This is a genomic window from Geobacillus sp. PK12 (assembly GCF_004123125.1).
In the GTDB taxonomy this organism is placed as follows: Bacteria; Bacillota; Bacilli; order Bacillales; family Anoxybacillaceae; genus Geobacillus; species Geobacillus zalihae.
Genome location: NZ_SDKL01000013.1, coordinates 1 through 113,052 on the forward strand (window position 1 = coordinate 1; position 113,052 = coordinate 113,052).

The 113,052-nt window shown below is 53.7% G+C and carries 125 protein-coding genes and 1 other annotated feature (1 of these 126 only partly in view); of the genes, 104 read left to right on the top strand and 21 right to left on the bottom strand.

All coding sequences use genetic code 11. The features are described from left to right. From ETR37_RS06070 to ETR37_RS06190, 24 genes are all read left to right on the top strand, one after another. The coding region (locus ETR37_RS06070) for a TetR/AcrR family transcriptional regulator (protein ID WP_164977983.1) at window positions 1-820 on the top strand (820 nt) is incomplete at its 5' end. A gap of 107 nt (window positions 821-927) precedes the next feature. Further along, the gene (locus ETR37_RS06075; protein WP_015375474.1) at window positions 928-2,223 is read left to right on the top strand and encodes a replication-associated recombination protein A; all 1,296 of its coding nucleotides are present in this window, start codon (window positions 928-930) and stop codon (window positions 2,221-2,223) included. Between the two features lie 40 nt (window positions 2,224-2,263). After that, window positions 2,264-2,497: a hypothetical protein gene (locus ETR37_RS06080; RefSeq protein WP_015375473.1), complete on the top strand. Its 234-nt coding sequence runs from the start codon at window positions 2,264-2,266 to the stop codon at window positions 2,495-2,497. Between the two features lie 11 nt (window positions 2,498-2,508). Beyond that, on the top strand, window positions 2,509-2,925 hold the full coding sequence (gene cymR / locus ETR37_RS06085) for a cysteine metabolism transcriptional regulator CymR (protein ID WP_015375472.1): 417 nt from the start codon (window positions 2,509-2,511) through the stop codon (window positions 2,923-2,925). Window positions 2,926-2,953: 28 nt separating this feature from the next. Beyond that, the gene (locus ETR37_RS06090) at window positions 2,954-4,096 is read left to right on the top strand and encodes a cysteine desulfurase family protein (protein ID WP_013524205.1); all 1,143 of its coding nucleotides are present in this window, start codon (window positions 2,954-2,956) and stop codon (window positions 4,094-4,096) included. A 16-nt stretch (window positions 4,097-4,112) separates the two neighbouring features. Next, complete coding sequence (mnmA, locus tag ETR37_RS06095) at window positions 4,113-5,228, top strand: tRNA 2-thiouridine(34) synthase MnmA (RefSeq protein ID WP_011232040.1); 1,116 nt, start codon at window positions 4,113-4,115, stop codon at window positions 5,226-5,228. A gap of 88 nt (window positions 5,229-5,316) precedes the next feature. After that, on the top strand, window positions 5,317-5,979 hold the full coding sequence (locus ETR37_RS06100) for a tetratricopeptide repeat protein (protein WP_033005219.1): 663 nt from the start codon (window positions 5,317-5,319) through the stop codon (window positions 5,977-5,979). Between the two features lie 19 nt (window positions 5,980-5,998). Next, window positions 5,999-8,359 carry an SF1B family DNA helicase RecD2 gene (gene recD2 / locus ETR37_RS06105; RefSeq protein ID WP_129447043.1) on the top strand — a complete coding sequence of 787 codons (2,361 nt, stop codon included), beginning with the start codon at window positions 5,999-6,001 and terminating at the stop codon, window positions 8,357-8,359. A 25-nt stretch (window positions 8,360-8,384) separates the two neighbouring features. Further along, window positions 8,385-8,858 (top strand): PRC-barrel domain-containing protein, encoded by a 474-nt coding sequence (locus ETR37_RS06110; protein ID WP_060787727.1) that lies wholly within the window; start codon window positions 8,385-8,387, stop codon window positions 8,856-8,858. Window positions 8,859-8,873: 15 nt separating this feature from the next. Then, window positions 8,874-9,065, top strand: coding sequence for a hypothetical protein (locus ETR37_RS06115; RefSeq protein WP_008881018.1), 192 nt, complete (start codon window positions 8,874-8,876; stop codon window positions 9,063-9,065). Window positions 9,066-9,076: 11 nt separating this feature from the next. Then, on the top strand, window positions 9,077-9,211 hold the full coding sequence (locus tag ETR37_RS06120) for a YrzQ family protein (protein WP_013144658.1): 135 nt from the start codon (window positions 9,077-9,079) through the stop codon (window positions 9,209-9,211). A gap of 120 nt (window positions 9,212-9,331) precedes the next feature. Beyond that, window positions 9,332-10,393: an AI-2E family transporter gene (locus ETR37_RS06125; protein WP_060787726.1), complete on the top strand. Its 1,062-nt coding sequence runs from the start codon at window positions 9,332-9,334 to the stop codon at window positions 10,391-10,393. A gap of 47 nt (window positions 10,394-10,440) precedes the next feature. Further along, window positions 10,441-10,665 (top strand) — a binding site (T-box leader). A 46-nt stretch (window positions 10,666-10,711) separates the two neighbouring features. Beyond that, window positions 10,712-13,348, top strand: a complete 2,637-nt coding sequence (alaS, locus tag ETR37_RS06130; RefSeq protein ID WP_129447044.1) for an alanine--tRNA ligase — start codon at window positions 10,712-10,714, stop codon at window positions 13,346-13,348. A gap of 67 nt (window positions 13,349-13,415) precedes the next feature. Then, window positions 13,416-13,682, top strand: coding sequence for an IreB family regulatory phosphoprotein (locus tag ETR37_RS06135; RefSeq protein ID WP_011232033.1), 267 nt, complete (start codon window positions 13,416-13,418; stop codon window positions 13,680-13,682). Between the two features lie 4 nt (window positions 13,683-13,686). After that, window positions 13,687-14,103, top strand: coding sequence for a Holliday junction resolvase RuvX (gene ruvX / locus ETR37_RS06140; protein ID WP_129447045.1), 417 nt, complete (start codon window positions 13,687-13,689; stop codon window positions 14,101-14,103). Window positions 14,104-14,118: 15 nt separating this feature from the next. After that, window positions 14,119-14,418: a DUF1292 domain-containing protein gene (locus ETR37_RS06145; RefSeq protein WP_011232031.1), complete on the top strand. Its 300-nt coding sequence runs from the start codon at window positions 14,119-14,121 to the stop codon at window positions 14,416-14,418. 242 nt (window positions 14,419-14,660) lie between these two features. Then, window positions 14,661-15,752, top strand: a complete 1,092-nt coding sequence (gene mltG, locus ETR37_RS06150; protein WP_020754572.1) for an endolytic transglycosylase MltG — start codon at window positions 14,661-14,663, stop codon at window positions 15,750-15,752. A gap of 437 nt (window positions 15,753-16,189) precedes the next feature. Next, window positions 16,190-16,843 carry an O-methyltransferase gene (locus ETR37_RS06160; RefSeq protein WP_060787724.1) on the top strand — a complete coding sequence of 218 codons (654 nt, stop codon included), beginning with the start codon at window positions 16,190-16,192 and terminating at the stop codon, window positions 16,841-16,843. Then, on the top strand, window positions 16,840-17,769 hold the full coding sequence (locus ETR37_RS06165; protein ID WP_020754574.1) for a peptidase U32 family protein: 930 nt from the start codon (window positions 16,840-16,842) through the stop codon (window positions 17,767-17,769). The genes ETR37_RS06160 and ETR37_RS06165 overlap by 4 nt, the downstream gene beginning before the upstream one ends. A gap of 18 nt (window positions 17,770-17,787) precedes the next feature. Then, window positions 17,788-19,056 carry a peptidase U32 family protein gene (locus tag ETR37_RS06170; RefSeq protein WP_011232027.1) on the top strand — a complete coding sequence of 423 codons (1,269 nt, stop codon included), beginning with the start codon at window positions 17,788-17,790 and terminating at the stop codon, window positions 19,054-19,056. A gap of 1 nt (window position 19,057) precedes the next feature. After that, entirely contained in the window at window positions 19,058-19,693 is a 636-nt protein-coding gene (gene udk, locus ETR37_RS06175; protein WP_020754577.1) for a uridine kinase, read from the top strand. 110 nt (window positions 19,694-19,803) lie between these two features. Further along, window positions 19,804-20,280 carry a transcription elongation factor GreA gene (gene greA, locus ETR37_RS06180; RefSeq protein WP_011232025.1) on the top strand — a complete coding sequence of 159 codons (477 nt, stop codon included), beginning with the start codon at window positions 19,804-19,806 and terminating at the stop codon, window positions 20,278-20,280. Between the two features lie 108 nt (window positions 20,281-20,388). Continuing rightward, window positions 20,389-22,161 (top strand): peptidoglycan D,D-transpeptidase FtsI family protein, encoded by a 1,773-nt coding sequence (locus ETR37_RS06185; RefSeq protein WP_129447046.1) that lies wholly within the window; start codon window positions 20,389-20,391, stop codon window positions 22,159-22,161. 66 nt (window positions 22,162-22,227) lie between these two features. Continuing rightward, window positions 22,228-22,851, top strand: coding sequence for a YrrS family protein (locus tag ETR37_RS06190; RefSeq protein WP_020754579.1), 624 nt, complete (start codon window positions 22,228-22,230; stop codon window positions 22,849-22,851). 113 nt (window positions 22,852-22,964) lie between these two features. On the opposite strand, the gene ETR37_RS06195 is transcribed toward ETR37_RS06190, so the two are convergent. Beyond that, on the bottom strand, window positions 22,965-23,174 hold the full coding sequence (locus ETR37_RS06195; RefSeq protein WP_025949305.1) for a YrzA family protein: 210 nt from the start codon (window positions 23,172-23,174) through the stop codon (window positions 22,965-22,967). A 190-nt stretch (window positions 23,175-23,364) separates the two neighbouring features. Between ETR37_RS06195 and ETR37_RS06200 the strand changes: the two genes are divergently transcribed. The 10 genes from ETR37_RS06200 to ytvI all read left to right on the top strand — a co-directional run bounded on the left by ETR37_RS06200 (window position 23,365) and on the right by ytvI (window position 32,812). After that, window positions 23,365-24,012: a class I SAM-dependent methyltransferase gene (locus ETR37_RS06200; protein WP_033006987.1), complete on the top strand. Its 648-nt coding sequence runs from the start codon at window positions 23,365-23,367 to the stop codon at window positions 24,010-24,012. A 14-nt stretch (window positions 24,013-24,026) separates the two neighbouring features. Continuing rightward, the gene (gene mtnN / locus ETR37_RS06205) at window positions 24,027-24,734 is read left to right on the top strand and encodes a 5'-methylthioadenosine/S-adenosylhomocysteine nucleosidase (RefSeq protein WP_020756955.1); all 708 of its coding nucleotides are present in this window, start codon (window positions 24,027-24,029) and stop codon (window positions 24,732-24,734) included. A gap of 388 nt (window positions 24,735-25,122) precedes the next feature. Next, complete coding sequence (locus ETR37_RS06210) at window positions 25,123-26,046, top strand: PLP-dependent cysteine synthase family protein (protein WP_011232019.1); 924 nt, start codon at window positions 25,123-25,125, stop codon at window positions 26,044-26,046. A gap of 2 nt (window positions 26,047-26,048) precedes the next feature. After that, on the top strand, window positions 26,049-27,182 hold the full coding sequence (locus tag ETR37_RS06215; RefSeq protein WP_021322001.1) for a bifunctional cystathionine gamma-lyase/homocysteine desulfhydrase: 1,134 nt from the start codon (window positions 26,049-26,051) through the stop codon (window positions 27,180-27,182). 62 nt (window positions 27,183-27,244) lie between these two features. Next, window positions 27,245-27,493, top strand: coding sequence for a YrhC family protein (locus ETR37_RS06220; protein ID WP_011232017.1), 249 nt, complete (start codon window positions 27,245-27,247; stop codon window positions 27,491-27,493). 375 nt (window positions 27,494-27,868) lie between these two features. Continuing rightward, entirely contained in the window at window positions 27,869-28,012 is a 144-nt protein-coding gene (locus ETR37_RS06225) for a YrzI family small protein (RefSeq protein ID WP_013144673.1), read from the top strand. A 531-nt stretch (window positions 28,013-28,543) separates the two neighbouring features. Then, on the top strand, window positions 28,544-29,257 hold the full coding sequence (gene sigK / locus ETR37_RS06235) for an RNA polymerase sporulation sigma factor SigK (RefSeq protein ID WP_011232013.1): 714 nt from the start codon (window positions 28,544-28,546) through the stop codon (window positions 29,255-29,257). Window positions 29,258-29,454: 197 nt separating this feature from the next. Further along, window positions 29,455-30,723: a cation:dicarboxylate symporter family transporter gene (locus tag ETR37_RS06240; protein WP_081212561.1), complete on the top strand. Its 1,269-nt coding sequence runs from the start codon at window positions 29,455-29,457 to the stop codon at window positions 30,721-30,723. A 371-nt stretch (window positions 30,724-31,094) separates the two neighbouring features. Beyond that, window positions 31,095-31,706 (top strand): undecaprenyl phosphate transporter UptA, encoded by a 612-nt coding sequence (gene uptA / locus ETR37_RS06245; RefSeq protein WP_011232011.1) that lies wholly within the window; start codon window positions 31,095-31,097, stop codon window positions 31,704-31,706. 80 nt (window positions 31,707-31,786) lie between these two features. Continuing rightward, window positions 31,787-32,812, top strand: coding sequence for a sporulation integral membrane protein YtvI (gene ytvI, locus ETR37_RS06250; RefSeq protein WP_081132429.1), 1,026 nt, complete (start codon window positions 31,787-31,789; stop codon window positions 32,810-32,812). A 132-nt stretch (window positions 32,813-32,944) separates the two neighbouring features. Here ytvI and motB read toward each other — a convergent pair whose 3' ends face one another. The 3 genes from motB to pssA form a co-directional block, all read right to left on the bottom strand. Then, window positions 32,945-33,724, bottom strand: a complete 780-nt coding sequence (gene motB, locus ETR37_RS06255) for a flagellar motor protein MotB (protein ID WP_081132430.1) — start codon at window positions 33,722-33,724, stop codon at window positions 32,945-32,947. Then, window positions 33,717-34,508, bottom strand: coding sequence for a flagellar motor stator protein MotA (gene motA / locus ETR37_RS06260; protein ID WP_081132432.1), 792 nt, complete (start codon window positions 34,506-34,508; stop codon window positions 33,717-33,719). Before motA ends, motB begins: the two co-directional genes overlap by 8 nt. Before the next feature lie 174 nt (window positions 34,509-34,682). Beyond that, complete coding sequence (gene pssA, locus ETR37_RS06265) at window positions 34,683-35,222, bottom strand: CDP-diacylglycerol--serine O-phosphatidyltransferase (protein WP_013144680.1); 540 nt, start codon at window positions 35,220-35,222, stop codon at window positions 34,683-34,685. Between the two features lie 123 nt (window positions 35,223-35,345). Here pssA and ETR37_RS06270 point away from each other — a divergent pair, with 123 nt between their 5' ends. After that, window positions 35,346-36,140, top strand: a complete 795-nt coding sequence (locus ETR37_RS06270; RefSeq protein ID WP_081132434.1) for a phosphatidylserine decarboxylase — start codon at window positions 35,346-35,348, stop codon at window positions 36,138-36,140. Window positions 36,141-36,177: 37 nt separating this feature from the next. On the opposite strand, the gene sda is transcribed toward ETR37_RS06270, so the two are convergent. Further along, window positions 36,178-36,318, bottom strand: coding sequence for a sporulation histidine kinase inhibitor Sda (gene sda, locus ETR37_RS06275; protein WP_008879941.1), 141 nt, complete (start codon window positions 36,316-36,318; stop codon window positions 36,178-36,180). Between the two features lie 327 nt (window positions 36,319-36,645). Here sda and ETR37_RS06280 point away from each other — a divergent pair, with 327 nt between their 5' ends. The 8 genes from ETR37_RS06280 to ETR37_RS06315 are packed head-to-tail and all read left to right on the top strand — an operon-like array spanning window position 36,646 to window position 41,694. After that, entirely contained in the window at window positions 36,646-37,161 is a 516-nt protein-coding gene (locus ETR37_RS06280; protein WP_013144682.1) for a YqeG family HAD IIIA-type phosphatase, read from the top strand. A gap of 2 nt (window positions 37,162-37,163) precedes the next feature. Continuing rightward, window positions 37,164-38,273 (top strand): ribosome biogenesis GTPase YqeH, encoded by a 1,110-nt coding sequence (yqeH, locus tag ETR37_RS06285; protein WP_129447047.1) that lies wholly within the window; start codon window positions 37,164-37,166, stop codon window positions 38,271-38,273. A gap of 23 nt (window positions 38,274-38,296) precedes the next feature. Further along, the gene (gene aroE / locus ETR37_RS06290; protein ID WP_033006017.1) at window positions 38,297-39,127 is read left to right on the top strand and encodes a shikimate dehydrogenase; all 831 of its coding nucleotides are present in this window, start codon (window positions 38,297-38,299) and stop codon (window positions 39,125-39,127) included. Window positions 39,128-39,130: 3 nt separating this feature from the next. Continuing rightward, window positions 39,131-39,424 carry a ribosome assembly RNA-binding protein YhbY gene (gene yhbY, locus ETR37_RS06295; RefSeq protein ID WP_129447048.1) on the top strand — a complete coding sequence of 98 codons (294 nt, stop codon included), beginning with the start codon at window positions 39,131-39,133 and terminating at the stop codon, window positions 39,422-39,424. A 39-nt stretch (window positions 39,425-39,463) separates the two neighbouring features. Beyond that, window positions 39,464-40,114 carry a nicotinate-nucleotide adenylyltransferase gene (locus ETR37_RS06300; protein ID WP_129447049.1) on the top strand — a complete coding sequence of 217 codons (651 nt, stop codon included), beginning with the start codon at window positions 39,464-39,466 and terminating at the stop codon, window positions 40,112-40,114. Beyond that, on the top strand, window positions 40,023-40,601 hold the full coding sequence (gene yqeK, locus ETR37_RS06305) for a bis(5'-nucleosyl)-tetraphosphatase (symmetrical) YqeK (protein WP_060787718.1): 579 nt from the start codon (window positions 40,023-40,025) through the stop codon (window positions 40,599-40,601). Before ETR37_RS06300 ends, yqeK begins: the two co-directional genes overlap by 92 nt. Next, a complete protein-coding gene (gene rsfS / locus ETR37_RS06310) occupies window positions 40,598-40,954 on the top strand; it encodes a ribosome silencing factor (protein ID WP_013144688.1) in 357 nt (118 codons plus the stop codon). The genes yqeK and rsfS overlap by 4 nt, the downstream gene beginning before the upstream one ends. Further along, window positions 40,951-41,694: a class I SAM-dependent DNA methyltransferase gene (locus tag ETR37_RS06315; protein WP_033006019.1), complete on the top strand. Its 744-nt coding sequence runs from the start codon at window positions 40,951-40,953 to the stop codon at window positions 41,692-41,694. The genes rsfS and ETR37_RS06315 overlap by 4 nt, the downstream gene beginning before the upstream one ends. A 674-nt stretch (window positions 41,695-42,368) precedes the next feature. On the opposite strand, the gene comER is transcribed toward ETR37_RS06315, so the two are convergent. Beyond that, complete coding sequence (gene comER, locus ETR37_RS06320; protein ID WP_020755678.1) at window positions 42,369-43,187, bottom strand: late competence protein ComER; 819 nt, start codon at window positions 43,185-43,187, stop codon at window positions 42,369-42,371. Between the two features lie 102 nt (window positions 43,188-43,289). Here comER and ETR37_RS06325 point away from each other — a divergent pair, with 102 nt between their 5' ends. The 3 genes from ETR37_RS06325 to ETR37_RS06335 all read left to right on the top strand — a co-directional run bounded on the left by ETR37_RS06325 (window position 43,290) and on the right by ETR37_RS06335 (window position 46,759). Continuing rightward, complete coding sequence (locus tag ETR37_RS06325) at window positions 43,290-43,913, top strand: helix-hairpin-helix domain-containing protein (protein ID WP_081132442.1); 624 nt, start codon at window positions 43,290-43,292, stop codon at window positions 43,911-43,913. A gap of 129 nt (window positions 43,914-44,042) precedes the next feature. Continuing rightward, a complete protein-coding gene (locus tag ETR37_RS06330; RefSeq protein ID WP_020755680.1) occupies window positions 44,043-44,513 on the top strand; it encodes a ComE operon protein 2 in 471 nt (156 codons plus the stop codon). After that, on the top strand, window positions 44,510-46,759 hold the full coding sequence (locus tag ETR37_RS06335; RefSeq protein WP_129447050.1) for a DNA internalization-related competence protein ComEC/Rec2: 2,250 nt from the start codon (window positions 44,510-44,512) through the stop codon (window positions 46,757-46,759). The genes ETR37_RS06330 and ETR37_RS06335 overlap by 4 nt, the downstream gene beginning before the upstream one ends. 70 nt (window positions 46,760-46,829) lie before the next feature. Here ETR37_RS06335 and ETR37_RS06340 read toward each other — a convergent pair whose 3' ends face one another. Beyond that, on the bottom strand, window positions 46,830-46,964 hold the full coding sequence (locus ETR37_RS06340) for a YqzM family protein (RefSeq protein WP_011231993.1): 135 nt from the start codon (window positions 46,962-46,964) through the stop codon (window positions 46,830-46,832). A 284-nt stretch (window positions 46,965-47,248) separates the two neighbouring features. Here ETR37_RS06340 and holA point away from each other — a divergent pair, with 284 nt between their 5' ends. Further along, window positions 47,249-48,295, top strand: a complete 1,047-nt coding sequence (gene holA / locus ETR37_RS06345; protein WP_129447051.1) for a DNA polymerase III subunit delta — start codon at window positions 47,249-47,251, stop codon at window positions 48,293-48,295. Window positions 48,296-48,367: 72 nt separating this feature from the next. Here holA and rpsT read toward each other — a convergent pair whose 3' ends face one another. Continuing rightward, window positions 48,368-48,637, bottom strand: coding sequence for a 30S ribosomal protein S20 (gene rpsT, locus ETR37_RS06350; protein WP_011231991.1), 270 nt, complete (start codon window positions 48,635-48,637; stop codon window positions 48,368-48,370). Between the two features lie 182 nt (window positions 48,638-48,819). On the opposite strand from rpsT, the gene gpr reads away from it, so the two are divergent. The 13 genes from gpr (at window position 48,820) to deoC (ending at window position 63,821) form a co-directional block, all read left to right on the top strand. Continuing rightward, on the top strand, window positions 48,820-49,938 hold the full coding sequence (gene gpr / locus ETR37_RS06355) for a GPR endopeptidase (protein ID WP_011231990.1): 1,119 nt from the start codon (window positions 48,820-48,822) through the stop codon (window positions 49,936-49,938). A gap of 74 nt (window positions 49,939-50,012) precedes the next feature. Continuing rightward, on the top strand, window positions 50,013-51,212 hold the full coding sequence (spoIIP, locus tag ETR37_RS06360; protein ID WP_020753789.1) for a stage II sporulation protein P: 1,200 nt from the start codon (window positions 50,013-50,015) through the stop codon (window positions 51,210-51,212). A 12-nt stretch (window positions 51,213-51,224) separates the two neighbouring features. Next, window positions 51,225-51,563 carry a YqxA family protein gene (locus ETR37_RS06365; RefSeq protein ID WP_011231988.1) on the top strand — a complete coding sequence of 113 codons (339 nt, stop codon included), beginning with the start codon at window positions 51,225-51,227 and terminating at the stop codon, window positions 51,561-51,563. A gap of 257 nt (window positions 51,564-51,820) precedes the next feature. After that, window positions 51,821-53,650 carry a translation elongation factor 4 gene (lepA, locus tag ETR37_RS06375; RefSeq protein ID WP_015375443.1) on the top strand — a complete coding sequence of 610 codons (1,830 nt, stop codon included), beginning with the start codon at window positions 51,821-51,823 and terminating at the stop codon, window positions 53,648-53,650. A 74-nt stretch (window positions 53,651-53,724) separates the two neighbouring features. Next, window positions 53,725-54,864 (top strand): radical SAM family heme chaperone HemW, encoded by a 1,140-nt coding sequence (hemW, locus tag ETR37_RS06380; RefSeq protein WP_015375442.1) that lies wholly within the window; start codon window positions 53,725-53,727, stop codon window positions 54,862-54,864. Between the two features lie 83 nt (window positions 54,865-54,947). Continuing rightward, the gene (gene hrcA, locus ETR37_RS06385; protein ID WP_033004709.1) at window positions 54,948-55,982 is read left to right on the top strand and encodes a heat-inducible transcriptional repressor HrcA; all 1,035 of its coding nucleotides are present in this window, start codon (window positions 54,948-54,950) and stop codon (window positions 55,980-55,982) included. A gap of 98 nt (window positions 55,983-56,080) precedes the next feature. Next, entirely contained in the window at window positions 56,081-56,722 is a 642-nt protein-coding gene (gene grpE, locus ETR37_RS06390) for a nucleotide exchange factor GrpE (RefSeq protein ID WP_015375440.1), read from the top strand. A gap of 23 nt (window positions 56,723-56,745) precedes the next feature. Continuing rightward, window positions 56,746-58,569 (top strand): molecular chaperone DnaK, encoded by a 1,824-nt coding sequence (gene dnaK, locus ETR37_RS06395; RefSeq protein ID WP_011231983.1) that lies wholly within the window; start codon window positions 56,746-56,748, stop codon window positions 58,567-58,569. Window positions 58,570-58,698: 129 nt separating this feature from the next. Then, complete coding sequence (dnaJ, locus tag ETR37_RS06400; protein WP_129447052.1) at window positions 58,699-59,847, top strand: molecular chaperone DnaJ; 1,149 nt, start codon at window positions 58,699-58,701, stop codon at window positions 59,845-59,847. A gap of 5 nt (window positions 59,848-59,852) precedes the next feature. Beyond that, window positions 59,853-60,791: a 50S ribosomal protein L11 methyltransferase gene (gene prmA, locus ETR37_RS06405; protein WP_020753794.1), complete on the top strand. Its 939-nt coding sequence runs from the start codon at window positions 59,853-59,855 to the stop codon at window positions 60,789-60,791. 17 nt (window positions 60,792-60,808) lie between these two features. After that, window positions 60,809-61,585: a 16S rRNA (uracil(1498)-N(3))-methyltransferase gene (locus tag ETR37_RS06410; RefSeq protein ID WP_015375438.1), complete on the top strand. Its 777-nt coding sequence runs from the start codon at window positions 60,809-60,811 to the stop codon at window positions 61,583-61,585. A 77-nt stretch (window positions 61,586-61,662) separates the two neighbouring features. After that, window positions 61,663-63,012 carry a tRNA (N(6)-L-threonylcarbamoyladenosine(37)-C(2))-methylthiotransferase MtaB gene (gene mtaB / locus ETR37_RS06415; RefSeq protein ID WP_015375437.1) on the top strand — a complete coding sequence of 450 codons (1,350 nt, stop codon included), beginning with the start codon at window positions 61,663-61,665 and terminating at the stop codon, window positions 63,010-63,012. 137 nt (window positions 63,013-63,149) lie between these two features. Then, entirely contained in the window at window positions 63,150-63,821 is a 672-nt protein-coding gene (gene deoC, locus ETR37_RS06420) for a deoxyribose-phosphate aldolase (RefSeq protein ID WP_015375436.1), read from the top strand. Here the strand turns inward: deoC and ETR37_RS06425 are convergent. Next, complete coding sequence (locus ETR37_RS06425) at window positions 63,818-64,753, bottom strand: Na/Pi symporter (protein ID WP_013524163.1); 936 nt, start codon at window positions 64,751-64,753, stop codon at window positions 63,818-63,820. The genes deoC and ETR37_RS06425 overlap by 4 nt on opposite strands. A 184-nt stretch (window positions 64,754-64,937) precedes the next feature. Between ETR37_RS06425 and rpsU the strand changes: the two genes are divergently transcribed. From rpsU to ETR37_RS06525, 20 genes are all read left to right on the top strand, one after another. Further along, window positions 64,938-65,111 (top strand): 30S ribosomal protein S21, encoded by a 174-nt coding sequence (gene rpsU, locus ETR37_RS06430; RefSeq protein ID WP_008879912.1) that lies wholly within the window; start codon window positions 64,938-64,940, stop codon window positions 65,109-65,111. Between the two features lie 29 nt (window positions 65,112-65,140). Then, on the top strand, window positions 65,141-65,587 hold the full coding sequence (locus ETR37_RS06435; RefSeq protein WP_013144708.1) for a GatB/YqeY domain-containing protein: 447 nt from the start codon (window positions 65,141-65,143) through the stop codon (window positions 65,585-65,587). 101 nt (window positions 65,588-65,688) lie between these two features. After that, on the top strand, window positions 65,689-65,973 hold the full coding sequence (gene yqfC, locus ETR37_RS06440) for a sporulation protein YqfC (protein ID WP_013144709.1): 285 nt from the start codon (window positions 65,689-65,691) through the stop codon (window positions 65,971-65,973). Window positions 65,974-65,988: 15 nt separating this feature from the next. After that, window positions 65,989-67,176, top strand: coding sequence for a sporulation protein YqfD (yqfD, locus tag ETR37_RS06445; RefSeq protein ID WP_015375434.1), 1,188 nt, complete (start codon window positions 65,989-65,991; stop codon window positions 67,174-67,176). Window positions 67,177-67,178: 2 nt separating this feature from the next. Next, complete coding sequence (locus tag ETR37_RS06450; protein WP_011231973.1) at window positions 67,179-68,141, top strand: PhoH family protein; 963 nt, start codon at window positions 67,179-67,181, stop codon at window positions 68,139-68,141. Window positions 68,142-68,190: 49 nt separating this feature from the next. Then, a complete protein-coding gene (locus ETR37_RS06455) occupies window positions 68,191-70,293 on the top strand; it encodes an HD family phosphohydrolase (RefSeq protein ID WP_033004711.1) in 2,103 nt (700 codons plus the stop codon). Beyond that, window positions 70,290-70,760, top strand: a complete 471-nt coding sequence (gene ybeY / locus ETR37_RS06460) for an rRNA maturation RNase YbeY (RefSeq protein WP_044730798.1) — start codon at window positions 70,290-70,292, stop codon at window positions 70,758-70,760. The genes ETR37_RS06455 and ybeY overlap by 4 nt, the downstream gene beginning before the upstream one ends. Next, window positions 70,760-71,113 carry a diacylglycerol kinase family protein gene (locus ETR37_RS06465; protein WP_033025849.1) on the top strand — a complete coding sequence of 118 codons (354 nt, stop codon included), beginning with the start codon at window positions 70,760-70,762 and terminating at the stop codon, window positions 71,111-71,113. The genes ybeY and ETR37_RS06465 overlap by 1 nt, the downstream gene beginning before the upstream one ends. Before the next feature lie 123 nt (window positions 71,114-71,236). Further along, a complete protein-coding gene (locus tag ETR37_RS06470; protein WP_021322326.1) occupies window positions 71,237-71,635 on the top strand; it encodes a cytidine deaminase in 399 nt (132 codons plus the stop codon). Beyond that, the gene (gene era / locus ETR37_RS06475) at window positions 71,628-72,536 is read left to right on the top strand and encodes a GTPase Era (RefSeq protein WP_060787710.1); all 909 of its coding nucleotides are present in this window, start codon (window positions 71,628-71,630) and stop codon (window positions 72,534-72,536) included. Before ETR37_RS06470 ends, era begins: the two co-directional genes overlap by 8 nt. 101 nt (window positions 72,537-72,637) lie before the next feature. Then, the gene (locus ETR37_RS06480) at window positions 72,638-72,781 is read left to right on the top strand and encodes a YqzL family protein (RefSeq protein WP_011231967.1); all 144 of its coding nucleotides are present in this window, start codon (window positions 72,638-72,640) and stop codon (window positions 72,779-72,781) included. Window positions 72,782-72,812: 31 nt separating this feature from the next. Further along, on the top strand, window positions 72,813-73,601 hold the full coding sequence (gene recO, locus ETR37_RS06485) for a DNA repair protein RecO (protein WP_011231966.1): 789 nt from the start codon (window positions 72,813-72,815) through the stop codon (window positions 73,599-73,601). 72 nt (window positions 73,602-73,673) lie between these two features. Then, the gene (gene ccpN / locus ETR37_RS06490; RefSeq protein ID WP_272945229.1) at window positions 73,674-74,297 is read left to right on the top strand and encodes a transcriptional regulator CcpN; all 624 of its coding nucleotides are present in this window, start codon (window positions 73,674-73,676) and stop codon (window positions 74,295-74,297) included. Window positions 74,298-74,319: 22 nt separating this feature from the next. Next, a complete protein-coding gene (locus tag ETR37_RS06495) occupies window positions 74,320-75,120 on the top strand; it encodes a pyruvate, water dikinase regulatory protein (protein ID WP_011231964.1) in 801 nt (266 codons plus the stop codon). Between the two features lie 532 nt (window positions 75,121-75,652). Next, window positions 75,653-77,449 (top strand): DNA primase, encoded by a 1,797-nt coding sequence (dnaG, locus tag ETR37_RS06500; protein ID WP_060787709.1) that lies wholly within the window; start codon window positions 75,653-75,655, stop codon window positions 77,447-77,449. Window positions 77,450-77,483: 34 nt separating this feature from the next. Further along, window positions 77,484-78,611 (top strand): RNA polymerase sigma factor RpoD, encoded by a 1,128-nt coding sequence (gene rpoD, locus ETR37_RS06505; RefSeq protein WP_011231962.1) that lies wholly within the window; start codon window positions 77,484-77,486, stop codon window positions 78,609-78,611. Between the two features lie 73 nt (window positions 78,612-78,684). Further along, window positions 78,685-79,200 carry a hypothetical protein gene (locus tag ETR37_RS06510; protein ID WP_042381086.1) on the top strand — a complete coding sequence of 172 codons (516 nt, stop codon included), beginning with the start codon at window positions 78,685-78,687 and terminating at the stop codon, window positions 79,198-79,200. Window positions 79,201-79,308: 108 nt separating this feature from the next. Beyond that, window positions 79,309-79,671 (top strand): cytochrome c550, encoded by a 363-nt coding sequence (cccA, locus tag ETR37_RS06515; protein ID WP_011231960.1) that lies wholly within the window; start codon window positions 79,309-79,311, stop codon window positions 79,669-79,671. Between the two features lie 144 nt (window positions 79,672-79,815). Next, window positions 79,816-80,520, top strand: a complete 705-nt coding sequence (locus ETR37_RS06520; RefSeq protein ID WP_129447053.1) for a tRNA (adenine(22)-N(1))-methyltransferase — start codon at window positions 79,816-79,818, stop codon at window positions 80,518-80,520. Beyond that, window positions 80,517-81,638: a Nif3-like dinuclear metal center hexameric protein gene (locus ETR37_RS06525; RefSeq protein ID WP_020753813.1), complete on the top strand. Its 1,122-nt coding sequence runs from the start codon at window positions 80,517-80,519 to the stop codon at window positions 81,636-81,638. Before ETR37_RS06520 ends, ETR37_RS06525 begins: the two co-directional genes overlap by 4 nt. A gap of 81 nt (window positions 81,639-81,719) precedes the next feature. Here the strand turns inward: ETR37_RS06525 and ETR37_RS06530 are convergent, their stop codons facing one another. Next, a complete protein-coding gene (locus ETR37_RS06530; RefSeq protein ID WP_015375424.1) occupies window positions 81,720-82,670 on the bottom strand; it encodes a 4-hydroxy-3-methylbut-2-enyl diphosphate reductase in 951 nt (316 codons plus the stop codon). A gap of 121 nt (window positions 82,671-82,791) precedes the next feature. Beyond that, window positions 82,792-83,322 carry a VrrA/YqfQ family protein gene (gene vrrA, locus ETR37_RS06535; RefSeq protein WP_015375423.1) on the bottom strand — a complete coding sequence of 177 codons (531 nt, stop codon included), beginning with the start codon at window positions 83,320-83,322 and terminating at the stop codon, window positions 82,792-82,794. Between the two features lie 392 nt (window positions 83,323-83,714). On the opposite strand from vrrA, the gene ETR37_RS06540 reads away from it, so the two are divergent. Next, the gene (locus ETR37_RS06540; protein ID WP_129447054.1) at window positions 83,715-85,025 is read left to right on the top strand and encodes a DEAD/DEAH box helicase; all 1,311 of its coding nucleotides are present in this window, start codon (window positions 83,715-83,717) and stop codon (window positions 85,023-85,025) included. A 41-nt stretch (window positions 85,026-85,066) separates the two neighbouring features. Continuing rightward, a complete protein-coding gene (locus ETR37_RS06545; protein WP_014196359.1) occupies window positions 85,067-85,966 on the top strand; it encodes a deoxyribonuclease IV in 900 nt (299 codons plus the stop codon). 20 nt (window positions 85,967-85,986) lie between these two features. Here the strand turns inward: ETR37_RS06545 and ETR37_RS06550 are convergent, their stop codons facing one another. Further along, a complete protein-coding gene (locus tag ETR37_RS06550; RefSeq protein ID WP_011231953.1) occupies window positions 85,987-86,247 on the bottom strand; it encodes a DUF2624 domain-containing protein in 261 nt (86 codons plus the stop codon). Window positions 86,248-86,342: 95 nt separating this feature from the next. Between ETR37_RS06550 and ETR37_RS06555 the strand changes: the two genes are divergently transcribed. The 4 genes from ETR37_RS06555 (at window position 86,343) to ETR37_RS06570 (ending at window position 89,349) form a co-directional block, all read left to right on the top strand. After that, entirely contained in the window at window positions 86,343-87,224 is an 882-nt protein-coding gene (locus ETR37_RS06555; protein ID WP_129447055.1) for a YitT family protein, read from the top strand. Between the two features lie 82 nt (window positions 87,225-87,306). Beyond that, window positions 87,307-88,074 (top strand): metal ABC transporter ATP-binding protein, encoded by a 768-nt coding sequence (locus ETR37_RS06560; RefSeq protein ID WP_011231951.1) that lies wholly within the window; start codon window positions 87,307-87,309, stop codon window positions 88,072-88,074. Window positions 88,075-88,099: 25 nt separating this feature from the next. Beyond that, a complete protein-coding gene (locus tag ETR37_RS06565; RefSeq protein ID WP_060787703.1) occupies window positions 88,100-88,933 on the top strand; it encodes a metal ABC transporter permease in 834 nt (277 codons plus the stop codon). Next, complete coding sequence (locus ETR37_RS06570; protein ID WP_060787702.1) at window positions 88,930-89,349, top strand: Fur family transcriptional regulator; 420 nt, start codon at window positions 88,930-88,932, stop codon at window positions 89,347-89,349. Before ETR37_RS06565 ends, ETR37_RS06570 begins: the two co-directional genes overlap by 4 nt. A gap of 37 nt (window positions 89,350-89,386) precedes the next feature. Here ETR37_RS06570 and ETR37_RS06575 read toward each other — a convergent pair whose 3' ends face one another. Continuing rightward, window positions 89,387-89,953, bottom strand: a complete 567-nt coding sequence (locus ETR37_RS06575; protein ID WP_060787701.1) for a hypothetical protein — start codon at window positions 89,951-89,953, stop codon at window positions 89,387-89,389. A 97-nt stretch (window positions 89,954-90,050) separates the two neighbouring features. Between ETR37_RS06575 and ETR37_RS06580 the strand changes: the two genes are divergently transcribed. Then, on the top strand, window positions 90,051-90,398 hold the full coding sequence (locus ETR37_RS06580; RefSeq protein ID WP_011231947.1) for a hypothetical protein: 348 nt from the start codon (window positions 90,051-90,053) through the stop codon (window positions 90,396-90,398). Between the two features lie 57 nt (window positions 90,399-90,455). Here ETR37_RS06580 and ispG read toward each other — a convergent pair whose 3' ends face one another. Continuing rightward, window positions 90,456-91,580 (bottom strand): flavodoxin-dependent (E)-4-hydroxy-3-methylbut-2-enyl-diphosphate synthase, encoded by a 1,125-nt coding sequence (gene ispG / locus ETR37_RS06585; protein WP_021322333.1) that lies wholly within the window; start codon window positions 91,578-91,580, stop codon window positions 90,456-90,458. A gap of 82 nt (window positions 91,581-91,662) precedes the next feature. Continuing rightward, entirely contained in the window at window positions 91,663-91,977 is a 315-nt protein-coding gene (locus ETR37_RS06590; RefSeq protein WP_129447056.1) for a type IV pilus assembly protein FimV, read from the bottom strand. A 299-nt stretch (window positions 91,978-92,276) separates the two neighbouring features. Here ETR37_RS06590 and ETR37_RS06600 point away from each other — a divergent pair, with 299 nt between their 5' ends. From ETR37_RS06600 to pstA, 3 genes are all read left to right on the top strand, one after another. Next, window positions 92,277-93,167 (top strand): phosphate ABC transporter substrate-binding protein PstS family protein, encoded by an 891-nt coding sequence (locus tag ETR37_RS06600; protein ID WP_020756545.1) that lies wholly within the window; start codon window positions 92,277-92,279, stop codon window positions 93,165-93,167. A 65-nt stretch (window positions 93,168-93,232) separates the two neighbouring features. After that, window positions 93,233-94,120 (top strand): phosphate ABC transporter permease subunit PstC, encoded by an 888-nt coding sequence (pstC, locus tag ETR37_RS06605; protein WP_020278347.1) that lies wholly within the window; start codon window positions 93,233-93,235, stop codon window positions 94,118-94,120. A 1-nt stretch (window position 94,121) separates the two neighbouring features. Next, complete coding sequence (gene pstA, locus ETR37_RS06610) at window positions 94,122-95,045, top strand: phosphate ABC transporter permease PstA (protein ID WP_015375412.1); 924 nt, start codon at window positions 94,122-94,124, stop codon at window positions 95,043-95,045. Between the two features lie 38 nt (window positions 95,046-95,083). Here pstA and ETR37_RS06615 read toward each other — a convergent pair whose 3' ends face one another. Both ETR37_RS06615 and ETR37_RS06620 read right to left on the bottom strand, forming a co-directional pair. After that, window positions 95,084-95,857: a DUF1189 domain-containing protein gene (locus ETR37_RS06615; protein WP_014196356.1), complete on the bottom strand. Its 774-nt coding sequence runs from the start codon at window positions 95,855-95,857 to the stop codon at window positions 95,084-95,086. 94 nt (window positions 95,858-95,951) lie between these two features. Next, window positions 95,952-97,631, bottom strand: coding sequence for a methyl-accepting chemotaxis protein (locus ETR37_RS06620; protein WP_015375411.1), 1,680 nt, complete (start codon window positions 97,629-97,631; stop codon window positions 95,952-95,954). 265 nt (window positions 97,632-97,896) lie between these two features. Between ETR37_RS06620 and sodA the strand changes: the two genes are divergently transcribed. The 4 genes from sodA to pstB all read left to right on the top strand — a co-directional run bounded on the left by sodA (window position 97,897) and on the right by pstB (window position 103,272). Beyond that, window positions 97,897-98,511, top strand: a complete 615-nt coding sequence (gene sodA / locus ETR37_RS06625; protein ID WP_011231937.1) for a superoxide dismutase SodA — start codon at window positions 97,897-97,899, stop codon at window positions 98,509-98,511. A gap of 142 nt (window positions 98,512-98,653) precedes the next feature. Further along, window positions 98,654-99,946 (top strand): MFS transporter, encoded by a 1,293-nt coding sequence (locus tag ETR37_RS06630; protein WP_015375410.1) that lies wholly within the window; start codon window positions 98,654-98,656, stop codon window positions 99,944-99,946. Window positions 99,947-100,016: 70 nt separating this feature from the next. Continuing rightward, the gene (locus ETR37_RS06635) at window positions 100,017-102,131 is read left to right on the top strand and encodes a peptidoglycan D,D-transpeptidase FtsI family protein (protein WP_129447057.1); all 2,115 of its coding nucleotides are present in this window, start codon (window positions 100,017-100,019) and stop codon (window positions 102,129-102,131) included. A 331-nt stretch (window positions 102,132-102,462) separates the two neighbouring features. Beyond that, window positions 102,463-103,272: a phosphate ABC transporter ATP-binding protein PstB gene (gene pstB, locus ETR37_RS06640; RefSeq protein ID WP_122983934.1), complete on the top strand. Its 810-nt coding sequence runs from the start codon at window positions 102,463-102,465 to the stop codon at window positions 103,270-103,272. A 144-nt stretch (window positions 103,273-103,416) separates the two neighbouring features. On the opposite strand, the gene ETR37_RS06645 is transcribed toward pstB, so the two are convergent. Together ETR37_RS06645 and ETR37_RS06650 are read right to left on the bottom strand one after the other, a co-directional pair. After that, window positions 103,417-103,866: an endolytic transglycosylase MltG gene (locus ETR37_RS06645; protein WP_015375407.1), complete on the bottom strand. Its 450-nt coding sequence runs from the start codon at window positions 103,864-103,866 to the stop codon at window positions 103,417-103,419. Then, on the bottom strand, window positions 103,863-104,213 hold the full coding sequence (locus tag ETR37_RS06650) for a sigma factor-like helix-turn-helix DNA-binding protein (RefSeq protein ID WP_012820534.1): 351 nt from the start codon (window positions 104,211-104,213) through the stop codon (window positions 103,863-103,865). The genes ETR37_RS06645 and ETR37_RS06650 overlap by 4 nt, the downstream gene beginning before the upstream one ends. A 159-nt stretch (window positions 104,214-104,372) precedes the next feature. Between ETR37_RS06650 and rpmG the strand changes: the two genes are divergently transcribed. The 5 genes from rpmG to ETR37_RS06675 all read left to right on the top strand — a co-directional run bounded on the left by rpmG (window position 104,373) and on the right by ETR37_RS06675 (window position 107,501). Further along, window positions 104,373-104,522 carry a 50S ribosomal protein L33 gene (rpmG, locus tag ETR37_RS06655; protein WP_011231931.1) on the top strand — a complete coding sequence of 50 codons (150 nt, stop codon included), beginning with the start codon at window positions 104,373-104,375 and terminating at the stop codon, window positions 104,520-104,522. Window positions 104,523-104,575: 53 nt separating this feature from the next. Further along, window positions 104,576-105,148: a 5-formyltetrahydrofolate cyclo-ligase gene (locus ETR37_RS06660; RefSeq protein WP_015375406.1), complete on the top strand. Its 573-nt coding sequence runs from the start codon at window positions 104,576-104,578 to the stop codon at window positions 105,146-105,148. Next, complete coding sequence (locus ETR37_RS06665; protein WP_129447058.1) at window positions 105,138-105,911, top strand: DUF92 domain-containing protein; 774 nt, start codon at window positions 105,138-105,140, stop codon at window positions 105,909-105,911. Before ETR37_RS06660 ends, ETR37_RS06665 begins: the two co-directional genes overlap by 11 nt. A gap of 75 nt (window positions 105,912-105,986) precedes the next feature. Continuing rightward, window positions 105,987-106,166 carry a hypothetical protein gene (locus ETR37_RS06670; RefSeq protein WP_012820537.1) on the top strand — a complete coding sequence of 60 codons (180 nt, stop codon included), beginning with the start codon at window positions 105,987-105,989 and terminating at the stop codon, window positions 106,164-106,166. A gap of 165 nt (window positions 106,167-106,331) precedes the next feature. After that, entirely contained in the window at window positions 106,332-107,501 is a 1,170-nt protein-coding gene (locus ETR37_RS06675; RefSeq protein ID WP_129447087.1) for a rhomboid family intramembrane serine protease, read from the top strand. A gap of 50 nt (window positions 107,502-107,551) precedes the next feature. On the opposite strand, the gene ETR37_RS06680 is transcribed toward ETR37_RS06675, so the two are convergent. After that, a complete protein-coding gene (locus tag ETR37_RS06680) occupies window positions 107,552-108,415 on the bottom strand; it encodes a hypothetical protein (RefSeq protein ID WP_013144736.1) in 864 nt (287 codons plus the stop codon). Window positions 108,416-108,540: 125 nt separating this feature from the next. On the opposite strand from ETR37_RS06680, the gene ETR37_RS06685 reads away from it, so the two are divergent. From ETR37_RS06685 to ETR37_RS06700, 4 genes are all read left to right on the top strand, one after another. Continuing rightward, a complete protein-coding gene (locus tag ETR37_RS06685; protein WP_129447059.1) occupies window positions 108,541-110,004 on the top strand; it encodes a spore germination protein in 1,464 nt (487 codons plus the stop codon). A 95-nt stretch (window positions 110,005-110,099) separates the two neighbouring features. Beyond that, on the top strand, window positions 110,100-110,312 hold the full coding sequence (locus ETR37_RS06690; RefSeq protein ID WP_011231924.1) for a YqgQ family protein: 213 nt from the start codon (window positions 110,100-110,102) through the stop codon (window positions 110,310-110,312). A 7-nt stretch (window positions 110,313-110,319) separates the two neighbouring features. Further along, window positions 110,320-111,273 carry an ROK family glucokinase gene (locus tag ETR37_RS06695; RefSeq protein ID WP_011231923.1) on the top strand — a complete coding sequence of 318 codons (954 nt, stop codon included), beginning with the start codon at window positions 110,320-110,322 and terminating at the stop codon, window positions 111,271-111,273. Window positions 111,274-111,456: 183 nt separating this feature from the next. Then, on the top strand, window positions 111,457-112,617 hold the full coding sequence (locus ETR37_RS06700) for a M14 family metallopeptidase (protein ID WP_011231922.1): 1,161 nt from the start codon (window positions 111,457-111,459) through the stop codon (window positions 112,615-112,617). Between the two features lie 35 nt (window positions 112,618-112,652). Here ETR37_RS06700 and ETR37_RS06705 read toward each other — a convergent pair whose 3' ends face one another. Further along, window positions 112,653-112,829, bottom strand: coding sequence for a DUF2759 domain-containing protein (locus ETR37_RS06705; protein ID WP_011231921.1), 177 nt, complete (start codon window positions 112,827-112,829; stop codon window positions 112,653-112,655). A gap of 169 nt (window positions 112,830-112,998) precedes the next feature. Between ETR37_RS06705 and ETR37_RS06710 the strand changes: the two genes are divergently transcribed. Further along, window positions 112,999-113,052 carry the beginning of an MBL fold metallo-hydrolase gene (locus ETR37_RS06710; protein WP_011231920.1) on the top strand. It continues 579 nt past the right edge of the window, so only the first 54 of its 633 coding nucleotides appear in the window; the start codon lies at window positions 112,999-113,001; the stop codon falls past the right edge of the window.

The window sequence follows — 113,052 nt, forward strand, 5'->3', positions numbered from 1 at the left end:
ATTCGCCGAAAAAGGCTATCACGCTACCTCCATGCAGGAAATCGCCGAACGGAGCGGAGTAGCCAAAGGTTCGATTTACAATTATTTCAAATCAAAAGAAGAGTTGGCTGTATCGATTTTCCGCTACCATTATGAAGTCTTGTTTCACCAGCTTAAACAAATCGAGGCTGATCCCTCCTTAACCGCGCGCGAGCGGTTTTGCCGTCAGTTGACTGTACAAATCCAGCTGTTTGACGAACATAAAGAGCTGGTGCAAATGCAGTTGGGCGAACAAGCCGTGAAGGTGAGCCATGAGGTGCAGCATCTGGTGTTTCGCATCCGCGCCCATACGCTCCACTGGTATCGCCGGGCGATTGAAGACATATACGGCGAACAAGTGCGTCCAGTTTCGTTTGATTGCGCGACGATGCTCAACGGAATGCTGAAAGAATATCTGATTTACTTGGCGGTAGACCGAAAGCCGCTGCTTCCTGAGAAGCTTGCCCCCTTCTTGCTCGATCGGCTTGATGCCATCGTTGCCAGCCTGCTTGACGGCAAGACGGGGTTGCTCGATGAAACGATGATGGCGGATTACATGGCTGCGGCGACCCAAGAGCGGAGTCAATGGAAAGAACGGGCCATCAGCTGTTTAGAGCGCATGGCGGCGCTGCGTCCGGTTGAAGACGATATTCTTCGCTCGCTGCGCTTATTGAAGGAAGAACTCGAGAAAGGGGAGACAGCTAGGCGGTTTATGGTGGAGGCGCTTTTGCTCTATTTGGCGAAATACTCGCTTCCGCTGTACAATGAGTTGAAGGAGGCCATTGAACGCTATTTTGATTAAAACCACCGCTCTTCCCACGGGGAGACGCCCCATTCGCCGAAAATGAATAGGCGGCATCGGAGGATGTCTGTGAACATAGCGTCATCAATCTCAAGGAGGGGGTCGGCATGCCCAAAACGACGGAGCCGCTTGCTTGGCGGATGCGGCCGCGGACGATCGATGAGATCGTTGGGCAACAGCACATCATTGGCCCTAGTACGCCGCTTTATAAAATGGTCAAAAAAGGTCATGTTCCCTCGCTTTTGCTTTACGGAGAGCCGGGGACAGGGAAGACGTCACTCGCTTACGCCATTGCCCGCACCGCCGGGCGCGAATGGGTCGCCATCAATGCGACGACCGCCGGCAAAAAGGAAATCGAAGAGGCAGTCGAAGCGGCGCGTTGGTCGGGCAATGTCCTCTTATTTATCGACGAAATCCATCGGCTGAATAAAGCGCAGCAAGACGTTTTGTTGCCGCATCTCGAATCCGGGCTCGTGACCTTGATTGGCGCCACAACGGAAAACCCGTTTCACGAGGTCAATCCCGCCATTCGCAGCCGCTGCGGGCAAATCCAACAACTGAAACCGCTCACGCCGGATGACCTCTTGATCATTCTGAAACGGGCGCTCGCTGATCCGGAACGAGGGGTCGGCGAGCCGCCGGTTGTCATTGACGAGTCGTTGTTATGGCGCATCGCCGAGGCAGCCGGTGGGGATGCGCGCGTCGCGCTTTCGCTTCTGGAGGCGGCGGTTGCGGCTGCCGATGAGCGCCACGGCCGCTTGTATATTGATGAGGATATCGTGGCTTCATGCACCGCAAACCGCGGTTTTACCCATGACAAATATGGCGATCATTATTATTCGTTGTTGTCCGCGTTTCAAAAAAGCGTGCGCGGCAGCGATGCCGATGCCGCGCTTCATTATTTGGCCCGTCTGCTTGAAGGCGGAGACTTGGCGGCCGTTTGCCGGAGATTGCTTGTGATGGCTTATGAGGATATCGGACTTGCCAATCCGATGATGGGAGTGAAAGTACAGGCAGCGGTCGAAGCGGCGGAACGCCTCGGGCTGCCGGAAGCGCGCATTCCGCTCGCGGTTGTGACGATTGAACTCTGTTTAAGCCCGAAATCCAACAGTGCTTACAAGGCGCTGGACGCTGCCATTGCCGATGTCCGTTCCGGCAAGCTTGGCGATATTCCGGATCATTTAAAAGACGCTCATTACAAAGGGGCGGCTGCACTCGGGCGTGGACAAGGCTACTTGTATCCGCACGATTATCCGAACAGCTGGGTGGCGCAAACGTATTTGCCCTCCGCTCTGGAAGGCGTCCGCTATTATGAACCGAAAGAGCATGGCGAGGAAAAACATTACGCCAAAGTGTACCGGCGGCTTGAGCAGTTGAAACAAGAGGTCAAGGTTCAGCCGTGAAGGGAAAGGGATTTTTATGATATAATAACACAGGCGTTTCATGCTCGCTTTGACCGAGCTGACCGGATGGAACGTGGCGTACATTCGCATCGGGATCGAAGCGTTCGTGCTGTTGGCCGGCTGGTTGCTCGGCGGCCCGGTGTCGTTTGGCACGTTCCTTTTTTGTGTGACGATCGGTTCGATTGCCGGCTTGGCGCTGCCGCAATGCCAAAAGGTCGCAAGCCGCCTGCTTGGACCGGCCGCCGGCACTCGGACGCAAGGGTTAAGCCGTTAGGAGGGATATGAATGAAGATTTCGACGAAAGGCCGATATGGCTTGACGATTATGATTGAATTGGCCAAAAAATATGGCGATCGTCCGATCTCGCTTCGTTCGATCGCCAAGGCGAACAATTTATCCGAACATTATTTAGAGCAGCTCGTCACGCCGCTGCGCAACGCCGGGCTCGTCAAAAGCATTCGCGGAGCGTATGGCGGCTATGTGCTTGCTGAACATCCGGCGAAAATCACCGCCGGCGACATTTTGCGCGTGTTGGAGGGGCCGCTGGCCCCGGTCGAGGAGCTCGAGGAGGAAGAGCCGGCGAAGCGCGAGCTATGGATTCGCATCCGCGATGCGGTCGAGGAAGTGCTCGACAGCACAACGCTCGAAGATTTGGCGAAGTATAGCGACGGGGATGAAGGGGCATATATGTTTTATATTTAAGCATACAGAAAGGAAAGGAGAATGGCCGTTGGAACGGATTTATTTGGACCATGCGGCAACTTCCCCGGTCCATCCAGACGTGGCTGCCGGTATGGTCCAGTGGATGACGGAACAGTTCGGCAACCCGTCAAGCATCCATCATTTTGGACGGCAGAGCCGCCGCGCGGTCGATGAAGCGAGGGCTGTCATCGCCCGCTCGATTGGGGCGAAAGAGACGGAGATTGTGTTTACAAGCGGCGGCACGGAAGCAGATAACTTTGCGGTCATCGGAACGGCCATAGCGAACCGCGGCCGCGGCAATCATATCATTACAACCGCCATCGAGCATCATGCGGTGCTGCGCGCTTGTGAATATTTAGAGACGCAAGGGTTTGAGGTCACGTATTTGCCCGTTGACGAACAAGGGACGGTATCGGTCGAGGATGTCAAGGCCGCGCTGCGCGATGAGACCGTTTTGGTGTCGGTCATGTTTGCCAACAACGAAGTCGGCACGATCCAGCCGATTCGCGAAATCGGGGCGCTGCTTCGCGATCATCCGGCTTATTTCCATACGGACGCCGTCCAGGCGTACGGGCTTCTTCCGATCGATGTGAATGAATACGGGATCGATTTGCTGTCGATTTCCGCTCATAAAATCAACGGCCCGAAAGGAAGCGGCGCGCTTTATGTCCGGGAAACGGTCCGCATCACTCCGCTCCTTTTCGGCGGCGAACAGGAGCGGAAGCGGCGCGCCGGCACGGAAAACGTCCCCGGCATCATCGGCTTGGCGCAGGCGGCGGAAATCGCTGAGCGAACAAGGGAAGAGAAACGTCGGCAATATGCGGCGTGGCGCGAGGCGATGCTTGCGATTTTCCGCTCCTCAGGGATCGACTATGCGGTCAACGGCCGCCCGGATGGCCTGCCGCATATTTTGAATGTCGCCTTCCCGGGAACGAATGTCGAATCGCTGCTCGTGAACTTGGATTTAGCCGGCATTGCCGCCTCGAGCGGGTCAGCATGCACCGCCGGGTCAATCGACCCGTCGCACGTGCTTGTCGCGATGTGCGGAAAAGAGTCGGAGCGCATCCGTTCGTCTGTGCGCTTCAGCTTCGGGCTCGGCAATACGATGGAACAAATCGAGCGGGCGGCCGAGGAAACCGTGAAGATCATAAAGCGGCTCACAAACCGCTAAAGGGGGGGGAAACAGCATGAACAAAGCGCCGCACGAAACGCGCGTCGTCGTCGGCATGTCCGGCGGGGTCGACTCGTCGGTCGCTGCGCTGCTATTGAAAGAACAAGGATATGATGTGATCGGCATTTTTATGAAAAACTGGGATGACACCGATGAAAACGGCGTTTGCACGGCGACTGAGGACTACGAAGATGTCGTGCGCGTCTGCAACCAAATCGGCATCCCGTATTATGCGGTCAATTTTGAAAAACAGTATTGGGACAAAGTGTTTACGTACTTTTTGAATGAATACAAAGCCGGGCGCACGCCGAACCCGGACGTGATGTGCAATAAGGAAATTAAGTTCAAGGCGTTTTTAGAGCACGCCATGTCGATCGGCGCCGATTACATCGCAACCGGCCATTACGCCCGCGTCGAGTTTCGCGATGGTGAATATAAAATGCTGCGCGGAGCCGACCCGAACAAAGATCAAACGTACTTTTTAAACCAGCTCGGCCAAGCTCAGCTGTCGAAAGTGATGTTTCCGATCGGCCATTTGCAGAAAGCGGACGTGCGCCGGATTGCGAAAGAGGCTGGGCTCGCCACCGCTGGAAAAAAAGACAGCACGGGCATTTGTTTTATCGGTGAACGCGATTTCAAAGAATTTTTGAGCCATTATTTGCCGGCCCAGCCGGGAGTGATGAAAACGCTCGATGGCGAAGTGAAAGGGCGGCATGACGGCGTCATGTATTACACGATCGGCCAGCGCCACGGCCTTGGCATCGGCGGCAGCGGCGAACCGTGGTTTGTCGTCGGCAAAGATGTGCGCGAAAATGTGCTGTATGTCGCCCAAGGGTTTGAAAACGAATATTTGTATTCCACCTCGCTAAAGGCGGTCGATGTCAACTGGGTGTCTGACCGCAAGCCGGAAGCGCCGTTCCGTTGCACGGCGAAATTTCGCTATCGTCAGCCTGATGTCGGCGTGACGGTCCACCCGCTTGCGGACGGCGGGGCGGAAGTCGTGTTTGATGCGCCGGCGCGGGCGGTGACGCCGGGGCAGGCGGTTGTTTTTTACAACGGCGAGGAATGCCTCGGCGGCGGCACGATCGATGAAGTGTTCCGCAACGGCGAAAAGCTTTGGTATGTTGGTTGACGGATGTGCCGGTGCGCACGATCTTCAATCAGGCTATTAGGCTGGGGGCCGTTGCTTGAAAATCACGTTGAATCAGGGGGGATGGGCGATGGCCAATTTCAACGAACAAGGCTTGGCGTATATGCGCGAGGGGAAGTATGAGGAAGCCATCCGCTGTTTTTCCGCTGCGGTCGAACAGCATCCGGACGATCCGGCCGGGTACATTAACATCGGCACGGTTCTCGTTGCTGCCGGTGAAGAAGAGAAGGCGCTTGACTGTTTCCGACAGGCGCTGAAAATTGACAAGAAGGCGGCGGCCGCGTATTACGGCATGGGTACAGTGCATTATAAGCGTGAGCAGTTCGCGAAAGCGAAAGATATGTTTGAGCGCGCGCTTGGGCTTGGTCTTGACGATGCCGATACGCATTTTATGCTCGGCATGTCCTTATGGCGGCTCGAGATGCCGCGGCTGGCGCTGCCGTATTTGCAGCGCGCGGCTGAGCTGAACGAGACGGATGCCGAAGCGCTGTTTCAGCTTGGCCTTTGCCTCGCCACGCTCGATTATGTCGATGAGGCGAAGCGTTATTTCGAAAAAACGTTGGAACTCGATCCGCGCCACGCTGATGCGTACTACAATTTAGGCGTCATTTATGCGTACAAAGATGAGCTCGATGCCGCCCGCCATATGTTTGCCGCTGCCTTGGAAGCCAAGCCCGATCACGTGCTTGCCGGATACGGAAAGAAACTGATGGAAAAGCGGCTTGCGCCGTAAAAAGGCAGGGGGATGGCTGTTGCAAGAGCAACAAATCCTCGCCCTTGACGGACGCACGTTCATTAAAGGATTGTGCTTGGCGGTCATTTTTCATAACGAGGAAACATTGTACACGGTCGTCCGCGTGCGTGTTGAGGAAACGAATGAAGCGCCCGTTGAGGAGGAAGTCGTCGTCACCGGCTATTTTCCGCGTTTAAACGAAGGGGACGTCTACATCTTTTACGGACAATTCCGCCAACATCCGCGTTTTGGCCGCCAATATGCGGCTAGTCAGTTCCGCAAACAGCTTCCGAACACGAAAGAAGGAGTCATTCATTATTTATCGAGCGGTTTGTTTAAAGGAATCGGCAAAAAAACGGCTGCGGCGATTGTCGAGACGCTCGGCGAAAACGCGATCGCCGCGATTTTGCGCGACCCCAAGGCGCTAGAGCGTGTGCCGAAGCTGACGAAAAAAAAGGCGAAGCAGCTGTACGATGCGCTTCGCGCCCACGAAGGGCTTGAGCAAACGATGATCGCCCTCGCCCAGCTCGGTTTTGGCCCGCAGCTGGCCATGAAAATTTACCAAGCGTATGGCGAAGAAGCGATTGACATCATCCACGAGAACCCGTACCAGCTCGTTGAGGATATCGAAGGGATCGGCTTTGGCCGCGCTGATGAAATCGGGCGCCAGCTCGGCATTTCCGGCAGCCATCCGGCCCGGCTGCGCGCCGCCTCGTTGTTTGTTCTTGAACAGGCGTGCTTGCAGGAAGGGCACGTTTATTTGCGCGAGGAAGAGCTGATGGAGCGCATCGGGGAGCTGCTTGACGGAAGGCTGAGCGGTGCGGTGGATGGACGAGCGATCAGCCAAACGCTTCTGATGTTAAGCGAGGAAGGGAAGCTGATCGCCGAGCAAGGGCGTTATTATCTCCCTTCCCTTTACTTCGCCGAGAAAGGGATCGTCTCCAACATTAAGCGGCTGCTCGGGCAGACGCCGCCGTCGGCGTTTGCCGAGTCGGAGTTTTTGCTGGCGCTTGGGGCGCTTGAGGAACGGCTTGGCATGCAATATGCCCCCCAGCAAAGGGAAGCGATCCAACAAGCGCTTTCTTCGCCGCTGTTTATTTTGACCGGCGGTCCGGGAACGGGGAAAACGACGGTCATCAAAGGCATCGTCGAGCTGTTTGCCGCCCTAAACGGCCTGTCTCTTGACCCGGCTGACTACAAACAAGGCGAGCCGTTTCCGGTGCTGCTGGCCGCACCGACCGGCCGAGCGGCGAAGCGGATGAGCGAGGCGACCGGGCTGCCGGCGGCGACGATCCACCGCTTGCTCGGCTGGAATGGGGCGGAAGGGTTCAGCCGCGACGAGAACGAACCGATTTCCGGCAAGCTGCTTGTCATCGATGAGATGTCGATGGTCGACACGTGGCTCGCCAACCAGCTGTTAAAAGCCGTGCCAAACGGCATGCAAGTCATTTTCGTCGGCGATGAGGATCAATTGCCATCCGTCGGGCCAGGGCAAGTGCTGAAAGACTTGCTCTCTTCAGGCGTCATTCCGTTCGCTCGGTTGACCGAGGTGTATCGCCAGGCGGATGGATCATCGATCATCGAGCTTGCCCATAAGATGAAGCGCGGCGTCGTGCCGGACGATTTGACCGCTCCGAAGGCAGACCGTTCCTTCATCCGCTGCCGTGCGGGCCAGGTCGTCGATGTCGTGCGGCAAATCGCGGACAACGCGCGCAAAAAAGGGTTTTCCGTCAAAGATATTCAAGTGCTCGCCCCGATGTACCGTGGTCCAGCGGGCATTGACCAATTGAACAAAGCGCTTCAAGAGCTGTTCAACCCGCCGGCTGAGGGGAAGCGGGAGCTGTCGGTCGGTGAGGTCGTCTACCGCGTCGGCGATAAGGTGCTGCAGCTCGTCAATCAACCGGAAGACAATGTGTTTAACGGCGACATCGGCGAAATCGTTGCCATTTTTTACGCCAAAGAAAATATCGAAAAGCAAGACTTGCTCGTCGTCTCGTTTGATGGCATTGAAGTGACGTACACACGGCAAGATTTAGGACAAATCACCCATGCGTACTGCTGTTCGGTTCATAAGGCGCAAGGAAGCGAGTTTCCAATCGTCATTTTGCCCGTCGTCAAAAGCTATTACCGGATGTTGAAACGGAATTTGTTGTATACTGCGGTGACAAGAAGCAAGCAGTTTCTCGTTTTATGCGGGGAAGAGGAAGCGTTTCGATTCGGCGTCGCAAAACAAAGCGACGGAGCGCGCCAGACGGCGCTCGCTGAGAAGCTGGCGGGGGCGGCGGCTCCGTTTGTCGAGGTCGAACTGCCGTTTGAAGAGGCGAACATGGGGATGGAAAACGTTACGCCGTATGACTTTATGGGCGATGAGCCAAGCTAAAGGTGGCTGGAAAGGTGGGAGAACGATGCGGACGTTTTCCGACATCAAGGGCCTTCCCATTTATGAACAAACGACGGGAAAAATGGTCGGAACGATCGCTGACATTTGGTTTACCAGCCACGGCGCGGTCAAAGGGCTTGTCGCGGAACAGGACGGTTTGTTCGGCCGCCGCCGCTATTTGCCGCTTTCAGCCGTGCAGTCGTTCGAAAACGACCGAGTCATCATCTGTGATGCAGATAGCTTCCAGCCGTTTCCTTCTCCTGACAGCGGCCACTCTCTTTACGGCGAACGCGGCCTCGCCGGCAGCATGGTTGTCGCCGCGGACGGAACAACGATCGGACTGTTGGATGACGTATATTTTGACGGGCAATTGGGCAAAATTGACGGATACGAGATCAGCGAGGGATTTTTTTCCGATTTGACCGAAGGAAAGAAACGAATGGAGCTCGCTCCGTTCACCGCCAGAGAAGGCGTGGTCACCGTGGAAACAACGATGTAAGGAGAGTGGCTGTCCATGCTCATTTGCCCGAATTGCAAACGAAAAAATTTAGGGAAAATCGGCGTCAACCAGTACTACTGCTGGGATTGCTTTATTGAGCTGTCCGTCTCGAAAGGGATGATCCACGCCCATCAAGTGGAAGAAGACGGAACGTTGAGTTCCCTTGACGACTTGTTTGACGACCACGAACGCACGATCCAATTTTAGGGGGGACACGCATGAACCGGATGATGACGTCGCTGTTAGCAGTCGGATTAGGCGTCGCCGCTTATCAGCTCGCCCAACGAAACGATTGGATGAACGGTCGCACGATGCGGAGGATGCGCCGCCGCTTGATGCAAGCGATCCGCTGACGGCGCTGCCGCCCTCGCCTTTGCGCGGGGGCGGCGCCTTGTGGCTGTCAAATAGTGCTAAAAGCGGTGAAGGCATATTTCTCGCCGCATCTCCTACACTAAACGGTAGGAGGTGTGGCGATGGGCGAGCAACAATGGCTGTCGTTCTTTCGCATCGGAAAATGGCTGCTGATTACGGCAATCATCTATTTGATCGTTCGGATGAAAGACGTTTGGTGGCCGGTCATCGATTTTATCGCAACGGTGTTGACGCCGTTTTTGCTGGCGTCGTTTATTACGTATTTGCTCTACCCGCTTGTGGAATCCATCCATCGCAAAGGAATGCCGCGCGCCCTTGCCATTTTGTTGATTTATTTGTTGTTTTTCGGTTTGGTCGGCTACGGCTTGTACCGCGGCGTGCCGCTATTCATCGCCCAGTTGCGTGAACTGGATGAACAGCTGCCGTCTTTGATGAATACATACCGCCAATGGGTGCGCCACATCCACGACGAGACGTCGAATTGGCCGCTTGAGGTGCACACACGCATCGAGGGGATGTTTGCCGAGATCGAGCAAGCAGCGGCGGCCGCCGTCGCGATGGCGATTCATGCCGCCAAATCGTTCATCGGTTCGGCGGCGACGCTGTTGATCATTCCGTTTATCGTCTTCTATATGTTAAAAGACATCGATGTGTTGAAAAAAGCGGTTTGGTACATGACACCGAAGCGGTGGCGTGGGCCGGGGATGGCGTTTTTGAAGGATGTCGATGAATCGCTCGGCGGCTACATTCGCGGCCAGCTGTTCGTCTGTGCGGCGATCGGTCTGGCGGCGGCGCTCGGCTTGTGGCTTGCCGGCATGGATTATCCGCTGTTGCTCGGCTTTGTCATTGGCGTGACGAACATCATCCCGTATTTTGGCCCGCTGATCGGCGCCGTTCCAGCGGTCATTTTGGCTGCCACCGTCTCGCTGAAAATGGTCGTGATCGTGCTTGTCATCATTTTTACCCTGCAGTTTTTAGAAGGGAACGTTTTGTCGCCGCTGATCGTCGGCAAAAGCGTGCATATGCATCCGCTTGCCATTATGCTCGCCCTCTTTGCCGGCGGTGAACTCGCCGGCGTGCTCGGCCTCATTCTTGCCGTTCCGACGGCGGCGGTGCTGAAAGTGGCCATCGCCCATTGGAAAGAGCATTATGCTTCGCATTGACAAATGCTCTCTGCTTGTCTATAATCTTTCAATGAAAAAAGCGAATACATAACGCGATGACGGATCGAGTATGTTGCAGTCCATCTTAACGCGCGAGTTCGCGCACAGAGAGGAATTTCCGCGGCTGAAAGAAATTCCAGATGAAGGGCAACAGAAGGCTAATCCGGAGCGCAGGCAAAACCTGACGCAAGGCTGCGTTACGGCCAAAGAGGTGATGGGCGTTTTTTGCCCATAAACAGGGTGGTACCGCGAGCATAACTCTCGTCCCTGCAGGGGATGGGAGTTTTTTTATATAAAAGGCGAAAGGGGAGGATCATCATGAAAAAGCTGACATCCGCCCAAGTGCGGCGCATGTTTTTAGAGTTTTTCCAAGAAAAAGGCCATGCGGTTGAGCCGAGCGCATCGCTCATTCCGGTCGACGACCCGTCACTGTTGTGGATCAACAGCGGCGTCGCGACGTTGAAAAAATACTTTGACGGGCGCATCGTTCCGGAAAACCCGCGCATTTGCAACGCGCAAAAATCGATCCGCACCAACGACATCGAAAACGTCGGGAAAACGGCGCGCCACCATACGTTTTTTGAAATGCTCGGCAACTTTTCGATCGGCGATTACTTCAAGCGCGAAGCGATCCATTGGGCATGGGAGTTTTTGACGAGCGACAAATGGATCGGTTTTGATCCGGAACGGTTGTCCGTTACTGTCCATCCGGAAGACGAGGAAGCGTACAACATTTGGCGCAACGAAATCGGCTTGCCAAAAGAGCGAATCATTCGCCTTGAAGGAAACTTCTGGGACATCGGCGAAGGCCCGAGCGGTCCGAACACGGAAATCTTTTACGACCGCGGCGAAGCGTTCGGCAACGACCCGAACGATCCGGAGCTGTACCCAGGCGGGGAAAATGACCGCTATTTAGAAGTATGGAACCTTGTCTTTTCGCAGTTTAACCATAACCCGGACGGCACGTACACGCCGCTGCCGAAGAAAAACATCGACACCGGCATGGGCTTGGAGCGGATGTGCTCGATTTTGCAAGACGTGCCGACGAACTTTGAAACCGACTTGTTCCTGCCGATCATCCGCGCGACCGAGCAGATCGCCGGCGAGCGGTATGGCGAAGATCCGGACAAAGACGTCGCCTTTAAGGTGATCGCCGACCATATTCGCGCCGTGACGTTCGCGATCGGCGACGGGGCGCTGCCGTCAAATGAGGGCCGCGGTTATGTGCTGCGCCGCCTGCTCCGCCGCGCGGTGCGCTATGCGAAACATATCGGCATTGAACGTCCGTTTATGTACGAACTCGTCCCGGTCGTCGGCGAGATTATGCACGACTACTATCCGGAGGTGAAAGAAAAAGCCGATTTCATCGCCCGCGTCATCCGGACGGAAGAAGAACGGTTCCATGAAACGCTCCATGAAGGGCTCGCCATATTGGCGGAGGTGACCGAAAAGGCGAAAGAGCAAGGAAGCCGTGTCATTCCGGGCGAGGAAGCGTTCCGCCTGTATGATACGTACGGCTTTCCGATCGAGCTGACGGAAGAGTACGCCGCTGAAGCGGGCATGACGGTCGACCATGCCGGATTTGAGCGCGAGATGGAGCGGCAACGCGAACGGGCGCGCGCGGCCCGGCAAGATGTCGATTCGATGCAAGTCCAAGGCGGAGTGCTCGGTGACATTAAAGATGAAAGCCGGTTTGTCGGCTACGATGAGCTTGTTGCCGCATCGACGGTCATCGCCATCGTCAAAGACGGGCGGCTTGTCGAGGAAGTGAAAGCCGGCGAAGAGGCGCAAATCATCGTCGATGTGACGCCATTTTACGCCGAAAGCGGCGGACAAATCGCTGACCAAGGCGTGTTTGAAAGCGAAACAGGAACAGCAGTCGTCAAAGATGTGCAAAAAGCGCCGAACGGCCAACATCTTCATGCGATCATCGTCGAACGCGGAACGGTGAAAAAAGGATCCCGCTATACGGCGCGCGTCGATGAAGCAAAGCGGATGCGCATCGTAAAAAACCATACGGCGACCCATTTGCTCCATCAAGCGCTAAAAGACGTGCTCGGCCGCCATGTCAACCAAGCGGGGTCGCTTGTCGCCCCGGACCGGCTTCGTTTTGACTTCACCCATTTTGGGCAAGTGAAGCCAGAGGAGCTCGAGCGCATCGAAGCCATCGTCAACGAACAAATTTCGAAAAGCCTCCCGGTTGACATTTTTTATAAACCGCTCGAGGAAGCGAAAGCGATGGGCGCGATGGCGCTGTTTGGCGAAAAATACGGCGACATCGTCCGCGTCGTCAAAGTCGGCGACTACAGCCTCGAGCTGTGCGGCGGCTGCCATGTGCCCAACACATCAGCCATCGGGTTGTTTAAAATCGTCTCCGAGTCCGGCATCGGCGCCGGCACGCGCCGGATTGAAGCGGTGACCGGGGAAGCGGCATACCGCTTTATGAGCGAACAGCTTGCTATTTTGCAAGAGGCGGCGCAAAAACTGAAAACAAGCCCGAAAGAATTGAATGCGCGTCTTGACGGACTGTTTGCCGAGCTGAAAGAGCTCGAGCGCGAAAATGAATCGCTTGCTGCCCGCCTCGCCCATATGGAAGCTGAGCACCTCACCCGTCAAGTGAAAGATGTAAACGGCGTGCCGGTGTTGGCGGCAAAAGTGCAGGCCAATGACATGAACCAACTGCGGGCCATGGCTGATGATTTGAAACAAAAGCTCGGCACGGCGGTCATCGTGTTGGCGTCCGCCCAGGGCGGAAAAGTGCAACTGATTGCCGCAGTAACGGACGATTTGGTGAAAAAAGGATTCCATGCCGGCAAGCTGGTGAAAGAAGTAGCGTCGCGTTGCGGTGGGGGCGGCGGCGGGCGCCCGGATTTGGCGCAAGCTGGCGGCAAGGACCCAAGCAAGGTCGGCGAAGCGCTCGGTTATGTCGAAACATGGGTGAAATCCGTTTCCTAATTGGCGCGGATCGTGTACAATGGATGTAAAAGGACGGGGTGCCTGAATAAGGAGCGAGGTGGAAACGGTGAGCTCGTTTGACCAAACGATGCAGTTTCATTTTTCCGAGGAGCCGGCCGAGACGAACGTTCGCGAAGTGTTGTTGACGGTGTATGGCGCCTTGCAGGAAAAAGGCTACAATCCGATCAACCAAATTGTCGGCTACTTGTTGTCCGGCGACCCAGCTTACATTCCGCGCCATAAAGATGCGCGTGCGCTCATCCGCAAAATCGAACGCGACGAATTAATCGAGGAATTGGTGAAATTCTATTTACAGGGGCAACGAAAGGATTAACCTGATGCGGACGCTAGGATTAGATTTGGGAACGAAAACGCTCGGCGTTGCCGTTAGCGACGAACTCGGCCTTACAGCGCAAGGATTGGAAACGATCGCCATTGATACGGAGCGCGGCGACTACGGCTTAAAGCGGCTGCGCGCCATCATCGATGAGTACGGCATCGATACGATTGTCGTCGGGTGGCCGAAAAACATGAACGGCACGCTCGGGCCGCGCGCTGAGGCAAGCGAGCGGTTCGCCGCCAAATTGCGCGAGGAGTTTTCTTTGCCCGTTGTGCTTTGGGATGAACGGCTGTCGACGATGGCCGCCGAACGGATGTTGATCGCTGCCGACGTCAGCCGGAAAAAGCGGCGGAAAGTGATCGACAAAATGGCGGCGGCCGTCATTTTGCAGTCATATTTGGACAGTAAACGATAAATTGGAGGAGAAAACATGGAACACGGAGACCGTCATATTACGGTTGTCGACGAACATGGCAACGAGCAGCTGTGCGAAATTTTGTTTACGTTTGAATCAGATGATTTCGGCAAATCGTATGTGTTTTACTATCCGGTCGGCGTCGAGGCGGAAGATGAGAACGGCGAGACGGAAGTGCACGTTTCCGCCTTCATCCCTGGGGATGAGAACAAAGAAGGCGAACTGCTCCCAATCGAGACGGAAGAAGAGTGGGACATGATCGAAGAAGTATGGAATACGTTTTGTGCTGAACAGGAAGAGGAAGACGACGAATAACGGACAGCAGAGGGGGGCCAAAAGGATCGGGGCCCCTTTTCTTATTGTCGTATTATGCGCTGAGAAACGATAAGTTGTGTTCCATGCAATGGTTCAGACATCTTCTTGTTTGTCCGACAAATGTTGCGAAGGGCTTCGATTGACCGGCGCGTTTCCTCCCCTGGCTTTGCATTTTTTGACCGTCAAGGGCGAAAAATGCGGAACTTTGTAGTATAATATGGCCGGGTGAAAGGAGGACAAAGATGAAACAGAACGATTTTAGGGCGCCAGAGGCGCGGCTTGTGCGGAAAATCGTCTTGATTGTCTGTGCTGTTCTGCTGGCGGCGTTTGTCATTGCCGGCGCCAGCAGTTTCTTATACATCCGTTCAGCGCTTAAGCCCGTCGACCCGAATGACCGCACCCCGGTCCATGTCTCGATTCCGATCGGTTCATCGGCGGCGGCGATTGCCGAGCAGCTCGAACAAAAGCGGCTCATTAAAAGCGCGGCCGTGTTTCGCTTATATGTCCGCTGGAAAAATGAATCCGGCTTCCAGGCTGGGGAGTATGAGTTGACGCGGGCGATGCCAATGGCGCGCATCATCGAGCTGTTAAAAACGGGGAAATCGCTAAAAATCGGATTGAAGCTGACCGTTCCGGAAGGGTCGCAATTGGTGCAAATCGCTGACCTCATTGCCGCGAAAACAGGGTACAAACAAGAACAAATTATGAAATTGCTTAACGATCGCGCGTATATCGAACGGCTGATGAAAATGCACCCGGATTTGTTGACTGATGATATTTTTCACAAAGGCATCCGCTATCCGCTGGAAGGCTACTTGTTCCCGGCGACGTATGTGTTTGCTGACGAAAAGCCGCCGCTCTCAGAGATCATTGAGGCGATGGTGGCGAAAACGGCAGCTGTGCTTGACACATATAAGGCAGCGATGAAAGAAAAGAACATGTCGCCGCATCAGCTGTTGACGATGTCGTCGCTCATTGAGGAAGAGGCGACGGAAAAAGCTGACCGCGAAAAAATCGCCAGCGTGTTTTACAATCGGCTGCACCGCGGCATGCCGCTTCAAACCGACCCGACCGTTTTGTACGCCCTTGGCGAACATAAAGAGCGTGTGTTGTATAAAGATTTGCAGGTCAATTCGCCGTACAACACGTACATGCATAAAGGGCTGCCGCCGGGGCCGATCGCCAACGCCGGCGTAATGTCGATCGAAGCGGCGCTTGAACCGGCGGCGACCGACTATTTATACTTTTTGGCGACACCGGGCGGCGAGGTCATTTTTACGAAAACGTTGGCCGAGCATAACCGGGAAAAGGCGAAGCATATTGGAAAACAATAGGTCAAAACGGAAGGTAATGGCCGGTGGGGTGAAACGGCTTCGCTTTTCCGTTGTTTTATGGTAGTATAGTTGAACAGACCAACGATAAGAGTCCTTTGCGGCTCTTATTTTTCATGACGACAAAGCGCAAATGCCGGGTTGTATATAGATGCAATTGGAAGCTTTACCATTTGTAGTTTTTCCCGAGTATTTGATCGACTGTCGGGCGACCGAACAACGCCGCTTAAAGACCCATATATGGGTCTGTGAAGCAGGCCGGTTGTTCGGTCTTCCGTCACGCCAAGGCGTGACGGAGGCAAGCCTGTGGCTTGCCTCCGACAGTCGAAAAGGGGCAAACCGCTTTTCCGTCAAGGATATATTAAACTTCTTCGTTGCATCTATATAGTTCAACTTTGGCGAGCGCTTTTCAGTTTGCTGACGGCAGGGAGGAATTCCTCTTGCTTTCCCATGACATTGTTTCGTACTTGCAAAAGCTGCGTCCGGCGCCGGATGAGGACATTGAGGAGATGGAGCAGTACGCCTATCGGCATCGCATACCGATCATGGATCCGGTGAGCGTCGAAGTGCTGTTATTCATCTTGAAGCTGATCAGGCCGCGCCGCATTTTGGAAATCGGCACGGCGATCGGCTATTCGGCGATCCGGATGGCAAAGGCGCTGCCGGATGCGCGCATTGTGACGATCGAAAAAGACCGGGAGCGGTATGAGCGCGCCCGTTTTTACATCGAAAAGACGAACACCAAGCGGCAAATCGAGGCGGTGTTGGGCGATGCGCTCGCGGTCGAGGCCAATGTGGCGGCCGCCGCGCCGTTTGATGTGCTGTTTATTGATGCCGCCAAAGGGCAATATGAGCGCTTTTTTACGCTCTATGAGCCGTTTGTGGCTGCAGGGGGCCTCATCATCAGCGACAACGTCTTGTTTAAGGGGCTCGTCGCCGCCGAAGCGCCGGCGGACAATCGACGGCTTTGGAACATCGCCCGAAAAATTCGCCGCTACAATGAGTGGCTCATGAGTCGAAGCGGTTATGATACGGTCATCATTCCGGTCGGCGATGGGCTCGCCATATCGAAAAAACGAGGTGAAGAACAGTGAAAAAACCCGAATTGCTCGTGACGCCGACGAGCGTTGCCCATATCGACGAGCTGGCTGAAGCCGGAGCGGACGCGGTCATCATTGGCGAGCAGCGCTACGGTTTGCGGCTTGCCGGCGAATTTTCCCGCCATGATGTCGCTGCCGCCGTCAAAGCCGCCCACCGGCGCGGCATGAACGTGTATGTGGCGATGAACGCCATTTTCCATAACGATAAAGTGGACGAGCTTGGCGACTACGTCGCGTTTTTGGCTGATGTCGGCGCCGATGCCATCGTCTTCGGCGATCCCGCGGTGCTCTTGACTGTCCGAGAAACGGCGCCGCACATGAAGCTCCACTGGAGCACGGAGACGACAGCGACGAACTGGTATGCGTGCAACTATTGGGGCCGGAAAGGGGCGAAGCGCGCCGTCTTGGCCCGCGAGTTGAACATGGACGCCATTTTGGAAATCAAAGCCCATGCCGAAGTGGAAATCGAGGTGCAAGTGCACGGCGCGATGTGCATGTACCAATCGAAGCGCTCGCTGATCGGCAGCTATTTTGAATATCAAGGGAAAGTGATGGAAGTTGAACGGAAGAAGTACGAAAAAGGGATGTTTCTTTACGACAAAGAGCGCGACAACAAATATCCGATTTTTGAAGACGAAAACGGCACGCATATTATGAGCCCGAACGATGTTTGCATGATCGATGAGCTCGGCGACATGGTCGAGGCCGGCATCGACAGCTTTAAAATTGACGGGATTTTGCACGAGCCGCGCTACATTACCGACGTGACGAAGCTGTACCGCCGCGCCATCGATTTATGCGCCGATGACCGCGAGCGGTACGAACGGGAAAAAGAGGAGCTGCTTGCGGCCGTTGAAGCGCTTCAGCCGCCGCATCGCCGCATCGACACCGGATTTTTCTTCAAAGAGACCATTTATTGAGAAAAGGAGGGAAGCAGCATGCTTTTAAAAAATGATCGCATCTCTGAAATCATTGACGGCAAGCGCGTCATTGTGAAAAAGCCAGAGCTGCTCGCCCCGGCCGGCAACTTGGAAAAACTGAAAATCGCCGTCCATTACGGCGCAGACGCCGTCTTTATCGGAGGCCAAGAGTACAGCTTGCGCGCCAACGCCGACAACTTTACGATCGAGGAAATTCGCGAAGGGGTCGAATTTGCCAATCGATACGGAGCCAAAGTATACGTAACGGCCAATATTTACGCCCATAACGAAAACATCCCTGGCCTTGATGACTATTTGCGGGCGCTTGAAGATGCCGGTGTTTGCGGCATCATCGTCGCCGACCCGCTCATCATCGAAACGGCGCGCCGGGTGGCGCCGAAGCTTGAAGTGCATTTAAGCACGCAGCAATCGCTTACCAACTGGAAAGCGGTCCAATTTTGGAAAGAGGAAGGGCTCGAGCGGGTTGTGCTCGCTCGTGAAGTGGGCGCAGAAGAAATCCGGCAGATCAAAGAGAAAGTCGATATTGAAATCGAGGCGTTCATCCATGGGGCGATGTGTTCCGCCTACTCCGGCCGCTGTGTATTGAGCAACCATATGACGGCGCGCGACTCAAACCGCGGCGGATGCTGCCAGTCGTGCCGCTGGGATTACGATTTGTATCAGCTCTCGGACGGCCGGGAAATTCCGTTGTTTGAAAAAGGGGACGCCCCGTTTGCGATGAGCGCGAAAGATTTGAACTTAATCCGCGCCATTCCGGTGATGATCGAATTGGGTGTGGATAGCTTGAAAATTGAAGGGCGGATGAAATCGATCCATTACGTGGCGACGGTTGTCAGTGTCTACCGGAAAGTCATTGATGCCTACTGCGCTGACCCAGACCATTTCACGATCCGCGAAGAGTGGGTGCGGGAGCTGGAGAAATGCGCCAACCGCGAGACGGCGCCGTCGTTCTTTGACGGCTTCCCGGATTATACGAACCATATGTACGGGACGCACAGCCGGAAAACGACGCATGAATTCGCCGGTTTGGTGCTTGGCTATGACCCGGAGACGGGCATCGCCACCGTCCAGCAGCGCAACCATTTCCGCCCGGGCGATGAAGTCGAATTTTTCGGTCCGGAAATTGAAAACTTCACCCAAGTGATTGAGAAAATTTGGGACGAAGACGGCAACGAGCTTGATGCGGCGCGCCATCCGCTGCAAATCGTGAAGTTTAAGGTCAAGCGCCCTCTCTTCCCGTACAACATGATGAGAAAGGAGAATTAAGATGGGGAAGAAGCCCGTTGTCATCGGCGTCGCCGGCGGCTCCGGCTCGGGGAAGACGAGCGTCGCCCGCGCGATTTACGACCATTTCGGCGACCGCTCGATCCTTGTTTTGGAGCAAGACTTTTACTATAAAGACCAAAGCCATCTTTCGTTTGAAGAGCGGCTGAAGACGAACTATGACCATCCGCTGGCGTTTGACAACGATTTGTTGATTGAGCATATTCATAAGTTGCTTCGCTATGAGCCGATTGACAAGCCGGTGTACGATTATACGCTGCACACTCGCTCAAGCGACGTCATTCGCGTGGAGCCGAAGGATGTCATCATCGTGGAGGGCATTCTTGTCTTGGAGGATGAGCGACTCCGCAATTTAATGGACATTAAAGTATATGTCGACACCGACCCGGACATCCGCATCATCCGCCGTCTCATCCGCGATATGAAAGAGCGCGGCCGCACGTTCGATTCGGTCATCGAGCAATATTTGTCCGTCGTCCGGCCGATGCACAACCAGTTTGTCGAACCGACGAAGCGCTACGCGGATGTGATCATTCCGGAAGGCGGACAGAACGTCGTCGCCATCGATTTAATGGTGGCAAAAATTCGCACAGTTCTTGAACAAAAAGCGGTTTTGTAATAACATAACAGAGACAAAACAATATATTATATAACAAGTAAGCGTACGAACAGCCGTTTTTGCTGTTCGTACGTTTTACATAATGCAGAATATATAGAGGAGTGAGATGAATGGCGAACGAAAAGCAGTATCCGATGACGAAAGAGGGAAAAGAGAAACTGGAACAAGAGCTTGAGTACTTAAAAACGGTCAAGCGGAAAGAAGTGGTGGAGCGCATTAAGATTGCGCGCGGGTTCGGGGATTTGTCGGAAAACTCGGAGTACGATGCTGCCAAAGATGAGCAGGCGTTTGTCGAATCGCGCATCCAAATGCTTGAAAACATGATCCGCAACGCCGTCATCATTGAAGAAGACAAAGAAAACCCGGACGTCGTCTCGCTCGGCAAGTCGGTCACGTTCATTGAACTGCCGGACGGCGAGGAAGAAACGTATACGATCGTCGGCAGCGCCGAGGCCGATCCATTTGAAGGAAAAATTTCCAATGACTCGCCGATTGCCAAATCGCTTCTCGGCCGCCGCGTCGGCGATGAGGTGACGGTGCAAACGCCGGGCGGGGAAATGCTTGTGAAAATCGTGGCTGTGAAATAAAGGCGGCCGACCTGAACAAGCGGCGGTGTGCGAAGCGAAGAAAATTGCCGCCGTTTGACGTTTCAAACGGAAACACCTCGTCAACACTGATGATGAGGTGTTTTCTTTATGTGGAAAAAGCGAACGCTTGTCATGCTTGCTCTCATTCAATTTGGCTTGTTGTTGCTTATCGGGCGGCTCGCGCAAATTCAGCTCATTGACACCGAGTCGTTTGCCAATCATAATTTAATTGCCGAAAGCGTCGCCCAGCGAACACAAGAACTGATCATTGACGACGGGCGCGGCTCGTTCATCGACCGAAATGGCGCGCCGCTCACGAAGCGATACGTGCCGTCGCTTGTCTTATTCCCGTTTTTAACGGCAATGAAATGGCCGATGGAACAAGTCGCCCGCATCGCCGGCGTCTCTGAAGAAGAGATTCGCCGCCAACTTGAGCAGGCGGACGGTCCGTTCGTCTTAGAGAAGGATGGAGAGCCGCTCGCCTTGAGCGCCCAGCAAATGAAGCAAATTAACGATTTGCGCATTCCGGGGGTATTTGCCGTCAACAAGCAATATCCGCTGGAAACGGTGTACGCCCCGCATTTGCTTGGCTTCACCCGTCCAGATCAGGAGCTCATCAAGAAGCGTTATCCAAAACGGCCGCTGCCGCCAAAGACCGAAGTGGGCATTCAAGGACTTGAGAAGGCGTTTGATGAATTTTTGCTCGCCGACGGCGAAACGAAGCTGCTTTATCACGTTGACGCCGAAGGGCGGCCGCTGTTTGGGCTCGATGTCAAATACAGCGACACGGGCAACCCGTTTTATCCCGTCACCGTGCAAACGACGCTTGACCGTGACTTGCAGCAAGAGATGGAGCAGATCGTTGACCGATACGGGTTGAAAAAAGGCGGTCTCGTTTTGCTGGATATTGACACAAACAGTGTGCTCGCCATGGTCAGCCGCCCAAACATGGACCCGCGTGATCCGTACAAAAACCGCGGGGCGGAAAACCAAATCGTGTTGCCGCAAATCCCTGGCTCGATTTTGAAAACCGTCATTGCGGCCGCGGCGCTTGATGAGGGGCTCGCCTCGCTTGAGACAACGTTTGACTGCAGCCGAAAAATTGACGGCAAAACCCGCGATGAGGAGCATGATTACGGCATGCTTGATTTAGCGGACAGCTTTGCCGTCAGTTGCAACAATGCGTTCGCCACGCTCGGCAAGCAGTTGATCGAGCACGATCCGGATGCGTTTGAAACGTATGCGAGAAAGCTCGGGCTGTATCCGACGGCCGGATGGGAAGGGGCGGTGTACCATGAAGAGCATTTCCGTCAGTTCCCGGAGGAGCAGAAGGGGACGATTTGGCATGATCCGCGCGACAAGCGGGTGCCGCTTGCGGTGGCGCAAACGGCGATCGGGCAAAAAAATGTACGCGTCTCGCCGCTTGGCGTCGCCAACATGATGGCGACCATCGCCCGCGGCGGCGAAGCGCTTCAGGTGCGGGCCGTTGACAAAGTGCTGTATAAAAACGGTGCGACCCTCTTTTCGTTTCCGCCTCAACCGGCTTCAGACATGGCGCCGATCGCGCCGCAGACGGCCGAAGAGCTGCAACGGCTTTTGCGCGGCGTTGTCACCAAAGAGGATGGCACCGGCCGCCGCTTCCGTTCGCTGCCGTATCCGGTCGCCGGCAAATCCGGGACGGCTGAGACAGGAAAAATGGACGGCGGCGCTGAATTGATTAATAAATGGTTTGCTGGCTATTTTCCAGCCGACCGTCCGAAATACGCCCTTGCTGTCGTTGAGCTCGACTGCCCGAGCGGGCGGGCTTCGACGAATGATGTGTTCGCCGCTGCAGTCGAGGCGCTTTATGCTTATGACCGCGCCAAAAATGAAGTGAAGTGACGAACCAAATGTAAGGGGAATCCATGTTTCCAGCACGAACATCATCCAAAGAAGGGAGAGGAGACGGTGGCGCAAATCGAGACGCGCTTTGCCGCCCGCGCCAAACGGCGGAGGATCAACCGTTGGCTCAACGGAGCCATTGCCGTTGTCGTGCTGCTCATTTTGATTGTCGGCGGGAACTTGCTGTTTGGCGGCGAACCGAGCAAGAAGGAGATGGATCGCGAAGCCAAAACAGAAGCGGCCAATGCGAAGCGGGTGGAAGTGGAAACAGGCGAAGCGGCGGCGCCGACGGAAGCTGAAACGCCGGCCGAGGAAGAAGACGCTGCTTCCACCGATGAAACGAGTAATGCCGGTGTGACAGAAACGCCGGGCCCGCCGGGGTCCAACGTTGAAAAAGAAATCGTCAATCCGGCATGGCAGCCGATCGGTACGACGCAATCGGAGCCGCATGAAACGGTGTTTAAGAAAGATTCCGTCGACTGGAAGGAAATGCTCGATGCCGTCAGCTATGCGACCGGCATCGCTCCGGAGGAGATGATCGTTTGGTTCATCGGCAACAACGGACCGAACAAAGCAGTCGCGACGATTTCGACGAAAGATCAAGCCGCCCATTACAAAGTGTACATTGAATGGGTGACGAACGAAGGCTGGAAGCCGACGAAGGTGCAAAAGTTGAAACAAAAGCCATAAGCGGCATGATGAGGGGAAGCGGAGATATTCGAAACGTTGGCGGCATCAGTGAAACAATGGCGGTTCACCAGCGGCGGAAACATACACAGGCGCCCAAAAACGAAGGGCGCCTGTTATTTTTTCGCTTTGAAATGAACGACTGCGCTGTAGAACCGCTTTCCGTTTTCCATGACGTGCATTTGATGGGATACATGATGGACGGAAAGCAAGAGCGCCTTGTTATGTTCAATTTGTTCGTTGATTTTTTTCTCGAGCGTCCGCAAGTCGTCCGCTTCAAAAAATTCGATTTTGTCCTCGATCAAATCAAGAGAAATGTTCGGCATCGTTCTTCCTCCTTTCCATTGTCAGTGTAGCAAATTTTCCCGCCCTCATCCACCGATGTACAAGGGGGAACAATACGAACGAAACATGATCGTTGAACAAGGGAAAAACATATGCTACAGTAAGAGCAGGCAATACGAAAAAAACATACTATATTTATAGGAATTATAAACTTTTTTGGGGTGTGACCATATGGGCAGAGAGTTTCTTGACTTGTTTGAGCAATGGGCGGAATCGTATGACCGATCGGTCGAAGGATACGATGAGCAATATCGAGACGTGTTTGCCGGTTATGACCGCATTTTAAGCACGGTCGCCGACAAAGCCGGCCAAGTTGTGCTCGAGTTTGGCGTCGGCACAGGAAACTTGACGAAAAAGTTGCTTGAGCGCGGCAAGCGGGTGTACGGGATCGAGCCATCGGCGCCGATGAGGAAAAAAGCAGCGGAAAAGCTCAGCGGGCGAGCGGTCATTCTGGACGGCGATTTTTTGCAATTTCCGACACCGCCGGAGCCGATCGACACGATCGCCAGCACGTATGCGTTTCATCATTTGACGGATGCGGAAAAAGACGAAGCGCTGGCCAAATATAGTCAATTGCTCCATCCGGGTGGTAAAATAGTGTTTGCCGATACGGCGTTTCGCGACAAAGAGGCGTTCCGCCAGGCGATTGAGGAAGCCCGGGCGCGCGGCTTCCACGATTTGGCCGACGATTTGGAACGCGAATATTATACGACGCTTGACGTATTGGCATCACTGTTTTCCAAGCATGGCTTTTCCGCCTCCTTTGCGCAGCAAAACGCGTTCGTCTGGGTGATGGAGGCGGTGAAACAAACGACATAGAAAGAGGGAGAACGATGAAAGCAGCCATTATTGGAGCCATGGAAGAGGAAGTGGCGATTTTGCGTTCGCGCATGGAAGGGCGCGAGGAAACGGTCATTGCCGGGTGCGAATTTTCCAAAGGGCGCCTTGACGGCGTGGAGGCGGTGTTGTTGAAATCCGGGATCGGCAAAGTGAACGCCGCCATGGGAACGACGCTTCTGCTTGACCGCTTTCGCCCTGACTTCGTGATTAACACGGGGTCAGCTGGCGGATTTTTGCCTTCGCTTCGTGTCGGAGATCTTGTCATTTCCAAGGAAGTCGTCCATCATGACGTCGATGTGACCGCGTTCGGCTACGCTTACGGGCAAGTGCCTGGCCTGCCGGCCCGCTACCGGGCGGATGAGGCGCTTGTTGAGGCGGCCAAGCAGGCGGCGGCGCGGCTTGATGGCCTGCAGGCAGTGACCGGCTTGATCGCCACCGGCGATTCGTTTATGAACGATCCAAAGCGAGTCGAATTTGTGCGCGGTCAGTTTCCGGAATTGTGCGCCGTCGAAATGGAAGCGGCGGCGATCGCCCAAGTGTGCGTGCAATTTGGAACGCCGTTTGTCATCATCCGGGCGTTGTCTGATATTGCGGGTGAGGAGTCGGACGTGTCGTTTGAACAGTTTTTGGAGACGGCGGCGAAACATTCGGCTGAACTTGTCTTGTCGATGCTTTCCGTTATGAAACAGAAGCGCGATTAAGATGCAGCGAAAAAGCAGCTTGTCTATGTTCTCGACTGTCGGAGGCAAGCCGCAGGCTTCTTCCGTCACGCCTAGGCGTAACGGAAGACCGAACAACCGCCTGCTTCACAGACCCATATATGGGTCTTTAAGCTGCGTTGTTCGGTCGCCCGACAGTCGATCGAATACTCGGTAAAAGTTGCAAATGGTGATGCTTCAAATTGCATCTATATAAGTTGTAATAAAGATTTTCCGATTGCTCGATTCTGTTTTCCTTCATACAAGTCAGTTTGGTAGAATGCGGCGGGCGCTCTACTGGATGTAAAACAAAGTTTCAACTTATATATATAGACAACAAAACACCGCCGTTTTGCTGCTAAACTGAGCGTGAAGAAACGGAGTGACTTGTATGCGCGTAGCAAAAAGCATCCATGAGTTGATCGGCCATACGCCGGTTGTCGAAATTACGCGCTTCCCCCTCCCGGAAGGCGTTCGGCTGTTCGCCAAGCTTGAATACTTCAACCCTGGCGGAAGCATTAAAGACCGGCTCGGACAAGAGCTGTTGCGCGAGGCGTTTGCATCAGGAAAACTGAAAGAGGGGGGCACGATCATCGAGCCGACGGCCGGCAACACCGGCATCGGTCTGGCGCTGGCAGCGATCGGCAAAAACGTGAACATCATTTTTTGTGTGCCGGAAAAATTCAGCATCGAAAAGCAACAGCTGATGAAGGCGCTCGGGGCGCAAATCGTTCATACACCGACTGAAGAGGGAATGGAAGGGGCCATCCGCAAAGCGGAGGAGCTCGCCCGCACGATTCCAGGGGCCTATTGCCCCCAGCAGTTCCAAAACCCGGCTAACCCAAGGACGTATTACAAGACGCTCGGTCCGGAGCTGTGGGACGATTTGGACGGACAGATCGACATTTTTGTCGCCGGCGCCGGCTCCGGCGGCACGTTTATGGGGACAGCGACGTTTTTAAAAGAAAAAAACCCGGCCATTAAAACGGTCATCGTGGAACCGGAAGGCTCGATTTTAGGCGGCGGCAAGCCGGGTCCGCATCGGACGGAAGGGATCGGCATGGAGTTTTTGCCGCCGTTTATGGATCCGGATTATTTTGATGCCATCTACACGATCGCGGACGATGACGCGTTCCGGCGCGTCAGCGAACTCGCAAGACAGGAGGGGCTTTTGGTCGGCAGTTCGTCTGGCGCCGCGTTTCATGCCGCCTTGATGGAAGCAGAGAAGGCAAAGCCAGGGACGAATATCGTCGTCATTTTTCCGGACGGGAGCGAACGCTATTTAAGCAAACACATTTATGAAGGTGGGAGGTAACGATGAGGCGGAAAACAATGCTCATTCATGGCGGCATTCCGGGGGATCCGCATACGGGAGCGGTGTCGGTCCCGATTTATCAAGTGAGTACGTATAAGCAAGAAGAAGTTGGAAAGCATAAAGGGTTTGAATACTCGCGCACCGGCAACCCGACGCGCGCGGCGCTTGAGAAGCTGATCGCCGATCTCGAGGGCGGCGAAGCCGGCTTTGCGTTCGCTTCCGGTATGGCGGCCATTACGGCCGTCATGATGTTGTTTCAAAGCGGCGACCATCTGGTGCTCACTGACGATGTCTACGGCGGCACGTATCGCGTCATGACGAACGTGCTGAATCGGTTCGGGCTTGAGGCGACGTTCGTCGATACGAGCGATGTCGCCAACATCGAGGCGCACATCCGGCCGAATACGAAAGCCATCTATATCGAAACGCCGACGAACCCGCTGTTGAAAATCACTGACTTGCAAGCCGCCGCCGCCATTGCCCGTGCGCATGGGCTGCTATTGATCGTCGATAACACGTTTTCCACTCCGTACTTTCAGACGCCGCTTGAGCTTGGCGCCGATATCGTCATCCATAGCGCGACGAAATATTTAGGCGGCCATAGCGACGTCGTCGCTGGGTTGGCGGTTGTCCGCACGCCGGAGCTTGCCGAACGGCTCCATTACGTGCAAAATTCAACCGGCGGCGTGCTCGGGCCGCAAGATTCATGGCTATTGATGCGCGGGATGAAAACGCTCGCCGTGCGGATGGAGGAACATGAAGAAAATGCGCGCCAAATCGCTGTTTTTTTGGCTGAACACAAGGCGGTCAAGCGCGTCTATTACCCCGGGCTTCCGGATCATCCGAACCACGAGTTGGCGAAAAAGCAAATGCGCGGATTTGGCGGCATGATTTCGTTTGATGTCGGCAGCTTGGAGCGCGCCGAGAACGTGCTGTCGCGCGTGCGCTACTTTACGCTTGCCGAAAGCTTAGGGGCGGTCGAAAGTTTAATTTCGTTGCCAGGGAAAATGACGCACGCCTCCATCCCGAAGGAACGGCGCGAACAGCTCGGCATTACCGACGGCCTGATCCGTTTGTCGGTCGGGCTTGAAGATGTCAACGATCTGCTTGACGATTTGGCGCAAGCGCTTGGCTGAAATTGCCGCTCCCCCCTTCCGTCCATGTATGATACAGTGAAAGGGGAGAGGAGGGATCGGGCTTGAACGAGCAGCAACGAAACGAGCTGCGGGCCAAGGCGGGCGACTTTAAAACATACAGCCTCGTCTTGTTCGCGTTTGGAGCGTTTCTCTATTTCGGAACGATCATCCCAGGAGCGGTTGAGACAGCGAAAAAGCCGTTCGCCCTATTGGCAGTCGCCGTCTGTTTTACCGCGTCGCTTTCCTGTTTGCGCCAAGCCGCCCGCTATGCCCGCCGTCTTGAGGAAGAAGAAAAGCGGTTCGAACCGTAAACCTGCCTTTTGGCCGAAAGGCGGGTTTTTGTTTAGCCACCATGCTGGCGTTCAAGGGAAAGCAAGCTTTTTGCCTATTTTGCAAAAAAACGGTTTACAATGGAAATAATTTTGGATATAATTGCCTACGTAGCATCATTTCCAAAGGGAGGTCGAAGACAATGACAATGATGATGTGGACAACAGTAATGCATCCATTCTATCAAACGGCTATTCGACCTTCCGCCGACCGGGAATGAACGTGCACCGATGACGAAAAACAGCGATCAGGCCGCAGAAGGGGAGTAGTCTCGCTTTCTGCGGCCTTTTTGCACACTGAGCCGCAGAAGCGCTTTCCTTCTGCGGTTTTTTTGCATGGAAAGGAGGTGGGGAGGCATGACGATCCATTTGTTTTTTATCACGATCACGATTGAGCGGAGAAAGCCGCGGCAGCGGAACATCGAAGAGGAGCGGTTCGCCCGTGCAGCCGAGGAGGAGCTTGTTGACCGCAAATGCTTTTTCCATCAACGATTGTTTTAAACATTTCCAGCAATGAAGGATGAAAGGGGAGAAGATTTATGTCCATTGTACTCGTATGGCTTGTGACGTGGATGAAGCAAAGGGGAGACTCCACTTGACTCAGTCTAAAGGGATGCGATGGGTGCTCCGTGTGCTGTTGTTGACGGTCGAATTTCACGAATTGTTCAAAATAAGGCGAAAGCGTTCCTTGTCTTCTTTGATAAAATAACATCTAGAAGAGAAGGTCAAGGAGGGAACGGGGATGTTCGCCATTGTCATGTCGATCATCATTACCGCGTCGATTGCGCTTGTTGTCGCCGCGGAAGTCAGCGTTGAGGCCAAAGCGTAACGGCGGTTCTTCTGCATCGGGAGGGGGATAAGCAGGCGGACCGCATCAGCAGAACGTTGGTGACAATCGTTTTTGATTGGTCAGGTCATTGCCGGCTCATTTCGGGCCGGTCTATTTTTGTCGTCAAGACACGGACAACATCGCCCCTGCATATACATAACGATAGGCGGTTTCCGCCGATGACAGCAGGCGGGGGTGAGAGCATGTCCGGCATTTTCACGGCGTTTACGTTTCTGTTGAAAGAGCTGACGTTTCTTGTCTCGTATATTAAAAACAATGCGTTTCCCCAGCCGTTAAGCGCTCAAGAAGAGGAAAAGTATTTGGCGCTGATGGCAAAAGGCGACGAGCAAGCCCGCAACCGGCTCATCGAACACAACTTGCGCCTTGTTGCCCACATTGTGAAAAAGTTTGAAAATACGGGAGAAGAGGTCGAGGATTTAATCTCCATTGGCACAATCGGCTTGATCAAGGCGATTGAAAGCTATTCGCCGGGCAAAGGAACGAAGCTGGCGACGTATGCGGCTCGATGTATCGAGAACGAAATCCTGATGCACCTGCGTTCATTAAAAAAAACGCGCAAAGACGTCTCGTTGCATGAGCCAATCGGCCAGGACAAAGAAGGAAACGAAATCAGCCTGCTTGATATTTTAAAAGCCGAAGGCGAAGACATCGCCGATGAAATCCACTTGAACATGGAGCTCGAACAAGTCAAGCAATATATCAGCGTGCTTGATGAGCGGGAAAAAGAGGTGATCATCAATCGCTTTGGCCTCGGTCGGCAACGGGAAAAAACACAGCGTGAAATCGCCAAAGAGCTCGGCATCTCGAGAAGCTATGTCTCGCGCATTGAAAAACGGGCATTAATGAAAATGTTTCACGAATTTTATCGGCAGGAAAAAGAAAAACGGCGGTCATAACAAAAGCGGGTTGCTGGTGCAGCGACCCGCTTTTTCAGTAGTGGAAGAATAGAAATTATTTTAAAAAACTGAATTCTTTCATTTATATCCTTTGATGAAGCGATTTCAATCAAAAATATTGACAGATTTTATTTTTAAAAGTAAAATAATTTTGTCGTCTTTTGTCTAAATTTGTCTAAAGGAGGCGAAAAAGCATCATGCGCAAGATCGGCTTGGCATGGCAAATTTTCATCGGCCTTATTCTCGGGATTATGGTTGGGGCCATTTTTTACGGAAGCCCTAAAGTAGCGACGTATTTGCAGCCGATCGGAGATGTTTTTCTCCGTTTAATTAAGATGATCGTCATCCCGATCGTCGTCTCGAGCTTGATTGTCGGCGTTGCCAACGTCGGTGATGTGAAAAAGCTCGGAAAGTTGGGCGGCAAAACGATCCTTTATTTTGAGATCATTACGACGATTGCCATTATCGTCGGCCTCTTGGCAGCGAACATTTTCCAACCAGGCGTCGGCGTCAATATGAAGTCGCTTGAGAAAACGGATATCCAGTCGTATGTCGATACGACGAACGAAGTGCAGCACCATTCGATGGTTGAAACATTTGTCAACATCGTGCCGAAAAACGTGTTTGAAGCGCTGTCGACCGGGAATATGCTGCCGATCATCTTCTTCTCGGTGATGTTCGGGTTGGGCGTAGCCGCGATCGGTGAAAAAGGGAAACCGGTGCTTCGCTTTTTCCAAGGCACGGCGGAAGCGATGTTTTATGTGACGAACCAAGTGATGAAGTTTGCGCCGTTTGGCGTTTTCGCCCTAATCGGCGTGACGGTGTCGAAATTCGGCGTCGCTTCGCTCCTTCCGCTCAGCAAACTTGTTGTGCTCGTTTATGCGGTCATGGCATTCTTCGTGTTGGTGGTGCTTGGCGCTGTGGCCAAATTGGTAAATACAAATATTTTCCATATTATAAAAATCTTAAAGGATGAATTAGTGCTTGCCTATAGCACGTCGAGCTCGGAAACCGTGTTGCCTAAGGTTATGGAAAAAATGGAGAAATTCGGTTGTTCGAAGGCTGTAACATCCTTTGTCGTTCCGACCGGCTATTCGTTCAACTTGGATGGGTCGACGCTGTATCAGGCGCTGGCGGCTGTCTTTATCGCTCAACTGTACGGCATCGACATGCCGATTTCACAGCAAATCTCGCTTGTGCTCGTTTTAATGGTGACGTCCAAAGGGATTGCCGGTGTCCCAGGCGTATCGTTTGTCGTCTTATTGGCAACGCTTGGCACAGTTGGCATTCCAGTTGAAGGATTGGCGTTTATCGCCGGCATCGACCGTCTTTTGGACATGGCGCGCACAGTGGTCAACGTCATCGGCAACTCGCTGGCGGCGGTTGTGATGTCGAAATGGGAAGGGCAATATAACGAAGAACAAGGAAAACAATACATCGCTGAGTTGCAGCAGCAAAGCGCCTAAGAAAAAAGTGGCTCAGATGTGTTGATTAACCATTAAAAACCAGTTGACATCGTCCTATTCCTAGCTTTTCTGCCGTAGTCGGCAAGCGTGTGGCTTGCCTCCGTCACGCCTTAGCGTGACGGAAGACCGAACAACGCCGCTTCACAGACCCATTCATGGGTCTGGAAGCGGCGCTGTTCGGTCACTCGACAGTCGGATGCAATGACCGGCAAAGACGAAAAATGTTAAAGCTTTAAATTGCATCTATATAGATGATCATCGACACTCGTGAAAGCGGCTGAATGATCAGCCGCTTTTCCCGTTTTGTTGGCAAGGAACGTATAGTATAATGAAAAAATGGACAAGGAAGCGAAAGACAAGGAGGAAAAACGGTGCACGAAGTCATTCAATCGATGTTTTCCTTTTTGACCAGTTTAGGCTATGTCGGCATCGCTCTCGCCTTGATGGTGGAAGTGATCCCCAGCGAGATCGTGTTGGCTTATGCCGGTTATTTGGTAGCGCGGGGGGATGTCTCATTTGCTGGGGCCGTGGCAGCTGGGACAATAGGCGGCACGGTGGCGCAGTTGTTTTTGTATTGGATGGGCTACTATGGCGGACGGCCGTTTCTAGATCAGTATGGGAAATATGTATTGATCCAGAAAAAACATTTGGATGTGGCGGAACGCTGGTTTGCGAAATTTGGCCCCGGCGTCATTTTCAGCGCCCGGTTTATCCCCGTTGTCCGCCATGCGATTTCGATCCCCGCCGGCATTGCGCGGATGAAGTGGTTGCCGTTTACGATTTACACGGTGTTGGCCATCATCCCATGGTCCATCTTGTTTATTTGGTTGGGAGAGCAGCTTGGCCAACGATGGCGGCAAATTGACGAGATGGCGGCGCCATACGTCCGACCGGCTATTGCAGCGGCGGTGGCGGTGGCGGCGATTTACATCGTTTGGCAACGACGACGCCGCGCTGCAGATGAAAACGAGCGCATGAAATAGTTGCCCGTCCGCATGCTGTCGGCTATATTTATACATGAACCATCTTTTGGCTAAATTTTGAGGGAAAATGAGGGACGAACGTGAAACGTTGGATGATCATTGCGTTGCTATTCGCTGTGGGGCTATGGCTTGTGCCATACAGCGTGCCTCTTCTTTTCGCACTTGCGACCGCGCTTTTGCTCGAGCCGTCCATCCGCCGATTGCAAGAAAACTATAAGCTGAAGCGCGCGCACGCCGTCACGGTGATTTTTTCATTGTTCATCATCATTCTTGGGCTTTCCCTTTACTTTCTAGTCGTGATTTTTGTGCAACAAGTGATGGCGCTCTCGCAAAAACTGCCTTATGTGCTAAACGAAGCGACGAAAGTGCTCGACCGCCTCATTCAAACGTGGCAGTCGTATTCCAGCTCCATTCCGCAGGAAATCATCGATTCGCTTGAACGCGGCGTCAATACCGTCGAGCAAATGCTTTTGTCGTTTGCGACCAACTTGACGCAGTCGCTCGTCCATTATATTGCCGCCATTCCGGCGTTTTTGATTCATTTTTTAGTGTATTTGATCGCACTGTTTCTCATTTGCCTCGATTTGCCGCAGCTGAAGCAAGGCATGCGCCGCTATTTGTCCGAACGGACCGAACAGCGGCTTGGGATGGTCGTCGCCCAGCTGAGCAAAGCGGGGATCGGCTTTTTAAAAGCGCAGTTTTTGCTTAGTTTAATTACGTTTTTCCTCGCGCTGTCTGGCCTTTTCGTGTTGGGGGTCGACTATGCGGCGTTGATGGCGCTGGTCATCGTCGTCGTTGATATTTTGCCGATTTTAGGAACGGGTTCCGTGCTTGTTCCGTGGGGGCTCATCAGCATGGCGAACGGCAACAATACGCTTGGCATCGGGCTCATCGTGCTGTTTGTCGTCATCACCGTCGTGCGCCGGATCATCGAGCCGAAAGTGTTTTCCACCAATTTGGGCATTTCCCCGCTCGCCGCGCTCGTCAGTGTCTATCTGGGGTTTCAGCTGCTTGGCTTTATCGGGTTGTTCGTCGGGCCGGTCGTTGTCATTTTGGTTGAGGCTCTTGCCAAAGCTGGAGTCATTAAATGGACGATCAAGCTTTGATTTTTTCGAATAAAGGTCTTTGCGGACGAAGGAGGAAAAACCGGCGAACCGCCGGTTTTTCTGTCTGGACATGGGGAAGAGAGTTTTGGCAAAGCGACGGCTAAAGAAAACCGCCCGCTGAAGGCGCGGCGGTCACTGAGTGGATGTGGACGAATCATTGACGTCGGTGCGCGGCAAAATTAAAATTTCGACGCGCCGGTTTTTCATCCGCCCGGCAGCGGTGGCGTTGGAGGCGATCGGCTTGTATTCGCCATACCCTTTAGCGCTGAAATAGCGCGGGTCGAGTTGCTTGTTTTCAAGCAGCACTTTCATGAAATTGACGGCGCGCATGACGCTCAGCTCCCAGTTGGAAGCAAATTTCTCGTTATGGATCGGCACGTTGTCCGTATGGCCGCTGATCATGATGTTGCGCGGCGGGTTCATGACGAGCAAAGCGGAGATTTCCGCCGCAAGACGCCGGTCTTTCATGCGCACTTCGGCGCTGCCGGAGTCGAATAAAATATCATCCAAAATGGTAATCGCGAGCCCTTCGTCCGTCAAGGAAGTCTGCAGTTTTCCCGTCAGCTTGTTGTCGTGGATGTAGCTGTCGATTTTCGCTTTGATTTGCCCTAATTCTTCTTTTTCCTTTCCGTTTACGGCTGGGGAAGGCTGCTTTGCTTGATGCCGTCCTTCTTCGTCTTGGGCCGGTGGAGTGATCGGCTCGATCGGGCTTTGAAAGTCAAGAACACCTGTTCCACCGGCAAAGGCGGTGCTAAAGGCGCGCGCAATTTCTTGAAACTTCTTTTGGTCGATTTGGCTGCTCGCAAACAAGACGATGAATAGGGCGAGCAATAGCGTCAATAAATCCGCGTACGGAATCAGCCATGCCTCGCTCATATGGTCGTCATGCTTGTTCTTTTTTTTCTTAGCCATTGGCCGTTTCCCCTTGTGTCAGCGCCTGCTGCCGCTCGCTTTCCGGCAAGTATGAGGCGAGTTTTTGTTCGATCATGCGCGGGGCTTGTCCTTCCAAAATGGACAGCACCCCTTCAATCATGATGTAGCGCACGCGCGCCTCTTCCTTCGATTTCCGCCGCAGTTTGTTGGCAAACGGATGCCAAAGCACATAGCCGGTGAAAATGCCGAGCATCGTGGCGACAAAAGCGGCGCTGATCGCCTTGCCGAGCTCGGCGATGTTTTCCATATTGCCAAGGGCGGCAATCAGGCCGATGACGGCCCCAAGCACCCCGAGCGTCGGCGCGTACGTGCCTGCTTGGGAAAAAATCGCGGCATTCGCTTCGTGGCGCTCTTCCATGGCAACGATTTCCTCTGTCATGACATCGCGGATGAACTCTTGCGTTTGCCCATCGATGGCCATGCTGAGTCCGTTGCGCAAAAACGGGTCGTCAATGTCGTCCAATTTCGCCTCGAGCGCCAGCAGCCCTTCGCGGCGGGCGATGTTGGCCCAGTCAACGAACAGTGGAATGAGCTCGTCGATCGACGGTGTGGGCGGTTCAGTAAAAATGATTTTGAACAATTTTGGCACTTTTTTTATTTCCTTCATTGGAAACGCGATAATGACCGCTGCCGCCGTGCCGACGAGAATGATGAGGATGGCGGCCGGATTGATCAATACAGCAGGCGAAACGCCCTTAAAGTACATGCCCAACCCGACGGCAATGACGCCAAGGATGATGCCGATGATCGATGTTTTGTCCAAATGAATCCCCCCGCTTTTTCCATACGAACGATCTACGCCATGAGGCGTTTTGATAAAGAAACCATATTTATCATATACTGAATAAAGGAGGTTGAAAAGGGAAAAAGGTGTGACATGAAAGGGAAAAAGCCGCCCGCTCCATTAGGCTGACGGAAAGGGCAGCTCCGGTGATCATCATATTTTTTTCAGTTTAAACGTGCCGACCATTAAAAACGATAAAATGAGCGCTAAAAACATAAACGATTGTGGCGGAAAGTACGGGATGGCTAAATAACCGAGCGTCATCAGCACCCCGGCGGCGGTGATCGGCAGCCCCGCGAAGTAGCCGTTGTTTTCTGTGATGTTGAAGCGTGCGAGGCGGAAGGCGCCGCAGGCGATATACAAGATGGTGAACACTGCCCCCGGCGCGCCGAATTCATAGAACAACCCCTGATACATCAGCAAGGCGGGAGCGACGCCGAAGGAGACGATGTCGCTCATCGAATCGAGCTGCTTGCCAAGTTCGGATTCAATGTTCATCTTGCGCGCCACAGCGCCGTCAAAGCGATCGACAAACGCTGCTAAAAAAACGAGCAGCACGCTCATATGAAGCTGCCCTTTCAGCGTAGCCAGGACGGAAAAGCCGCCAAGCGACAAGTTGGTCATCGTCAAAATGTTTGCTGCATTGGCTTTCAGCTTTTTTAAGGTATAGTCTAAATAATCCGATAAGAACAAGTTTCTCCACTCCTTTTCCAACAGAAAACGCCAAAAGAAAATTCTACTACCATTATACTCATTTTGGCGGTAATATGGAAGGTAGTAACGAATGGCGATGTTGCGCTACTGGAGGGAACGTGCTTGCGAAAATGGCTTTATCGTTTGTTCATCGAGCTGACCAATCACTCGCTTTCTTCAAAGCTGCTCGCTTCGTTTGCCAAATCGCGCCTCAGCGGTCTATTGATATCATCGTATGCAAAAATTTATCATATTAACCAAGACGAAATGGAAAAAAGCCTAAAAAATTATAAGACGTTGCAGCAACTGTTCATCCGCCGGCTGAAGGCCGGGGTGAGGCCGGTCGACGCTGATGAGCATACGGTCGTCAGCCCGGTCGACGCTGTCATTGAAGACATGGGCACGATTCGAGAAAACTGTGAAATGATCGTCAAGGGAAAGCCGTATTCCATTGCGGAAATGCTCGGCAGCGTTGAAGCGGCACAACCGTATGTGAACGGGTTCTTTTTTATTCTGTATTTAAGCCCGAGCCATTATCACCGCATCCACAGCCCAATATCTGGAGTGATCGAAAAGCAGTGGGCGCTCGGCCGCAAGTCGTATCCGGTCAATCGTCTTAGCTTAAAATATGGGCGTCGGCCGCTCGAGAAAAATTACCGCCTCATCACCGAGGTCACAGCCGGCGGCAAGCGCTTGGCGATCGTGAAAATCGGCGCCATGTTCGTCAACAGCATTGAATTGACCCATGAGAGTGAGCAGCTTGTCAAAGGAGAGGAAATGGCGTATTTTTCGTTCGGTTCAACGGTCGTCTTGCTGTTTGAACGCGGAAGTTTCGCCCCTGACCCGCGCATTGCTGCGCCCATGCCGATCAAAGTCGGCGAGCGGCTCGGCTATTGGTGCGAGGCGCACGAGCACTAAGGCTGTCGGAAACAAAAAAAAGCCCGAAGGCCTTCTCTTATGAGGACAGCTTAATTTTGTGAGTCAATGAACGGCGCTGGATTTCTTTTTCAATCAACTCAATGAATTCCGGGCTGAGATTGAGCTCTTTCGCCTTGAAGTACGACTCGATCAACAACTCGTCGGACAAATGTTTCATCGGGGGTGTCCTCCTTTTTTGGATGGAATAGGACAAGCCTGTCATACATATAATGGTAGGTTACTTACAATGTACCATGACTTGGGAGAGAGAACAACCGTTCTGTTATCCACAGAAGGTGGTGGATAACATGTGGAAAACATGTTTATAAAACGCAGGAAGTGTGATGACTAGCTTGTGTATAATGTGGGCAACAGTTATCCACAAGATGGACAGTCGCGAAATTTGTCGAAAGTTTTTTCTATTTATCATCGGTAAACTTTGTTTTGAAACAAACGTTAAAATTCGCTATGATGGGAAAAGCAAATGGAAAGGCGGGTGTCCGGCATGCTTCACTACTTTTTGCCAAGCCAGTTTGCCAAGCGTGTGATCGACATTACTCCGGATGAGCTGAAACAAAAAGGGGTCAAAGGGATCATCACTGATTTGGACAATACGCTTGTTGAATGGGATCGGCCGAGCGCCACCCCGGAGCTGGCCGCATGGTTTGATGCGATGAAGCAGGCGGGCATTAAGGTCGTCATCGTATCGAATAATAATCAACAACGCGTGCAGTCGTTTGCGGAGCCGCTTGGCATCCCGTTCATCTTTGAAGCGCGCAAACCGCTGACACGCGCGTTTTTGCAGGCATTAAAGATGATGGAGCTTAAGAAAGAGGAAGTCGTCGTCATCGGCGATCAGTTGCTGACGGATGTGCTTGGGGGCAACCGGCTCGGACTAAACACGATTTTAGTCGTCCCGGTCGCCCAGACGGACGGATTATGGACGCGTTTCAATCGAAAAATGGAGCGGAGAATTTTAAAGGTGATGCGCAAAAAAGGGATGATTTACTGGGAGGAATGATCGTGGAGCCACAACTGCGTTGCATCGGCTGCGGAGCGGCCATTCAGTTTGACGATCCGAAAAAGGCGGGCTATGCGCCGAAAAGCGTGCTCGAAAAAGACGAGGAAGAAATCATTTGCCAGCGCTGCTTCCGCTTGAAACATTACAACGAAGTGCAAGACGTGCCGCTTGATGACAGCGATTTTTTAAACATGCTGCACCGCATCGGGGAATCGAAGGCGCTTGTCGTCAACATCGTCGACATTTTCGATTTCAACGGCAGCTGGATTCCTGGCTTGCCGCGGTTTGCGGCCGAAAATCCGATTTTGCTTGTCGGCAACAAGGCGGATTTATTGCCGCGGTCGGTCAAATACCCGAAGCTGCTGCGCTGGATGCGCCGCATGGCGGAAGAGCTCGGGCTCTGTCCGGTTGACGTCTGCCTTGTCAGCGCAGCGAAAGGAATTGGCATGGCGAAGGTGATGGAAGCGATCAACCGCTACCGTGAGGGCGGCGATGTCTACGTCGTCGGCTGCACGAATGTCGGCAAGTCGACGTTCATCAATCGCATCATTGAAGAGGCGACCGGCAAAGGGAATGTGATTACCACGTCATATTTCCCGGGGACGACACTCGATATGATCGAAATTCCGCTTGAGAGTGGAGCGACGTTGTATGATACGCCAGGGATTATCAACCATCACCAAATGGCGCACTTTGTTGATGCGCGCGATTTGAAGATCATTACGCCGAAGCGGGAAATCCATCCGCGCGTTTATCAGCTCAACGAAGGGCAGACGCTCTTTTTCGGAGGCTTGGCCCGCCTCGATTACATCAAAGGCGGGCGCCGCTCGTTCGTCTGCTACATGGCCAATGAGTTGACGGTTCATCGGACGAAGTTGGAAAAAGCCGACTCCCTTTATGCCAATCAGCTTGGCGATTTGCTGTCGCCGCCAAACAAACGCTATGCCGCTGAATTTCCGCCGCTTGTGCCGCGCTCGCTGTCTGTCAAAGAGCGGAAGACAGACATCGTCTTTTCCGGACTCGGCTGGGTGACGTGCAACGACCTGGGTGCTCAGCTTGTCGTCCATGCTCCAAAAGGGGTCGACGTATTTATCCGTCAATCGTTGATTTAATGGAAAGCGGGAGGAGGAGAAACGTGGAAAAGGTATACGGGTTGATTGGGTTTCCCGTCGAGCACTCGCTGTCGCCGCTCATGCATAATGATGCATTCGCCCGTTTGGGCATTCCGGCGCGCTATCATTTGTTTTCCGTCGAACCGGGGCAAGTCGGTGCGGCGATCGCTGGCGTGCGGGCGCTCGGCATCGCCGGGGTGAACGTGACGATTCCGCACAAACTGGCGGTCATTCCGTTTTTGGACGAAGTGGACGAGCAGGCGCGCCGCATCGGGGCGGTCAATACGATCGTCAACGACAACGGCCGGCTCGTCGGCTATAATACGGACGGACCTGGCTACGTCAAGGCGCTCGAGGAGGAAATGGACGTCAGTCTCGACGGCAAGCGGATTTTGGTGATCGGCGCTGGCGGCGGGGCGCGCGGCATTTACTTTTCGTTGCTGTCGACGGCAGCCGAGCGCATCGATATGGCCAACCGGACGGTGGAAAAAGCGGAGCGGCTCGTCCGCGAAGGGGGGGATGGCCGCTCGGCGTATTTTTCGCTCGCCGAGGCGGAAACGCGGCTTGACGAATACGATATTATTATCAATACCACTTCTGTCGGCATGCATCCGCGTGTCGAGGTGCAGCCGCTTTCTCTTGAACGGCTGCGGCCAGGGGTGATCGTTTCCGATATTATTTACAATCCACTGGAAACAAAATGGCTGAAAGAAGCGAAAGCCCGCGGCGCCCGTGTGCAAAACGGCGTCGGCATGCTCGTATACCAAGGGGTGCTGGCGTTCGAAAAGTGGACCGGCCAATGGCCGGATGTCAACCGGATGAAACAGCTTGTCATCGAAGCGTTAAGGAGGTAACATATGCTAACGGGAAAACAAAAACGGTTTTTGCGCGCTCAAGCCCATCATTTGAAAACGATTTTTCAAGTCGGCAAAGGCGGCGTGACGGAAGCGATGACCGAACAAATTGCGGCGGCGCTCGAAGCGCGCGAGCTGTTGAAAGTGAGCGTGTTGCAAAACTGCGAAGAAGACCGCTACACCGTCGCCGAGCAGCTCGCGGCTGGAACGGGGGCGGAAGTCGTGCAAGTGATCGGCAATACGATCGTCTTATACAAAGAATCGAAGGAGCATAAACAAATCGTTCTGCCTGATTGACAATGGGAGCAGCCACGGCAGGCGGCGGGAGGAAAGAAGATGGGAAAAATCGGGGTTTTCGGCGGCACGTTTGATCCGCCTCATTACGGTCATTTGCTCATGGCGAATGAAGTGCTTGACGCCCTTCAGTTGTCAGAAATTTGGTTTCTGCCCAACCGCCTTCCTCCCCATAAGCAGCACGAACAAGTGACCAAAAGCGAAGACCGGCTGCGCATGCTCGAGTTGGCAGTGGCTGGCCATCCGCGCTTTCATATTGAGACGATCGAACTCGAGCGGGAAGGGCCTTCGTATACGTACGATACGATCCGGCAGCTTGTCGCGATGCATCCTGATGACGAATTTTATTTCATCATCGGCGCCGATATGGTCGAATATTTGCCGAATTGGCACCGCATCGATGAGCTCATCGAGTTGGTGACGTTTGTTGGCGTCAAGCGGCCGGGGTTTTCCATGGAAACGCCGTATCCGGTCGTCGAGGTGGAGGTGCCGCAGTTTGCCGTCTCTTCGTCGCTTATCCGCCAGCGGGTGCAAAACGGGCAGACGATCCGCTACCTCGTGCCGGAAGGTGTGAGACTTTATATTGAGGAGAAGGGATTATATGGAGCGAGAACAGGCGTTGCTGATTGTGAAACAACAGTTGACGGAGCAGCGCTACGAGCATACGCTTGGCGTTGTCGAAACGGCCGTTAAGCTAGCCAACCAGTATGGCGCCGACGTCAAAAAAGCGGAATTGGCCGCCATTTTCCATGACTATGCGAAATTCCGCCCGGTTGAAGAAATGAAACAAATCATTTTGGCGCAAAATATGCCCAACGATTTGCTTGCTTACAACAGTGAGCTATGGCATGCGCCCGTTGGCGCCTATTTGGTGCAGACAGAAGTCGGCATCAACGATCCAGAGGTGCTGGATGCCATTCGCTACCATACGTCGGGAAGGGCTGGAATGACGGTGCTTGAAAAAATTATTTATTTGGCCGACTATATGGAACCAGGGCGCCGCTTCCCGGGCGTTGACGACGTACGGCGCTTGGCGGAAGAAGACCTCAACCGGGCGCTGTTGCAGGCGGTGAAAAATACGATCGCGTTTTTGCTTGAGAAGCGCCAGCTCATTTATCCAGATACGATTCATGCGTACAATTCACTCATGCGTGAAGTGAAGGGGGAAGCAAAACGGTGACGGAACAAGAGGCGTTGCAGCTTGTCGTCCGCGCGGCGGATGATAAAAAGGCGGAAAACATTGTCGTCTTGAACATGAAAGGCATTTCGCTTGTCGCCGATTATTTTGTCATTTGCCATGGCAATTCGGACAAACAAGTGCAGGCCATCGCCCGCGAAATTCAAGACCAAGCGGAAGAACACGGCTTAGCGGTGAAGAGGGTTGAAGGATTCCAGGAGGCGAAATGGGTGCTTGTCGATTTGGGCGACATCGTTGTGCATGTTTTTGCCAAAGAGGAGCGCGAGTATTACAACCTCGAACGGCTTTGGGGGGACGCCCCGACGGAAGACGTCGCGGCTGTGCTGCAGCCATGACCTATGCTCGTTTCGCCGATTGGTACGATGCGCTCATGGCCGAGGCGCCGTATGATGCATGGCAATCGTTTGTGGAACGGGCATTCGCCCAATACACCAAACGGCCGGGGAGACGGGTCATTGACATCGGCTGCGGGACGGGAGAGCTTGCCATCCGCCTTGCCAAGGCCGGATGGCAAGTATCCGGCGTTGATCTCTCTGAACATATGCTCGCCGTCGCCCAGGCGAAAGCCGAAGCGGCGGGAGTGGAGGTGCCGTTTTTCGAACAAAACATGGCGGAGCTCGACGGGTTTTCTGATCTCGATGGCGCCTTCCTGTTTTGCGATGCTCTCAACTATTTAACGGATGAAGAGGATGTGAAGCGGACGTTCGCCGCCGTCTCCCGCGCCCTTGGCGGCGGCGGGCTGCTTTTGTTTGATGTCCATTCGGTCTACAAAATGGACGTCCTGTTCCGCGACGCCGTGTTTGCGGACCAGGATGACGACCTCAGCTACATATGGACGTGCCATCCGCTTGACTGGCCGCACAGCGTCGGGCACGAACTGACGTTTTTCGTCCGCCGCGGCGATCTTTATGAGCGCTATGACGAATGGCATGAACAGCGCACGTTCGAGCGCGCTGTCTATGAGCGATGGCTCGATTCCGCTGGCTTTGAGGTGCTCGAGGTGACCGCCGATTTCACCAATGCGCCCCCGACCGAGACGGCGGAACGGTTGTTTTTCGTCGCGCGGAAGAGGTGAGGGGCGTGTGGTGAGGGACCTTAGCAGCCAAAAAAGATGCTGTTGCAAGAGGTTGATGGAACATCACTGAAAGTGGGGAAAGAAAAAAGAGCCGGAGGGGCTCTTTTTTTATGCGCATGTGGAAAAGAAGGGGGGGAATGTATGGCCAAACGTTGCGATCGACGCGATTGACGGCTGGGAAATTGAAAAAGATGTGTGAGTTAGAAGGATTATGAAGATATTGGTCGAAATAAATAAATATAAGGCAAATGTCCTAAGAGAAAATGTCTGATGGGGGTCGAATTGAAAATGAATGATGTTTATGCTCATACGCCACGGGAATTTTGAAATAGAAGACATGCCAAGCCCAAAGAGGATCGTATCGAACAGCAATGGAAACAGCACGGTTCTTATTGGCTCAACGCCATCCCAATGATTTACATAATCCGAATATATTTCAGGAATATTTCCTCTATCTTGCCGCACATATCATCGGCATTTTGTATTGCACCCATCCAAAAGGGATGGGTGAGGATTGAAACATCAATATCTCCTCGCAAATGCCGGGCTAATAATCGATTGCACCCAGCCAAAAGGCTGGGTGAGGATTGCAACATTATCTCCTAGCTGAAGGTTCAAGGGATATCTTTTTTGCAAAACAAAGCAGGAATTTCCCTTTCTGCGTCGAATGAAACCTATGAAAATTGTTGCTTCACCTTCTCCACATCTTCTTTAAACTTCTCATGTGTTTTCGCCAGCACTTCTTCAAAGACGCCGTTCATTCGTTGTTCCAACACAGCGATTCCTTCCCCGGTAATGCCGCCTTTGACGCATACTTTTTCCTGCAACGTTGGCAATGTGTACAGATTCCGCTTGAGCAGTTCCCCAAGACCGATGATCATATCGGTCGCCAGCATCGTCGCCTGTTCCTTCGTGATGGCGGTTTTGGCCGCTGCGGCGTCGATGAAGCGCTGAAGCAAATAGCTGAAAAACGCCGGGCCGCAGCTTGAGATGTCGGAGGCGACGCGGGTGATGGCCTCGTCGATGTACACCGGCGAGGCGATGCGCCGGAGAAGATCATCGATCGTTTGCCGGCAGGCGGTCGAACAGCGTGATCCGAAGGTGACAAGGATGCTGCCGGAGAGCGCCCGGTTTGCAATGCTCGGAATGGCGCGCACGACTTGGCAAGGGACGGCTGCTTCAAGCTGTTTTACGCTGATCGGGCTTGTGATCGACACAAGGCAATGCTCCCTTGTCCAGTGCGGGGCCAGTTGCTGCAATAATGGATGGATGTCGAGTGGCTTGACGCATAAAAAAACGAGACTGGATTGTTTGACGACTTCAGCCGCGTTGGCAGCCACCGTGATGCCGGGATATGTGCGTTGTATGGCAAACGCTTTTGCAAGCGTGCGGTTCGTGATGACGAGCTGATCCGCTTTCACGGCGCCGGAGTCGAGGAACGCTTCGATTAAGATGGTGCCCATATTCCCCGTGCCGATGACGCCGATGTTCATGTGTCGTCCCCCCTCCCGGTTTTGGTTTGCCGGAACTCTCTTTTTCGATATGTATGAGAAAAAGGCTCGGTTTATGACTTGAGATGGAAAGGATGGGATCGTATGTGGGAGCATGTGCAGGAGCTTGGCAAACGGTATGGGAAAGTAGGGATGTTCTTGTTGTTTGCTGCGGCGGCGGGGTTATGGGTGTTTCGTCATCCGACGGATGAAAAGGGGCAAGTCGTCTTGCCGGCGGCGGCTGAAACGGATGCCTCCCGGACGGAAGAAAAAAAGGACGAGGCGTCAAAAACCGCTGTGGTGGATGTGAAAGGGGCGGTCGCGAAACCAGGAGTGTACGAGGTGGCGGCGGACGCCCGCGTTCGCGATGTCATCGCCCTCGCCGGTGGATTGACGGACGAGGCGGATGAAACGAAAGTCAATCTGGCGGCAAAAGTGCGCGATGAAATGATGATTTACGTGCCGAAAAAAGGCGAGGCCGCAGCGGCGTCAAATGCCACTTTTACGTCTCTGAACGATGGGGCTCGGGACGGGACGCAAGTGGCGGTCAATATGGCGACGGAAGAGGAATTGATGCAGCTTCCCGGCATCGGACCGGCGAAGGCAAAAGCGATCATCGCCTATCGCGAAGAACACGGGCCGTTTCGGCGGGTGGAGGATTTGTTGAATGTAACCGGAATTGGCGAAAAAACGCTGGAGAAATTGAAGCCGTATTTGCTTGTGCCGTAAGCGAGGCGGGGGAGCGCAATGATTCTCGTTTATGGGCGGATCAAGGCTGTTGCAGACGTTTTTCGGCGTTGACGGGGGAAGGAGGCGGCGGGTAGACTAAAAGCATGGAAACGAGCGGAGGGATGGAAAATGGAACGCATCACATGGGATCAATACTTTATGGCGCAAAGCCATTTGCTCGCGCTGCGCAGCACGTGCACAAGGCTCGCCGTCGGAGCGACGATTGTGCGCGATAAGCGCATCATCGCCGGCGGGTACAACGGCTCGATCGCCGGCGGCGCCCATTGCACCGATGAAGGGTGCTACGTGATTGACGGCCATTGTGTACGGACGATCCATGCGGAAATGAATGCCATTTTGCAATGCGCCAAGTTCGGCGTCCCGACCGAGGGGGCCGAGATGTATGTCACCCATTTTCCGTGCTTGCATTGTTGCAAGGCGATCATTCAAAGCGGCATCCGCGCTGTCTATTACGCCCAAGACTACAAAAACCACCCGTACGCCTTGGAGCTGTTTGCTCAAGCTGGCGTCCGGCTCGTGCAAGTGCCGCTGAAAACGGATGTGTTTGCCTTTCTTGCCAGCGGCGGAGGTGAAGCATGAAGGGACAAGCCGTCTATCCCGCCGCGGCGGCGCTTTTGGCCGTCGCGGCGGCCTCGCCGTCCCAAACCGCCTGTCTTCTCCTCGTTGTGTATCTCCTTCTTCTTTTCATCCGCCGGCCGCACTGTTTCCTTCCTGCTCTCGTTGCAGCTCTCTTCTTTTTTGTCTATTTTCTCATCATTGATCATCATAACAAAACTTCCCTTTCCGGCGGCCGTCATTCGCTTTCCGTTCGTTTTTCCGCCGCGCCGGCGATCGACGGCGATCGATTGCAGGCGGCGGTGCAAGCTGGCAAGGAGCGGGTGCAGCTCCGTTACATCATTCGGACGGCTGCGGAAAAAGAAGCGCTGCGTGCGCACCTCATGCCTGGGGTCGTGTGCCGGCTAAAGGGAACGCTCGAGCGCCCCATGCCAGCTGGCAATCCGTATGCGTTTGATTACCGCCTTTATTTGCGCCGCCACCGCATTCATTGGCTCTTTCTCCCTGAGGCGATCGATCTTTCTGCTTGCGTGCGCGTCCGTCCCGCCATCATCGAACGGCTTGAAGCCATTCGCGAGGCTGGCGTCCGCCGCATTGAAGCCCGGTTTCCGCCGGAAGCGGCCGGCATCGCCGCTGCGCTCATTTATGGCGAACGCCGCTCGTTGGACGAGGAAGTGATTAGCGGTTACCAGCAGCTCGGGATCATCCATTTGTTGGCCATTTCCGGCGGCCATGTCACCCTGCTTGTCAGTGCTGCGTTGGCCGCTGCCATTCGGTTTGTGACGCGCGAAGCGGCCGTGCTTGCTTTGCTCGTTTTCTTGCCTATGTATGCGGTGCTCGCCAGCGCTTCGCCGTCGGTGCTGCGCGCTTGTGCGACCGGGATGATTGTGTTGGCCATCCAGTGGAAAAAAGGAAGGATCCATCCGCTGGATGCGTTGAGTTGGACAGCGCTTGCCCTGCTCGTCTTTGACCCCTATATGGTTTGGGATGTCGGTTTTCAACTATCGTTTCTTGTCACGTTTGCCCTTCTCGCCCATGTATCGGTGCTCGCCTCTGCTCGTTCGATGCTCCAAAACTTGTTTCAGACCGCGCTCGCCGCTCAGCTTGCCGCGCTGCCGGTTTTGCTTTACCATTTTTATGAAGTTTCTGTTTGGAGCGTAGGACTCAATGTCTTCTTTGTCCCTTGGTATTCATTTGTCATCTTGCCACTCGCTTTTCTATCCGCAGTTTTTCCCTTTTCTCCGCTCATTTGGCTGTTTAGCCGTCTCATTGAGCTGACGGATGCGGTTGTCCATTTTTTCTCGGTCGATTACTCGTTTATGCTTGTGCTCGGCCGTCCGGGGCCGTGGTGCTTAGCTGGTTATCTGACAGCCATCGCGGCGGCGTTTTTGGATTGGGAACGCGGCCGCCTGATCCGCGGATTGACAGCGGTGGCGGCGGCGACGGCGCTGCATATGGCTTCTCCGTATATGAATCCAAAGGGAGAAGTAACGATATTGGATGTTGGACAAGGAGACTGCATTTATATTGAGCTTCCGCATCGCAAAGCAGTCTATCTCATTGACACGGGCGGGACGCCGGAATGGGCGCGCGAACCGTGGCGCAAGCGGTCGCGTCCGTTTTCTGTCGGCCGCGACGTTGTCGTGCCGTTTTTAAAAGCCCAAGGGGTGAGGACGCTTGATCAGCTGATTTTGACGCACGATGATGCCGACCATATCGGGTCTGCTCCCGAGGTGATGGCAGCCGTGCGCGTTAAGAAGATTGTCACAAGCCCAGGAGCGCTGCCGGCCGTCAAGGCGATGGCGCGCCCGTTTTCCGTGCCGGTGGCCGCCAGCGTGCGGGGGGATCGGTGGAAGGTGGGGGATGCCGCGTTTTCCGTATTGCACCCGGAGGCGGGAAACAATGAGGATAATAACGGCTCGCTTGTATTGCTCGCCCGCCTCGGCCGCTTGACATGGCTGTTTGCTGCGGATATCGAGGAAGAGGCGGAACAGGCGCTCATCCGCGCTTATCCGACGCTGCGTGTCGATGTATTGAAAGTCGCCCACCACGGCAGCAAAACGTCGACAACAGAGCCGTTTTTGCGGACGGTCAAGCCGCGAGCGGCCATCATTTCCGTCGGCCGCTACAATCGCTACGGGCATCCGTCCCCCGAGGTGCTTATGCGGCTTGGGCAACAACGGGCGATCATTTGGCGGACGGATGAAAACGGGGCCATTTGCTATGTGTATGACGAAAACGGTGGAACCTTTCAGGTGATGAAACCATAAGATGTAGTGCACAAAAAAACGGAACGTTTCAGCCAAAACAAAAAATAAGGATTGCTTATGTAAGCAATCCTTATCGACCGAAAAATTCGATCAATGTGGCGATGATGAACATGGTAGCGAAAAAGCCGAACGACACGATGAATCCGACGGCGGAATCGACGGCGTCATTTCGTTGGCTTTGCACTTCCTTTTCAAATACGTTCATCGTTTTCCCCCTCCTCGTTCAATCATTTTTAGTATAGACGAAAACGCGCGAAAAATCTACCGCCGCTCGCTTCTTTTCCTTCCTTGACAACAGTTGACACAAATACTTTCAAACAGCTGGGAAAACATAAAAATAACCCGCTGGCCAATAAGGTCCTAGGACTTATAGGCTGGCGTTTATATAAAGGGGAACCGGTTTTTTCGGCAGCCGGTTCCCTTGTAAAATGGCGAAAAACGGTGTATCTTTTCTAGCAGAGACTTTCGCTTGGAAATGGAGACGGGAACATGTTGGAACGCGTATGGGGAAACATTGAAAAACGGCGTTTTTCTCCTCTTTATTTATTATACGGCAATGAGCCGTTTTTATTAATGGAAACGTATGAGCGATTGGTGAACGCAGCGCTTGGCCCGGAGGAGCGGGAGTGGAACTTGGCTGTGTACGACTGCGAGGAAACGCCGGTCGAGGCGGCGCTTGCGGAAGCGGAGACGGCGCCGTTTTTTGGCGAGCGGCGTGTCATTCTCATCAAGCATCCATATTTTTTTACGTCTGAAAAAGAGAAGGAGATCGAACATGATTTGGCGAAGCTGGAGGCGTACTTGAAGGCGCCGTCGCCGTTTTCGATCGTCGTCTTTTTCGCGCCGTACGAGAAGCTTGATGAGCGAAAAAAAATGACGAAGCTCGCCAAAGAGCAAAGCGAAGTCGTCATCGCCGCCCCGCTCGCCGAAGCGGAGCTGCGGGCTTGGGTGCGGCGCCGCATCGAGAGCCAAGGGGCGCAAGCAAGCGACGAGGCGATTGATGTCCTGTTGCGGCGGGCCGGGACGCAGCTTTCCGCCTTGGCGAATGAAATCGATAAATTGGCCCTGTTTGCCGGATCGGGCGGAACCATCGAGGCGGCGGCGGTTGAACGGCTTGTCGCCCGCACGCCGGAAGAAAACGTATTTGTGCTTGTCGAGCAAGTGGCGAAGCGCGACATTCCAGCGGCGTTGCAGACGTTTTATGATCTGCTTGAAAACAATGAAGAGCCGATCAAAATTTTGGCGCTGCTCGCCGCCCATTTCCGCTTGCTTTCGCAAGTGAAATGGCTTGCCTCCTTAGGCTACGGGCAGGCGCAAATTGCTGCGGCGCTCAAGGTGCACCCGTTCCGCGTCAAGCTCGCTCTTGCTCAAGCGGCCCGCTTCGCTGACGGAGAGCTTGCTGAGGCGATCAACGAGCTCGCTGACGCCGATTACGAGGTGAAAAGCGGAGCGGTCGATCGCCGGTTGGCCGTTGAGCTGCTTCTGATGCGCTGGGGCACCCGCCCGGCGCAAGCGGGGCGCCACGGCCGGCGGTGAAGCGATCGCCCGGCCGTTTGCCGTGAACATAAAGAAAAACAAAAAAACGACCTGGCGCCAGGTCGTTTTTGATTAGGAAGCTTGGATGCTGTTCAATTTTTTCGCTAAGCGCGATTTTTGCCGGCTGGCGGCGTTTTTATGGATAAGGCCTTTGCTTGCAGCTTTGTCTAATTTTTTCGACGCAATAATGAACGCCTCGCGCGCTTTTTCCACGTCTTTCAATTCAACAAGCGCTTCAAATTTTTTGATCGCCGTACGCATGGCCGATTTCATCGAGGCGTTGTGAGCCCGGCGCTTTTCGCTCGTTTTCGCGCGTTTGATCGCTGATTTGATGTTAGCCACGTTCGTTCACCTCCGTTACCGTTCCTATTTCTGTTGTGAACAACAGGAAGAACAAGTGTTATTCTATCAAACGTGTTTGGATTATGCAAGAGTGTTCAAGCGAAAATCCTTTACGAAACATGAATGACCGGGCCTGATTGCGGCGACAATAAAAGAAAACGGCAGAAATGGGGAGGAACGACATGGAACAGCCGCTCGATTTACGCCAGTACTCGGTGCGCACGGATTTAGCGATCGAAGCGCATGAGATCGCACTCGAGGAGCGCTTGCAGCAAAAACAAGAAAGCGCCGCGCCGATTGAGGGGGTCATCATTCATGACGAGGAGATCAACGGCGTCAAGCTGTCGCATGTGCATGTCACGGAACAAGGAGCGGCCTCGATCGGCAAAAAGCCGGGCCACTACGTGACGATTGAAGCGCAAGGCATCCGCGAACAAAACACCGAGCTGCAGCAAAACGTGCAGCGCATTTTTTCCGAGCAGCTCAGCGCCTTTTTCAAGCGGCTCCGCATCCCCGATCAAGCGAGCTGCTTGATCGTCGGGCTCGGCAACCAAAACGTCACCCCGGACGCGCTCGGGCCGCTCACGGTGGAAAACGTGCTTGTCACCCGTCATTTGTTCCAGCTGCAGCCGGAAAGCGTCGAGGAAGGCTTCCGGCCGGTGAGCGCCCTTGCTCCGGGGGTGATGGGGACGACCGGGATTGAAACGAGCGACATTATCGACGGCGTCGTCCGGAAAACAAAGCCGGATTTTGTCATTGTGATTGACGCCTTGGCTGCCCGCTCGATCGAACGGGTCAACGCGACGATTCAAATTTCTGACACCGGCATCCATCCTGGCTCCGGGGTCGGCAACAAGCGGAAAGAGTTAAGCTATGAAACGCTTGGCATTCCGGTCATTTCGATCGGCGTTCCGACGGTTGTCGATGCGGTCTCCATCACGAGCGACACGATCGATTTCATTTTGAAGCACTTCGGCCGCGAAATGCGCGAAGGGAAACGGCCGTCAAGCGCGCTCGCTCCGGCGGGCTGGACGTTTGGGCGCAAACGAAAATTGACGGAACAAGACATGCCGTCGCCGCAAGAACGGTCGACGTTTCTTGGCATGGTCGGCACGCTTGGCGATGAAGAAAAGCGGCGTCTCATCTATGAAGTGCTCGCCCCGCTCGGGCATAATTTGATGGTGACTCCAAAAGAGATCGATTCGTTTATCGGCGATATGGCCAACTTATTAGCCGGCGGCTTGAATGCGGCGCTGCATCGGCAAGTCGACCAAGGCAATGTCGGCTCCTACACCCATTAAACAAAAAACAGTTCTATCTTTTCCCGCTTGGCCATACGTTAAACTGAGGAGACAAGCCGGGAAAGGGTGGGAATATGAAACGATGGCGCTCCCCAAACGTCATGATCGCGATTCCAGGAGCCAGCATAAAGAAACTGTTGATGCTCATCATCCTTGGCTGCATGATGATGTTTATGCTTGTCGGAGCGCTCACATCGCTGCGGCCGGAATACCGTCCGTCGTCATCATCGCTGAACGATATGGCGGCCCATTTTCCGGAAGAGACGTTCATTCGTCTGTTCGCCTTGGAAAATCGATATTTTGCGCAGCTGCTGCCGAAAGATCGGCGGCAGACGAATTACTCATCGCTATTGTTCCGCCTGGCGACGAGCATCAATCCCGATGACCCGCGCAGCCTGCTTGGCAGCGAGCTGCCGGGCTTTGCCCTTTATGACAGCAAAATTCTCATCGCTGGTGAAGGAACGGATTATACGAACATGCCATACGAATCAGCGCCGCCGCTTGAGGCGATGCTTGCGGAACGGCAAGCCTCGGTCGATGAACTCGAACAAGCAAACAAGAACGAAGATGAAAAACCGGTTCCCCCGCCATCGCAGACGACCGGAGGGAAAAAAGTGGTCTACATTTACAATACCCATACGCATGAGTCGTTTTTGCCGGCGCTCAAAGGGGTCACTGACCCGGATTTGGCGTTTCACCCGACGGTCAACATCACAAAAGTGGGGGAAAAGTTAGCGGAAGAACTGGAAAAGCGCGGCATCGGGGCTGAAGTGAGCAAAATCGACATTGTCAGCGAATTGTTAAAGAAAGGGATGAAATACTCCCAATCGTATGATATGTCCCGCCAAACAGTGGTCGCAGCAATGAAGCAAAATCGTGACTTGCACTACTTCATCGATATCCATCGCGATTCGCGGCGGCGGAACTATACGACGGCTACGATCAACGGCGTTGATTATGCGCGTGTCGCATTCATTATTGGCGGAGAAAACGCGACATACGAGAAAAACTTGCAGCTGGCTACCGCGTTGCATCAGTTGCTGCAAAAGAAATATCCAGGGTTGAGCCGCGGGGTGATCGAGAAAAAAGGAGCCGGGACGAACGGCAAGTTTAATCAAGATTTATCGGAAAACGCGATTTTAATTGAAGTCGGCGGTGTTGACAATACGTTTACGGAGTTGTTTCGTTCCGTGTCGGCGCTCGCTGACGTATTCAGCGACTATTATTGGCAGGCGGAAAAAGTCGAAGCGCCGGCTCCGGCGGAGAAAAAGTAAAGGAGCGTCACTATGGCACGATGGTTCATCCGCTTTACTCTAGCGATCTTTCTTCTTTTTTTCGGCGTGTTGTTTGGCATGCAAGAGGCGCATCGCGGCATGGAACGGATGCGCGGTTATGCCGATCCGTCGTTTCCATCCGTCATCGATATGAAAAAAAGGGAAAATGGTGAGGTGGAAGCGGCGGTGTTTGGCCGGCCGGTCGTTGCTGGAGATTTAGGAGAAAAGCAAGAAACGATTCGCGAGCTGAAAACGTTCAACTTGTTCTCTAGGCTCGGCCAACTTTTTGCCGATGCTGTCACCGCGCTCATGGAAATGCTGTTTTCGCTCGTCGGCCGGGTGTTGGACTAGCCCGTTCATGTGCGGACGAAACAGGAACGTGCCGTCACAATGGCGGCTTTTTCTTTTTTACGCCGTCCGCCGGCTGGAGCACAAAGTGCTGCGCTTTCCATATTGTCGATTGTTTTCTTGGCGCGGCTCTTTCTGTTTCGCGTCTTTCCGGAAAGCTCGAACGGCGGCTTGGCTTTTCGTTCATCATTGAATCTTCTTCGCGCTGTTGCTATAATCAAAGCTAGTGTAGTTTTGCGAAGAAGCAGGAGTGAGAGACGATGAACCGGGAAGAACGGTTGAAACGGCAGGAACGGATCCGCAATTTTTCGATTATTGCCCACATTGACCACGGAAAATCGACGCTGGCGGACCGCATTTTGGAAAAAACGGGGGCGTTGTCGGAGCGCGAATTGCGCGAGCAGACGCTCGATACGATGGAGCTTGAGCGCGAGCGCGGCATCACGATTAAATTGAATGCGGTCCAGTTGACATATAGAGCGAAAAATGGCGAAGAGTACATTTTCCATTTGATCGACACGCCGGGCCATGTCGACTTTACGTACGAAGTGTCGCGCAGTTTGGCTGCCTGCGAAGGGGCGATTTTGGTCGTCGATGCGGCGCAAGGCATTGAAGCGCAGACGCTCGCCAACGTGTATTTGGCGATCGACAATAATTTGGAAATTTTGCCGGTCATTAACAAAATCGATTTACCAAGCGCCGAACCGGAGCGTGTGCGTCAAGAAATTGAGGATGTCATCGGCTTGGACGCCTCTGACGCGGTGCTTGCTTCGGCCAAAGTCGGCATCGGCATCGAAGAAATTTTGGAAAAAATCGTCGAAAAAATTCCGGCTCCCTCGGGAGATCCGGATGCGCCGCTGAAAGCGCTCATTTTTGATTCCCTTTATGACCCGTACCGCGGCGTTGTCGCCTATGTCCGCGTCGTCGACGGAACGGTGAAGCCGGGACAGCGCATTAAAATGATGTCGACCGGCAAAGAGTTTGAAGTGACGGAAGTCGGCGTGTTCACGCCGAAGCAAAAAGTCGTCGACGAATTGACGGTCGGTGATGTCGGCTATTTGACTGCCTCGATTAAAAACGTGAAAGATACGCGCGTCGGCGATACGATCACCGATGCCGAACGGCCGGCAGCTGAACCGCTCCCGGGCTATCGGAAGCTCAATCCGATGGTGTTTTGCGGGATGTATCCGATCGATACGGCGCGCTACAACGATTTGCGCGAGGCGCTCGAGAAGCTGCAATTGAACGATGCGGCGCTCCACTTTGAGCCGGAAACGTCGCAGGCGCTTGGGTTCGGCTTTCGCTGTGGATTTCTCGGCTTGCTTCATATGGAAATCATCCAAGAGCGGCTCGAGCGCGAATTTCATATCGATTTGATCACGACCGCGCCGAGCGTCGTTTACAAGGTGCATTTGACCGACGGAACGGAAGTTGACGTCGACAACCCGACGAACATGCCCGACCCGCAAAAAATCGACCGCATTGAAGAGCCGTATGTGAAAGCGACGATCATGGTGCCAAACGACTATGTCGGGCCGGTGATGGAGCTGTGTCAAGGAAAGCGCGGCACGTTTGTCGATATGCAATATTTGGATGAAAAGCGCGTCATGCTCATTTACGATATTCCGCTCTCCGAGATCGTCTACGACTTTTTCGACGCTTTAAAGTCGAACACAAAAGGGTACGCGTCATTCGACTACGAATTGATCGGCTACCGGCCGTCCAATCTCGTCAAGATGGATATTTTGCTAAACGGCGAAAAAATCGATGCCTTATCGTTTATCGTTCATCGCGACTCTGCGTACGAGCGCGGCAAAGCGATCGTTGAAAAGCTGAAAGATTTGATTCCACGCCAGCAATTTGAAGTGCCGGTGCAGGCGGCGATCGGCAACAAGGTCATCGCCCGTTCGACAATCAAAGCGTTGCGCAAAAACGTGCTCGCAAAATGTTACGGCGGCGACGTGTCGCGGAAGCGGAAGCTGCTTGAGAAGCAAAAAGAAGGAAAGAAGCGGATGAAACAAATCGGGTCGGTCGAAGTGCCGCAAGAAGCGTTTATGGCCGTCTTGAAAATCGACGACCAGAAAAAATAACGAGCAAGGCTGTCTCCGTTGGGGATAGCCTTGTTTGTTTCCTGCGGCGCCGCCGGCTGAAAGGAGGAGGACCGATGGCCGTTTCAGCGTATTTTCATATTCCATTTTGCGCCCATATTTGCCATTATTGCGATTTTAACAAAGTATTCGCCGCCGGCCAGCCGATTGACGACTATTTGCGGGCGATGGACAAAGAAATGGCGTGGACGGCGGCGGAATTTGGCAGCCAACTCAAGACGCTGTTTATCGGCGGCGGTACGCCGACGGTGCTTGAGCCGACGCAGCTCGGCTGTTTGCTTGCGAGCATCCACCGCCATTTTCAGTTTGACCCACAAACGGCCGAATTTACCGTCGAAGCCAACCCGGACGGCTTGACGAAAGAAAAGCTCGCTATTTTGCGCGATGCCGGAGTGAATCGGCTGAGCCTGGGGGTGCAGACATTTGACGATCAGCTTCTGCAAACGATCGGCCGCACGCACCGGCGAGGCGACGTCATACGGGCTGTAGCGTTGGCCAGAGAAGTCGGGTTTCAGAACATCAGCATTGATGTCATGTACGGTTTGCCGGGGCAGACGCTTGAGCAGTTTACGGCCGATTTAGAAGCGGCGTTTTCGCTTCATGTGCCGCATCTTTCTGCTTATTCCCTCATTTTGGAGCCAAGGACGATTTTTTATAACGAATGGCGGAAAGGGCGGCTCCGTCTACCGGGCGAAGAGATGGAAGCCGAGATGTACGAAGCGGCGATGGAGCAGATGGCTGCCGCTGGCTATCGGCAATACGAAATCAGCAACTATGCTTTGCCGGGATTTGAAAGCCGGCACAACTTGACGTACTGGAACAATGAGGAGTACTACGGCATCGGCGCTGGGGCGCACAGCTATATCGATGGGGTGCGGCGGGCGAATATCGGCCCCATCCGGCATTACATCAGCGCGATCGAACGCGGCCAATGGCCGCACCGCGATGTGCGCCGCTTGACCGTTCGCGAGCAGATGGAAGAGGAAATGTTTTTAGGGCTGCGCAAGACGGAAGGGGTGTCCAAAGTCTGCTTTCGGCAAAAGTTCGGCCGCGACCTCCATGACATATTTGGCGCGGCGATCCGCCGGGAAATCGAAAACGGACGCCTCGAGGAAACGGAGACTCACATCCGCTTGACAAAACGGGGCAAGCTGCTCGGCAATGAAGTGTTTGCCGCGTTCCTTTGCGAAATGTAAACATTGACATTTGCCGGGCGATTTGCTACCCTAGTAGTAGATTTAGCACTCGAATTGTTCGAGTGCTAACAGAGGTGAGACACGTGCTAACGGACCGCCAACTGCTGATTTTGCAGGTGATTATCGACGATTTCATTCGTTCTGGGCAGCCGGTCGGTTCGCGGACGTTATCGAAAAAGCATCAAATCGCGTTCAGCTCGGCGACGATCCGCAATGAGATGGCGGATTTGGAGGAGCTCGGCTATATTGAAAAAACGCACATTTCTTCCGGCCGTGTGCCGTCGGAAAAAGGGTACCGCTACTACGTCGACCATTTGCTGCCGCCGCAGCGGCTGACAAGGGCGGACATTCAAAAAATCCGCTCTGTGTTTGCTGAGCGCATCTATGAGCTGGAAAAACTGATGCAAAAGTCAGCGCAAATTTTATCCGAGCTGACGAACTATACATCCATTGCGCTCGGGCCGACGTTTAAAGAAAGCAAACTGAAGCGGATGCAAATCGTTCCGCTCAACGAGCAGACAGCTGTCGCCATCGTCGTGACGGACACCGGCCATGTTGAAAACCGGGTCGTGACGATTCCGTCATCAATGGACGCAGGCGACCTCGAAAAAATGGTCAACATTTTCAACGAGCGGCTCGCCGGCGTTCCGCTCATGGATTTGAAAGAAAAAATGGAGACGGAAGTGGCCGACGTAATGCGCCGGCACATCCGCAACTACGACAGCGTGCTCAATACGCTCATGGAGACGCTCGATGCCCCTGAAGAAGAAAAAGTGTTTTTCGCTGGCAAGGCGAATATGCTCAACCAGCCGGAGTTCAGCGACATCCAAAAAGTGCGCCCGCTTCTGGACATCATTGAGCAGGAAAAAGACATTTATCGCCTGCTCCGCAAGCAAACCCAAAAAGGAGTGCGGGTTTCGATCGGGCATGAAAACGAACTGCGCGGCATGGAAAACTGCAGCTTGATTACAGCGACCTATTCGGTCGGCGATGAGCCGCTCGGGGCGATCGCGATTCTTGGTCCAACGCGCATGGAATACTCGCGCGTCATCACGGTCTTAAACCGTGTCGCTTCCGATTTGTCGGCCGCGCTCGCGAAATGGTATCAAAGTCAATAAGAATGGCCATATTGGATAACGGATGGATCGCGCATCCATCCTTTCCTTGTGGCCATTGATACATAAAAGGGAAGAGCCCCGGCAGGGAGGTGAAAGCGATGGAGCAAGGAGAAAAACAAGTGATGGAACAAGCTACATACGATGAGCCGGAGCGGGAGCAACCGATCGAGGAAAAAGCCGCCCCGCAGCCCGAGGGGGAATCAGGCGGCGTTCCGCTTGAAGAGGCCGGTGGGGAGGAAGCGGCGGAGCCGGCGGAAAAAGCGCCAACGGCCGAGGAGTTGGCGGCGGCCAAGGCGCAGATCGCCGAATTGAAAGCGAAGCTTTCAGAGATGGAACACCGGTATCTCCGCCTGTACGCCGATTTTGAAAACTTCCGCCGCCGGACGCGCCAGGAGATGGAAGCGGCTGAAAAATACCGCGCCCAAAGCTTGGCGAGCGATTTGCTTCCGGTGCTTGACAACTTTGAACGCGCGTTGAAAATAGAGACGGACAACGAACAGGCGAAATCGATTTTGCAAGGGATGGAAATGGTGTACCGGTCGCTTGTTGACGCCTTGAAGAAAGAAGGCGTCGAGGCGATCGAGGCGGTCGGAAAGCCGTTTGACCCTTATTTGCACCAAGCCGTCATGCAGGCGGAAGCGGAAGGCTATGAGCCGAACACGGTTGTTGAGGAGCTGCAAAAAGGTTATAAGCTGAAAGACCGCGTGCTGCGGCCCGCCATGGTCAAAGTAAGCCAATAAACGGAAACGGAGGGTGATCAGTGATGAGCAAAATTATCGGCATCGACTTAGGAACGACGAACTCTTGCGTCGCCGTGTTAGAAGGCGGCGAAGTGAAAGTCATTCCGAATCCGGAAGGAAACCGCACGACCCCGTCGGTCGTCGCGTTTAAAAACGGCGAACGCCTAGTCGGCGAAGTCGCCAAACGGCAAGCGATCACGAACCCGAACACGATCATCTCGATCAAGCGCCATATGGGGACGGATTACAAAGTCGAAATCGAAGGGAAGCAATATACGCCGCAAGAAATTTCGGCGATCATTTTGCAATACTTGAAGTCGTACGCCGAAGACTATTTGGGCGAGCCGGTGACGCGTGCGGTCATCACGGTGCCGGCGTATTTCAACGACGCCCAGCGCCAAGCGACGAAAGACGCCGGCCGCATCGCCGGCCTCGAAGTCGAGCGCATCATCAACGAGCCGACGGCCGCGGCGCTTGCTTACGGCCTTGATAAAGAAGAAGACCAAACGATTCTCGTCTATGACTTAGGCGGCGGGACGTTTGACGTCTCGATTTTGGAGCTTGGCGACGGCGTGTTTGAAGTGAAGGCGACGGCCGGCGACAACCATTTGGGCGGCGACGACTTCGACCAAGTGATCATCGATTATTTGGTCAATCAGTTCAAGCAAGAGCACGGCATCGATTTGTCGAAAGACAAAATGGCGCTCCAACGCTTGAAAGATGCCGCGGAAAAAGCGAAAAAAGAGCTGTCCGGCGTCACGCAGACACAAATCTCGCTTCCGTTTATCAGCGCCAATGAAAACGGTCCGCTCCATTTGGAAATGACGTTGACAAGAGCGAAATTTGAAGAGTTGTCCGCCCACCTCGTCGAGCGGACGATGGGGCCGGTCCGCCAGGCGCTTCAAGACGCCGGCTTGACGCCAGCCGATATTGATAAAGTCATTTTGGTCGGCGGTTCGACGCGCATTCCAGCTGTCCAAGAAGCGATCAAGCGCGAGCTTGGCAAAGAGCCGCACAAAGGCGTCAACCCGGACGAAGTCGTTGCCATCGGTGCGGCGATCCAGGGCGGGGTGATCGCCGGCGAAGTGAAAGATGTCGTCCTGCTTGACGTGACCCCGCTTTCGCTTGGCATTGAAACGATGGGCGGCGTATTTACGAAACTGATCGAACGGAACACGACGATCCCGACAAGCAAATCGCAAGTGTTCACAACGGCGGCTGACAATCAAACGACGGTCGACATTCACGTCTTGCAAGGAGAGCGCCCGATGGCGGCGGACAACAAATCGCTCGGCCGCTTTCAGCTGACCGGCATTCCGCCGGCGCCGCGCGGCGTGCCGCAAATTGAAGTGACGTTTGATATTGACGCCAACGGCATCGTTCACGTGCGCGCCAAAGATTTAGGAACGAACAAAGAGCAGTCGATTACGATCAAATCGTCGTCCGGCCTGTCGGAAGAAGAAATTCAGCGCATGATTAAAGAAGCGGAAGAAAACGCCGAAGCCGACCGTAAGCGGAAAGAAGCCGCCGAGTTGCGCAACGAAGCCGACCAGCTCATTTTCATGACCGACAAAACGTTAAAAGAAGTCGAAGGAAAAGTGAGCGCCGATGAGATCAAGAAGGCGCAGGATGCGAAAGAGGCGTTGAAAGCGGCGCTCGAGAAAAACGACATCGACGACATCCGCAAGAAAAAAGACGCGCTGCAAGAAGCGGTGCAGCAGCTGTCGATCAAGCTGTATGAACAAGCAGCGAAACAGGCGCAAAGTGCAGGATCGCAAGGCGGCGCTGCCAATCATAAAGACAACGTGGTGGACGCCGAGTTTGAAGAAGTGAACGACGATAAATAATGCAACCGAAAGTCAAAGTCAGGCCTGCCTTGGCTTTGACTTTTTTTCTAGCATTGACATATTGCCTTGCCGCAGAGGGAAATGATAAAATTAAATTTATGTGAGTGAATCGGGAGTGGATGATCAACGATGGCGAAGCGCGATTATTACGAGATTCTCGGCGTCAGCAAAAACGCGACGAAAGACGAGATCAAAAAAGCGTATCGAAAGCTTTCGAAGCAGTATCATCCAGATGTGAACAAAGCCCCGGACGCCGCGGAGAAGTTTAAGGAAATTAAAGAGGCGTACGAAGTGTTAAGCGATGATGAAAAGCGGGCCCGCTACGACCGCTTCGGCCATGCCGACCCGAACGAAACGTTTGGCGGCGGCGGATTCCAAGGCGGAGGGTTTGATTTCGGCGGCTTTAGCGGCTTTGGCGGTTTTGAAGATATTTTTGAAACGTTTTTCGGCGCCGGTCCGCGCAGGCGGACGAGCGGTCCGCGCAAAGGCGCGGATGTCGAGTATATGATGACGCTTACGTTTGAAGAAGCGGCGTTCGGAAAAGAAACGGAAATTGAAATTCCGCGGGAAGAGACGTGCGACACGTGCCAGGGCAGCGGAGCGAAACCGGGCACAAGCCCGACGTCTTGTCCGCATTGCCACGGCAGCGGGCAAGTGACAAGCGAACAAGCGACGCCATTTGGCCGCATCGTCAACCGCCGGACATGTCCCGTCTGCGGCGGCACGGGCCGGTACATTCCGGAGAAATGCCCAACGTGCGGCGGCACGGGACGCGTCAAACGGCGGAAAAAAATTCACGTCAAAATTCCAGCCGGCGTCGACGACGGCCAGCAGCTGCGCGTCGCCGGCCAAGGGGAGCCAGGGGTCAATGGCGGGCCGCCGGGCGATTTGTACATCATCTTCCGAGTCGAACCACATGAGTTTTTCAAACGCGACGGCGACGATATTTATTGCGAAGTGCCGTTGTCGTTCGCCCAGGCGGCGCTCGGCGATGAGATCGAAGTGCCGACGCTCCATGGCCATGTAAAGCTGAAAATCCCGGCCGGCACGCAAACGGGCACGCGCTTCCGCTTGAAGGGAAAAGGGGTGCCGAACGTGCGCGGCTACGGCCAAGGCGATCAGCACGTCATTGTCCGCGTTGTGACGCCGACGAAGCTGACCGAAAAGCAAAAGCAGCTGTTGCGCGAGTTTGATCGGCTCGGCGGAGACACGATGCACGACGGGCCGCACGACCGTTTTTTTGAGAAAGTCAAAAAGGCGTTTAAAGGAGAAGCGTAAGCGCGATGAAATGGTCAGAAATCAGCATTCATACGACGCATGAGGCGGTCGAGGCGATTTCGAACATTTTGCATGAAGCGGGCGCCGGCGGTGTCGTCATCGAAGACCCATACGATTTGGTCAAAGAACGGGACGACTGGTACGGCGAGATCGTCGAGCTCAACCCGGACGACTATCCGGAAGAAGGGGTGATCATTAAGGCATATTTGCCGGTCAACAGTTTTCTTGGCGAAACGGTCGAACAAATTAAGCAGGCGATTAACAATTTATGGATGTATGATATCGACCTTGGCAAAAATAAAATTACATTGAGCGAAGTAAATGAAGAGGAATGGGCAACGGCGTGGAAAAAGCATTATCACCCGGTGAAAGTGTCCGAAAAGTTTACGATCGTGCCGACGTGGGAAACGTACGAGCCGGCGTCTCGTGATGAGCTGATCATCGAAATGGATCCGGGCATGGCGTTTGGGACCGGCACGCACCCGACAACGGTCATGTGTCTGCAGGCGCTTGAAAAGTACGTGCGCCCCGGCGATCATGTCATTGACGTCGGCACCGGCTCCGGCATTTTAAGCATCGCCGCGGCGATGCTTGGCGCTCAGTCGGTGCGGGCGCTCGATTTGGACCCGGTGGCGGTCGACAGCGCGCGGCTGAACGTGAAGCTCAATAAGGTGCAGCATATCGTAACGGTCTCACAAAACAATTTGCTCGACCATATCGAGGAACCGGCTGATGTGATCGTCGCCAATATTTTAGCGGAAATCATTTTGCGCTTTACTGGTGACGCCTACCGGTTGTTAAAGCCAGGCGGCCGCTTCATCACGTCTGGCATCATTCAGGCGAAAAAGCAGGACGTCAAAGACGGGTTGCTTGCCGCCGGCTTTGCCATTGAGGAAATCAACGTGATGGAAGACTGGGTGGCGGTTGTCGCCATGAAACCGTAAGCAAAGAAGGGATGGCTGTGCAGCGCTATTTCGTTTCCGGCCAGGCGCAACAAGGCGGGATCGTCGCGATCAGCGGCGATGATGCCCATCATATCGCCCGCGTCATGCGCATGAAGCCGGGGGACGGGATCATTTGCGTCTTTCCAGACGGGCGCACGGCGGTGTGTGAAATTGAACAAATTGCCAATGAGCATGTGCAAGCCCGTATTGTACAATGGAAAGAGGAGCGAAGCGAGCTGCCGGTGCGCATCTACATCGCCCAAGGGCTGCCGAAAGGTGAAAAGTGGGAGCTCGTCATCCAAAAAGGAACAGAGCTCGGCGCCGCCGGCTTTCTTCCGTTCGAAGCCGCCCGGTCGGTCGTGAAATGGGACGCGAAAAAGGCGGAGAAAAAAGTCGAGCGATGGAAAAAAATCGCGAAAGAAGCGGCTGAGCAGGCTGAACGAACGGTGGTGCCGGACGTGCGGGCGCCGCTTTCGTTTGTTGAGCTCCTCGCCTTTGGCCAAACGGTCGATGTTCGGCTGTTTGCCTACGAAAAAGAGGCGCGAAACGCCCGGCATGCCGCGCTTCCGGCGCTTCTTTCCCGCCTCCGTCCGGGCGGCGCGTTGCTGGCTGTCTTCGGGCCGGAAGGCGGGTTCAGCCCGGAAGAAGCAGAACAGCTTCGGCAGCACGGTTTTTCGCCGTGCAGCCTTGGGCCGCGCATTTTGCGGACCGAAACAGCTCCGCTCTATTTGCTTTCCGCCGCCTCTTATGAATGGGAGCTGCGCGCGCCGAACGGCGAAGCGGAGCGCGCTTAGTGAGCAACATTGGCTGTTTCTTATAAAAGTTCGGTCCCGCTGATCCTTAAGCGGGGGGGCAGAGTGAGGTGAACAAGATGCCGACAGTGGCTTTTCATACACTAGGCTGCAAAGTCAATCATTACGAAACCGAAGCGATTTGGCAGCTGTTTAAAAAAGCCGGCTACGAGCGAAAAGAGTTTGAAAGCCGTGCGGATGTGTATGTGATCAACACGTGCACAGTGACGAACACCGGCGATAAAAAGAGCCGTCAAGTCATCCGTCGTGCGGTGCGCCGCAATCCGGACGCCGTCGTCTGCGTGACCGGTTGCTATGCGCAAACATCGCCGGCTGAGGTCATGGCCATTCCGGGCGTTGATATTGTCATCGGCACGCAAGACCGGCATAAAATTTTAGAGTACATCGAGCAGTTCCAGCGTGAGCGCCAGCCGATCAACGCTGTTCACAACATTATGAAAACGCGCGTTTTTGAGGAGATGGATGTGCCGGAATTCACGGATCGGACGCGGGCGTCGCTTAAGATCCAAGAAGGGTGCAACAACTTCTGCACGTTTTGCATCATCCCGTGGGCGCGCGGCTTAATGCGCTCGCGCGATCCGCAGGAAATCATCCGCCAGGCGCGCCAGTTGGTTGCCGCCGGCTATAAAGAAATCGTTCTGACCGGCATTCATACAGGCGGCTATGGCACCGATCTGAAAGACTATAACTTTGCGTCCTTGTTGCGCGATTTAGACGAGCAAGTGCCGGGGCTCCGGCGGCTCCGCATTTCGTCGATTGAGGCGAGCCAAATCACCGATGAAGTGATTGATGTGCTGAAGCGGTCGGAGAAAATCGTCCGCCATTTGCACATTCCGCTCCAGTCTGGGTCGAATACGGTGCTCAAGCGGATGCGCCGCAAATATACGGTGGAATTTTACGCGGAGCGGCTCGCCCGGCTGCGCGAAGTGTTTCCAGAGCTGGCGGTGACTTCTGACGTCATCGTCGGCTTCCCAGGCGAGACGGAAGACGAATTTATGGAGACGTACAACTTTATTCGTGAACAACGGTTTTCCGAGCTGCATGTCTTTCCTTATTCGAAGCGGACCGGCACGCCGGCGGCGCGCATGCCGAACCAAATCGATGAAGAAACGAAGCATGACCGCGTCCGCCGCTTGATCGCTCTGTCCGATCAATTGGCGAAAGAGTACGCCTCCCGGTTTGAAGGGCAAGTGCTCGAGGTCATCCCGGAAGAGCGCGACAAAGAGCGGCCGGATTTGTACGTCGGCTATACAGACAACTATTTGAAAGTCCGCTTCCCGGCAACCGAGGAAATGGTCGGTGAACTTGTCAAAGTGAAGATTACGAAAGCCGGCTATCCGTACAATGAAGGAGAGTTCGTCCGCGTTGTGCCGGATGAAATGGCCCGTTCGGTCAAATGGAGCTCATAACCCAGCCTAGTTGCTGGGTTTTTTCTGTCTTTTTCCGGAGACAATACGGATGGCTAGTTTTTGTCGAGGGAGCATGGTATGATGGTAGACGTCAGACCTTCCATCTTGACGGAAATGGCAGAAAGGGGTTTCTCCGAATGACGATGAATATCGCGAAAATGATCGATCATACGCTGCTCAAACCGGAAGCGACAGAACAACAAATCGTGCAACTGTGCACGGCAGCAAAGCAATACGGCTTTGCTGCCGTGTGCGTCAACCCAACGTGGGTGAAAACGGCGGCGCGTGAACTTTCCGGCACCGATGTCCGCGTCTGCACGGTCATCGGCTTTCCACTTGGGGCGACGACGCCGGAAACAAAGGCGTTTGAAACAATGAACGCCATCGAAAACGGCGCCCGCGAAGTCGATATGGTGATCAACATCGGCGCGTTAAAAAGCGGGCAAGACGAGCTTGTCGAGCGCGACATTCGCGCGGTCGTCGAGGCGGCGGCTGGCAGGGCGCTTGTCAAAGTGATCATTGAAACGGCGCTTTTGACCGATGAGGAAAAAGTGCGCGCCTGCCAGCTTGCGGTGAAAGCCGGCGCTGATTATGTGAAAACGTCGACCGGGTTTTCCGGCGGAGGTGCGACGGTGGAGGATGTGGCGCTGATGCGGAAAACGGTCGGCGACAGAGCAGGTGTCAAAGCATCAGGCGGCGTTCGCGACCGGAAAACGGCAGAAGCGATGATCAACGCCGGCGCGACGCGCATCGGCACGAGCTCTGGAGTGGAGATCGTCACCGGCGGGACGGGCCGCGCTGACTACTAAGCTCGGTTTCGGTCATGCAAAAACAGAATGACCTTTTCGATGGCGCCGACAAATGGAAGAGCAGCCACTGAGCAAATGACGTTGAACAAGACGCTCACATGAGCGAGCTGCACATCAGGCGCTGGGCTGAGCCTGGCGGCAAAACTGGCGAGCGGCTCGGTCCAAAAGGCGAACAAAGCGGCGCCGACGACGTTCAGCCATAGATGGGTGTAGGCGGTCAGCTGGGCCTCTTTGCTGGAGCCGATCGAAGCCAAAAGCCCGGTGATGCACGTACCGATGTTGGCGCCAAGCAACAGAGCAATCGCCGCGGACAGCGTCAACAGCTGTTCGTTTAAAAATCCCATGGCGATGCCGATCGTTGCCGCGCTCGAATGAACGAGAGCGGTGAGGACGATGCCGACAAGAAGGCCGACAGCGACGGATCGGTTCGTTTCTTTCAGCCATGCATCAACGAACGGATAGGCGGCAAGCGGTTTAGCGAGGCTGCCAAAGCCGTCCATGGCAAACAGCACAGCGGCGAGGCCGACAGCGGTCATGCCGATGCCGAGAACAAGGCGATGGCGGCCGAAAAAAACAAGCAGCGCGCCGCTTATAAGAAGTGGGATGGCGCCATCGCCGATATCAAGCGTCATCAGCTCGGTCGTGACCGTCGAGCCGATGTTGCTGCCTAAAATGATGCCGATCGATTGGCGGAACGACAAGTAGCCGGCGGCGACAAGGCCGACCGTCATCACCATCACCGCTGAGCTGCTTTGCAGGAGAGCGGTCGTCGCCAAACCGGCGGCAAATCCTTGCAGCGGCGTGGCGGTAAAGCGCATGAGCCACCGTTTTAACCGATGGCCGGACAACGTGTAAAGCCCAGCTTTCATCATAAACATGCCAAGAAGAAACAAAGCGGTGTAAATGGCAAACAGCATCCAAAACGATCCCATGGGCGATCTCCCCTTTCACCCTATATGTATGGGCCTTGTCCGCGGGTGATGACCGTTTTTTCAGCGCGGGGAAGAGGTGGCCAGCAGGCCGCCGCTGCTTTTTTTATTGACCTTTTCTGTCAGCATGTATTATAATTGACAAGTACAATATGCAATGGTTGTTGTTCGGAGGGAGGGAAGCAGGATGTCCAAAACGATCGTTCGCAAAAATGAGTCGATCGACGACGCTCTTCGTCGCTTTAAGCGTGCCGTTTCGAAAACGGGCACTTTGCAAGAAGTGAGAAAGCGCGAATTTTATGAAAAGCCAAGCGTCAGACGGAAGAAAAAATCTGAGGCGGCTAGAAAGCGCAAGCACTAAGAGCATGCATTAAAGAGGGTGTATAATCGGTGAGTCTTCTCGATCGTTTGAATGACGATATGAAGCAGGCGATGAAAAACAAGGAGAAAGAAAAACTGTCTGTTCTCCGGATGCTGAAAGCGGCGCTGCAAAACGAAGCGATCAAGCTCGGCAAAAGCCCGCTCTCGGAAGACGAAGAGCTGACGGTTCTTTCTCGCGAACTGAAACAGCGTAAAGACTCCCTCCAAGAATTTGAAAACGCTGGCCGTTCAGATCTTGTCGAAAAAGTGAAAACCGAAATTGAAATTGTTCAATCGTATATGCCAACGCCGCTGACAGAGGACGAGCTGCGCGATTTGATCGAGCAGACGATCAAGGAAGTCGGCGCCTCTTCGAAAGCGGATATGGGAAAAGTGATGGGCGCGATCATGCCGAAAGTGAAAGGAAGAGCGGATGGTTCGCTCGTCAACAAACTTGTCCAACAACAGCTGTCATAAATGCAATGGGCCTTGCCGGCAGGCGGGCCCGTTGTTTTTGAAAAGCGGTGCTAGAACCCCCTTTTGTCTCATACATATGAGATGAAAGGGGGTTCTTTTTGATGGTGAAAAAATGGCGCCAGCAGATGAAGCGGTGGATGGCGGAAAAGCTTGAACTTCCCGCCGACATTATGATGGATCTGCCCCGCATTACGATGGTTGGGCACATACATATTTACATTGAAAACCACCGCGGGCTGCTCGCGTTCAGCGATAAAGAGCTCCGCCTTTTGCTGCGGAACGGACAGCTCGTTGTCCGCGGCGAACAGTTTGTGATTAAAACGATTTTGCCGGAAGAAATTTTGTTGGAAGGAAAAATCAGCCAAGTCGTTTATATAGATGAATAGCGAGGAGGAACGGAGATGAAAAACGAATGGGTCGACACGCTCGCCGGCAGCGTGCGGGTCAAAGCGAGAGGGAAAGGGATCGAACGGTTGATCAACGCCTGCGTCCGCCAAGGGATTGCCGTCTGGAACGTGAAAAAGCATAGCGCGGATACCGCGACGTTTTTCATTAAGCTCAGCGACGTGAAACGGCTGCGCCATGTCGCCCGGCAAAGCGAATGCAAACTTTCGTTTGTCGGGAGAACCGGGCTGCCGTTTTTTTGGCGGCGGGCCTGGCGGAACAGCGGGTTTTGGCTCGGCTTGCTCCTTTTTATCGCGATGGTGTTTTTGCTTTCGAACATCGTTTGGAAGATCGAAATCAAAGGGGCGGCTCCAGAGACGGAGCATCAAATCGCCCGCGAGTTGAAGCGAATGGGAGTCGAGCGCGGCGCATTTCAGTTTCTGCTTGATGACCCGGAGACGCTGCAAAAAAAGCTGACGGAACGCGTTCCGGACATCACGTGGGTCGGCGTTGAGTGGAAAGGGACGTCGCTTCACTTCCGCGTCGTTGAAAAAGAGATTCCGGAGCCGAAAAAACCGATTCCGCCGCGTCATCTCGTGGCAAAAAAAGAGGCGGTCATCGCTGATTTGTTCGTTGAAGAGGGACAACCGCTCGTTTCCGTCAACGACTATGTGCAAAAAGGCCAGCTGCTTGTTTCTGGCATTATCGGCGCTGAAGGGAGGACGAAGTTTGTGCCGGCGTCAGGGAAAGTGTTTGGTGAAACATGGTACAAGTCTACGGTCGTCCTGCCGCTCGAGACGACGTTTCATGTGTTGACCGGCAAGTTCACCGAACGGCATTATGTTGGGATCGGGCGCCTTTTGATTCCCGTTTGGGGATGGAAGAAGCCGGTGTTTGCCCATACCATCGTTGAGACAGAAAAACGGCCGTTTCGTTTTTGGAAATGGGACTTGCCGCTCTATTACGAGCGCATCACGATCCGCGAGGCGGAAGAAGTGAAGCGGCGCTACACGTGGGAAGAAGCGTTCGCGGAAGCGAAAGAGATCGCCCGCCGCGAGCTGCGGGCGAAATTGCCGGAAGAGGCGGCCATTCGCAGCGAAAAAGTTTTGCATCAGGCGAAAGAGAATGGTAAAGTAAGGGTAGAATTGCATTACGAAGTCATTGAAAATATTGCTGTACCACAACCCATCGTCCAAGGAGATTGAGAATGTCAGAGCAGTTCGTTACGATCAGCCAACATGTGCGAAACCCGCAGGAAGCGGCGGCGCTCTTTGGCGTCCATGACATCCATTTGAAGCGGATCGAGGAAGAGCTCGGCGTGTCGATTGTGACGCGCGGGGAAACGGTCAACGTCTCCGGCACGCCGCAGCAAGTTCAGCTCGTTGATGAATTGCTTCGCCATTTATTGATCGTCATTCGCAAAGGGGCGGCGGTCAGCGAGCGCGACGTTCTTTACGCCATTCAGCTTGCAAAAAAAGGAGCGCTTGACGGCCTTGTTCAGCTGTATGACGAGGAGATTACAAAAAACGCCAAAGGGAAGCCGATCCGCGTCAAAACGTTGGGCCAGCGCTATTATGTTGCAGCAATTGAACAGTATGACTTGACGTTCGGCATCGGCCCAGCCGGCACCGGAAAAACGTATTTGGCGGTCGTCATGGCGGTCAAGGCGTTAAAAAACGGCAGCGTCAAGCGCATCATTTTGACTCGTCCGGCCGTTGAGGCTGGAGAAAGCCTCGGCTTTTTGCCAGGCGACTTAAAAGAGAAGGTTGACCCGTATTTGCGCCCGCTGTATGATGCCTTAAACGATGTGTTGGGAGCGGAGTATACGCAGCGGTTGATCGAGCGCGGCACGATTGAAATCGCCCCACTCGCCTATATGCGCGGCCGGACGCTGGAGGATGCGTTCGTCATTCTTGACGAGGCGCAAAATACGACGCCAGCGCAAATGAAAATGTTTTTGACCCGGCTCGGCTTCGGCTCGAAGATGGTCATTACCGGCGATATTTCCCAAGTCGACTTGCCGAAGGGCGTCGAATCGGGGCTTTCGGTCGCCAAGCGCATTTTGGCCTCCATTGGCGGCATCGCCTTTGTGTTTTTGGAACAGTCGGATGTCGTTCGCCATCCGCTCGTCGCGAAAATTATTGACGCCTATGATGAGGCGGGCTTATAGAACGAGAGCGACGGGATCGGTCTTTTCTTGCAAAGCGAGGGGAAAACCGGTGGGAAGGTTTCGTTTTTTTCTTGAGCGGACAAAAACAGTCCGCTTTGTCCGCTTTTGGCTGTTTTTGCTTTTGGCTGTTCTGTTGTTTGCCGTTTTGTATGGGCAAGTGAAGCCGCGCCAGTATGAGCTGCGCCTGTTTGACGTCGCGAAGGAAACGATCCGTTCGCCGGTGACGGTCGAGGACAAAGAGGCGACCGCCAAGCTGAAAGAAGAGGCGGCGGCGAAAGTAGCGGATGTCTATACGTTAAAAAAAGAATATGCCGAAAACCGGGTCGACCTTCTTTCCTCGCTGTTTGCTGCAATTGAGAGCGTGCAGCGCGAGGCGGAGCCGGACCGCTCGCTCGGCGATATGATCGCCAAACTTGAGGAACGGCTGCCGCCGGAATGGCTTGCCTATCTGTCTGCCGCTGAATGGCAACGGTTGCTTGCCGCCTCGCCGGAGGAGCTCAAGACGGCGAAGGAAGCCGCCTTGACCGCGGTGCATGCCGTCATGAGCGAGCGCATTTCCCAAGCGGAACTTGACACGGCGCGGGCGGAAGCGGCCAAAGAGCTTGAATACGCTGCGCTGTCGCCGCCGCTTCGCGAGGCGGTCGCGAAGCTTTGCCGACAGGCGGTCATTCCGAACGTCGTCTACGATCGGGCGGCGACGGAAGAAAAACGGCGGCAGGCGATGGATGAAGTGAAGCCGGTGAAAATTTTGCAAGGGCAAGTGATCGTCGAGGAAGGACAGTTTATCACGAATGATGTTTACCGCCGGCTTGAGCTGGTCGGCTTGCTTGAGAGCGGGCGTCCGTCTTGGACCGCCGCTGGGCTTTTGGTGTTCGTTTTGTTGCTGCTTGCTCCGCTCATTTCCTATTTTCGGACGGAAACGACGAATGAAAAGCTGTCGCTTTATACAGCCATTTTTGCGTTGATGATGACGACAATGGCGCTCATTCGCCTTCTTCCATCTAGCGGCGCTGTTTCCATCGGTTACCTTGTGCCGGCGGCGTTCGGGCCGATGCTCGTCCGCATTTTGCTCGGAGAGCGGCTCGCGATGATGACGACCATCATCGGAGCAGTGTGCGGCAGTTTGCTGTTCAATGAGGAAATTGGAACGGCCGGCGCGGTGTCGGTGTCGTTGATTGTTTACTTTCTTGCCGGCGGCTTGGCCGGGACGTTTTGTCTGCCAAAGGAGCTGGCGAAAGCGAACATTTGGCGGGCCGGCGTGTTTGTCGCCGCGGTCAATATCGTTTCGCTTTTTTCGCTGTTGCTGTTAAAAAACGGCCGCTATTCGCCGACGGAAATCGGCTTGTTGGTGCTGATGGCGGCGGCCTCAGGGGTTTTTTCTGCCATTTTGACGATCGGTCTCTTGCCGGTGTTGGAGGCGGCGTTTGGCATTCTGTCGCCGCTTCGGCTCATTGAACTGTCCAATCCGAACCATCCGCTCTTGCGCAAGTTGCTCACTGAAGCGCCGGGGACGTACCATCATAGCATTATGGTCGCCAATTTGGCCGAAGCGGCGTGCGAGGCGATCGGCGCCGACGGCTTGCTGGCGCGCGTCGCCTGCTACTACCATGACATCGGCAAGACGAAGCGGCCGCGCTATTTCATCGAAAATCAAATAGGCGGCAATCCGCATGACCATTTGTCGCCGCAGTTGAGCAAAAATATTATTATCGCCCATGTCGCCGACGGCGTCGCTTTGCTGCGCAAGCACCGGCTGCCGAAGGAGATCATCGACATCGCCGAACAGCACCACGGCACGACGCTGCTGAAGTATTTTTATCATAAGGCGCGCGAGCAAACCGAGTTTGTCTCGGAAGCGGAGTTTCGTTATCCCGGGCCGAAGCCGCAGACGAAAGAAGCGGCGGTCATCAACATCGCCGACAGCGTCGAAGCGGCTGTTCGCTCGCTATCCAACCCGTCGCAGGAAAAAATCGAGAAGATCGTCCGGTCGATCATCGCTGATCGCTTGCAGGACAACCAGCTGAACGAGTGCGACATTACGCTGAAGGAGTTGGAACTCGTCGCCCGTTCGCTTTGCGAGACTTTAAACGGCGTCTTCCATTCGCGCATCGAATACCCAGAAGTACGAAAGGAAAAGGTGAAGCATGCATGACCATTCACATTGATTTTCTAGATGAAACGAACGAGGTGACCGCTGAGCAAATCGAGACGATCGAGCGGCTGCTCGCCGAGGCGGCGGCCCTTGAAAACGTGCCGGACGGGGCGGAGGTGAGCGTCACATTTGTGGACAACGAACGCATCCGCGCGATGAATCGCGACTATCGCGGCAAAGATGCGCCGACCGATGTGCTTTCGTTTGCTCTTGAGGAGGAAGGGGAAGAAGAGGTTCACATCGTCGGCGCTGATATGCCGCCGGTGCTCGGCGATATCGTCATTTCGATTCCGAAGGCAAAAGAGCAGGCGGCAGCCTATGGACATTCGTTCATGCGCGAGCTCGGGTTTTTGGCTGTGCACGGTTTCTTGCACCTGCTTGGTTACGATCATGGGACAGAAGAGGAAGAGCGCGTCATGTTCGCCAAGCAGGAAGACATCTTGGTGAGGTTCGGGTTGACAAGATAATGCGCGGCAAACGAGAGCGAGACCGGTTTGCTTGGGCGTGGGCGGGAATGAAGGCGGCGGTGAAAGAGGAAGCTCATTTGCGCTTCCACTTGGCGGCCGCTGTTGTCGTCTTTGCCGCCGGGTGGGTCGTTGGACTGTCGCGCTGGGAGTGGATCGTGCTGCTCATGGCGGTCGGCGCGGTCATTGCGCTTGAGCTTGTCAACACGGCTATTGAGCGCGCCGTCGATTTGGCGACGGGTGAGTTTCATCCGTTGGCGAAAGCGGCGAAAGACATCGCTGCCGCGGCGGTGCTCGCGGCGGCCGGATTTGCGGTTGTGATCGGCATTTTGCTGTTTTGGCCGCATCTTCGCTAAACGAACGAGAGAGAAAATTCGAATTTTTCTGTTACATTTTGATTTCAAATGATGAAATGGATGGCGTTTTTTTGTAAAATAAAAGAAAGCAGCGTTTGCTTGCAGGAAAGGAAGAGTCAACTCGTGGAGATTGAGCAGCTCATTGTCGAAGCGAAAAAAGCGCGCGAACTCGCCTACGTGCCGTACTCGAAGTTTCCAGTCGGCGCCGCGCTGTTGACGAAAGGCGGCAGTGTGTACCGCGGCTGCAACATTGAAAACGCCGCCTACAGCGTGTGCAATTGTGCGGAGCGGACCGCGTTGTTTAAGGCATATTCGGAAGGGGAGAAGGAGTTCACTGCTCTTGCGGTCATCGCCGACACTCCCCGCCCGGTGCCGCCGTGCGGCGCATGCCGCCAAGTGATCGCCGAACTTTGCCACGGCGATATGAAAGTCATTTTAGCCAACCTCAAAGGCGATGTGAAAGTCATGACAGTCAGCGAATTGCTGCCAGAAGCTTTTTCAGCGGAGGATTTGCATGCGTAAAGAAGGATACAAATCAGGATTTGTTGCCATTATCGGAAGACCAAACGTAGGAAAGTCGACGTTTTTAAACCGCGTCATCGGGCAAAAAATCGCGATTATGAGCGATAAACCGCAAACGACGCGCAATAAGATTCAAGGCGTGTACACGGACGATGACGCGCAAATCATCTTTATCGACACGCCTGGGGTGCACAAACCGAAGCATAAGCTCGGCGACTTTATGATGAAAGTGGCGCTCAATGCGCTTCGCGAAGTGGATTTGATTTTGTTTATGGTCAATGCCGAGGAAGGATTTGGGCGCGGTGAGGCGTTCATCATCGAACGGCTGAAAGAAGTGGACACCCCGGTGTTTTTAGTCATCAATAAGATCGACCGCGTCCATCCGGATGAATTGCTGCCGCTCATTGACCGATACAAAGATTTGTACCCGTTTGCTGAAATCGTGCCGATTTCGGCGCTTGAAGGGAACAATGTCGACCGCCTGCTTGAGCAAATTAAAGAGCGGCTGCCGGAAGGGCCGCAATATTATCCGCCGGACCAGATTACTGACCATCCGGAGCAGTTTATCATCGCCGAGCTCATTCGCGAGAAAGCGCTTCACTTAACGCGCGAGGAAGTTCCGCACTCGATTGCTGTCGTCGTCGAACGCATCGAGCGGCGAGAAGGGTCGCCAACGGTGTACATTAGCGCGGTGATCGTTGTGGAGCGCGATTCGCAAAAAGGAATCATCATCGGCAAGCAAGGCCGGATGCTGAAGGAAATCGGACAGCGGGCGCGCGCTGACATCGAAGCGCTGCTTGGGTCAAGAGTGTTTTTGGAACTGTGGGTTAAAGTGCAAAAAGACTGGCGCAACCGTATGGCGCAGCTGCGTGATTTCGGGTTCCGTGAAGACGAGTATTGACGGTTAGAAAATTTTACGCGACATAAACCGTTTTTGCCTGAGCCAACCTATAGGTAAACCACCAATACGCAATGCCTGCAGGCGGAAAGAGGTGTCATTCCATGCTTGAGTTTACGTGGAAGTTGTTTAGCCAAACAGGCAATATCGACACGTACCTCCTATTTAAAGAGTTGGAACGAGAGCAACAGTTTGGCGGTGAAGAGCAAAACGCTGAACAGAAAGAAATCGACCAGCCGATCTCGTAGCATCGTTGTTGGTAGAAGCGGTGGTGATGGGATGTTCGAAACGTGTGAAGCGATCGTCATGCGGACGGTCGATTATGGCGAAACAAATAAAATTGTCACATTGTTTACCCGAGAATGGGGAAAGGTGGCTGCGATGGCAAGGGGAGCGAAAAAGCCAAGCAGCCGCCTTTCTGCTGTTACGCAGCCGCTCTCATATGGCCATTATGTCATCCGCCGCAGCCGCGGCGTCGGCGTTCTTCACCAGGGAGAGCTCATCGACTCGATGCGGGCGCTGCGCGAAGATTTGTTTGCCGCCGCCTATGCGGTGTATATTGTAGAGCTCACCGACAAAAGCACGGAAGAGCAAAAGCGCAATCCGTACTTGTTTGAGCTTCTTTTGCAGACACTACAATATATGAGCGAAGGCCGCGATTTAGAGATTTTGACGTTCATTTACGAAATGAAAATGCTTGCAGTGCTTGGCATTCCGCCGGTGCTGGACCGTTGTGCCCGCTGCGGGGCGACGGAGGGGCGCTTCTCGTTTTCCGTCAAGGAGGCGGGCTTCCTTTGCCATCGCTGCGAGGCGTCCGATCCCCATCGGTTCCCGCTCTCTTCGGCTTCCGTCCGGCTGTTGCGCCTCTTTTTTCATATCGATCTTGCTCGGCTTGGATCCATATCGGTGAAAGAAAGCACAAAGATGGAGCTGGGCGCCGTATTGTCCGCCTATTATGATGAATATGCCGGCCTGTCGCTGAAGACGAAGCGTTTTTTGCAGCAAATCGGTGAACTGAAAGACAAGCTCAGCCCCGACGGAGGGCAAGGAGCATCATTTTCATTGTGAATGGGGCGTGTAGTATAATATAAATGAGAGTGATAGCGTGTGGGACCTTTTTTGGCAAGGTGGTGAACGACGATCGAACTAAATAAACGCCAAGAGCAGATTTTGCAAATTGTGAAAGACTACGGGCCGATCACCGGAGAAAGCATCGCTGAGAAACTGAACTTAACGAGGGCGACGCTGCGGCCGGATTTGGCCATCTTGACGATGGCTGGCTACTTGGAAGCACGGCCGCGCGTCGGCTATTTCTATACGGGAAAAACCGGCAAGCAGCTGTTCGCCGATAAAATGAAAAAGATGAAAGTCGAGGATTACCAATCGATTCCGGTTGTCGTCAATGAGAATGTGAGCGTCTATGATGCGATCGTCACAATGTTTCTAGAGGACGTCGGCACGCTGTTTGTCGTCGATGACGAGTCGTTGCTTGCGGGCGTTTTGTCGCGCAAAGATTTGTTGCGCGCAAGCCTTGGCAAGCAGGAACTGACGGCGATCCCGGTCAATATTATTATGACGCGGATGCCGAACATCGCCGTTTGCTACAAGGACGACCCGCTCATTGACGTGGCTGAACAGCTGATTGAAAAACAGATCGATGCCATGCCGGTCGTGCGCAAAACGGAGAAAGGATATGAAGTGATCGGCCGTATTACGAAAACGAATATAACGAAAGCATTCGTGTCGCTAGCCAAAGAGGACTAAATCCAAACAAAGGAGGAGAAGAATGAACCAGCGCCTTGTTTACGTCGTATCCGATTCCGGCGGGGAAACGGCCGAGCTTGTCGTCAAAGCGGCGGCCAGCCAGTTTCACGCCTCGCCGATTCAAGTGAAACGCGTCCCGTATGTGGAAGATAAAACGACATTGGCTGAAGTCGTCGCTTTAGCGAAAATGAACCGCGCCATTATCGCGTTTACGCTCGTCGTTCCGGAGATGCGGGAATTCTTGCTCGCCGAAGCGGCGCGCGAAGGGGTCGTCGCATACGATATCATCGGTCCGCTCATTGAAAAGATGAGCCATTTGTTCCAGCTGACGCCAAGATATGAGCCGGGTCAAGTGCGCGTACTTGACGAAGATTACTTCAAAAAGATTGAAGCGATCGAATTTGCCGTCAAATACGATGACGGGCGCGACCCGCGCGGCATTTTGCGCGCCGATATCGTGCTCATCGGCGTATCGCGCACATCGAAAACACCGCTGTCGCAATATTTGGCGCATAAGCGGCTGAAAGTGGCGAATGTGCCGATCGTTCCAGAGGTCGAGCCGCCGGAGCAGCTGTTTCGAGTCGGTCCGGGGAAATGCTTCGGCTTGAAAATCAGTCCGGATAAACTGCTTTCGATCCGCCGCGAGCGGCTGAAATCGCTCGGCCTGAACGACCAGGCGATTTACGCCAATATGGATCGAATCAAAGAGGAGCTCGCTTATTTTGATGAAGTCGTGAAAAAAATCGGCTGCGACGTCATCGATGTGACGAACAAGGCGGTCGAAGAGACGGCGAGCATCATTATGAAAAAGTTGAAGCGCTAGCTTCGCCTCATCCGCACGATTTCTTGATTGGAGTCGTGCGTTTTCTTATGGCATATTGCCGCGATTTATATTATAATAAAAAATTGCGAGAAAAATGACCTATATAGGTTTAGAGCGGCCATGAGACGAGTAAACTATTTATAGCCGCTTGTCAAGAAGAACGAAAAAAAGATTTTCGACAAAGTTGTCAATCATTCGGCAAAAAAGCAGGATTTTTTTGCGATGGTGTAGAATAATAGGGGGTGTAAAGCAACCCTTGCTTTGAGAGCGCGGTCATCTGCTGCATAAGATCATCAAGAAAAAAGTGAAATTTTCTTTTTCTTGCTGAAATATAATATACCGAAGCGCATCTTCGAGATGCACCGCTCTGATGAATCTTTGTCCAGACGGCGGGCTGAGGGGCGGGAAGCGGATGATCAAGCCAGCCGACTTTACGGGCAAGGGGGCGAAACGAACGTTTTGAAAAAATTTGTCGAAATGGAAAGGAAAATCGGCTTGCTGCCGAGAATAAATACGATACGGGGTTGTTCGTATGGGACATCGCATTCCCGAGGAAACGATTGAAGCCATCCGCCGCGGCGTTGACATCGTTGACGTCATTGGCGAATACGTCCAGTTGAAAAAGCAAGGCCGCAACTATTTTGGCTTATGCCCGTTTCATGGAGAAAAGACGCCATCGTTTTCCGTTTCCCCAGAAAAGCAAATTTTCCACTGCTTCGGCTGCGGGGCAGGGGGGAATGCCTTTACGTTTTTAATGGATATCGAAGGCATTCCGTTTGTGGAAGCGGCGAAACGTCTTGCGGCCAAAGCAGGGATCGACTTGTCCGCCTATGAGCTGGACAGCCGCGGGAGTGATGGCAGCCGGGCCGACGAGGCGAAGGCGATGGTCGAAGCACACACGTTGTTGAAACGATTTTACCATCATTTGCTTGTCCATACAAAAGAAGGACAAGCCGCGCTCGATTATTTGCAGGTGCGCGGGTGGACAAAAGAAACGATCGACCGATTTGAAATCGGCTATGCGCCGGATGTTCCTGATGCCGCCGTCAGGTTGCTGGAGAGCCGTTCGTTTCCGTTGGTGTTGATGGAAAAGGCGGGCTTGTTGGTGAAAAAAGAAGACGGGCGATACGTCGACCGCTTCCGGAATCGGATTATGTTTCCGATCCATGATCATCGCGGCGAGACGGTTGGTTTTTCCGGCCGTCTGCTCGGCGACGGGCAACCAAAGTACATGAACAGCCCAGAAACGCCGATTTTCCGCAAAGGCACGCTTTTGTATTTTTTTCACGAGGCGCGCGTGTCAATCCGCAAGCGTCAAGAGGCGCTGCTCGTTGAAGGGTTTGCCGATGTCATCTCTGCCGTGCAGGCCGGCGTTGACTATGTGGTGGCAACGATGGGAACGTCGCTGACCGAGGAGCAGGCACGCATTTTGCGCCGCCATGCGGAAACGGTCACGATTTGCTATGACGGCGACAGCGCCGGAACGGAAGCCGCCTGGCGCGCCGCCGAACAATTGAGCGCGTTGGGGTGCCGCGTGAAGGTAGCGTTGCTCCCGGACGGGCTGGATCCAGATGAATATATACGCACTTGCGGCGCCGACCGTTTTGCCGAAGAGATCGCCGCCGCCCGGCCGCTCATGGCGTTTAAAATGGATCGTTTGCGGCGGGGAAAAAATTTGCAGGAAGAAGGCGACCGGCTCCGTTATATCGAGGAAGCGCTCCGAGAAATCAGCAAGCTGTCGAGCCCGGTGGAAAAAGATTATTATATGCGCCAGCTTGCGGATGAGTTTTCGTTGTCGCTCTCCGCGCTTTACGAACAGTTGTCCCGCTCCAAGCCGGAACAGCCAAAGCCGCAGGTGAATGACGGCGGAAAACCGGTCCGGCCGGCATTGACGAAAAAATTGCTTCCGGCCTTTCAAAATGCCGAGCGGTTGCTGCTTGCCCATATGATGCGGAGCCGCGATGTGGCGTTCATCGTTCAGGAGCAGGTCGGCGGCCGATTTAATATCGAAGAGCATCGGGCGTTGGCTGCTTACATTTACGCCTTTTACGAAGAGGGGCATGAAGCCGACCCCAGCGCGCTCATGTCTCGGCTTCCCGGCGAGTTGCGGACGCTGGCGAGCGAGCTGTCGCTTTTGTTGGTCGCAGACGACGTTTCCGATCGGGAGCTTGCCGATTGCATCCGGCATGTGTTGAATCACCCGAAATGGTTAATGCTAAAGGAAAAAGAGCAAGAAAAGACGGAAGCGGAGCGAAGAAAAGACTTTTTGACGGCCGCCCGCATCGCGAAAGAGATGATTGAGATGAAAAAAATGTTATCTTCTTCATAACATGGTGGTATGAGTTTTTAAAGGAGGTAATGAAATGGCTGAAAAACCAGCCCAATCAAAGCAGGCTGAAGCTGCCGGCGAATCGCTTGAACAAGTGAAAGAGCAACTCGCTGAGCTCGGCAAAAAGCGGGGGATCCTCACCTATGAGGAAATCGCTGAGCGGTTGTCTGGCTTTGATTTGGACTCCGACCAGATGGATGAGTATTATGAATACCTCGCTGAGCAGGGCATTGAAGTGATCAGCGAATCCGACCTTGAAGCCGATCCGGACATCGACGACTTGGCCAAAGAGGAAGAATTCGACTTAAATGACTTGTCCGTTCCTCCCGGCGTCAAAATCAATGACCCGGTGCGCATGTACTTGAAGGAGATCGGCCGCGTGCCGCTGTTGTCGGCGGAAGAAGAAATCGAGCTGGCGAAACGGATCGAGCAAGGCGATGAAGAAGCGAAACGCCGGCTGACGGAAGCGAACCTCCGCCTCGTCGTCAGCATCGCCAAACGGTATGTCGGCCGCGGCATGCTCTTTCTTGATTTGATTCAAGAAGGGAACATGGGGCTGATCAAGGCGGTCGAAAAGTTTGACTATCGGAAAGGCTACAAGTTCAGCACGTACGCGACCTGGTGGATCCGCCAAGCCATCACAAGGGCGATCGCCGATCAGGCGCGGACGATCCGCATCCCGGTTCATATGGTCGAAACGATCAATAAACTGATCCGCGTCCAACGGCAATTGCTCCAAGACCTCGGGCGCGAACCAACGCCGGAAGAAATCGCCGAGGAAATGGATTTGACACCGGAAAAAGTGCGGGAAATTTTGAAAATCGCTCAAGAACCGGTGTCGCTCGAGACGCCGATCGGCGAGGAAGATGACTCGCATCTTGGCGATTTCATCGAAGACCAAGACGCGACATCGCCATCCGAGCACGCTGCTTACGAGCTGTTGAAAGAGCAGCTCGAAGATGTGCTTGATACGCTGACGGATCGCGAGGAAAATGTGCTGCGTCTCCGCTTCGGGCTTGACGACGGACGGACGCGGACGCTCGAAGAAGTCGGCAAAGTGTTCGGCGTGACGCGCGAACGCATCCGTCAAATTGAAGCCAAAGCGTTGCGCAAGCTGCGCCATCCAAGCCGCAGCAAACGGCTGAAAGACTTTTTAGAGTGACCGTTTTGTTCGATAGTTTACTTCTTCGGAAGTAAACTATTTTTTCTTTCTTTATGGGAAAGGTGGTCTATCTATGAATCGGCAACGACGGGAAACGATCATCCAAGAAATCGAATATTGGAAACGTTCGCGCCTTCTGCCGGAACATTATTGCGACTATTTGCTCGCGTTGTACACGGAAGGAGACGCCCGTTCGCACGGACGACGGTGGCGCAGCTCGCTCGCCGCTGGTCTCTGTTTATTGCTTCCAGCCGCTGCTCTTGTCATTTATTTTACTGAATTGTCATTCGTTTTGCAAACGCTCCTTTTCGCCCTATTTTTGGCTGCCTGCTTGTTCTTTTGTTGGCGGTGGCGGAACAAGCGAGAGCTCCTTCACTTTCCGCTCATCGGAAGCGCCTGGATTTTGCTTATGGCATCCATTCTTGAGGTTGATCGGTATTTTCCCAGGCAAACGGGTGCGCTAGTAGCTGTCGTGCTCGGAAACTGTGTTCTCTGGTTTGTTGTCGGCCGCCTGCTTCACCTTCGCTACTTTTCGCTCGCCGCTGTCAGCGGGGTGTTGCTTGTAACCGCCGCCATCTGGTGGCGCTGAGGCGTGTTGTTGCCTTTTCGGCAACTTAGGGCTTTTCCTTGTCCATTATTTACAGTAAAATAAAATTGTTTGCAGCGTTCTTCATTATACATAAGGGAGGTAAAAGAGATGAACCGCAATCCGCTCATCCCGTTTTTCATCATCATGGCATTCGGGATTGTGCTGACGTTCGTCTTGTCGTTTAAAGGGCTAGGCGATGCGAAGGAAATGGCCAAAGAGAAAAAAGGCGGCGAAAAAACGGAACAAACGGCCGAATTCAACCCAGAACAGTTTTACCAACAAACGTGTTCTGGCTGTCACGGCCAAAACTATGAAGGCGGCGTCGGTCCATCGTTGAAAGGGGTCGGGCAACGGCTGTCGATGGACCAAATTAAAGACGTCATCCAACACGGGCGCGGCAACATGCCGCCAGGGCTTGTGCCGGCGGATAAAGCCGATGCCATGGCGAAATGGCTCGCCGGTTTAAAATAATGGATGGTGAACATCCCTTTGCTTTTTGGCAAGGGGATGTTTTGTTTAGTACAATAGAGGCGCGCGGTGTTGGAGAGGAAAGGAGGGGAAGGCGAACCGCCTTCGCGCTGCAGGTGGCGGAAGGTTGGTTGCCATTGCGGTGCTATGAACGAATTTCGCCTGTCGAAACGGCTGGAAACGGTCGCCTCATTCATTCCAAAAGGGGCGGTGCTTGCTGACATCGGGTCGGATCATGCGTATTTGCCTTGCTATGCCTGCTTGCACGGCTGCGCATCAAAAGCCATTGCCGGCGAGGTGGCGGACGGACCGTTCCGCCTAGCGCAGCAGCAAGTCGAGAAGTCCGGGCTTTCTCATCTCATTTCCGTGCGCAAAGGGGATGGGCTTTCGATCCTTGCCCCGGGGGAGGCGGACTGCATCACGATCGCCGGCATGGGTGGGGCGCTGATCGCCCGCATTTTGGGCGACGGAAAGGAAAAGCTTGCCGGTGTCAAACGGCTCATTTTGCAACCGAACATCGGTGCGGAACTTGTTCGCCGTTGGCTTCTTGATCATGGGTGGGAGCTCGTGGCTGAGCGCATTTTGAAAGAAGATGGGCAAATTTATGAAGTACTCGTCGCCGAGCGCGGCGACGCCCGACGGCCTTACCGACATCTTGAGGCGGAGCTACTCCTTGGACCGTTTTTGCGCCGGGAAAACAGCGAGGTGTTCCGCGAAAAGTGGAAGCGCGAGATTGAAAATTGGAAACGGATCATCGCTGATTTGACGGCCAAAGGGCAAAGTGAAGCGGCCAAGCGGAAAAAGCGTGAACTGGAGAGAAAAGTTCAATTGGTGGAGGAGGCGTTGTTATGAGCCGCGTTCCGTACGGCTATGAAATCATTCAGCTTCTTGAGCAGCTTGCTCCGAAACAGTTGGCGCTGGAAGGGGATCGGATCGGTCTGCAAATCGGGACGCTAAACAAGCCGGTCAAAAAAGTGATGATCGCTCTCGATGTGCTCGAAGATGTCGTTGTCGAAGCGATCGATCAGCAAGTGGATTTAATCATCGCCCACCACCCGCCGCTGTACCGCCCGCTGAAGCAATTGCTGACTGATGATGGGCACGGGCGGATGATCGCCGCGTGCATCAAGCATGACATTGCGGTGTACGCCGCCCATACGAATTTGGATGTGGCCGATGGCGGTCTGAACGATTGGCTTGCCGAGGCGCTCGGCTTAAACGATACGGCTGTGCTTGTGCCGACGTATACCGAACCGTTGAAAAAGCTCGTTGTTTATGTGCCGGTGACGCATGCTGAGGTGGTGCGGAAGGCCTTAGGCGATGCCGGCGCCGGGCATATCGGCCGCTACAGCCATTGCACGTTCAACAGCCGCGGCGTCGGCACGTTTTTGCCGCACGAAGGGGCGCGGCCGTTCATCGGCGAGCAAGGGCGGCTCGAGGAAGTTGAGGAAGTGCGCATCGAAACGATCGTGCCGGCCTCTCTTGAACGGGAAGCGATTCAGGCGATGCTGGCTGTTCATCCGTATGAGGAAGTGGCCTATGATATCTATCCGCTTGACAATGAAGGCCGCCGCTTCGGGCTCGGGCGCATTGGCCGGCTGCCGCAGCCGGTGACGCTTGGCGCTTTTGCCGAGCAGGTGAAAACGGCGTTTTCCGTTCCGGCGGTGCGCGTCGTTGGCCGGCTGGATGATCTCGTGCAAACGGTCGCGGTGCTTGGCGGGGATGGGAATAAGTTTGTCGCTGCCGCCGCATCGGCCGGGGCGGACGTATACGTGACAGGGGATGTGTATTACCACACCGCCCATGACGCCCAAGCGCTCGGCCTTCACATCATTGATCCGGGACATCATGCAGAAAAAATCATGAAAGAAGGCGTAGCCCGATACTTAATCACTGAGCTCTCGAAACGTCAATGGGAGGCGGAAGTGGTTGCTTCCAGCGTCCATACTGATCCGTTTCAGTTCGTATGAACGGCCAACGAAAAAGGCTGTCCTGGATGAGCGGTTCAACCGTTTGTCCAAGACAGCCTCTCTTTATGGATGAAACAACCGTCACTCTTCTTTCTTTGTTTTCACTTTCGGCAAGATTTTTTGCAGCGGCACTTTCCGTTCCCTCTTCCATGTCGATGGGTCGTTCGGGTCAAACTGCTCCAAAAAGTCGATCACTTCTTTCGTAATCGGCGTCGGGGTGGAAGCGCCGGCGGTGACAGCGACTTTTTTCGCATCTTTAATCCAGTTGATGTCGATTTCCGTCACATCAGCGACGCGATACGCCTTCGTGCCGGCGATCTCTTCCGATACTTGGGCGAGGCGGTTCGAGTTGTTGCTGCGCGGGTCGCCGACGACGATCGTCACATCGGCTTCCTTCGCCTGCTCAGCGACCGCTTCTTGTCGGAGCTGGGTGGCCAGGCAAATTTCTTTATGCATTTCCACGTGCGGGTATTTTTCTTTCACTTTCGCCATGATATCGGCGACGTCCCATTGGCTCATCGTCGTTTGGTTCGTCACCATGATGCGCTCATTGTGAATGGACAGCTGTTCGACATCATCGATGGTTTCCACAAGATGGATTCTTTCCGGATTGATGCCGACCGCTCCTTCCGGTTCCGGATGTCCTTTTTTGCCAATATAGATGATATCGTAGCCATCGGCGAGCTTTTGTTCGATGAGCCGATGCGTTTTTGTCACATCGGGGCATGTCGCATCAATCGTGACAAGTCCCTTTTCGAGCGCTCGTTTTTTCACTTCCGGTGAGACGCCGTGGGCGGTGAAAATGACGGTGCCATGGTCGATTTTTTCCAAAATTTCCAAACGATTTTCTCCATCGAGCGTGATGATGCCTTCTTCGGCAAACGCGTCCGTGACGTGCTTATTATGGACGATCATGCCGAGAATGTAAATCGGACGCGGCAAAGATGGGTCCAACGCCGCGTTGCGGGCGATGACCATTGCATCGACCACCCCGTAGCAATACCCGCGCGGGGTAATTTTAATCACTTCCATCATATTCCCTCCCTGCCGCCGGTTGTGCGGCGGTTGTTCACCTTCCATTATATCGGAGCACCGGGGAGAAGACAAAGAATAACCGCCCTAAACAGCGGGTGCGCTAGGGCGGGGAAAGAAACTAGATATACAGTTTCGGCTTGGACGGCTTCGGGGCGGCCGGTGCTTCTTTTTCTTGCGGCTCTTCGCGCTTTGCCTGCGGAACGGAGCGTTTTTTTGGCGCCTTGGCGGCCGGCTTTTGTTTCGTTTCGTTGGCCGGTGCGCTTTCCGACGTTGTTTCGCCTTCCCCTTCATCGGCCGGTTTCAACTCGCGGAAAATGCGGATCATCGCCGGAAGATTGCGGATGAGCGGTCCATACTGTTGCACCATCGGCATGACGTTTTGTGCGATGCCAAGCATTTTTTGCACGTTGTTTAACATGCCAACCAAGCCGCCGCCCGTGTTGGATGCGGCGGTGTTAGCGGCGTTGGACAAAAACGGCAGCCCCCACGGAGACGATGCAGCAGCCGGCGGCTGCCCGCGCGAAAACAAGCGGGCCAAGAAGCCGCCGGGGCCGCTGGGGCCAAAAGGCGGCGCCGGCATGCGGGCGAACGGGGCTGGCGGCCTTCCGGCAAACGGAGAAGGCATCATCGGGGGCCGACTGTATCTCATAGCAGCTTCCTCCTTTCGGTCGTGCGGATGAACGAATGTCCTCCTTTCTACAATATGCGGGCAAGGCGGGAAAGGTTTGTTGCAGGATCGTCTTTAGTTGCGGCAGGGGGCAGCGATTCGCTATAATGGTGAAGCGGACGAAGCGGTGCCCATATGCCATTTGAAACGTTAACGTTTACGCTCTTTTATGGAGCCAGCCGGTATTGGATCGACTGTCGGGTGACCGAACCATACTGCTTCCAGACCGATGCATGGATTTGTGAAACGGTTGGTTGTTCCGTCGCGTCAAAGCTTGCCGCCGACAGTCGGAAAAATAGACGGCACGCTTTTGGGCCAACGAGATGGGAAACCTTCCAGTTGCGTTTATTTAATATAGAAGGGAGTGGTGCTTGATGACAGAAACGCAGTTTACTCGTTTTCCGTTTCAACCGTTTATCATCGAAGCGATCAAGACGCTTCGTTTTTATAAACCGACGGAAATTCAAGAGCGCATCATTCCGGGGGCGCTGCGCGGCGAAAGCATGGTCGGCCAATCGCAAACCGGAACGGGAAAAACACATGCGTACTTATTGCCGATCATTGAAAAAATCAAGCCGGAACGCGCCGAAGTGCAAGCCGTCATCACGGCGCCGACGCGCGAATTAGCGACGCAAATTTACCACGAAACGCTGAAAATCACGAAGTTTTGCCCGAAAGATCGGATGATCGTCGCCCGTTGTTTGATCGGCGGGACGGATAAGCAAAAAGCGCTCGAAAAGCTCAACGTGCAGCCGCATATTGTCATCGGCACGCCGGGGCGCATCAACGATTTCATTCGCGAGCAGGCGCTTGATGTGCATACGGCCCACATCCTTGTCGTCGATGAAGCTGACTTGATGCTCGATATGGGCTTTATCACTGATGTCGACCAAATCGCCGCCCGGATGCCGAAAGACTTGCAAATGCTCGTCTTTTCAGCGACGATTCCGGAAAAGCTGAAGCCGTTTTTGAAAAAATATATGGAAAACCCGACCTTTGTCCACGTCGACCCGAAGCGGACGGCGAACCAAAACATCGAACATGTGCTCATCCCGCTGCGTGGACGCGAGAAAACAAAACTGCTCCGTGATGTGCTCCTCAGCTACAACCCGTATTTGGCCATCGTATTTGTCAACACAAGGAAAATGGCTGACGAGGTCGCCGACCGTCTCGCTGAGCAAGGGTTGAAAGTCGGCGTGCTGCACGGCGATTTGACGCCGCGCGAGCGGAGAAAGATGATGAATCTTATCCGCGATTTGGAGTTTCAATATGTCGTCGCGACCGATTTGGCGACGCGCGGCATCGATATTGAAGGCGTCAGTCATGTCATCAACTACGAGTTGCCTGATGATCTGCAGTTTTATATTCACCGCGCCGGACGGACGGCGCGCGCTGGCTATAGCGGCATTGCGGCGACGATTTACGAGCCGTCTGACCAAGATGCGATTGCTCGGTTGGAAAAAATAGGAATTTCGTTTGTCCACCGTGATCTCGTGCGCGGCGAATGGAAGGAGCTGCCGCCGTGGAACCGGCGGAGCAAGCGGGCGGGCGAAAAAGATGACGAACTGGCGCTGCTTTTCGCCAAACTGAAAAAAACGAAGCAGGTGAAGCCGGGCTACAAAAAAAAGTTGCGCGCGGAGCTGGAGAAGAAGAAAAAGCGGCTTGGCCGCTTCAAAAAATCATAATCGCCGTCCGCCTTTAACGCAAAGAAAAGGGAGAGAAGAACATGTTAAAAATCGGTTCACATGTTTCCATGAGCGGAAAGAAAATGCTGCTGGCCGCCAGCGAGGAAGCGGCCTCCTACGGAGCGAACACGTTTATGATTTACACCGGGGCGCCGCAAAACACAAAGCGCAAGTCGATTGAAGAGCTCAACATCGAAGCCGGGCGCCAGCATATGCAAGCGCACGGCATCGAAGAGATTGTCGTCCACGCCCCGTATATCATCAATATCGGCAATACGACCAATCTCGATACGTTTTCGCTGGGCGTCGACTTTTTGCGCGCGGAAATCGAGCGGACGGAAGCCATTGGAGCCAAACAGCTTGTGCTCCATCCAGGCGCTCACGTCGGCGCAGGGGTGGAAGCTGGACTTCGCCAAATTATTCGTGGACTGAATGAAGTGTTGACGCGCGAACAGAACGTGCAAATCGCCCTAGAAACGATGGCCGGCAAAGGGTCGGAATGCGGGCGGACGTTTGAGGAGCTCGCGTACATTATCGACGGCGTCGCCTATAATGATAAGCTGTCCGTTTGCTTTGATACATGCCATACGCATGACGCCGGCTATGACATCGTCAACGATTTTGACGGCGTCCTTGAGGAGTTTGACCGGATCATCGGTCTCGGGCGGCTGAAAGTACTGCACATCAACGACAGCAAAAACCCGCGCGGCAGCCGGAAAGACCGCCATGAAAACATCGGTTTCGGCCATATCGGGTTTGCTGCGCTCAACTATATCGTCCATCACCCGCAGCTTGAGGATATTCCGAAAATTTTAGAAACCCCATACGTGGGCGAGGACAAACACAACAAAAAACCACCGTACAAGCACGAAATCGCCATGCTGCGGGCGCAGTCGTTCGATGACCAGTTGCTTGAAAAAATCAACGCTGGGGCGGAATGAGAAAAGGGCTATGCGCCCTTTTATTTTTTTTGCACGAATTTCAAAAATAGCTCGTTCGCTTTTCGAGCGATGTCCGGCGAGGTGATTTTCGCTAACTCTCGCACCCATTTTTTCCGCTCCTCGGGGTCAAAGACGTTAATGTCGTTCGTCCGGGCGAGATGAAGAATTTGTTTCGCTTGGCTTGTCGTGATGGGCAAGCCGTACTCTCGGCTGTACGCAACGAGTTCTTCCGGGGTGATCGTTTTTAATTTTTGCTTGACAAGCTGTTGGTAAATGTTCATCGCAGCCGCCTCCTTGCTTCTGTTCCATCATATGACGTGAATGGAAAAGGCGTGTATGGTATAATAGAAAAAACAAAAAGGGAAAGGGTGGTAGTTTGGTGTCAAAACAGCATAAAAAAGAACCGCTAGGCCATGTGTTGTATCGGGTGTTGATGATCGCCATCGGCGCCTCTTTGGCGGCGTTTGCCATCGAGCGGCTGCTCGTTCCGAACAAAATGATCGACGGCGGCATCATTGGCATATCGCTGATTCTGGACTACTTGACTCCGGACGAATGGCGGCTGCTCAATTTCGCCACGCTCGTCATCCTCTTAAACGCCCCGTTCATGTATTTCGGCTACAAGCAAATCGGAAAAACGTTCATGCTGTCAACGATTTTAGGCGTCGTGATCCTCGGCGTCACCGAACAGCTGTTTCACCATCTTTCCCCGCTGACGACCGAGCCGATTTTAGCCACCGTTTTTGGCGGGTTGTCGCTCGGTCTTGGCGTCGGATTGGTCATCCGTCATGGCGGATCGCTCGATGGGACGGAAATTTTGGGGATTTTGATGACGAAAAGAATCCCGTTTTCGGTCGGCGAGTTTGTCATGTTTGTCAACGTTTTTATTTTTGGCTGGGCGGCGTTTGTGTTTGGCCTCGAGCCAGCCATGTATTCGGTGATGACGTACTACATCGCCTCAAAAACGATCGATGCGGTCATTGAAGGGCTTGACGAGACGCGGGCGGCCTTTATTGTGACCGATCATTATGAGGAAATTTCCGACGCCATTTTGCACCGGCTCGGCCGCGGGACGACGAAATTGCTTGGCAAAGGCGGATATACGGACGAGCAAAAGGAAATCATTTATGCAGTCGTCACGCGCTTGGAAGTGACAAAACTAAAATCGATCGTCAATGAAATCGACCCGGATGCGTTCATCACCATTATGCCGACGCATGAAGTGCGCGGCGCCCGCTTTAAATCAGCGATTCATTGAGGTTTACAAAACGCGGATGGTGGGGTATACTTGCATAGTGAAGCAAATCGGAATGATTCTGAATTAGCAAGGGAGAACCGCCATGGAAAATGGGCTTGTTGTGCAAATTGAGGATGTGTCGTTCCGCTATGAAAACGAGAACGTGCTTGAGCATGTTAGTTTAACGGTGCCGAAAGGGGCATTTTTAGGATTGGTCGGCCCGAACGGCTCGGGAAAATCGACGTTGCTCAAATGTGTGCTCGGCTTGTTAAAACCGAACAGCGGCCGCATTTTTTTGTTCGGCGAGCCGATTGAATCGTTTCGCGAATGGCATCGAATCGGTTTCGTGTCGCAAAAAGCGAACAGCTTCAACCGCAGCTTTCCGGCGACGGTTGAGGAAGTGGCGGCGAGTGGGTTGGCGGCCAAACGCGGCTTATTTCGGCCGCTGACACACGAAGACCGCCGTGCGGTCGAAGCGGCGCTCGCGGCCGTTGGGTTGAGCGGCCTGGCAAAGCGCAATATCGCGGAGCTGTCCGGCGGCCAGCAACAACGGGTATTTATCGCCCGCGCACTGGCGAGCAAGCCGGATTTGCTCATTTTAGACGAGCCGACGGTCGGCGTGGATGCGCGCCATGTGCATGAATTTTACGAACTGCTCGGCGACTTGAACCGCCGCGGCTTAACGCTTATCTTAGTGACGCATGACATCGGGACGATCACGGACCGGGTGACCGATATCGCCTGTTTGAACAAGCGCCTCTATTTCCATGGAAAGGCGGAAGAGTTCGAACATCTTGGCAACGAGGCGATTTCGCAGTTTTATGGCCATCCGCTCCACGTTCTCTCTCACGAGCATGAACGAGCGGAATGAAACGGTGACGGTGGAGGAATGACACGTGTGGGAAGCCATTTGGCAATACGAATTTTTGCGCAATGCGTTTGTTGCCGGCGTTTTGACCGGTTTTACGGCGCCATTGCTCGGCGTTTTTATTGTCGTTCGGCGGCTGTCGCTCATCGCTGATGCATTGAGTCATGTGACGCTTGCGGGCATTGCCGCCGGGCTCTTGCTTGAAAAAACGATTCCGGCAGCCGCGAGCTGGAACCCGCTTTACATCGGAATGGGGTTTTCCGTCGTCGGGGCGCTGTTTATCGAAAAGCTGCGCGCTGTGTATCGGCATTATGAAGAGCTTGCGATTCCAATCGTGTTGTCGTCCGGTCTTGGCTTGAGCGTCATTTTCATTTCGATGGCCAACGGGTTTACGACCGATTTGTTTTCGTATTTATTCGGCAGCGTCAGCGCCGTCAGCCGTGCTGACGTTTGGACAGCGTTTGCTGTCGCCGCAGCTGCCGCGATAGTGATTTTGACGTTTTACAAAGAGCTGTTTCTTCTTTCCTTTGACGAGGAATACGCCCGTGTCTCCGGCGTTCGCACCACATTGATCCATTTTTTGTTTATTGTGCTTGTTGCGCTCGTCATTGCTGCATCGATGCGCACCGTCGGCGTGCTCCTCATCTCGTCGCTCATGACGCTGCCGGTGGCGGCGAGCATCCGCATCGCCAAAAGTTTTAAACAGGTGATCGGGCTTTCGATTTTGTTCGGGGAGCTGGCCGTCATCGCCGGGCTCTGGGCGGCGTATGAGCTAGACTGGGCGCCGGGTGGAACGATCGTCATCGCAGCGGTTGTCATTTTGCTTTTCGCACTCGGATGGAAAAGGGGGCGGCAGCGATGAATATCGACGAAGCGTTGCAGTTGATGAAAGAGAAAGGATTTAAATATACGGAAAAACGGAGACAAATGCTTGAGTTGTTTGCCGAAAGCGACAAATACTTGACGGCCAAAGACGTGCTTGAAGCGCTCCGTCCCCTCTATCCGGGCTTGAGCGTTGATACCGTGTACCGCAATTTGTCGCTCTTTGCGCTGCTTGGCATTTTGGAAATGACCGAGCTTTCCGGGGAGAAACATTTCCGTTTTGCCTGCGGCGCCCGCCGCCACCACCATCATTTCATTTGCATCCAGTGCGGAAAAACGAAGAAGATTGACGCTTGTCCGATGGATGGGCTTGCGGCGCAGCTCGATGGGTATGAGATCACGGACCATAAGTTTGAAATTTACGGCACATGTCCGCAATGTCAACAGAGGGGCTGATCCCAAAACGCATTCGCGTTTTGGATCAGCCCTTTGTTTATGGCTGGAGGCGCTGTTCGATTTCTCGCTTTGCTTCAAGCCAGTTATTGACGCGGATGACGTTTTCGGGGAGCGGGCCTTGGTTGTACGGGGTGTCAAACAAAATGACGGGAATGCCGCATGTTTCGGCGATTTCGCAGGCATTATCGTACTTGTCTTCAAAGAAGGCCGACAGCTTATATTGGCGGACGGCGGCGATTTTGTCGTGCGACCCAATCAGATCAATATGGTGGTAATGGACGCCGTGCCGCCGGAACCAGCGCTCGGTGAGATCGTACAAATGGCGGCCGCGGGCGCTGATGTAATACAGCTCGTATTTGTCTTTCCAGCTGTCAATCACCTCAAGCGCATAGCGGGCAAGCGGAGCCCTCTCATAAATATCCGCTTCGTTTTCCTCAAGCCAGCGGTCCATTTCTTCCTCCGCCACGCCGTATAACGGCGCCAAATTGTATTGCGTAATGTCGTGTAATGCGAGCTCTTTGCCGAATGCTTCGTTTAAATACGGAATGAACGTGCTCGGACATGTCACCGTGCCGTCAATGTCGATGCCAAGCCGTTTTTTCACCGCTTCATCCTCCTGTTAGAAAATATTCACACTGATAAAATAACGCCGGTTTCTCATACTAATAATGCTTCTTACTTTAGGAAAGCGAGGGAAGCATATGGCAGACGACCGCGAGCGCACGTATAACGGAAGTTACGTGCAATCGATCGGAAAAGAGGAACCAGAACGCAATTTTATGGAAGAAACAGCGGCGGAAGTCGCTGAACCGATTCGCCGCGGCGACGAACGGGACGAAGAACGCGCGGACGGCGCCGGGCTCGGCTGGCTCGCTTTGGCCCTGTCCATCATCGCCTTGTTTATTTGGCCGATTTTGTTAGGGGCGGCCGGCATTATTGTCGGGTTTATCGCGCGCCGGCGCGGCGCAGAGACGCTCGGTGCGTGGGCCATCGGCATCGGCGTCATCGCTATTCTCGTCCGCCTGTTTATTATGCCGTTTTATACGTAAAAAGCGAGGGTGTCCCCAAGCGGGGACGCCCTTTCTCGTTGTGCAGGAACCTTCCGCTCATTGGGCGGCGCTGCCTTTCAGAGCGGCTTTGTTTTCCTTTTGCTTTGCAAAATATTCTTCCGCCAGCTTGTCGATTTCTTTTTTCAGTTCTTCCACCATTTGCTCTTCCGGTACTTTTCGGACGATTTTGCCGTGGCGGAACAACAAGCCTTCGCCACGGGCGCCGGCAATGCCGATGTCGGCTTCCCGTGCTTCCCCTGGTCCGTTGACGGCGCAACCGAGCACGGCGACTTTGATTGGCGCCTTAATTTTGGCGATATAGTCTTCGATTTCATTGGCGATGCTGATCAAATCGATCTCAATCCGCCCGCACGTCGGGCAGGAAATGAGCGTCGCCGCATTGGAAGCGAGTCCGAACGTTTTTAAAATTTCGCGCGCCACTTTTACCTCTTCAACCGGGTCGGCGCTTAACGAAACGCGGATCGTATTGCCGATGCCTTTGCTTAAAATGGCGCCGAGTCCAACCGCGCTTTTGATCGTGCCGGAGAAAAGCGTGCCCGCTTCGGTGATGCCGACATGGAGCGGGTAGTCGAACGTGCGCGCCGCTTTTTCGTACGCTTCAATGGCGAGGCGTACGTCGGACGCCTTTAACGAAACGATAATATCGTGAAAATCAAGTTCTTCTAAAATGCGGATATGATATAAGGCGCTCTCAACCATGCCGTCGGCTGTTGGATATCCATATTTTTCTAAAATGCGTTTTTCCAGCGATCCAGCGTTGACGCCGATGCGAATCGGTACGCCGCGCTCTTTCGCTGCTTTCACGACCGCTTCGACTTTTTCGCGGCGCCCGATGTTGCCTGGATTGATGCGGATTTTATCGACGCCGCCTTCGATCGCTTTCAGCGCCAATTTATAGTCAAAGTGGATGTCGGCGACAAGCGGGATGTTGATTCGCTTTTTGATTTCCGGTATGGCCTCAGCCGCCCGCTCGTCCGGGCAGGCGACGCGGACGATTTGGCACCCCGCTTCCTCGAGGCGGTGGATTTGCGCCACCGTCGCTTCGACATCGTGCGTTTTTGTCGTCGTCATGCTTTGAATGATGACTTCGTTGTTGCCGCCGATTGTCAGCGGACCGACGCGGACCGGCCGAGTCTTTGAACGATGGATGATTTCACCCACGGGAATTCGCTCCTTTTGCATTCAAGTCGCTTTCTGCATTATTGTAACAGTGCCATCCGCCGTTTGACAAGCGATTCGCCGGTTAGCGATAGATCGGCACTTTATAAGTTTTCCCGATTTTTAATGTTTGCGCATGTTCGCCTGGATTTAACCGTTCAAAATCACGGATCAGCTGCTCGAGCGGAACGGGCAATGGGCCGTTGAGTTCTTTCTCGATGATGGACAACAACGTATCGCCAGGGCGAATGGTCACCGTCCGGTACGGGATGGCCGCCTGTTTCGACTGGACAACGGCTGCCGCTGTTTCAGATGAAGGGTGAAGCGTTCCGATGGCAAGGTCGCGGTAAACGATATAACTGGAAAGAACGAGAAGCAGGAGAAACATGAATTTTTTCATGACGCTTCCTCCGCATGGGTATATCTATTTCATATGTATGCTTGTCCAGCGAAAATATGTCTTCCTTAGCAAGGTCGTTGAGTTCATGAGGAAAACACTTCAACAAAAGAATGTCTCCAATTTGAAAAACGGCATCACCGTTCTTCTTTGCCTTCAAGGCTCGCTTGACGGCTTTTTGAAAATATTCCTGTTTTTTGTCTTTACAGAAACTTAACAACTGCTTTATAAGGGCCTAACAATGTCTCGCTACAATGGTCTTGTACGTTGAAAGTACGAAAACAAAACGGGGGGATTTCTGAATGTGGAGCAAACGAGTCAAATTGGGATTGGCCGCCTTGTTGATGACCGGCGTTTTGGCCGGCTGCGGGCAGACTGAAAAGAACAACGCGGGCGGCAATGAAGGAACGGCAAAGAAAGAAGAAACCTACTCCGGCACCATTGCACTAGCAGGATCTACAGCGCTTCAGCCGCTGGCAGAGGAAGCGGCAAACGCGTTTATGGAAAAGTATCCGGACGTATCGATCACCGTTCAAGGCGGCGGCAGCGGTACGGGCGTCAACCAAGTGGCAGCCGGCGCCGTGCAAATCGGCAACTCGGATGTGCCGGCGGCGGAGAAGCTGGACGACAAATCGAAAGCGTCAGAGCTTGTTGACCATAAAGTGGCCGGCATCGCCTTTGCGATTGTGGTTAACGACGATGTGAAGGTCGATAATTTAACGACGAAGCAAATTCAAGATATTTTCAGCGGAAAGATTAAAAACTGGAAAGAAGTCGGCGGACCAGATGAAGCCATTCACGTGATCAACCGTCCGGCGTCATCGGGTACGCGGGCGACATTTGAGAAAACGATCATGAAAGGCGTAAAAGTCGATGATTCCATCGGTACGGTGCAAGATTCGAACGGAGCGGTCGAACAGGCGATCAGCTCGACGCCGGGCGCTGTCAGCTATGTAGCGATGTCGTATTTAATCGGGGAAAAGAAAAACTTGAAAACGGTCAAAATTGACGGCGCGGAACCGACGGTGGAAAACATCCGCACGGAAAAGTACCCGTTTTGGTCGTATGAATACATGATTACCAAAGGGGAAGCGAAGGAAGAAGTGCGAGCGTTTATCGACTTTGTCAAGAGCGAAGAATTTGCGCCGACCGTTAAAAAGATGGGGTATATCCCGATGACGGAATTGGAGTAGAGAAGGGCGGAAGGCCGGCTCGTTAGGCCGGCCTTTGACAATGGAGGGATGAAGCCATGCAACAAATGCATACGAAACGGCGGAATCGCTGGCTTGAAGAGTACATCGGCCGCACGTTTGCGGTCATCTGCGGCTGGCTGATCGTTCTGATTACGGTGACGATGATCATCTTTTTGGCGGTAAAGGGAATTCAGTCCTTTACGGACAGCGGTCTTTCGCTTTCCGACATGTTGCTTTCGATGCAATGGGATCCAAACGGCACGCCGCCGAAGTATGGGGCGCTCATTTTTATTGTTGGCTCGATGCTCGTCTCGCTTGGCGCTTTGTTGATCAGTGCGCCGATCGCGTTGGCGTTGGCGATTTTCATGAACTTTATCGCTCCCAAATGGTTCGTTTCGTTGCTCAAGCCGGTGCTGGAGCTGCTTGTCGGCATTCCGTCGGTGGTGTATGGCTGGCTTGGGGTGACGATTCTCGTTCCGCTCTTGCGCGAATGGTTCGGAGGCTCCGGCTTTAGTCTGTTGGCGGGGATCATCGTCCTTAGTATGATGATTTTGCCGACTATCACCAGCATTGCGGCCGACGCCTTGGCCAATGTCCCGATGACGTATATGGAAGCATCATACGGGCTTGGCTCTACGCGTTGGCAGGCCATTTCCCGCGTCATCGTTCCGGCGGCGAAAGCCGGGATTGCCACCGGCGTCGTTCTCGGCTTGGCGCGGGCGTTTGGCGAGGCGCTTGCCGTGCAGATGGTGATCGGCAATACGATTAAGCTGCCTTCAGGCCTTGACAGCCCGACGGCGACGTTAACAAGTGTATTGACGATGGATATGGCGAATACGATCAACGGAACACCATGGAACAACGCGTTATGGACATTGGCGCTCATTTTGCTCTTGATCTCGTTTTTCTTCATTGCCGTGATCCGTTTGGTCGGCCCGAGAAAGGAGCGATAAGATGACAGCGCGAATGATCGATAAAGTTTGGACAGGCATTTTCTATGCGGTGGCTGCTGCAGTCATCGGGTTGCTCATGTTCTTTTTTGCCGTTGTGTTGTCGAAAGGAGCGGGGTTTTGGCAACCTGAGTTTCTGTTCGGACGGCCGAGCAATACGCAAGCGGGCGGCGGCATTGGTCCGCAGCTCATCAATTCATTTTATATGTTGGTTGTGACATTGCTTTTGTCGGTTCCGCTTTCGTTGGGAGCTGGAATTTATTTGGCTGAATACGCCAAACAAGGGCGGATCGTCGGGTTCATTCGCCTTTGCTTGGAAACGATGGCATCATTGCCGTCGATTGTCGTCGGGTTGTTTGGATTGTTGGCGTTTGTCACCTTGACGGGTTGGGGCTATACGCTGCTCGGCGGAGCGTTAGCCGTCACGATCATCAATTTGCCTGGATTGACGCGCATTTGCGAAACGGCGATTTTGGATGTTCCAGCCAACATTAAAGAGGGGAGTCTTGCCCTTGGAGCGACGCGCTGGCAGACGTTGGTCAAAGCGGTGCTTCCGGCCGCCATCCCGCAAATTGTCACCGGCGTCATTTTATCGGCTGGGCGCATTTTCGGCGAAGCGGCTGTTTTCATTTATACCGCTGGGCTGACGACTCCGATGCTTCGTTGGGATGCGGATTGGTCAAGCCAGGCCAACCCGCTGAACGTGTTCCGGCCGGCCGAAACGCTGACGGTGCATATTTGGAAATTGAATTCGGAAGGCATTGTCCCAGACGCAAAGCTGATCGCGGCCAAATCGGCGGCTGTATTGATGGTGGCCGTTCTTTTATTCAATTTGGCCGCACGGCTCGCTTCTTCCTTGCTTGCGCGGCATTTCTCCGGGGGGCGGCGCGCGCGTCGAGGACGAGGAGAAAGAAGCAAAGCAGCGTAAGCACAAAAAAAGCTGTCCTGTATCAACAGGCAGCTTTTTTATATTTCCCGTTTGGCTGATGGCACTTCCTTGACTGCCAAAAAGAGAACGACAAGCGAAACGAACCAATGGATCAACGCGCCGTAGGGCACGACCGCTTGCACCGTTTCCATCACGGTGAAAAAGACGGTCGACAGCGTAATGGCGTAAGCCGACATCACCCATGTATGGCGGTAGCGCAGCGTTTTGTCGAGCACGCCGGCCAAAATCAAGCCGAAAAAGGCAAAGATGCACACGCTGATGAATTTCCCGGCGCAGGCGAGCACGTATAAAACGAGCCCAAAAAGCGGAATGAGGACAGGGAGAAGCGACTGAAGACCGGCGATGAACGCGCGAACGTCTTCGTCGGTAATGGTCACATCCGGAAACGTGGCATAGCTGTAATGCTGCGCCTGATGGCCGGCGACGAGCACGGCCTCATGCTTCAAGAGCGCGATGGCGTTCGGAAACTGCTCGACGTTCTCACTCGTCACTTTGCCGGTGCTGTCAAAAATGATCGTAAATCCGCCTTGATCAATATGAATCGGCGTGGCCGCCTCCGAGTGAAGTTCGCCGTTTTCAATCGAAAACGGCGGCAACTCGTTATTCAATAAGGCGCTCGTTGTGCGGATGCCTTCAGTGAGCGACGAGGAGACATAGTAAAACGTCGGAAGAATGGACAGCAACGTCAGCAAAAACAAATAACCGATCGTTTTCCCAATTCCCTGAAATCGAAAGCGGGCGATGTCTTTTGGAGAATATAAGCTTTTCCACAGTTGGACGAATACGTTCATCGCAGACACACCTTTCTTTGTCTCCTTTTCCATTGTAGCCGGGAAAGAGGAAGAATTCAACTTGAGACAAAGAAAAAGCGGGCATCTTCCCGCTTTAGTCAGAAGGCAAATGAAAGGTTTCAAGCAAGGCGCGCCATTGCAACACCCGTTCATTTAGTGCATCGGCTTCGGAACGAATGGCAGCCATGGCATTGTGCTGGTCGTCGGTAAAACTCGAAATTTGCTCCATCGACGAAGCAATCTGTTGGGCGACGGTGGCAATCTCTGCGATATGTTCACGCATTTCGCTGATTTGCCGCTCGATGGCGGCGAATTGTTCTGAAATTTGCAGCGTATGTGCGGATGAATGCGACACCATGGTGGTGATTTCTTCAAAGGCTTGTTGGCTTTCCGTGAACGTTTTTTTCGTTTCATCGAGTTGTTTTGCGCTTTCTTTCATCGATTGAACCGCGGCCTCGATTTGGCTTTGCACATCTTGGACAATGGATTGAATTTGTGCCAACGCTTGTCCTGTTTGCGCCGACAGCGCCCGGATTTCTTTCGCCACAACGGAGAACCCTAGGCCATGCTCCCCTGCTTTGGCTGCTTCAATGGCAGCGTTTAGGGCGAGCAAGTTCGTTTGTTCAGCGATGTTTCCGATTAGTGACAGAATGCTGGCAATATGGCGCGAATGATCTTTCAATGCATCGATTGTGTACATCGTTTTCGCAATGGATTGTTGCAGGTAAGCCATGTCGTTGCTTGCCCGCTCAACAAGCCGGTTGCCGCTTTCCGCTTGGGAATGGGCTTGTTCTTTGGAACGACGGGCTTCCTCCATTCGAAAGGACATTTGTTCCATTTCATCCGCCAGTTGTTGAAAAAAAGAAGCGATATCAGCCGATTTGCGCGCTTGTTGCTCTGCCCCGTACGCCGTGTCTGCCACCGCCGCTGCGATTTGTTCAGAAGCTGCTGTTGTCTCAGAGGATGTTTGGTTTAAAATGTTGGTAGCCGCTGCGATTTGTTCAGAGCTGAAGCGCATATGTTCGATCAGAACGGCCAAATTGCTGGACATCTGATGGAACCCATCGGTGAGGGCGAGAATATCTTTTGTCGCTGCATGCAATTCGATGCGCGACCGCCAATCGCCAGATCCAAGCCGTTCCATGGCTTGCTGGAGCCAAGCAATGGGGCGAGTGGCGCGGCGGATGATCCACCATCCGGCGAGGCATACGATCAAAATGGCGGAAACAGACCCTGCTAAGTTTGCTGCTTGTTGTTTCAAAAGCGGCCACAAATAGTCCTTTTCTGGAATGGCAATCATGTAGACCGCTCCTTGCAAATCACTTGAACTAGAAAATGCAGCCAGCCATTGGTCTGTACGCAAAACACCTTGCTTCTTTTTCAATATATCGCGCACGACCTGTTCGGGCAGCATTTGGTTAGGCGAGGATGGCCGTTTTGCCACCGCCCTTCCCGTTTTCGTTACAATCAATTGCACCGGATGAAGGTGTAAGGCGTGGAATTTCCGTTCATTTAACGTCAATGAATAATTCAGTTTTTGAGAAAACGCTTCATTGGTCGTTGTCGCTTTTAAAATAGAAATTTTTTCAACCATCGTTTCGCTTGATAGCTGCAACTGTTGTTGGATCGACTGAATCGCTGAATGGCGCCCTTGAATATAGCCGATTGAGGTGATGACAAGGGCCGACAACGTCGTTGTAAGCACCATGGCCATCATGGCAATGGTCTCAAGTCGAAAGGCGTTCCATAAAGAACGTGATCGCTTTGTTTCCATTTTCGCTGAGTTCCCCCTTAACTGGAAGCTATTTTATACTATAACTTGCCATTATGAAGAAATGGTCAACGTTGTGTTGAAAATATGTAAATAAAAAGCTCGTTTCCCCCGCCCGCAACAGGGTTCGACGATATGTGTGTTGAAAATATGGAAACAAAAAACGAGGACAAGCAAATCGATTGAAACATTGTGCCAACTTTGGTAAGCTAATCTCAAGCGAACGCGTTGGCGTTCGTGTACATAAACCAAAAAGGAGGAGATCGGTATGCCATTTGAATTGCCAGCATTGCCGTATCCGTACGATGCCCTGGAGCCGCACATCGACAAAGAAACGATGAACATTCACCACACGAAGCACCATAACACATACGTGACAAATTTGAATGCGGCGCTTGAAGGGCATCCGGATTTGCAAAACAAATCGCTCGAAGAATTGCTCAGCAATTTGGAAGCCCTTCCGGAAAGCATTCGCACGGCGGTGCGCAACAACGGCGGCGGCCATGCGAACCACTCGCTTTTCTGGACGATTTTGTCGCCAAATGGCGGCGGTGAGCCGACAGGTGAGCTGGCTGAGGCGATCAACAAAAAATTCGGCAGCTTCACCGCGTTTAAAGACGAGTTTTCGAAAGCAGCGGCTGGCCGTTTCGGTTCTGGTTGGGCATGGCTTGTCGTGAACAACGGCGAGCTGGAAATTACGAGCACGCCGAACCAAGATTCGCCGATTATGGAAGGCAAAACGCCGATTCTCGGCTTGGACGTTTGGGAGCATGCGTACTACTTGAAATACCAAAACCGCCGTCCGGAATACATTGCCGCATTCTGGAACATTGTCAACTGGGACGAAGTGGCGAAACGGTACAGCGAAGCGAAAGCGAAGTAATCAACAAAGCGGGGCGAAACAAAACGCCCCGCTTTTTTTCGCGACGGAGGGTGCAGGCAAAAGAAGCGGTTTTCTTCGCGCCGGGTGCATAGAGGCTGCGGAAACGGCCACACTACCGGATAGATGAAAAGGGGAGTTTGCAATGGCATTTTTCCAAAAACTAACCGGCCAAGAACAAGTGAACCGCGATTTGTTGCTTTTGCTTTGCATCGGTGGGGTTTACGCGCTCGGTGTTTCCCTGTCGAACACGTTTGTCAACATTTATTTATGGAAACAGACCGGCGATTTCCGCGACTTGGCGCTATACAATTTGGCGATTGTCACGATGCAGCCGCTGACGTTTATTTTCGCCGGCCGGATGGCAAAACAAATTGACCGCATTCTCGTTTTGCGGCTTGGCGTGTCGTGTTTAGCCGTTTTTTTTGTCACGGTTTTGCTGGTCGGCTCTCGCGCCCATCAATATTTGCTTTTTCTCGGTGCGCTGCTCGGCGTCGGCTATGGTTTTTATTGGCTGGCATTTAACGTGTTGACATTTGAAATTACCGAACCGGAGACGCGCGACTTTTTTAACGGTTTTTTCGGGGTGTTGACCTCATCAGCCGGCATGATCGGGCCGATTGTCGCCGGTTATATCATCTCATCGCTCCATGGAGCGAAAGGGTATACGTTCGTTTTCTCGCTGTCGCTCGGCTTGTTTCTTGTCGCTGTGCTGCTCAGCTTTTTCTTGAAGCGCCGCGCGGCCGCGGGAAACTATTTGTTCGTCCGCATTTTAAAGGAGCGGAATGAAAACCGGAACTGGCGGCTCATTACGAATGCCCACTTTTTTCAAGGATTGCGCGAAGGCACGTTTGTGTTTATCATTTCCGTGCTTGTGTACGTCACTTCTGGAAGTGAATGGGCGCTCGGCAAATTCGGGCTTGTCAACTCGTTTACATCGTTTGTCGCCTATTATGCCGTCTCCCGGCTGATCAAGCGTGAATATCGGATGAAAGCGATTTTGTTGGGAGGAGCGCTGCTATATGGGGCGATTTTTTTGATCGTTTTCCATCCGACCTATCCGCGCCTCATTCTTTATGCCATCACGATCGCCATTGCGTATCCATTGCTGCTTGTTCCGTATTCCTCCTTGACGTTTGACGTCATCGGAAAGAGCTGGAAATCGGCCGAGGCGCGCGTCGAATACATCGTTGTCCGCGAATTGTTTTTAAACGCCGGACGGGTGGCGTCGATTTTCGCCTTTTTGACGGCTGTGGCGCTCTTTGGCGAAGAAGCTGGCATCCGCGTGTTGATGTTTGTGTGCGGAGCCGGGCATTTGGTGATTTATTGGTTTGTCCGCCGCATTCGTTTCACCGATGGCCATCCGGAGCACGGCCGGCGCGAGCGGCTTTTGCTTCGGCCGAAGCTGGCCGGCGAACGAGGCCGTTCGCCGGTGTGAGGGGCCAAGTTTTTCCCTAGCCATGCCCGCCTTTTTCTTTTACAATAGGGGGGGAAAGGAGGACCGGGGGATGAAACGGAAAAAGCGGGCGCAAGTGCCGATTCGGTTAAACATTTTGTTTTTCTTTGTTTTTTTGTTGTTTTCAGCGCTGATTTTGCGCCTTGGCGTCGTGCAGATCGTCTACGGTGAAGATTATCGGCGCGAAGTGGAGCGAACGCAGGATGAAATCGTCAGCACGCCGGTGCCGCGCGGCAAAATTTACGATCGATTCGGCCGCGTGATCGTCGACAACACACCGCAAAAGGCGATTACGTACACGCGCTCCAAAACGACACAGCCGGAAGAAATATTGGACATAGCAAGGAAACTTGCCCAATACATCGACATTCCCGATGCTGAGAAAAAAGTAACTGAGCGCGATATGAAAGATTATTGGATTTTAACGCATCCGAAAGAAGCGAAACGGAAGGTGAGCGAACAAGAACGGAAAAAGCTCGCTGATCAAGGATTGACGCAAAAAGAGATCGACAAAAAAGTGTACGAGTGGACGCTCGATCGCATCACCAAGCAAGATTTGGCGCAAATTTCGAAAGCAGAGCTTGAAGTGATCGCCATTAAACATGAGATGGAGAGCGGCTACGCCTTGACGCCACAGACGGTCAAAAGCAAAGGAGTGACCGACCGCGAATATGCGGTCGTCAGCGAGCATTTGAGCGAGCTGCCCGGCGTCAATACGACGGTGGATTGGGACCGGAAATACGTGTATGACAATACATTCCGCTCTGTGCTCGGCAGTGTGACGGAAGAAGACGAAGGCGTCCCGCGCGAACGGCTCGATTACTTTTTAGCCCGCGACTACAGCCGCAATGACCGCGTCGGCAAAAGCTATTTGGAGATGCAGTATGAAGAAGTGCTGCACGGCAAAAAGGCAAAAGTGAAAAACGTTGTTGACAAATCGGGCAATGTCATCTCGGTTGAGCAAGTGTATCCAGGCGAGCGCGGCAAAGACCTCGTGTTAACCATTGATGCCGAGCTCCAGCAAAAGGTTGAGCAAATCATTCAACAAGAGATTCTGGCGACGAAGCGCAAAGGCCGATCGCCGCTCTTGGACCGGGCGTTTGTCGTCATGATGAACCCGAAGACGGGCGAAGTGTTGGCGATGGCCGGCAAGCTTCTTCAAGACGGCAAATTTGTCGACTTTGCCATCGGCAACATCACGTCCGCCTATGCGATGGGATCGGCGGTGAAAGGGGCGACTGTCCTTACTGGTTTTCAAACGGGAGTGCTCCATCCGAATACGTATATCAAGGACGAGCCGCTGTATATTAAAAAGACTCCGGTGAAAAAATCGTGGAAAACGATGGGGACGATCAACGAGCTGACGGCGCTCAAGCAGTCATCGAACGTCTATATGTTCAAAACAGCGATCGCCATCGGGGGCGGTGTGTATCGTCCGCACGCGCCGCTTCGCATCAATCCAGAGGCATTTGCGACGATTCGCCACTATTTCAGCCAATTTGGCTTGGGCGTCAAAACAGGCATTGACTTGCCGAATGAACTCGGCGGCTTCCAAGGACAAAGTACAATTCCTGGTCTTTTGCTTGACTTGGCGATCGGCCAGTACGACATGTATACGCCGATGCAGCTGGCGCAATACGTCTCGACGATCGCCAACGGCGGCTATCGGATGAAGCCGCAGCTTGTCAAAGAAATTCGTGAGCCGTCGGCTGACGGAAAAAAACTTGGCCGGATCATGAAACGGTTCGAACCGGTTGTGCTAAACCGGATTGATATGAAGACGGAATACATCAAGCGGGTGCAAGAAGGATTCCGCCGTGTGATGCAAGAGCCGGGCGGAACGGCGTATTCGTACTTTGCGAGTGCTTCGTACAAGCCGGCCGGCAAAACGGGGACGGCAGAGGCGTTTTACGATGGACCGATCCAAAGCCGACGGAATGATCCAACGTACAACTTGACGCTTGTTGGCTATGCGCCGTACAACGATCCAGAAGTGTCGTTCGCTGTTGTCGTTCCGTGGGCGACGCAAGGGGAGAGCGACGGGATTAATGACCGGATCGGCCGCCGCATTTTGGACGCCTATTTTGAATTGAAAGCGAAGCGAGCCGCTGAAGGCGGGAGCAGCTTCGATGCGCAAGGCGGCGCGGAGGCCGCCGATGCGCGCTGACAGGAAAGGCGCCTAGCCAGGCGCCTCTTTTTTTGCGCTTGCAAAAAAATGGATCTTCACCAAAAGTTGTACTTGATTTTTTCTGAACATACCCTATTTACGCTTGGGAGGGAAAATCAGCACGTTTTGCATATCTTTGTGCCGGAAACCGTATTGCTTGTCAAGTGCATGTTGTGGTGAAGAGCCAAAAAAATGATGTTTGTTTACAAAAACTTTACATACCGTCCACACAGCGTTAACGATCGTTTTGTATGCTCATGATAGGAAAAACTCGATCTTCCGCTGCCAGTGAGGGCGGAAGGAAATGAAAGGAGTCACGCCGATGAGGACGATGGCGGTGGTGGAGCGCCGAAAAGAGGACATTCCTTCGGCCCAGTTGGTGAAAAAAGAGGTCGTTTACGAAACGAATGGACTGAACGTATGGTATGGAGAGCATCATGCGTTAAAACATATTCACCTGTCTTTTTATGAACGCGAGATTACGGCGATTATCGGCCCGTCAGGATGCGGCAAGTCAACCTATATCAAAACGCTCAATCGAATGATCGAGCTCATTCCAAACGTCCGGCTCGAAGGGGAGATTTTGTATCGCGGCCGCCGCATTTTTGACACGTCATACCCTGTTGAACAGCTGCGGACGCAAGTGGGCATGGTGTTTCAAAAGCCCAACCCGTTTCCAAAGTCGATTTATGACAACGTCGCCTATGGGCCGCGCATTCACGGGATCCGCGACCGGCGGCTGCTCGATGAGATCGTCGAAAAAAGCTTGCGCCAAGCTGCGCTTTGGGAGGAAGTCAAAGATCGGCTTCATGAAAATGCCCTCGGTTTATCGGGCGGCCAACAGCAGCGGCTGTGCATCGCCCGCTGTTTGGCCGTCGAGCCGGATGTCATTTTAATGGATGAACCGACATCAGCGCTCGATCCGATTTCGACAGCGAAGGTCGAGGAGTTGATGGGCGAGCTGAAAACAAAATACAGCATCATCATTGTCACGCATAATATGCAGCAGGCGGCTCGCATTTCCGATCGGACAGCGTTTTTCTTAAACGGAGAAGTGATTGAGTACGGCGAGACAAAAACGTTGTTTTCTCGTCCAGCTGATCAGCGGACGGCGGATTATATCGCCGGGCGGTTCGGATGATAAAAGCGGCCGGAGGGCGTCAGGCATGACGGACAAAAAGTTCGTTTCAAAAAAGATGTGTTTCTTTCAAAAAACGCTGTTTGATGCGCAGACACAGCCTTAAGAAAAGGTGTCCCGGTCCTTTGGGAGGGACACCTTCTTTCGTTATGGTTCGGCAATCAAACGGCCGATGGCTGCGTAGTCCATATCGCTCCGCACGTTGTAGACGCCGGGGCGGATGGAGCGCGTCAGCCCATGTTGTTCCAAGTAGTCGTTGAAGGCGCGGGCGCTTTGAACGATGCCAGCCTCTTCAAGTTCGCGGGCAAATGTCTCTGGCGTATCTCCTTTTTGAATAACGAGTCGATAGACGTAAACGGTTTGCCCTGATGGTTCGGACATCTGCTTGGACGCCGCTTTCGGAGCGGCGTTCGGCTGAGCGCTGCGGAGCCTGTCGTATTCCTCTTTCGCCACGGCGACAAGCCCATGCTGTTTGAGGAACGTCTTGATTTCCGCTTCCGTCGGTGCAGCCGGGGGTGAAGCGTAATACGAGGCGCCGATCAGTGCTGTCGATGCAAGCAGCCCGAGGGCAAACGAACGCATGGATCGCTTGTTCATCGGCGCAACCTCCTTACCGCCCGCTCGACTTCCGCAACGGTCAGCCCCGTCTCACGGGCGATGTCTTCGAGCGGGAATCCTTGTTTATGCAAAAACAAGATGCGCCGATCGGCCGGCGACAATGATCCGCCAAGCCGCGGCGAAGCGGACCGTTGCCGCTCCGGAATGAGGAGCTCCTCCTCGATGACTTGCAGCCGCTTTTTGATCTGGTACGTTTCTTGCGCCAGGGAAACGGTCAAATGATCGATTTGTTCTTCGAGCGGTTTCAGTTCATCTTTCGCAAAAAAGGAAAGAACAAGGAGAATAATGGCTAGAGCTGCCAAAGCGATGATTGCGTATTCCACCACATGCATCCCTCCCCTTTTCACTATACCATACCATTCTCTGCTTGTGGCGTTCTTATTGAACAAAGATGAAATTTAGAGGTGGAAATCGCCGAAGAAAAATGGTATCATAGAAAGGTCTGATTATATATAAAGTATAAAGCTCGTTTGGAGGGAAAAAAGATGCGCGTGAACATTACATTGGCATGCACAGAATGCGGCGAACGCAACTATATTACATCGAAAAATAAACGCAACAACCCAGAGCGTTTGGAATTGAAAAAATATTGCCCGCGCGATCGCAAAGTCACGTTGCACCGCGAAACGAAGTAAGCAGTGGGAAGATGATTCCTGCTGCTTTTTATCTTTATGGGAGGAAGGGGAAGATGATGGACGGCAAACAGGAATGGCGCCAGCGCATGTTGAATCAGCTTCGGCAGCTTAAAGCGGCAGAAAAAGAGATGTACGATCGGCAAATCGCCGCTCATTTATATCGGTGGCCATTATGGCAAACGGCGCGGACGATCGCCATGACGGTGTCGAGAGAGACGGAAGTCAACACCTTGCCGATCATGGAACAGGCGTGGCGGGAAGGAAAAACGATCGGCGTCCCGAAATGCGATCCAAGGGCAAAAACGATGTCCTTTCGGCGGCTTGAGTCGTTTTCCCAGCTCGAAAAAGCGTACGCCGGATTGTTTGAGCCGATTGAAAAACAAACAACGCCGATCGACCGCGATGAGTTTGATCTCATCATTGTCCCGGGGGTCTGTTTTGCCAAAACCGGCTACCGGATCGGCTATGGCGGCGGGTATTACGATCGATATTTGCGGGGAGCTTCGGCGGTGACGGCAGCGCTGGCTTACTCCTTTCAAGTGATGGACGACATTCCGGCCGAGGAGCATGATGTGCCGGTGAAATTCATTATTACGGATCAAGGAGTTCTTCACTGTGAGCGATGAATGGTGGTATATCGCGGTCTCTGCCCTCGCCGCCGGCGGAGGATGGCTGTTGCGCTCGTTGTCCATATCAGGAGCGGCGGCAGCCGTTGTCATCGGCGCAGCGGTTGGATGCGGCTTTTCATGGGGCGGAATATGGGTGTTAGGCTGCTTTTTTGTCAGCTCCAGCTTCTTTAGCCACATCGGAAAGCAACGCAAGGCAAAACTGTCTGAAAAATTGGCGAAAGGCGGGCGGCGCGATGCCATCCAAGTGCTGGCCAATGGCGGGGTGCCGGCCGTGTTGGCGCTATTGGCCGCTGTCCGTCCCGACCCGATTTGGGATGATCTGTTTGTTGTCGCCGTCGCTGCAACGAACGCTGATACGTGGGCGTCTGAAATCGGTTCTTTAAGCCCGTGGCCGCCTCGGGTTTGGCCGAGTTTTCGGCCGGTGGAAGCCGGCACCTCAGGGGCTGTGACGCTCCTTGGCACGGCTGCTTCGTTTGCCGGCGCACTGTTTATTGCGGCTGTTGGCGTGTTTTTTCTCGACGTCCGACCCGTTTTTACTCTTGCCTTTTTCGGTTGGCTCGGCAGCTGGTTTGATACGTGGCTTGGCGCGGCTTGGCAAGCGGCTTACCGCTGTCCGGCATGCGGGGCGACGACTGAGCGGAAACGGCATTGCGGGCAGGCGACCATTCATATGAAAGGCTGGCGGTGGCTTGACAATGATGCGGTGAACGTTCTTTCCGTCATCTTTGCGGTGCTGGCCGCCTTCGTGCTGGCGCGTTAGGCGCGCCCCGCTTCATATTTGGAGAGAAAAAGGGAAAAAGAATAACGAGCATGTCATATGATAGGAGGAACAACGATGAATAAATGGTCGTACTCGCTGCTTGTCGTTGCCGCTGGATGTCTTGCTTACCGCTATCGCTACCGAATGGCCGCCTTCGCATTGCGCGTTCCGCCGTTGCGAAAGCAACTTGTCCGATTTGCGCTCCACATTCCTCCTGTGCGCAACGCCCTTGTTTCGCAAATGTTGCGTCCATGATGCAATAGCGGTGAATCATTTTTGAAGAAGTCGGTTATGAAAAAACCGGCCGCGGCGGCCGGCGCCCGCCGGCCCATTCGCTCCGGTTTGCCGGACGGTCGATGAGTTGGCTTTGTTGCTGTTTGTCGGACTTGGCCTCGCCAGGGAAAGGGAGAGGAGAACGTGATGGGAACGATGGATGTACTGTTTTGGCAGCTTGTTCAGTGTTTGTCTCGCGGCGGCTACCGCATCGTACGGATGTCTGAGCAGGCCGATGAAGTATGGCTGGAATCAAACCATTGGCGTCGCCCAACACTCATCCGCCTCGTGCGCGCTGATTTTGATTGGAGCCGATCGTTGCGCCTTGATATGGAATATACATGGCAATTCGTTCAGCAAATGAGGGGATGGAATTTCAGCAAAGCGGGCCGGGTCATCAATGTTTATGTGATGGCGTATCCGCCGGTTGACGATTGGGAATTTCTTGTCGCCGAGCCGTTGCCGCTCTCTGGAGCGTCCGATGGCGTGCTTCATACGCTCCTCCTTCACAGCGGCAATATGGGGGACGTGCTGCCGCGGCTTGCGGAGATGACGGGTGTTGCGCTCCGTTTTGAGCCGCCTGTGGAAACGTCCGATCCGTTTGCTGCCGCCGAGCGCTTAAAGCACGAGGTGGTCCGCGAATGGCGGCGCCGCCGTGAGGAGGAACGGCGCATTTTTGAGTATGGCAAGCCGATGTTCACCCGGCTGTTCATCGTCGTACAGGTTGCGATGTTTTTGGTTCTCGAATGGAGCGGCGGGAGCACGAATCCGGATGTGTTGATCCACTACGGCGCCAAATTCAATCCGCTCATTGAGGCGGGAGAATGGTGGCGGCTGTTGACGCCGATGTTTTTGCATATTGGTTTTTTGCATCTGCTGACCAACACGCTCGCCTTGTATTATTTAGGGATCACGGTTGAGCGGCTGTACGGCTCGCTTCGCTTTTTGTTCATTTACGTAACGGCTGGATTTTTCGGAGCGCTGGCGAGTTTTTTGTTTACACCATCATTATCGGCCGGGGCGTCGGGAGCCATTTTCGGGCTGTTCGGGGCTCTTCTTTACTTCGGCACTGTCTACCGGCATTTATTTTTTCGAACGATGGGAATGAACGTCATCAGTTTAATCATCGTCAACCTGTTGTTTGGCCTGCTTGTTCCCGGCATCGACAACGCCGGCCATATCGGCGGACTGGTTGGCGGTTTTTTGGCGGCTGGCGTCGTTCATTTGCCAAAACACACCGCTTTAGGGCGGCAGGCGGGAGCGTTGGCGGTGTCGGCGCTGCTTGTCGCCGCTGGCTTATGGATCGGATTTCGGTAAACGCCCCCACTTCGCTTTGTTTGAAGTGGGAGGCCTCTTTTCGAAATGTGTTAAAGAAGTTGCACGAGCATCACTTTTTCCCCGTTTTTCGCTTCAATGAGAACGAAGAGCCTGCTGTAATCTTTGCGAATGAGAATGAGCGGCATCGTGCTGCCGATTGGCGAGAGGATGGATCCATCCTCTTTTTTTATGCCAAGGATGTACGACTTGTACAATCCTTCCCAAAGACGGCCGATGACGGTTTGCGTTTTTGCCGTTGACAACCCCGGCAACGGTTGTTCCGTGTAGGCGACGAGCTCCGGCAAATAAAGGGCGTAATAATCTTTCTTTGACAAAGAAAAGTGGGTGATCAGCTCGTCCGCTTTATGACGAAGAAATTCATTCGTGGCTTTGTTCAAGACGCGCTGCCATTCGCGCTCGTCATCTGTTCTTGGCCGCCGGAACGATGCGCGCGGATGGTACGGTGAGTCAATGACGTACAAATAGCTGCTTGACATCGTTTGGCTGCTTGTGATGTTCTCTCTTGTATGCAGCTCGCCGTGATGGAACGAGACGGCTTGAAAAAAGCGGCTGTCCCGCATCCGGACCGTCTTTTCCATGTCGATCGCGTCCGTGTTCGTTTTCCATTTCGACAGCACATCGGCCAAGCGGCCATCGGCAAACAACAGCGAGATGTCCTGACGCAAATAGGCGCGGCGGTTTAAAATGGAAGCGGCTGACCAGCGGAGCGCGTAGCGTCCGGGTTCATTGTCGCCCTCAAGCGCAAGCGATGTTTTCGCTTCGATGAACGCCGCTTCGCGATCAAGCGGGAAAAACTTGATCGTTTCAGCGGTCTGATCGTGCTCCCACAGCGAGGCGAGCGCGGCGGCAAGGAAAAAAGCAAGCGCCATGAAGGGGATCATCCATCGTTTCATGACATCCTCCCGGATTGGACAAGGTTTTCACCAATATATGCATTGCAAGGAACATTTATGTATGAATTTCCTCATGCTTGTCTATGATGAGAAGTATACAGTGCAAACGATGCAGGGGGATGACGATGGAGAAACAGATGCCCAAACGCCCGGCGTCCCGTCGCCTTCATGACAATGCATCCTATTTAGCCGAACGGCTTGGAGTCGGCAAGAGCTTCGATGTCATTCGCCTTGACGTCGAATATGGCGGCCGGGCAATGGCGTTGTTTATGATTGACGGATTTGTCAAAGACGATATTTTGCATTATTTGATGAGATATTTGTCCCGGCTTGAGGAACACGAACTGGACGTTCACCCGCTTGAGAAGCTCCTGAAAAAATATCTTCCGTACGTCGAGATCGGACAGACAGACGACTTGGAAGAAGCGGTCGCGATGGTGCTTGCTGGGCCGACGGCATTAGTCGTTGACGGCGTTGAGCGGATCATTTTGATTGACGCTCGCACGTATCCGGTGCGCGGGCCGCAAGAGCCGGATACGGAACGGGTCGTACGCGGGGCGCGCGACGGTTTTGTCGAGACGATCGTCTTTAACACCGCGCTCATCCGCCGCCGCGTCCGCGACCCTTCCTTGCGCATGGAGTACGTGCAGGTGGCGCGGCGCTCGAAGACCGATATTTGCATTTGCTATATCGAGGAAATAGCCGACCCAGAACTCGTTCGCCGCGTTCGGGAATCGATTACCGCCATTGACACAGACGGGCTGGTTATGGCTGAGAAAACGGTGGAAGAGTTTATTTCCGGCCGGCATTGGAATCCGTACCCGGTTGTCCGCTATACGGAACGCCCTGATACGGCAGCGGCCCATTTGTATGAAGGCCATGTGCTTGTGATCGTCGATGGATCGCCAAGTGTCATTATTACCCCGGCAACGTTTTGGCATCATTTGCAGCACGCTGAAGAGTACCGGAATAAGCCGATCGTCGGGGCGTATTTGCGGCTCGTCCGCTTTCTGGCCGTTTGGGCGTCGGTGTTTTTGCTGCCGCTTTGGTATTTGCTCATGATCGAGCCGGAACTGCTGCCGGATCCACTCCAGTTTTTGGGAAAGGCCAAATTGGGAGACATTCCGCTGTTTGCACAAATTTTGATGATTGAAATCGGGATGGATATGCTGCGAATGGCCGCCATTCATACACCGTCTTCGCTGGCGACCGCGCTCGGCCTCGTCGCCGCGCTTATGATCGGCGGCATCGCGGTGGAAGTTGGACTCTTTTCCAATGAAGTGATTTTGTATTTTTCTGTTACGGCCATCGGTACGTTTGCGACGCCCAGCTATGAAATGAGCTTGGCGAACCGGCTCGTCCGCATTGCCTTGCTCATTTTGTCGGGCCTGTTCGGCCTGTACGGTTATGTCATCGGCATCACCGTTTGGATTCTTGCCTTGGCGCGGATGACGTCATTTGGCGTTCCGTACTTATGGCCGTTCATCCCGTTCTCCTACCGAGCGATGCGCGACGTGCTCATCCGGTCGCCGATGCCGCTCAAAAACCGGCGACCGGCGATTCTTCACCCGCGCGACCCTGACCGCTGACGCAGGTGCTGATTTTTAGCGCCTGCGTTTTTTGTCTTGACGGCCGCGGCCGTTTGCCGCTACATTAAAAGAGGAAAAAAGGAGCATGAATGATGATGAAGACGGTATACGATGTTCAGCAGCTGTTGAAACGGTTTGGCACGATCATTTACGTGGGCGACCGGCTCGCTGATCTGGAGCTGATGGAAGAGGAAGTGAAAGAGCTGTACCAGTCCCAGCTGATCGATGCGAAACAGCTGCAAGCCGCTTTGTTTATTTTGCGGCAGGAAGCGCAAATGGAGCGGGAAAAACGGATGAAAAAAGGATGAGGATGCAATGGAACCATGGTTGGTAGGCATTGACCTCGGGGGCACGACAATCAAAATGGCGTTTGTCACCACCGAGGGTGACATCGTGCACAAATGGGAAATTCCGACGAACACCGCCAATCGCGGTGAGCATATCGTCGCTGACATTGCCCGATCGCTTGAAAAGACGCTCGCCCAGCTCGGCGGAGCGAAAGAGAGGCTGCTTGCCGCCGGCATCGGCGCCCCCGGACCGGTCGAAGAGGAAACCGGCATGTTGTATGAGACGGTCAATATAGGGTGGACGAATTATCCATTGAAGCAACGGCTGGAAGAGGCGACGGGGCTGCCCGTTTCGGTCGATAATGACGCCAATCTCGCCGCGCTTGGCGAAATGTGGAAAGGAGCAGGGGGAGGAGCGCGCCATTTGTTGTTTGTGACGCTTGGCACCGGCGTTGGCGGCGGTGTGATTGCCAACGGAGCCATTGTGCGCGGCATAAACGGCGCCGGCGGAGAGATCGGACATATGACGATGATCCCTGATGGCGGCGCCCGTTGCAACTGCGGCAAAACCGGATGTTTGGAAACGATTGCGTCCGCCACCGGCATCGTGCGGATCGCCAAGGAGAAATTGACCGCAGATGAGCGTCCGAGTGAGCTTCGCAACGGGGATGTGACGGCCAAAGCGGTGTTTGACGCCGCCAAAGCGGGCGATGCGCTGGCATTGGAAGTGGTCGATGAAGCAACGTACTATCTTGGTTGGGCGTTGGCGAATGCCGCCAATGTGACGAACCCGGAGAAAATCGTGATCGGCGGCGGCGTGTCCAAGGCGGGTGACATGCTTGTCGAGCGCGTGGCCGCCCATTTCCGCCGCTTCGCGTTCCCGCGCGTCGCCGCTGGGGCGAAGCTTGTTTTAGCGACGCTTGGCAACGATGCCGGCGTCATCGGCGCCGCCTGGCTGGCGAAAGAGCTTGTCGGCGCGTAAACAACGGAAGGTGTCCCAAAAAGGTTGGGGCGCCTTTTCTTATTGTTGGATGATATGAGATTGGAACGAACTTTAAAGAAGGAGATGTTTGCGAACATTCGTGCACTGCCGCCTGTCAGGCGCTCATTTTTTGCCGTCTGCCGACATATGTTAAGGTAAAGAAATGGGAAGGGGAGACGGCGCATGCACCTTCAAGCATGGCCCGGCGATACGTTTGAAACATATGGACGATGGTTTTCGGTGCCGACTGAACTGATCATCGATTCGAATCCGCATGTGGAAGAGGGATTGCGCCCTGGGCAGACCGTTGCCATCCCGGGATACGCGCCGATCGATACGTGGGAAGCGCTCGCTGACCGCCTATCGCTGCCGACGGAGGTGCTGCGGCGGCTGCCGGGGGCGATGGCGGTCATCAACGGAACAGCGCCGCTGCCGAAGCGGATTTCGTCCCCGGTCGTCCGCAGCGTCCGTCCGTACGATTTTGCCGCTTTGATGGAGGATATCACCGCCCTCGTCTGTCGCTATCCGTTTGTGCGCCAGCGGACGATCGGCCATAGCGTTCTCGGCTTGCCGCTCGTTGAACTGCAAATCGGCCGCGGGCCGGTGCGCGTGCATATGAACGGATCATTCCACGCGAATGAGTGGATCACGACGGCCGTAATCATGGCGCTCATCGACGAGTACGCGAGGGCGTTGGTTAACGATGACGAGCTTGCTGGCCATCGGGTGCTTGATTATTACCGTAAAGTGACTCTTTCCGTTGTGCCGATGGTCAATCCCGACGGCGTCAACCTTGTGCTGAACGGCCCGCCGGAAGAAGAGCCGCATCGGAGCGAAGTCGTCTGCATCAACGGTGGATCGCTCGACTTTTCGCAATGGAAAGCGAACATCCGCGGCGTTGATTTAAACAATCAATTCCCAGCTAACTGGGAAATAGAACAGGCCCGCAAACCGCCGAAAGCGCCGGCACCGCGTGATTTTCCAGGATTCGCCCCACTTACGGAGCCGGAGGCGAAAGCGATGGCGGAGCTCGCCGAGTCGGGCGATTTTGCGATGGTCGTCGCGTTTCATACACAAGGCAAGGAAATTTATTGGGGATATGAAGGGTTCGAGCCGCCGGAGGCGAAGGCAACGGTTCAGGCGATGGCTGAAGCAAGCGGCTACCAGGCTGTTCGCTACATTGACAGCCATGCCGGCTACCGCGATTGGTTCATTCAAACGTGGAGACGGCGCGGTTACACGGTGGAGCTCGGCGAGGGTGTCAATCCATTGCCGCTCTCGCAGTTTGCGCGAATATACCGCGACAGCCTCGGCCTGTTTTTAGCAGCGCTCAAAATGGCATAAAAAAACGCAAGAGGCATGATTCGCCTCTTGCGTTTTCAGTGCGTGCCGGTTGGAATGCCATGATGTAAAATGGTCATGATGGTAAACCAGCCGAATACGGCGGTAGTGGCAAGTCCAAACAAAAATCCGAGCACGTTTTTCTCGCGCAATGTACGGAGCATTCCATAAAGGGCAAGCAACGTCACAAGTGCAAAAATAATGACCGTACCCATCGTTTTACCCCCTCATGAAACAGTATGTACAAACGTGTCCATTCTTTTTCATTGTAATCTTTTTTCCTCCATTTGTCGAGGTCCCTTTCTCTTTTCTCTTCCATCGCTTGAAAAAAAGCAGTAAAATAAAGTTAAATATTGGACATGTCAAGGAAAGGAGGAGATGGCCATGGAATGGACGCGCATCCCTGTCGGCCCGATTCAGGCCAACGCTTACTTGTTG

Coding starts and splice junctions, on each gene's coding strand:
- ETR37_RS06120 (WP_013144658.1), top strand. CDS start 9,077: ATGAACCGGATGATGACGTCGCTGTTAGCAGTCGGATTAGGCGTCGCC.
- ETR37_RS06700 (WP_011231922.1), top strand. CDS start 111,457: ATGCACCTTCAAGCATGGCCCGGCGATACGTTTGAAACATATGGACGA.
- rpoD (WP_011231962.1), top strand. CDS start 77,484: ATGGCTGAAAAACCAGCCCAATCAAAGCAGGCTGAAGCTGCCGGCGAA.
- ETR37_RS06560 (WP_011231951.1), top strand. CDS start 87,307: ATGGAAAATGGGCTTGTTGTGCAAATTGAGGATGTGTCGTTCCGCTAT.
- ETR37_RS06465 (WP_033025849.1), top strand. CDS start 70,760: ATGCGCGGCAAACGAGAGCGAGACCGGTTTGCTTGGGCGTGGGCGGGA.
- ETR37_RS06200 (WP_033006987.1), top strand. CDS start 23,365: ATGGGCAGAGAGTTTCTTGACTTGTTTGAGCAATGGGCGGAATCGTAT.
- vrrA (WP_015375423.1), bottom strand. CDS start 83,322: ATGAGATACAGTCGGCCCCCGATGATGCCTTCTCCGTTTGCCGGAAGG.
- lepA (WP_015375443.1), top strand. CDS start 51,821: ATGAACCGGGAAGAACGGTTGAAACGGCAGGAACGGATCCGCAATTTT.
- ETR37_RS06210 (WP_011232019.1), top strand. CDS start 25,123: ATGCGCGTAGCAAAAAGCATCCATGAGTTGATCGGCCATACGCCGGTT.
- ETR37_RS06315 (WP_033006019.1), top strand. CDS start 40,951: ATGACCTATGCTCGTTTCGCCGATTGGTACGATGCGCTCATGGCCGAG.
- udk (WP_020754577.1), top strand. CDS start 19,058: ATGGGGAAGAAGCCCGTTGTCATCGGCGTCGCCGGCGGCTCCGGCTCG.
- ETR37_RS06510 (WP_042381086.1), top strand. CDS start 78,685: ATGAATCGGCAACGACGGGAAACGATCATCCAAGAAATCGAATATTGG.
- pstC (WP_020278347.1), top strand. CDS start 93,233: ATGCATACGAAACGGCGGAATCGCTGGCTTGAAGAGTACATCGGCCGC.
- ETR37_RS06145 (WP_011232031.1), top strand. CDS start 14,119: ATGGAACACGGAGACCGTCATATTACGGTTGTCGACGAACATGGCAAC.
- mtaB (WP_015375437.1), top strand. CDS start 61,663: ATGCCGACAGTGGCTTTTCATACACTAGGCTGCAAAGTCAATCATTAC.
- ETR37_RS06330 (WP_020755680.1), top strand. CDS start 44,043: ATGGAACGCATCACATGGGATCAATACTTTATGGCGCAAAGCCATTTG.
- mnmA (WP_011232040.1), top strand. CDS start 4,113: ATGAACAAAGCGCCGCACGAAACGCGCGTCGTCGTCGGCATGTCCGGC.
- ETR37_RS06695 (WP_011231923.1), top strand. CDS start 110,320: ATGGAACCATGGTTGGTAGGCATTGACCTCGGGGGCACGACAATCAAA.
- ETR37_RS06660 (WP_015375406.1), top strand. CDS start 104,576: ATGATGGACGGCAAACAGGAATGGCGCCAGCGCATGTTGAATCAGCTT.
- ETR37_RS06680 (WP_013144736.1), bottom strand. CDS start 108,415: ATGAAACGATGGATGATCCCCTTCATGGCGCTTGCTTTTTTCCTTGCC.
- yhbY (WP_129447048.1), top strand. CDS start 39,131: ATGCTAACGGGAAAACAAAAACGGTTTTTGCGCGCTCAAGCCCATCAT.
- dnaJ (WP_129447052.1), top strand. CDS start 58,699: ATGGCGAAGCGCGATTATTACGAGATTCTCGGCGTCAGCAAAAACGCG.
- ETR37_RS06170 (WP_011232027.1), top strand. CDS start 17,788: ATGCTTTTAAAAAATGATCGCATCTCTGAAATCATTGACGGCAAGCGC.
- ETR37_RS06075 (WP_015375474.1), top strand. CDS start 928: ATGCCCAAAACGACGGAGCCGCTTGCTTGGCGGATGCGGCCGCGGACG.
- gpr (WP_011231990.1), top strand. CDS start 48,820: ATGGAACAGCCGCTCGATTTACGCCAGTACTCGGTGCGCACGGATTTA.
- ETR37_RS06570 (WP_060787702.1), top strand. CDS start 88,930: ATGAATATCGACGAAGCGTTGCAGTTGATGAAAGAGAAAGGATTTAAA.
- ETR37_RS06280 (WP_013144682.1), top strand. CDS start 36,646: ATGCTTCACTACTTTTTGCCAAGCCAGTTTGCCAAGCGTGTGATCGAC.
- ETR37_RS06675 (WP_129447087.1), top strand. CDS start 106,332: ATGGGAACGATGGATGTACTGTTTTGGCAGCTTGTTCAGTGTTTGTCT.
- ETR37_RS06340 (WP_011231993.1), bottom strand. CDS start 46,964: ATGAACGTATTTGAAAAGGAAGTGCAAAGCCAACGAAATGACGCCGTC.
- spoIIP (WP_020753789.1), top strand. CDS start 50,013: ATGAAACGATGGCGCTCCCCAAACGTCATGATCGCGATTCCAGGAGCC.
- ETR37_RS06620 (WP_015375411.1), bottom strand. CDS start 97,631: ATGGAAACAAAGCGATCACGTTCTTTATGGAACGCCTTTCGACTTGAG.
- alaS (WP_129447044.1), top strand. CDS start 10,712: ATGAAAAAGCTGACATCCGCCCAAGTGCGGCGCATGTTTTTAGAGTTT.
- mtnN (WP_020756955.1), top strand. CDS start 24,027: ATGAAAGCAGCCATTATTGGAGCCATGGAAGAGGAAGTGGCGATTTTG.
- ETR37_RS06540 (WP_129447054.1), top strand. CDS start 83,715: ATGACAGAAACGCAGTTTACTCGTTTTCCGTTTCAACCGTTTATCATC.
- ETR37_RS06705 (WP_011231921.1), bottom strand. CDS start 112,829: ATGGGTACGGTCATTATTTTTGCACTTGTGACGTTGCTTGCCCTTTAT.
- prmA (WP_020753794.1), top strand. CDS start 59,853: ATGAAATGGTCAGAAATCAGCATTCATACGACGCATGAGGCGGTCGAG.
- ETR37_RS06215 (WP_021322001.1), top strand. CDS start 26,049: ATGAGGCGGAAAACAATGCTCATTCATGGCGGCATTCCGGGGGATCCG.
- hemW (WP_015375442.1), top strand. CDS start 53,725: ATGGCCGTTTCAGCGTATTTTCATATTCCATTTTGCGCCCATATTTGC.
- ETR37_RS06225 (WP_013144673.1), top strand. CDS start 27,869: ATGACGATCCATTTGTTTTTTATCACGATCACGATTGAGCGGAGAAAG.
- yqfC (WP_013144709.1), top strand. CDS start 65,689: ATGGTGAAAAAATGGCGCCAGCAGATGAAGCGGTGGATGGCGGAAAAG.
- ETR37_RS06520 (WP_129447053.1), top strand. CDS start 79,816: ATGAACGAATTTCGCCTGTCGAAACGGCTGGAAACGGTCGCCTCATTC.
- ETR37_RS06530 (WP_015375424.1), bottom strand. CDS start 82,670: ATGGAAGTGATTAAAATTACCCCGCGCGGGTATTGCTACGGGGTGGTC.
- ETR37_RS06670 (WP_012820537.1), top strand. CDS start 105,987: ATGAATAAATGGTCGTACTCGCTGCTTGTCGTTGCCGCTGGATGTCTT.
- cymR (WP_015375472.1), top strand. CDS start 2,509: ATGAAGATTTCGACGAAAGGCCGATATGGCTTGACGATTATGATTGAA.
- ETR37_RS06590 (WP_129447056.1), bottom strand. CDS start 91,977: ATGAAAAAATTCATGTTTCTCCTGCTTCTCGTTCTTTCCAGTTATATC.
- grpE (WP_015375440.1), top strand. CDS start 56,081: ATGGAGCAAGGAGAAAAACAAGTGATGGAACAAGCTACATACGATGAG.
- ruvX (WP_129447045.1), top strand. CDS start 13,687: ATGCGGACGCTAGGATTAGATTTGGGAACGAAAACGCTCGGCGTTGCC.
- era (WP_060787710.1), top strand. CDS start 71,628: ATGCGTAAAGAAGGATACAAATCAGGATTTGTTGCCATTATCGGAAGA.
- ETR37_RS06195 (WP_025949305.1), bottom strand. CDS start 23,174: ATGCCGAACATTTCTCTTGATTTGATCGAGGACAAAATCGAATTTTTT.
- ETR37_RS06480 (WP_011231967.1), top strand. CDS start 72,638: ATGCTTGAGTTTACGTGGAAGTTGTTTAGCCAAACAGGCAATATCGAC.
- ETR37_RS06080 (WP_015375473.1), top strand. CDS start 2,264: ATGCTCGCTTTGACCGAGCTGACCGGATGGAACGTGGCGTACATTCGC.
- cccA (WP_011231960.1), top strand. CDS start 79,309: ATGAACCGCAATCCGCTCATCCCGTTTTTCATCATCATGGCATTCGGG.
- motB (WP_081132430.1), bottom strand. CDS start 33,724: ATGGCTAAGAAAAAAAAGAACAAGCATGACGACCATATGAGCGAGGCA.
- ETR37_RS06300 (WP_129447049.1), top strand. CDS start 39,464: ATGGGAAAAATCGGGGTTTTCGGCGGCACGTTTGATCCGCCTCATTAC.
- dnaK (WP_011231983.1), top strand. CDS start 56,746: ATGAGCAAAATTATCGGCATCGACTTAGGAACGACGAACTCTTGCGTC.
- deoC (WP_015375436.1), top strand. CDS start 63,150: ATGACGATGAATATCGCGAAAATGATCGATCATACGCTGCTCAAACCG.
- ETR37_RS06635 (WP_129447057.1), top strand. CDS start 100,017: ATGAAACGGAAAAAGCGGGCGCAAGTGCCGATTCGGTTAAACATTTTG.
- ETR37_RS06100 (WP_033005219.1), top strand. CDS start 5,317: ATGGCCAATTTCAACGAACAAGGCTTGGCGTATATGCGCGAGGGGAAG.
- ETR37_RS06495 (WP_011231964.1), top strand. CDS start 74,320: ATGAACCAGCGCCTTGTTTACGTCGTATCCGATTCCGGCGGGGAAACG.
- sigK (WP_011232013.1), top strand. CDS start 28,544: ATGTCCGGCATTTTCACGGCGTTTACGTTTCTGTTGAAAGAGCTGACG.
- rpsU (WP_008879912.1), top strand. CDS start 64,938: ATGTCCAAAACGATCGTTCGCAAAAATGAGTCGATCGACGACGCTCTT.
- sda (WP_008879941.1), bottom strand. CDS start 36,318: ATGAAACATTTGTCCGACGAGTTGTTGATCGAGTCGTACTTCAAGGCG.
- dnaG (WP_060787709.1), top strand. CDS start 75,653: ATGGGACATCGCATTCCCGAGGAAACGATTGAAGCCATCCGCCGCGGC.
- ETR37_RS06525 (WP_020753813.1), top strand. CDS start 80,517: ATGAGCCGCGTTCCGTACGGCTATGAAATCATTCAGCTTCTTGAGCAG.
- ETR37_RS06615 (WP_014196356.1), bottom strand. CDS start 95,857: ATGAACGTATTCGTCCAACTGTGGAAAAGCTTATATTCTCCAAAAGAC.
- sodA (WP_011231937.1), top strand. CDS start 97,897: ATGCCATTTGAATTGCCAGCATTGCCGTATCCGTACGATGCCCTGGAG.
- ETR37_RS06600 (WP_020756545.1), top strand. CDS start 92,277: ATGTGGAGCAAACGAGTCAAATTGGGATTGGCCGCCTTGTTGATGACC.
- rpmG (WP_011231931.1), top strand. CDS start 104,373: ATGCGCGTGAACATTACATTGGCATGCACAGAATGCGGCGAACGCAAC.
- ETR37_RS06690 (WP_011231924.1), top strand. CDS start 110,100: ATGAAGACGGTATACGATGTTCAGCAGCTGTTGAAACGGTTTGGCACG.
- ETR37_RS06580 (WP_011231947.1), top strand. CDS start 90,051: ATGGCAGACGACCGCGAGCGCACGTATAACGGAAGTTACGTGCAATCG.
- ETR37_RS06115 (WP_008881018.1), top strand. CDS start 8,874: ATGCTCATTTGCCCGAATTGCAAACGAAAAAATTTAGGGAAAATCGGC.
- yqfD (WP_015375434.1), top strand. CDS start 65,989: ATGAAAAACGAATGGGTCGACACGCTCGCCGGCAGCGTGCGGGTCAAA.
- ETR37_RS06110 (WP_060787727.1), top strand. CDS start 8,385: ATGCGGACGTTTTCCGACATCAAGGGCCTTCCCATTTATGAACAAACG.
- comER (WP_020755678.1), bottom strand. CDS start 43,187: ATGAACATCGGCGTCATCGGCACGGGGAATATGGGCACCATCTTAATC.
- ETR37_RS06335 (WP_129447050.1), top strand. CDS start 44,510: ATGAAGGGACAAGCCGTCTATCCCGCCGCGGCGGCGCTTTTGGCCGTC.
- ETR37_RS06630 (WP_015375410.1), top strand. CDS start 98,654: ATGGCATTTTTCCAAAAACTAACCGGCCAAGAACAAGTGAACCGCGAT.
- pstA (WP_015375412.1), top strand. CDS start 94,122: ATGACAGCGCGAATGATCGATAAAGTTTGGACAGGCATTTTCTATGCG.
- holA (WP_129447051.1), top strand. CDS start 47,249: ATGTTGGAACGCGTATGGGGAAACATTGAAAAACGGCGTTTTTCTCCT.
- pstB (WP_122983934.1), top strand. CDS start 102,463: ATGGCGGTGGTGGAGCGCCGAAAAGAGGACATTCCTTCGGCCCAGTTG.
- ETR37_RS06450 (WP_011231973.1), top strand. CDS start 67,179: ATGTCAGAGCAGTTCGTTACGATCAGCCAACATGTGCGAAACCCGCAG.
- yqeK (WP_060787718.1), top strand. CDS start 40,023: ATGGAGCGAGAACAGGCGTTGCTGATTGTGAAACAACAGTTGACGGAG.
- ybeY (WP_044730798.1), top strand. CDS start 70,290: ATGACCATTCACATTGATTTTCTAGATGAAACGAACGAGGTGACCGCT.
- greA (WP_011232025.1), top strand. CDS start 19,804: ATGGCGAACGAAAAGCAGTATCCGATGACGAAAGAGGGAAAAGAGAAA.
- ETR37_RS06425 (WP_013524163.1), bottom strand. CDS start 64,753: ATGGGATCGTTTTGGATGCTGTTTGCCATTTACACCGCTTTGTTTCTT.
- recO (WP_011231966.1), top strand. CDS start 72,813: ATGTTCGAAACGTGTGAAGCGATCGTCATGCGGACGGTCGATTATGGC.
- ETR37_RS06365 (WP_011231988.1), top strand. CDS start 51,225: ATGGCACGATGGTTCATCCGCTTTACTCTAGCGATCTTTCTTCTTTTT.
- ETR37_RS06240 (WP_081212561.1), top strand. CDS start 29,455: ATGCGCAAGATCGGCTTGGCATGGCAAATTTTCATCGGCCTTATTCTC.
- ETR37_RS06545 (WP_014196359.1), top strand. CDS start 85,067: ATGTTAAAAATCGGTTCACATGTTTCCATGAGCGGAAAGAAAATGCTG.
- mltG (WP_020754572.1), top strand. CDS start 14,661: ATGAAACAGAACGATTTTAGGGCGCCAGAGGCGCGGCTTGTGCGGAAA.
- ETR37_RS06645 (WP_015375407.1), bottom strand. CDS start 103,866: ATGAACAAGCGATCCATGCGTTCGTTTGCCCTCGGGCTGCTTGCATCG.
- ETR37_RS06185 (WP_129447046.1), top strand. CDS start 20,389: ATGTGGAAAAAGCGAACGCTTGTCATGCTTGCTCTCATTCAATTTGGC.
- ETR37_RS06685 (WP_129447059.1), top strand. CDS start 108,541: ATGGAGAAACAGATGCCCAAACGCCCGGCGTCCCGTCGCCTTCATGAC.
- ETR37_RS06125 (WP_060787726.1), top strand. CDS start 9,332: ATGGGCGAGCAACAATGGCTGTCGTTCTTTCGCATCGGAAAATGGCTG.
- ETR37_RS06550 (WP_011231953.1), bottom strand. CDS start 86,247: ATGAACATTTACCAACAGCTTGTCAAGCAAAAATTAAAAACGATCACC.
- ETR37_RS06325 (WP_081132442.1), top strand. CDS start 43,290: ATGTGGGAGCATGTGCAGGAGCTTGGCAAACGGTATGGGAAAGTAGGG.